This is a genomic window from Micromonospora parva (genome assembly GCF_000718515.1).
Lineage (GTDB): Bacteria > Actinomycetota > Actinomycetes > Mycobacteriales > Micromonosporaceae > Micromonospora > Micromonospora parva.
Genome location: NZ_JNZS01000006.1, coordinates 111913 through 224584 on the forward strand (window position 1 = coordinate 111913; position 112672 = coordinate 224584).

Consider the following 112672-nt stretch of genomic DNA (forward strand, 5'->3'; position numbering starts at 1 on the left):
CCGCAGCGGATCGCGTACCTCGACGGGCACCTGCGCGCGGTCCGGGCCGCCCTCGACGACGGGGTGGACGTCCGCGGGTACTTCGTCTGGTCGCTGCTGGACAACTGGGAGTGGGCCGAGGGGTTCACCAAGCGCTTCGGTCTGGTGCACGTCGACTACGCCACCCAGACCCGTACGCCGAAGTCGTCGTACACCTGGTTGCGGGACGTGATCGCGGCCAGCCGGCCGGGGTCGGCGCGGTGACCACCCTCGACCCGACGCCGGCATCGCTGCCGGCGGCGCTCGCCGAGCCGACGGTGCCGGTCCGGCGCGGCTGGATCGGTCTGATCTTCGCGGCCAACCTCGGCGTGTGGATGGCGTTCTTCACGCCGATCCAGGTGCTGCTGCCGCAGCAGATCGAGCAGATCGCGCCCGGCGACAAGGAGAACATGCTGGCCGTGGTCACCGGCCTCGGCGCACTGGCCGCGGTGCTGGCCAACCCCCTCGCGGGCGCGTTCTCCGACCGGACCTGCCTGCGGATCGCCGGCCGCGAGTTCGGTCGTCGGCACGTCTGGACGGTGGGCGGGGCGGTGCTCGGCGCGGCGGCCCTGGTGCTGCTGGCCCAGCAGCGGACCATCCTCGGTGTCGCCCTCGGTTGGGTGGCCGCGCAGGTCTGCTTCAACGCGATGCTGGCCAGCCTCAGCGCCGCCGTCCCGGACCGGGTGCCGGTGCGCCAGCGCGGTGGCGTCTCGGGCTGGGTGGGCATCCCGCAGGCGCTCGGGTTGGTGCTCGGCGCGGTGCTCGTCACCGCAGTGGTCACCGGCAACACCGCCGGCTACCTGGCCATCGCCGTGGCCATCCTGCTGCTGTCGCTGCCGTTCGCGCTGCTCACCCCCGACGAGCCTCTGCCGCGGACGCACCGACCGGTGCTCCGGACGCGGGCGCTGCTGGCCTCGATGTGGATCAGCCCGCGCCAACACCCGGACTTCGCCTGGGCCTGGATCACCCGGTTCCTGGTCCAGTTGGGCAACGCGCTGGGCACCCTCTACCTGCTGTACTTCCTCAGCGACGGGGTGCGTCACCCCGACCCCGAGGGCGGCCTGCTGGTGCTGATCCTGCTCTACACGCTCGGCATGATGCTGACCGCTGTGGTCGCCGGCCGACTGTCCGACCGGTCCGGCCGCCGCAAGGTCTACGTGATCGTCTCCGGGTTGATCATGGCGGTGGCGGCGCTGCTGCTCGCGGTCGCCCCGCTCTGGCCGGTGGCCATCGTCGCGGCACTGCTGCTCGGCGCCGGCTACGGCGTCTACCTCTCGGTGGACGCCGCGTTGATCACCCAGGTGCTGCCCCGGGCCACCGACCGGGCCAAGGACCTGGGCGTGATCAACATCGCCAACTCGGCGCCGCAGGTGCTCGGCCCGGCGCTCTCCGCCCCGCTCGTGGTGTATCTGGGCGGCTATCCCACGCTCTACGCGGTCACCGCCGTGGTCACCCTCCTCGGCAGCGCCCTGGTCGTCAAGATCCGTTCGGTGCCCTGAGTCAGGGGGCCGTGCCCAAAAGCGCTCGCCGCCCGCCGTAGGCTGGGGGACGTGACAGTACGTGTGCGCTTCGCCCCCTCCCCGACCGGTATGTTCCACGTCGGCGGCGCCCGCTCGGCGCTGCAGAACTGGATCTACGCCAAGCAGCAGGGCGGCGTGTTCGTGCTGCGGATCGAGGACACCGACGCGGCGCGCAACAAGCCCGAGTGGACCGAGGGCATCCTCTCCGCCCTGGACTGGATCGGCATCACCCGGGGCAGCTACGAGGGCCCCTACTTCCAGTCGGCGAACGCCGGTGAGCACCGGGCCGCCGCCGCGCGCCTGTACGAGTCGGGCCGTGCCTACTACTGCGACTGCACCCGTGAGGACGTGCAGGCCCGCACCGGCTCGCAGTACCAGGGCTACGACGGCTACCACCGCGACCTCGGCCTCGGCCCCGGTGAGGGTCGCGCGCTGCGCTTCCGTACGCCGGACGAGGGCACGACAGTGGTGGTCGACCTGATCCGCGGTGAGCCCACCTTCGAGAACAAGCTCATCGAGGACTTCGTCATCGCCCGGGGCGACGGCTCGCCGGTCTTCCTGCTGGCCAACGTCGTCGACGACATGACCATGGGGATCACCCACGTGATCCGGGCCGAGGAGCACCTGCCCAACACCCCCAAGCAGCAGCTGCTCTGGGAGGCCCTCGGGGTCAAGCCGCCGGTCTGGGCGCACGTGCCGGTGGTGGTCAACGAGAAGCGGCAGAAGCTCTCCAAGCGCCGGGACAAGGTCGCCCTGGAGGCGTACCGCGACGAGGGTTACCTGGCCGGCGCGATGCGCAACTACCTCATGCTGCTCGGCTGGGCCCCGTCCGGCGACCGGGAGATCGTGCCCTGGTCGGTGATCGAGGACGAGTTCCGGCTGGACGAGGTCAACCTCTCCTCGGCGTTCTTCGACGAGAAGAAGCTGCGCGCGTTCAACGGTGAGTACATTCGCGCGCTGCCGGTGGCCGAGTTCATCGACGCCTGCCAGCCGTGGCTGACCGGCACCGACACCATCGCGCCGCCACCCTGGCAGCCCGAGGAGTTCGACGCCGACGCGTTCGCCGCCGTGGCGCCGCTGGCCCAGACCCGGATCGCGGTGCTCAGCGAGATCGTGCCGAACGTCGACTTCCTCTTCCTGGCCACGCCGCTGATCGACGAGGCGGCCTGGACCAAGACGATGAAGGACGGCTCCGCCGAGCTGCTGGACGATGCCGTCGCGGCGTTCGAGGCGCTGGAGTCCTGGGATGCCGAGTCGTTGAAGTCGACGCTGGAGGCGGTCGGCGCCGAGCGGGGCCTCAAGCTCGGCAAGACGCAGGCACCCGTACGGGTTGCGGTCACCGGTCGCACCGTGGGTCTGCCGCTGTTCGAGTCGCTGGAGGTGCTCGGTCGCGAGCGCACCCTGACCCGCATCCGCGCCGCCCGCCTCCGCCTGGTCTGACTGTTGCGCATCGACGCGTCACGGGCGCGTCGCCGGCCCAACTCCGCATCGCCCCGCCTTTGCTCTGCACCCCAATAGGCACCGGTCGCAGACCGTAACCGTCGCTTCCGCGGGTGCAGAGCAAAGGATGGCGCGCACACCTGACCCACCCGGGTTGGTGAGTGTCAGAGAGTCACCGAACCCCTCGCTGGCGGCGGAACACGAGGCCGGCTCCGAGCGCGGCGAGCAGCAGCACGCCGCCGAGCCCCCAGAGCCACCAGCGGCCGCCGGAGTCGGACTGCTCCGACGCGGCCGGCACCGTCGACGCCGTCGAGCTGGCGGGGGTGGTCGACGCCGGCACGGCGGAGGGCGACGCGCCAGCCGAGGGCGACCCGGTAGCTGTGGTCCCGGCGGCGGTCGACGGCGAGGCGGACGGGTCGGCGGCCGTACCGGTCGTGAGGGTGAACCGCACTTCGCCCTTCACCGGGTGCCCGTCGGCGGACGCGAGCTGGTAGCCCACGATGTAGAGACCCGCCGCCGCGGGCTTGAACGGCACCCGCACCCGGCTGCCGGCGAAGACCGGTGGGCCGCCAGCGACCACATTGTCCGGTCCGGTTATGGTGATCTTCGTCGTTGTCGGTGACGGCGTGGCGAGGAACCGCAGCTCGACCCGGGCGGGTGCCGTCGCCACGCGGGCACCGTCGCGCGGGTTGCTGCCGGTCAGCTCGTTGTGGGCGGCGGCCGGTGTGGGCGGCACCAGAAACGACACACCGAACGCCACGCCGAGGACCACTGGCATGACCCGCACCGTACGTGTAACCCTGCCCCCCATGAACCCCTCCGTAAGGGTACGATCCGCCCGCTGATCAAACGGCTCCTCATTAGTCGAGCAGAGATCGCAGATAGTTCCAATTACTGTTCCGAAAGCTGCAACTCATCGACGTTCTGCGGAGTCTGTAGGAGTGGACGCGGCCATCTGGTCGATGCCCGCACCGGCAGGTCGGTCCGGACGTCACGACGAAGCCATCCATCGAGCGGGGCGAGGAGGCGGGATGGTCCGACACATGAGGCGGTTGGCCGCCGTGTTGGCGGGCACGCTGGCGGCGGCACTGCTGTCGCTGGGCACCGTCGGCTCGGCCTCGGCCGCGCCGAAGCCGGCACCCGCCGGAGTGGACATCACCGGCACGGGGCTGTCCGAGCCGCTGCGAATGCACGCGGACACCGAGCCCGCTCTCGTGGGCGCGATCATCGACCAGGTCAACTTCCTCGCCCGCACCGGCATGCCGACCGGTCCTAAGGCGGCCAACCTCGGTCCGAAATACACGGTCGTGGTGCTCGCCGGCGATACGCCGAAGCAGACCTACGACCTCTATCCGAAGGCGGTCGGTGGCCCCCGCGTCTACCGGCCGGCCAAGCAGCCGGACGGCCGCAAGACCAGCGCCGGCTGGTTCCTGGGTCGGCTCAGCATGTCCGAGACCCTACGCACCGCCGGTGTGCCGCTGGAGCGGCAGTTCGACACGGTCAGCGGCGGCGCGGGCGGCGGCGAGCGGGTGCTCCCGGAAGACACGCTCGACCCGGCGAAGGACCTCGACGAGGCGCTGGGCGACCTGCAACGCCTGCTGCTGCTCAACGTCGGCGTGATGTTGACCATCACGGTCGGCCTCGCCGGGATCGCCCTGCTGATCCGCCGCCGCACCCGCTGAACCGGCGCCGCACACGGCCGGCGCCGCACACGGCCGGCGCCGCACACGGCCGGCGCCGCACACGCTGAGCCGACACTGACACTGAGCCGGCGCTGGCACCGGCGCACGTGCTGGCCAGCGCCTCAACCGGCGCTGGTCAGCACCAGCGGCGCGGTGGGCGCTCCCGGCGGGTGGCCCGTGGACGCGGTCGGACCGGGCCGTGCCGGTGCGCCCCGGCCCAGCCGGGAAGTTCACTCAGGCAACCAGCGGGGACGTCGAAGTCGGGCTCGCCGAGGGTGTTGGGCTCTGCGGAGCGCTGGCGCGGCAGCACGGGCTCGTCGTCAGCCCGCCCGGTGAGCGGCTCCGCCGGGTGCGATGGTGCGCCGCCGACCGCTCGGCGGTGCTTACCCGCCGCCTGCGGGTCGTGGTGCCCCGGCCGGCAGGGCTCGCCCTGGGCGCAGCCGTGCTCGGCCTCCCCGTGCGCCATCCCGGTCTCCTCACGCTCGCCCCACCCTCGGGTGCTCTCCCCGAGGTGCCCTGTCACCGTACTGGCCGGGACCGACGGGCCGCGCGCAGCGTACCCGGCGTCCGGACGGGCCGGTCCCCGGCGACGCCGCCGAGCACGGAACCCGGTTACGCAGTTCACAGCATCTTTTCGTGCCGTTCACCGAAGGGCCCGCCGGAGGGCGGACCGGGCGGGGCGCGGTGCGCGTACCCCTTTCGGCGCATGGCGGTGCCGTCGAGGTCCTCCCCCGGTCGGAGTTAGACCGGCGACGGCTGTGGTGGGATCGGGTCATGCGTCCGCCACCGTGGCTCGACTCCGGCACCCTCGGCCGTGATCTCGTGCTGGCCGGCGCGTCGCTGGCCGGTGGTCTGGTGTTGCACGCCCTGGGTTGGCAACCGCAGGTCCGCCCGAACGCGGAGGTGCCCTCGGCGTTGTTCCTGCCGCCGCTGGTGGCGGTGTGCGTCGCCGTCGCTCTTCGGCGGGTCGCACCGCGCGCCAGCCTGGCGCTGGGCACCGGCGCGCTGGTGGTCGACACGGCGCTGGGCAGTTCGCTGGGCACGGTCCTGGTCTACACACAGGTGCTCTACGACGCCTGCGTGTACGGCCCGCCCCGGCTGTGGCGGTGGCTGCTGCGGATCACCGTGGCGCTGAGCCTGCTCGGGACGGTCGTCGGGGTGCTCAGGTACGGCCACTGGCGTGGGGCGGCGCTCGGGGTGCTGGTGGTGCTCGCCGGGCTGTTGCCGGTGCTGACCGGCATCAGTGTGCGGCAGTACCGCGACCAGGCCGCCGCCGAGCGGGCGCGGGCCGAGCAGACCGCCCGGCTGGTCGAGTTGGACCGTCGGCAGGCGGTCAGCGCCGAACGGGCCCGGATGGCCCGGGAGTTGCACGACGTGGTCGCCAACCACCTCAGCGCGGTGGCCATCCACGCCACCGCCGTGCTGTCGGTGCCCGGCTTGGATCGCGGTCAGGTGGAGTCGGCGTTGCGGGTCATCCGGGAGAGCAGCGTGCAGGGGCTGGCGGAGATGCGTCAGATGATCGAGGTGTTGCGCGAACCCGGGAGCAGCGGTGGCCAGGCCGCGCCGGAGGTGGTCACCGCGCGGTTGGCCGAGGCGGACGGGCTGGTCGAGCGGGCTCGGGCGGCCGGTCTCACGGTGCGGGTCCGGACCGATGGCACGCCGGGCGCGCTGCCGGTGGGGGTGGACCTCGCCGCGTACCGGATCGTGCAGGAGTCGCTGACGAACGCGCTGAAGCACGGTACGGGTGAGGCGGAGCTGACGATCGCGTACCGCCCGGCCGAGGTGGTGCTGACGGTGGAGAACCCGGTCCGCCGGGGCGCGGCCGGGCTGCCGGGCGCCGGGGCCGGGCTGATCGGCATGCGGGAGCGGGCCACGCTGCTGGCCGGTCGGTTCACTGCCGGGCCGTGCGACGGTCGCTGGCAGGTGCGGGCGGCCCTGCCCACCGGGGAGACCGGGTGACCGGGGCGGCGCGGCCCGCGGACGACGCGGGCGCGGCGACGGTACGGGTGGTGCTCGCCGACGACCAGCCGGCGGTACGCGCGGGACTGGCCCTGATCTTGAACGGCTCACCGGGTGTCCGGGTGGTCGGCGAGGCTGCCGACGGTGACGCCGCGGTGCGCCTGTGCCGGGAGCTGCGCCCCGACGTGGCGGTGCTCGATGTGCGGATGCCCCACTCCGACGGGATCTCCGCGACCCGGGCGATCGTCGCCGACGGGCTCGCCGACGTGCTGGTGCTCACCACCTTCGACCTCGACGAGTACGCCTTCGGGGCGTTGCGGGCCGGCGCGGCCGGGTTCCTGCTCAAGGACACCGACGCCGACGGTCTGGTCAGCGCGGTGCGGACGGTGGCCCGGGGCGACGGGTTCATCGCGCCCACTGTGACCCGCCGCCTGATCACCGCGTTCGCGGCCACCACGCCGGGCGCGTCGGCGGACACCCGGGCCGCGCTGACCACCCTCACCCCGCGCGAGCGTGACGTGCTGGCCTGCCTCGGGTTGGGCCTGTCCAACCAGCAGATCGCCGACCGGCTGGTGCTGGCGGAGAGCACCACCAAGACCCATGTGAGCCGGATCCTGGCGAAGCTGGACCTGCGCAGCCGGGTGCAGGCCGCCATCCTGGCCCAGGAGTTGGGTCTGCCCGCTCCCCCGCAGCCGTGAGCCGTGCCGACCGGTGCCGACGTGGTTGGCCTGCTCACGACGTGTCAGGCTAGGGCGGTGAGCACGCCGGGCGGTGGGGAGCTGTCGGCCACGCTGCGCCGTATCGAACGATCGGCGGGGGCGTTGGCCACCTCCAGCGTGGCCCGGATGGACGAGACGCTGCCCTGGTTCCGGTCGCTGCCGGCCGACCAGCGCTCCTGGGTGATGCTGGTCGCCCAGGCGGGCGCGAGGTCGTTGGTGCAGTGGCTGCGCGAGGGCGGCGGCACGGCGGACAGCACCCAGGAGGTCTCGGACGAGGTCTTCGCCGCCGCCCCGCAGGCGCTGGCCCGGTCGATCACCCTCCAGCAGACCGTGGCGTTGATCAAGGTGACGATCGACGTGGTCGAGGAGCAGGTGTCGCACCTGGCCGCCGAGGGCGAGGAGCAGCAGTTGCGCGAGGCGGTGCTGCGCTTCTCCCGGGAGATCGCGTTCTCCGCCGCCCGGGTGTACGCGCGGGCCGCCGAGTCGCGCGGCGCGTGGGACGCCCGGCTGCAGGCGCTGCTTGTCGACGCCCTGTTGCGCGGTGACTCGCCGGACGTGCTGGCCAGTCGGGCCGCCGCGCTCGGCTGGACGGACGCGCCGCCGGTGGCGGTGGCGGTCGGCCGGTCGCCCGGTGGCGAGGTCTCCGCGGTGCTGCACGTGGTCTACCGGCAGGCCCGCCGGATCGGCGTGGAGGTGATCGGCGGTGTGCACGGCGACCGGCTGGTCATCGTGCTGGGCGGCGCACCGGATCCGCTGACCGCCACGGCGAAGCTGCTGAGCGCGTTCGGGGATGGCCCGGTGGTCGTCGGTCCCGCCGTACCGAGCCTGGACGAGGCGACCGAGTCGGCGCGGGCCGCGCTGTCCGGCTTTCGGGCCGCGCCGGCATGGCCCAGCGCGCCCCGCCCGGTGCCGGCGGCGGACCTGCTGCCGGAGCGGGCCCTCGCCGGTGACGCGGAGGCCCGTCGGCGGCTGCGCCACGATGTGTACGCGACGCTGGTGCGTGCCGGCGGGGAACTGCTGGCGACCCTGGACGCGTTCCTGGCCGCCGGTGGCACGTTGGAGAGCGCGGCCCGGGCACTGTTCGTGCACCCGAACACGGTGCGTTACCGGTTGCGCCGGATCGCCGAGGTGACCGGGTTCTCGCCGTTGTCTCCGCGCGACGCGTTCGCCCTCCAGGTCGCGCTGACCGTGGGTCGGTTGGACCCGGTTGCCCCGCTCGCCTCTGCGGTCCCGACTCAGACAATGACCCCGGCCGCCCGGAAATCCCCGCAAAACGAGGGTGATCCTCGCCGATCTTTGTAGGAAACCTCCAAAGGTCCTAGTACGGTTTGGTCGAAGGCGGCACAGCGTTACCCGCCTTTATCCGGGAGAGTCATAGGCGTGCTCGCTGTACTTAGTCCCGGCCAGGGTTCTCAGAAACCCGGCTTCCTGACCCCCTGGCTCGACCTGACCGGCACTGAGGCGCGACTGCGCGAGTGGTCGGCGTTGGCCGGGGTCGACCTGCTGCACCTGGGCACCGCCGCCGACGCCGACGAGATCAAGGACACCGCCCGCACCCAGCCGTTGCTGGTCGCCGCGGCGTTGCTCGCGGCCGAGCACCTGCCGTTGGACGGCGTCGCGCTCACCGCCGGCCACAGCGTCGGCGAGTTGGGTGCCGCCGCGCTGGCCGGAGTGCTCTCCGCCGACGCCGCGATCACCCTGGCCGGCGTCCGCGGCCGGGAGATGGCCGCCGCCTGCGCGCTGGAGCCGACCGGGATGGCCGCCGTGCTCGGCGGTGACCCCGACGAGGTGATCGCCGCGATCGAGGCGAACGGGCTCTACCCGGCCAACCGCAACGGCGCCGGGCAGATCGTCGCCGCGGGCGCCCTGGACGGGCTCGACAAGCTCGCCGCCGCCCCGCCGGCCCGGACCCGGGTCATCCGGCTCCAGGTGGCCGGCGCGTTCCACACCCCGTACATGGCTCCGGCGGAGACCGCGCTCGCCGCGGCGGCCGCCGGGATCGCCGCCGCCGACCCGGCCCGGACCCTGCTGTCGAACCTCGACGGCACCGCCGTCGACAACGGCGCGGCCATGGTGCAGCGCCTCGTCCGTCAGGTCACCGCGCCGGTGCGCTGGGACCTGTGCATGCGGACGCTGGCCGACCTCGGCGTCACCGGCGTGATCGAACTGCCCCCGGCCGGCACCCTCGCCGGTCTGGTCAAGCGGGAACTCAAGGGCGACGGCGCCCCGGAGATCGTCACCCTCAACACCCCGGACGACCTGCCGGCCGCACGGGACCTGATCGCCCGTATCGGAGGTCGTTCATGACTGGCAGTCGCATCGTCTCGATGGGGCACTACCAGCCGTCCCGGGTGGTGACCAACGACGACATCGCCCAGCTCGTCGACACCAACGACGAGTGGATCCGTGACCGGGTCGGCATCGTCAGCCGGCGGATCGCCGACAGCGAGACGGTCGCCGACATGGCCGCCGCGGCCGCCGGCAAGGCGCTCGCCAACTCGGGCCTGACCGCCGCCGACATCGACCTGGTAGTGGTCGCCACCTGCTCCTCCATCGACCGCAGCCCCAATGTGGCCTGCCGCGTCGCCGCCAAGCTGGGCATCACCGCGCCGGGCGCGTTCGACCTCAACACCGCCTGCTCGGGCTTCGCCTACGCGCTGGGCACCGTCGACCACGCCATCCGGGCCGGGGCGTCGCGCAACGCGATCGTCATCGGTGCGGAGAAGCTGTCCGACTTCACCGACTGGACCGACCGCTCCACCTGCATCATCTTCGCCGACGGGGCCGGTGCCGCGGTGGTCTCCGCCACCGCCGACGACGAGCCGACCGGAATCGGCCCGGTCGTCTGGGGTTCGGTGCCGGACAAGAGCGACGCGGTCCGCATCGAGGGCTGGCGCCCGTACATCCAGCAGGAGGGGCAGGCGGTGTTCCGCTGGGCCACCACCGCGATCGCGCCGCTCGCGCTCCAGGCCTGCGAGCGGGCCGGGGTCGAGCCGTCGGAGCTGGCCGCGTTCGTGCCGCACCAGGCCAACGCGCGGATCATCGACGGCATCGCCAAGCGGCTCAACATTCCCGACGCGATCATCGCGAAGGACATCGTCGAGTCCGGTAACACCTCCGCGGCGAGCGTTCCGCTGGCCCTGTCCAAGCTGGTCGAGCGCCGGGAGGTGCCCTCGGGCGCGCCGGTGCTGCTGTTCGGCTTCGGCGGCGGTCTGACCTACGCCGGTCAGGTCGTCCGCTGCCCCTGATGACCCCCTCGGGCGCGTACGCGTCGAGGAGTGGCGGTGGGCGACGCCGACCGCCGGATAATCCCGATGAAAGGAACCAACCGCAATGACCCGTGACGAGATCACCACCGGCCTCGCCGAGATCCTCGAAGAGGTTGCCGGGGTGAACCCGGACGACGTGGCCGAGGGGAAGTCCTTCACCGACGACCTCGATGTCGACTCGCTCTCCATGGTGGAGGTCGTGGTCGCGGCCGAGGAGAAGTTCGGCGTCAAGATCCCGGACAACGAGGTGCAGAACCTCAAGACCGTCGGTGACGCTGTCAGCTACATCGCGGCCCAGTCCTGATCATGAGTCGTTCCGACGTCGTCGTCACCGGGCTCGGCGCGACGACCCCGCTTGGCGGGGACGTCGCGTCGACCTGGGACGCCATGCTCGCCGGCCGCTCCGGGGTGAGTGCTCTCACCCAGGAGTGGGCCGAGCAACTGCCGGTCCGGATCGCCGCCCAGTTGGCGGTGGAGCCGTCCGAGGTGCTGGACCGGGTCCGCCTGCGCCGCCTGGACCGTTCCGAGGCGATCGCGATCATCGCGGCGCAGCAGGCCTGGGCGGACGCCGGCCTCGCCGGCTCCGACCTTGACGGGGAGCGGTTGGCCGTCAGCGTCGGCTCCGGCATCGGCGGTGCCACCACCCTGCTCGCCCAGGACGACATCCTGGAGGCCTCCGGGCCACGGCGGGTCTCCCCGCACACCATCCCGATGCTGATGCCGAACGGTCCGGCTGCCTGGGTGGGCCTGGAGCTCGGCGCGAAGGCCGGCGTGCACTCGGTGGCCAGCGCCTGCGCCACCGGCGCCGAGGCGATCGCCCTGGGCCTGGACATCATCCGCTCCGGCCGGGCCGACGTGGTGGTGGCCGGCGGCACCGAGGCGGTCATCCACCCGCTGCCGATCGCCGGCTTCAGCTCGATGCGGGCCATGTCGACCCGCAACGACGACCCGGAGCGGGCCTCCCGCCCGTGGGACCGGGGCCGGGACGGCTTCGTCCTCGGTGAGGGCGCCGGCATCGTGGTGCTGGAGCGGGCCGAGCACGCCGCAGCCCGGGGCGCCCGGGTGTACGCGCGCCTCGCCGGTGCCGGCATCACCTCCGACGCGTACGACATCGTGCAGCCGCACGCCGAGGGCGAGGGCGCCATCCGGGCCATCGCCAAGGCGATCGCCGACGCGGACATCGCCAAGCGCGACATCGTGCACGTCAACGCGCACGCCACCTCGACCCCGGTCGGGGACATGCTGGAGATCGGCGGGCTGCACAAGGCGCTCGGCGACCACCCGGTGCTGTCCGCGACGAAGTCGATGACCGGTCACCTGCTCGGCGCGGCGGGCGCGCTGGAGTCGATCGCCACCATCCTGGCGATCCGCGACAGCATCGTCCCGCCGACGATCAACCTGGACGACCCGGAGCCCGGCCTCACCCTGGACGTCGCCGCGCACAAGGCCCGCCCGATGGAGATCCCGGCCGCGTTGAACAACGCGTTCGGCTTCGGCGGCCACAACGTGGCGCTCGTTTTCGCCCGACCCTGAGCTCCCGCGTAAGGGCCTCTCCTCGTCGAGGAGGGGCCCTTACGTCGTTCAGCCCCGGTTGCGGGGGTGCTGTTTCGCGGTGCGTTCGTTGCCGTGGCGGTAGTTGCCGGTCCAGCGGGCCATCACCAACTGCGGATCGTCGTCGACCTCGGCGAGGAACTCCTCGGCCCGCGCGCCGCGCAGCGTCCCGGCGACCCGTCCGTGGTGGGTGATCACCACTGTGCCGTCCGCCCGTTGCGTGTGCCGGAATCCCGCTGCCGCTCCCATGGGGGGAGGTTGTCAGACCTGCCGGGGTCGGGGCGACCCGATTTCGGTGGCGCGGAGCCGATGCCGATTGACGCCGGGACAGCGCCCGGCTTAGATGGGCCGACTGAAGATCGACTGACGGGGATCACCACCATGGACACTCGTACCCGCGTTGCCGTGTCGGCGCTGCTCGCCCTCGGCCTGCTGGCCGGCTGCGGTGACGACGCCGCCCCCACCGGTGCCACGGCCGGCGACCCTGCGCCGCAGGCCACGGGTGAGCCCTGGTACGACGAGGTGGCCCCGGCGTCGCCCGGCGGCACGACCGGCGGTACGGGTTCGCCCTGCCCGGTCCCGGTGTCGTTTCCCCTGGCCGACGGGTGGACGGCAAAGGCCATCGAGCAGCCCAAGGGTGAGCTGGCCGAACTGGTCGGCGAGGCGCTCACCAAGCGCGGCGGCACCACGGTGCGCTGCGAGGTGGACGGCCGCTCGGCCGGTGGCGGATTCCTGCGGATCTGGGCTGCGGACTCGCCAACCGGCACACCGCGCGCCGCGCTGGAGGGTTTCGCGGCCGGGGCCGGCGAGACGGTCACCGGGGCACAGTTCCGCGACCTGCGCGCCGGCGGCTTCGACGGCACCGAGATGACCTGGATCGCCACCAACCCGCTGGTCGAGGAGGAGTCGCGCAACTGGGCGCTGGCCGTCCAGTCGGCCGGGCAGACGCTGGTCTTCGCTGTCAACGAGGGGCTGATCACCGAGCGGACCGACGTGCTGCCGGCGTACCGGCTCGCGGTGCGCGGGCTCGCGCCGGGCGAGTGAGGTCGCCCGGCGCACGCGTCGACAGGTCAGGTGCGACAGGTGCTCGCGGGCAGTCCGGGGACGGCCACCGGCGACCGGCCGCCCGGCCGGGCCTTGCCGGCGAGCACGGCGGCCAGCGCGGTCATCGACGCCCGGCTGGAGGAGTACGTGGCCAGCAGCGTCGGTGACGTGGCGCCGGCCAGCACGTACGGGGTGTCCATGGCGACAGTGACCGCCGCGTCGGCGCGCAGGTCCTCGGCGCCGTCCCCGTAGCCCACCAGGTGCACGACAGTGCCGCCGCTGGGCTTGACCGACACCCCGGCGGCGGTCAGCGCGGCGGTGAGCGTGGCCCGGGTGCCGTCCCGACCGCCGGACGAGGTGACGGTGACCGGCCCGCGTACCTCCGCGCCGCAGGTGCCCCGCAGCACGGTGACGGCGGCGGCGGCCAGCGCCTCGGCCGCCGCCCGGTGCGCCGGGGTGTTGAGCGTGGACATCTGCGCCGCCGGCAGCTCCGCGAGCTGGAACTTCATGGTCAGCACCCGGGTTACCGCCTCGACCAGTCGGGTCCGGGGCAGTGATCCGCCGCGCAGCGCGGCGAGCAACCCGTCGTACGCCTGAGCGACGTTCGGGGTCATCAGGATGAGGTCGTTGCCGGCGTTGAGCGCCCGGACCGCCGCCTCGCCGGGAGCCCAGCGCTTCGCGGGCGGCATGTTCATCCCGTCGGTGATCACCACGCCCTTGAAGCCGAGTTGGCCGCGCAGCACGTCGGTGAGCAGCTTGTGCGAGAACGTCGCCGGGGTCCCCGGGTCGATCGCGCGCGCGTCCAGGTGACCGGACATCACTGCCATCGCGCCCGCGTCCATCCCGGCGGTGAACGGTGGCCACGCGCCGCTCTGCAACGCCGCTGCGGACTGGGTGAGCACCGGCAGATCCTGGTGCGAGTCGTCGGCGCTGTGGCCGTGCCCGGGGAAGTGCTTCAGGGTGGCCGCGACCCCGCTCGCCTGGAGGCCCCGGACCGCGCCGCCCACCTGCGCGGCGGCCTGCTTCGGGTCGGCGCCGTAGGACCGGGAGCCGATCACGGTGCTGCGGGTGGCCAGCACGTCGGCCACCGGGGCGAAGTCGATGTTGATGCCCATCGCGGCCAGCTCGGTGCCGGCGGCCCGCCAGGCCGCCTCGGTGAGCTTCGGGTCACCGGCCGCGCCGGCCGCGAGGGCGCTGGGCAGCACGGTGACCCCGTCGGTCACGCGGGTGACGACGCCGTACTCCTGGTCGGTGCCGATCAGCAGCGGTGCGGGGCCGGTGGCGAGCCGACCGGCGGCGGCACGCAGGCCGGTGGTGAGCTCGTGCACCTGCTGGGGGTTGTCGACGTTGGTGGTTTCCTGGTTGCCCTTGGTGGGGTCGTCGGCGCTGAAGCCGACCAGGATCAGGCCACCCAGCCGGTACTTGGCGATCATGTCGGCGGGGGTGTCGACCCCGGCGAGGGCCTGGTTACCAGCCGCCGAGCCGGCGGAGACCTTTGTCGCCGAGTCGCCGTAGGCGTAGGGCATCAGCACCTGGCCGACCAGGTCTTCGTCGGACAGCGTCGCCACCAGCGCGGCCGCCCGGCCGGCGGGATCGGCGGCCGGCGGCGCGGCCGGGGCGCTCGGACCACCGGACGGGGCGGTGGGGCTGGGCGTCGGGGCGGGGCGGGGCGAGCCGCCCGAGCAGCCGGCGACGAGCAGGGCGGTCAGGGCGGCGACAGCGACAGGAGCGCGCCACGGGCGATTCGACACGCCGCCCATCCCACCAGCTTCTCCCTTATCGGGGCAACTTGACCTTACCGCCCGTGCGTGCCTGGGCGGACGGGCGTGCACGTCGCCGACTCGCGGACCGTCGGGTCAGCCCACCCGGGTGAGCAAGGTCACCGGGGCGCCGTCGCCCGCGTACCGGTAGGGCTCCAGGTCAGCGTCCCACGCCGTGCCGAGCGCCTTGTCGAGGGCATGCGCCAGCGCCTCCGGGGCCCGCGAGGCCGCCATCAGCGTCCGAAGCCGGTCCTCGCCGAGTTGGATGTCGCCGGCCACGCCGACCGTCGCCCGGAAGAGGCCACGGGCCGGCACGTACATGAAGCGCTCGCCGTCGGCCCCGGGACTCGGTTCCTCGGTGACCTCGAAACGGATCATGGGCCACTGCCGTAGGGCAGCGGCCAGCTCGGCGCCCGTCCCCGGACGACCGGTCCACCCGCACTCGGCCCGGCGTGCGCCGGGGTCGACGGGCTGAGCCGTCCACTGCAGGTTGACCGGCGCGGCTAGGACGCGCGCGATCGCCCACTCGACGTGCGAGCACACGGCGAGCGGGGTCGAGTGGACGTATACGACGCCACGCGTTGGCACGGTGACCTCCCGGAGAGCGAGGTGCGTCTTCCCCTACGACCTCGTCCACCCAGGTGGCTGCTGCAACACATGATGACTTGTGTGACGCGTGGTGCGCCAGGGAATCGGAAAAATCGCCGGTCGGAATAGCCGGACGGGTGGTCGCCGTTGCCTCTCAGGACACCGCGACGACCAGCATGATGTCGTGGTCCTGTACAGTTCCACCGGCGGCTTATGCCGCGTTACACCTTCGCGGGTCGAGTTCACGTACGGCCCGCACACAGCCCCCGGACGTCCAGTCCTCCCGTACGTCTTGCAAGGAGTACCTCCGTGGCGAGCAACACCTCTAAGACCGCGCGCGCGTCCGTCCGGGCCGGCCAGGCTGGCCAGGGTGGCGCCCTCAGCGTGCTGGGCGAGTTCAAGTACCTCATCCCGCTCAACGGCGGCAAGCACGCCTACGTGCGGAACCTGACCAACGGCAAGACCGCGCACCTGCGCACGGACTCCGACGCGTTCGTCGAGGAGATCCGCGTGCTGGCCGCCGCCGGCCACGCCGCCAAGATCCGGGCGGAGATCAACAACCTGGCTGCCACCCACCCGGGTGACGGCTGGGAGGCCACCGAGAAGCGCCTGGTCGCGGCCGGCGTCTTCGAGGGCTGAGCCCTCCCCCACCGCACCAACCGAAACCGCCCGCCGGGACAGTCCGGCGGGCGGTTTCGCGTGTCCGGGGTCGGGTCGGGCCAGCCCGTCGAGCAGGGGGCAGGTCAGCCTGGGTCGATCAGGGCGACCTCGCCGGTGGCCAGGTCGTAGAGCCCGCCGACCACTGCCACCCGGCCGGCGGCCACCGGCCCGGCCAGCAGGTCGTCCGCGCGCAGGATGCGCACCGTGCGCCGGACGTGCCGGCGGATCGCCAGCGGCTGCACCGCCGGGTCGTCGATCCCCACCTCGGTCACCGCCGGGGCGATCTCGTCCACCAGGTGCGCCAACGACCCCCCGGGACGCTGTCCGGCGCGCAGCGCCCGCACGGTGGCCTCCACCGCGCCGCACCGCTCGTGACCGAGGACCATCACCAGCGGTACGCCGAGCTGGCCGACCACGTACTCGATCGAGCCGCGGACCGCGCGATCGAGCACGTGCCCGCCGGTACGGATCACACAGATCGCGCCGAAGGTCTGGTCGAAGATCGCCTCCAGCGGCACCCGGGAGTCGATGCAGCCCAGCACCACCGCGTACGGCTGCTGGTCGCCGGAGGCAGCGGCAGCGGCCGTGACGTCGTGTCCGTGCACCGGCTGGCCGCTGACGAACCGCCGGTTGCCGGCGAGCAGATCGGCCAGCGCGGCCCGGGGCGTACCGCCGGCCTGCCGCCCCTGCCCCGACGTCGCGCCCATGGGCGCTCCCGACGACCCCATGCCGTTCAGCTTGGCCCGCCGCCGTCCATCGCGGGTGCGGTCGGGAATGTTCGCCAGGGCGCGATTGGCGTGCTGTGATGGCGGGTAGCCGGTGTTACCGCCGGGTATCCCGGTGCTCGTGGTACTGGGCGGCCCTGGGGAGGTGGCGATGCCGGAGCGGTTCGAGGTCGGTCTGCCGGACGGCGTACGGCTCAACGTCGAGGCGACAGGGCCGACAGACGCCCAGATCACCGCCATCCTGCTGCACGGCTGGACGCTGGACGGACGCGCCTGGCACCGGCAGGTCGACGCGCTCACCGCGGCGCCGTTCGGGGGTGCGGTGCGGGTGGTCTCCTACGACGCGCGCGGGCACGGCCGATCCAGCTGCATGGCGTTGCCCACCGCCACCCTGGCCCAGTTGGGTGACGACCTGGCCGCGGTGATCGACGCGGTGGCGCCGGCCGGCCCGGTGGTGCTGGTCGGGCACTCGATGGGCGGCATGACGATCATGGAGTACGCCCACCGCCACCCCGCGCACTTCGCCGCCCGTGCCGCCGGCCTGGTCTTCGTCTCGACCACCGCTGAGGGGCACACGCACACCGTCTACGGGCTCTCGCCGCGGATCGCCCGGTTGATCCGGCTGGCCGAGACGACCGGCGCCGGCGTACTGGCCCGGTGTGGCTCGTGGCGGGCGCCCCGGGCACTGCTGAACGCGCTGCAACCGAGCATCCGGTGGATGCTCTTCGGCGACCGCTGCGAGCCGGCCGACATCCGCCTGGTGACGTCGGCGGTGGCTCGTGCCTCGCTGCGCTCGATCGGCGGGTTCCGCGCCTCGATCGGCACCCAGCACCGACTGGACACCCTCGCCGCGCTGGCCCACCTGCCGGCCGCCGCCCTGGTCGGCGACCGGGACCGGCTGACCCCACCGCCGTGCGCCGAGTCGATCGCGGCGGCCCTGCCGGCCACCGAGCTGACCGTCTGCCCGGGTGCCGGGCACATGTTGATGATGGAACGCCCGGACGAGGTCAACGCCGCGCTCACCGGCGTGGTGCGGCGGGTGCTCGCCGAATCGCCGTCGGCCAGCTGCGACGTGACCCCGGCCGAGACGGGTGCCTGAGCACGTTCGCGCACCTCGGGCGCGGCGGGTCGAGCCCGGGGCCGTACCCTTCTGCGGTTGGCCCGCGCGGTTCCCGCCGCCTGCCGGCGACCTTTGAAGGAGCGTGCGTTGACCGACCAGAACGGCCTTGAGCAGGAGATCGCCGTCGAGCAACGACACCTCGACCGGGTGTACGCCCGACTGGCCGAGCTGCGGCAGTCGGCCGTCCGTGCCGAACGCGACGGCTACCGGATGGCACGGGTGGGCACGCACGGTGCCCTGGTCGAGCGCGACGCGATGGTCTTCCACGCGGCGCAACGGCGGCACACCCTGGACGCCGAGCACGAGGGGCTGGTCTTCGGCCGGTTGGACCTGCGCGACCGTCAGGTGCTGCACGTCGGGCGACTCGGGATCCGCGACGAGGACGCCGTCACACTTGTCGTCGACTGGCGTGCGCCGGCCGCCGCCGCCTTCTACCAGGCGACCCCGGCGCAGCCGCTGGACGTGGTGCGGCGCCGCACCATCCAGTCCCGCGCCGAGCGGGTCACCCGGATCGAGGACGACCTGCTGGACCCGACCGCCGCCCCGGAGGGGATGACGGTGGTCGGTGACGGCGCGTTGCTGGCCACCCTCTCCAAGGCCACTGGTCGGGGCATGCGCGACATCGTGGCGACCATCCAGCGGGAACAGGACGAGGCGATCCGCTCGCCCGGCTCCGGGGTGACGATCGTCGCGGGCGGCCCCGGCACCGGCAAGACCGCTGTCGCTCTGCACCGGGCCGCGTTCCTGCTGTACTCCGACCGCAGTCGCTACGCGGGCGGCGGCATCCTGGTGGTCGGCCCGTCGTCGGTCTTCGTCGAGTACATCGGCTCCGTGCTGCCGTCGCTCGGTGAGGACACCGCGACCCTGCACTCGCTGGGCACCCTCTTTCCGGGCATGACCGCCACACGCACCGATCCGCCCGAGGTGGCGGCGGTGAAGGGCTCACTGCGGATGCGCCGGGTGCTGGAGCGTGCGGCCCGCGACGCGGTGCCGGGCGGCCCGGGTGAGCTGCGGCTGCTCTACCGGGGCACGCTGCTGCGGTTGGACCGGGCCGCGCTGGACCGGATCCGGGACCGCGCGCTGCACCGCGGCGCACGACGCAACGAGGTGCGCCGGGCCGGTTTCGACGGGGTGTTCGCGGCGCTCTGGGCGCAGGCCCGTGAGCTGAGCAGCGGTCGACTGCCGGAGCAACCGGCCTTCGAGGCGGAGATCGCCGAGCGGTCGGAGTTCCGGGAGTTCCTCAAGGCGTGGTGGCCCCGACTGCACCCCCGGCACGTACTCGGTTGGCTGGCGCAGCCGGACCGGCTGCGCCGGTACGCCGCGGGAATCCTCTCCTCGGCGGAGATCCGGCTGCTCACCGCCGCGTACCGGAACCTGGACTCGGCCGGGCTGACCATCGCCGACGTGGCGTTGCTGGACGAGTTGGACGCGCTGCTCGGTAAGCCCGCGCAGCCGGCCAAGGCGCGACGCGATCCGTTCCAGCTCGCCGGTGGTGTCCGCGAGCTGAGCACCCTCGGCGAACGGCAGCGGGCCGCCCGCGCGGCGGCCCGGGAGCGGCCGGAGGACTACCGGGACTACGCGCACGTGGTGGTGGACGAGGCGCAGGACGTCTCGCCGATGCAGTGGCGGATGGTCGGTCGCCGTGGCCGGCTGGCCTCCTGGACGGTGGTGGGCGACCCTGCGCAGACCGCGTGGACCGGCGACCCGGAGGAGCTGACCCGAGCCCGGGACCAGGCGCTGGGCCGGCGTAAGCGACACGAGTTCACGCTGACCACGAACTACCGCAACTCGTCGGAGATCTTCGCGGTGGCGGCGGCGGAGATCCGCCGGCTCTACCCCGACCTGCCGCTGCCGACCGCCGTCCGCTCCACCGGGGTCGAACCGGTCGAGCTGGTGGTGCCGGCCGCCGGGTTGGAGACCGCGACCGTCGAGGCCGCCGCCGGCCTGCTGGCCGAGGTGGAGGGCACGGTCGGGGTGATCACGCCGGTCCCCCGCCGTGACGAGGTCGCCGGTTGGCTCGGCGCGCTCGGCGCGCCCAGGTTGCAGGTGGTGACCAGCCTGGAGGCCAAGGGCATGGAGTACGACGCGGTGGTGCTGGTCGCCCCGAGCGAGATCCGGGCGGATCCGGGCGCCGGGGTACGCACCCTGTACGTGGCGCTCTCCCGGGCCACCCAGCGGCTCACCACCATCGACCCGACCGGCTGACCTGCGCGGACCGCCGCCAGCGCGAGGCATCACCCGTACACTTGCACACATAGCGATGTGAGCATACATTTGACCGGGTCCCGGCCGGCGGCGGAAGGTGAATCTCGTGGGCGCAGGTCATGACCACCACCATGGGTCCGTCGCCAATGCCGCACACCAGCACCGGGGTCGACTCTGGGCGGCGTTCGGGCTGCTCGCCACCCTGATGGTGGTCGAGGCGGTGACCGCCCTGCACACCGGCTCACTCGCCCTGCTCTCCGACGCCGGGCACATGTTCACCGACGTGCTCGGCATCGGGATGGCGCTCGCCGCGATCACGGCGACCCGGCGGGCCACCAACGACCCGCAGCGCACCTTCGGGCTCTACCGGCTCGAGGTGCTCGCCGCGCTGGCCAACGCCGTCCTGCTCTCCGGCGTGGCGATCTACGTGGTGATCGAGGCGATCCGTCGGTTCGGCGACCCGCACCAGGTCATCGCCGGCCCGATGCTCGCGGTGGCCGTGCTCGGTCTGCTCGCGAACATCGCCGCCTTCGCCCTGCTGCGCGCCGGGGCCCGGGAGAGCATCAACCTCCAGGGCGCCTACCTGGAGGTGCTCGGTGACCTGCTCGGCTCGGTCGGCGTCATCGGGGCGGCGCTGCTCATCACCGTCACCGACTGGTGGTGGGCGGACCCCCTGGTCGCGGTCGCCATCGGCGTGTTCATCCTGCCGCGCACCTGGCGGCTGGCCCGCGCCGCTATCCGCATCCTGGTGCAGGCCGCCCCGGAGCACCTCCAGGTCACCGCCGTGCACGATCGGCTGGCCGCGGTGCCCGGCGTCGTCGAGGTGCACGACCTGCACGTCTGGACGCTCACCTCGGGCATGGAGGTGGCCTCCGCACACCTGACCATGGCGCCCGGGGCGGAGGTCGGCGCGGTGCTCACCGCGGCGCGTACGGCCCTGCACGACGACTTCCGCATCGAACACGCGACGTTGCAGATCGAGCCGGGCGCCGCCTCCGGCGCGTGTGGCTCCATCGAGTGGTGACGACCTTTTCGGAGCATTGCTCACTTTTAAGGTAATTTTCCGTGGTGACGCACGCACCGTCCGTCACATTGGCTGCAGCGGCCCCACCGGCACCGGTAGGCTCGGTCCCGGCCTCCACCAGGCGGCGCCTCCCGGCGCCGGTGGCGGTCGCCGCCTAATCGCCCAACCGGGCGAACCGGGGAACCATGTTCCTGGGGTGCATCCGCGTCAGCGGTAGGGATCTTCCGTCCCGAACCCGTCAGCTAACCCGGTCGGCGGCTGACGGAAGGACATGCGCAGTGGCACCAGCACGACCACCCGCCGCCCGACTGGCGGCCCTGATCGTCGCGATGTTCGCCCTCGGCGTCGCGCTTCCGGCCGGCACCGCCTCGGCCGCTCCCCCGACCGGCCTGCGGGCCGCCGCACCCGACTCCGACGAGGAGGGCGGCACCCCGGCGTTGCGCGCCCAACTCGAGGCGGCCAGCAAGGGCTACCTGGACGCCAAGCGAGCCCTGGACACCTCGGTACAACGGCAGAAGCAGCTCACCACCCAGCTGAAGACCATCGAGGTCGAGATCGACCAGCGCAACGGCAAGGTCGGCGAGATCGCCGAGGTGGCGTACCGGACCGGACGACTCGGCGCGATGTCGGCGCTGCTCAACAGCAGCACCCCGGAAGGCTTCATGGACCGGGCAGCCGCCCTGGACGCGGTGGCCGCCAACGAGGACCGGGTGCTGCGCGACCTGCTGAAGAGCAAGGACCAGGCCACCCGCACCCGGGTCGCACTGGACGGCGAGATCATTGAACAGCGCAAGCAGGTCGCGGTGATGGCCAAGCGCAAGGAACAGGCCGAACGGGCCCTGACCGTGGCCACCACACCCAAGACACAGAGCACCGCCGACACCGGCTCCAACCGGGGCACCTCCACCGCCAACGCGACGGCCGCGCCGCGCAACTCCGACGGCTCCTGGCCTTCCGAGTCGTGCAGCGTGAACGACCCCACGCCGGCCAGCGGCTGCATCACCCCCCGTACCCTGCACGCGCTCAACCAGGCCAAGGCGGCGGGCTTCACCCGGTACGTCTCGTGCCACCGCCCCAGCGGCTCCGGTGAGCACCCGAAGGGCCGGGCCTGCGACTTCGCCGCACAGAAGGGCGGCTTCGGCGGAGCCGCGACCGGCGGCGACAAGACCTACGGCAACAACCTGGCCGCGTACTTCATCCGCAACGCGGACCGGCTCGCCGTGCTCTACGTGATCTGGTACAAGCAGATCTGGCTGCCCAGCAGCGGATGGAAGTCGTACAGCGGGGCGCACGGGACCCCGTCCACCGACCACACCAACCACGTACACCTGTCGGTCTACTGACCCACGCGTGGAGATGCCTGTGAGTCATCGTGATGACTCACAGGCATCACCCGCGTCCGGGGCCGGCTACGTCGCCGGGCGTACCCCTGATGTCGTCGCTCGGCGGACGACCCGGCCGGGGCCGGCGGGCAGCATCGCGGTATGCCTCGGATCCGACCCACCACCCGCAAGGCGCTGCTCACCCTGCACCTCGTCACCTCGCTCGGCTGGCTCGGCACCGACCTGGTGCTGCTCACCCTCGGCATCGCCGTGCAGCGGGGCGCCGACCCGGCGGTGGTCTACCCGGTCACGGCCCTGATCGGCACGGTGCTGTTCGCGCCGCTGAGCGTCCTGGTCTGGCTGATCGGAGTGGCCAGTTCGCTGCTCACCCCGTGGGGCCTGCTGCGGCACCGCTGGGTGCTGGTCAAGCTCGTGCTCACCACCGTGATGGTCGGGCTGGTGCTGTTCCTGCTCACCCCGAACCTGCGCCACGCCGGAGCGGTCGGCGCCGCCCTGCCCGCCCGGGATCGCGCCGACCTGGTCATCGCGCCGGCCGTGTCGACCAGCCTGATGATCATCGCGACGGTGCTCTCCACCTACAAGCCGTGGGGCCGCCGACGCACCGCCGCAGCCACCGTCGCCGGCCGCGGCCGCGCCACCGCACGGCCCTAACGACCCCCGCCCACCCATGACGCTCGTGGCCGGCGCCCACCCATGATCGCGCGTGGCCGGCGCCCACCCATGATCGCGCTCGAACCAGGATGTAGTGGCCTCGATGCGACAGGAGGCCACTACATCCTGGATTGAGCACGATCATGAAGCGGGGTGGCGGGCCGGGGCGGGGGCGCAGGGCGGGGCGGAGGGTCAGGCCGAGGGCGGTGGGGGTTCGCCGGTGCGGTCGAGGGCTGCGCCCAGCCGGGTGGCGAGGGCGAGGTGGGCGGCTCGGGCCTGGCGGAACGCGTACCGGAACAGCGGCGTCGGCGCCGTCAGGGTGATCTCCACGTCGATGCGGACCAGGCCGTCGGGCTCGGCGCGCAGTCGGGTGTGGTTGCGCACCGTGGTCGCCGGCCACTGGCGGGCCACCATGACGATCTCGTCGGTCTCGCTGATCAGCACGTCCGCGTGGTACGTGGTCCGGAAGCGCAGCGGGCCGGCCACCAACCGGTCGTTGATCGTGTAGCTGGCCCGGGCCCCGGGCCGGGGCGGCACCCGGCGGACCTGGACGATCAGCGGATGCAGCTCGCCCTGCCGGGTCAGGTCGCTGAGCAGCGCCGCGGCCTCGGCTGGTGAACTCCGGGCCTGGACGGTGTAGCTGAAGGTATCGCTGCTGAGCACACCGTCTCCCGCCGCCGTTGGTCGCCCGATCGTCCCGTACCGATGTCCGGCTGGCAACGCCCGATCGCACCCGACGCCGCGCCGGGCCGGGCCGATGCGGCGAGCCGCCACCATCTGCCCCATTAAGCTCAGTTAGTGCGAAATCTTCCGAAGATGCCGGAGCGCGGCCACCTGTACGGGGACAACCGATGAGCGGGCACGTGATGGTCTTCGCGCCCACTCCACAGCTGACGGTGACCGTTGACCAGCCCAACGATCACCCCGAGCTGCACCTGCACCCCGGCGGGCAGGGCGTCTGGCAGTCCCGGATGGTGATCTCCCTCGGTGTCGACGTGGTGCTCTGCACCGCCCTCGGTGGTGAGATCGGCCAGGTGCTGGAGCCGCTGCTGGTCAGCGAGGGCGTGGACCTCAAGGTGGTGGTCCGCGACTCCGGCAGCGGCGGGTACGTGCACGATCGCCGGGACGGCTCCCGGCAGGAGATCGTCGACGTACCCGGGCAGCCACTGAGCCGGCATGAGATCGACGAGTTGTACAACCTCGCCCTCGGTGAGGGCCTGCGGGCCTCGGTGAGCATCCTCAGTGGACCCAACGAGCCCTGGCTCGTACCGGCCGACCTGTACCGACGCTTCGCCGCCGACCTCGGCGCGAACGGCGGCCGGGTGGTGGTCGACCTCTCCGGCGATCACCTCGGTTCGGTGCTGGAGAGCGGGGTGTTCTTCCTCAAGGTGAGTCACGAGGAGTTGATCCGCGACGGCCGCGCCCGCAGCGACGACACCGTGGAACTGACCCAGGCCATGTACGAGTTGCACGCGGGCGGCGCCGAGACCGTCGTGGTGAGTCGCGCCGACCAGCCGGCGTTGGCGCTCATCGACGGGGAGTTGTTCCAGGTCGAGATGCCCCGACTGGAGGCCGCCGACCCGCGCGGCGCGGGCGACTCGATGACCGCCGGAGTGGCGGCCGTCGTGGCCCGGGGCGGGGACATCCGCACCGCCATCCGCACCGGCGCCGCCGCCGGCGCGCTGAACGTGACCCGGCACGGCCTGGGCACCGGACGACTGGACTCGATCACCGGCCTGGTGGACCGGGTCCGACTGGTGCCGGCGGACAGCCGGCAACAGGAGCGGACCACCCCGGACGAGTTGGCCGACCGGGTGGCCGAGCGATGACACTGCGAGTGTTGATCACCAACGACGACGGGATCGCGGCGCCGGGCATCCAGGCGCTGGCCTGGGCGGCCCGACAGCGGGGCCTGGACGTGGTGGTCGCCGCGCCGATGGAGGAGGCGAGCGGCACCAGCGCCGCGATGAGCGCCATGGAACGCGACGGGCGGGTCGTCGTGAACGACCACCCGCTGCCGGATCTGGCCGGTGTGCCGGCGTACGGGGTCGCCGGGTCCCCCGGCTTCATCACGCTGATCGCCCTGCACGGGGCGTTCGGTCCACCGCCGTCGGTGGTGCTCTCCGGGGTCAACCGGGGTGCCAACGCCGGCCGGGCGGTGCTGCACTCCGGGACCGTGGGCGCCGCGTTCACCGCCGCCACGAACGGGTGCCGGGCGATGGCGGTCTCCCTCGACGTGCTCTCGGCCGGCGAGGCGACGGCCGCGAGCGGTGGCGCCGCGGTGGACGCCGCCGCCCGCGTACGCGACGCCGAGCGGCACTGGAGCACCGCCGCGCGGGTCGCCCTGGACCTGCTCCCCCGGTTGACCTCCGCGCCGTCGGAGAGCGTGCTCAACGTGAACGCCCCGGACCTGCCGCACGGGCAGCTTCGCGGGGTGCGGCGAGGCAGCCTGGCCAGCTTCGGCCAGGTGCAGATGACGGTGGCCGAATCCGGCCACGGCTTCGTCCGTACCTCGCTGGAGGAACCGGGGCAGGCCGCACAGCCCGGCACGGACGTGGCGTTGCTGGCCGCCGGGTACGCGTCGGTGACGGCCGTCCGAGCGGTCACCGAGGCGACCGACATCGACCTGACCGGCCTGGACGAGCAGCCCTGACGGGCGCTCAGGCGCCGGGCAGCACCTCGGGGGTGGCGGCGCCGGCGAAGTAGGGCTCCGGGGCGCCGAAGAGGCCGAGCAGGCCCGTCACCCAGAGCTGCCGGTGCACGAACCGGCTCGGCTCGGTGACGACCAGCTTGACGTCGCTGACCTCGGCCGTCTGGAAGCCGGCCACCATGGCGCTGATGCCGACCGAGTCGATGAAGGTGACCAGCCTCATGTTGAGTTCGATGCGCAGCGGCCGGCCCTTGGCCAGCACCTCCGCGATCGCTTCGCGCACCTCGTACGCGGTGTCGACGTCGATTTCGCCCCGTGGGGCGATCTCCACGACACCACCGGACAGAACCGACTTCACGATCGACAGGCTCACGCGAGCACCTCCACCCGCCCGTCCCCCGGGCGCCTCATCAGTACGCGGGCCGCGACCGAGAGTATTCCTCCGATGGCCTCGGTCGCCACCCCTCGGGATGAGCAATTCGCGGATCCGGGCCCAAAAAGCTGCCCATATCCGCACTTTTCAGTATTTGATTACTCAAGAGTTTTTGTTATCTGAACATCGACGATCAGTCGGGACCGACGCGCCGCCGAACCAGGGTAGCGGTCCGGACGCGGCACGCCCGACAACCGGCCCCCGACGTACGCCAGCCCCGTGCGCCGTCGGCGTGTCGCACCCGGTCGGCGGGTGTGATCCGTGCCGCCGGTTGCCCACGCGCCCTAGCATCGGCCGGGACACCCGCCGTGACGGAGAGGATCTTCGATGATCAAGCGACTTGCCGGGTTGGCCGGCGTCGGCGTTCTGCTCGCCCTCGTCCTGGCCTGCGGTTTCGGTGGCGGAGACGACGATGACGACGATGACGACGACTTCGCCCGCGGCGTCACCGTGTCAGCGGTGCGCTGAGTCGGTGGCGCGCCGGGTTGCCGGCGCGCCGAGCTGGCGGTGCTCCGCGGCGGTCGGGGTTTGCGCCCGGCTGACGCGGGGCACTGCGGGGTGGACGACACCGTGACGCGCTGGAAAGACGCCGAAGTCCGAAGTGGCCGGCGGCTTCGGCACCCGAGGAGGTAACCACGATGTTCGGAACCAACCTGCTGGACCGCCGCAGCAAGCCGGAGCGGATCGCTGAGCAGGCCTGGGAGCACCTGCTCTCGGCGGTCAGCTCCGCCGGAGACAGTGTGCTGGACACCGCCCGCTCGGCCCGTCGCAACAGCAGTGACCTCGCCGACGGGGCGGGTGACCTGGTGGGATCCGCCGCCGAGGAGGCGCGACGCCGCGCCTCGCTGGCCTTCGACGCGCTCGCCGGCCGCCAGCCGGCACTGCCCTGGACGCTGCTGATCGGCGCCGCGCTCGCCGGCGCGGCGGTCGGTTGGGCGGTCGGTTCCGCCGCGCGGGCCGCGGGCAGCCGCGACGACCGTGCCGTCGACGACGTGGAGTTCGTCGACGTCGACCGCCCCAACTCCCCCGCCGTCTGAACGACAGCGCCACGACGGGCTCCACTCGACCTGGGTCGGGTGGAGCCCGTCGTGGTGCTGGGGTGGAACCGGTCCGCCGGGTGCCGGACCCCTCAGGCGGCCCGGCGGACCGGTGTCTGGTGGTGATCCGGGGTCCCGACCCGGATCACCCGCTCAGCGACTCGTGCAGGTGATGGCCGTCGGGGGCGTGTTGCTGCCGGTCCAGGAGCCGAGGAAACCGGCGGTGGTGCTGGCCCCGGCGGCGAGCGCGCCGTTCCAGCCGCTGTCCCGGACCGTTACCGCGGCCCCGGTCTGGGTGTGGGTGCCGCCCCAGAGTTGGTTGACCTGCTGGCCGTCGGTGAAGGTCCAGCCCAGCGTCCACCCGGCGATGGGGGCGCTGCCGGTGTTGCTGACCGTCAACTCGGCGTGGAAGCCGCCTGACCAGGAGCCGGTCACCCGGTAGGTCGCCGCACAACCGGCGGCCGGCGGCGGGGTGGTCGGCGGGGGCGTGGTCGGGGGCTCGCCGCTGGGCTCGGCGACCAGGATCCCGCGACCGTTGGTGCCGAGGTAGACCCGACCGTAGACACGCGGGTCGCCGGTCAACGCCTCGGTCGGGTTGCCGTACTGGTGGCGGTCGTCGTTGACGCGTACCCAGGTCGCGCCGGTGTCGTCGGAGCGGTGCACGCCGGGTTGACCGTTCACCGTGCCGTAGAGGAACACTGCGGGGTTGGTCCGCCCGGGTGCCGCCTTGCCGAAGCCGACGTTGCCGCTGGCGCTGACGCCGCTCAGCCTGGTGAAGCTCGCACCCGCGTCGGTGGAGCGCCACAGGCCACCCGGTCCGGCCAGCCACACCTCGCCGGCCCGCCCCGGCAGGGCCTTGAACCGGACGTCGGTGGTGGGCAGACCGGTCGCCGCGGTCGGGGTGAAGCTGGCCCCGCCGTCGGTGCTGAGGTAGAAGCGCCCGCCGCTGAAGCCGTAGAACCGGGCGGGGTCGACCCGGTCGGACTCGATCGTCGCGTTCGCCGGAATGCCGGTCGACGGCGCCCAGGAGTTGCCGAAACCGACCGCGTGGACCACGCGTTGACCGGCGTCACCGGGTGCCCAGACGAACCGGCTGCCGTCCGCGGCGGCGGCCACCGTGCCACCCAGGTTGACCCCGGACGGTTCGGTGCCCTGGAACCAGGTGGCGCCGCCGTCGGTGGAGAAGGCGACGTGACTGTCGTTGGGGCGGTCGGCGTCGGTGAAGTTGCCGGCGCGTACCAGCACCGCGGGCTTGTTCTCCGCGTAGTCCAGGCTGGTGGTGCTCGTGAAGACCGGCTGGGTGAACAGCATCGACGGGATGGTGTCCAGGTCGGTGTGTCGGAACCCGCCGACGTCGCCGAGCGCGCTGATCAGCGGTGCGCCGCTGGGCGGGCTGACCAGGTCGAGGACGGCGGTCTCCTCCAGCCCTCGGACCATCGGCCGGAGCGTGAACTGACCACCGGTGTCCCACTTGGTCAGGTCGGTGGTGCCGTAGATGGTGGCGCCGGTGCCGTACATCATCCGGTTGGAGTCGTGCGGGTCGATCTCCACCGACTCGTTCATCCAGCCGAGCTTGGGGCTTTCCTCAGGGGGCGCCGGGTTGACACCGAAGGTCAACCAGGGCACCGAGCTGATGTCCATGGTGTAGCGGCGGGACCTCTCCGGGTAGTTGCTGAACTCCCAGATCCGCGTCCAGCTCGCCCCGCCGTCGGTGCTGCGGAAGAAGATGGCGTCCGGCCACCAGGACACCTGGGTGGCGACCAGCAGGGTGTTCGGGCGTTGCCGGTCGATGGTCAGCCCGCTGTAGCCGAAGTAGGCGTCGGCACTGGTGGACGGCACCGGGCTGATCCGCGCCCAGGCCCCGGTCGACCTGGTGAACTTCCAGACGTCGCCCTTGCCGCCGTCGTACGGGCCGCCGGTGTCGCTGGTGGCGATGTAGAGGTGACCGCCGACCGGGTCGACGACGCCCTTGTGGGCGAGGTAGCCGGTGGGCTGACCGGGGATGCGCGCCCAGGTGACGCCGCCGTCGGTACTGCGGTAGACCGGGTTGTCCTTGTCCGCCACGCCCACGTAGATGGTCTGCGTGGTGGAGCCCGTGGTGCCGGTGCTCTTGTCGAAGCTGACCCAGGTCAGGCCCTGGTTCTGCCCGTTGTAGCCGTTCGGGTCGCTGGGGTCGGCCCGGTAGTTGCCGACGTTGGGGAAGGCGGTGACGCGGGCCCAGGTCGCGCCGTGGTCGGTGCTGCGCCAGAGCCCGTTGCCGCCCTCTGCGCCGTAGTACACGATGCTGTTCCGGTTGGGGTCGACGGCGAGCCGCTCCCCCATTCCCCGGCCCGGCATGTTCCCGCCGTTCTTGAACGGCAGCTCGGTGGCCTGCCAGCTGGCGCCCTTGTCGGTCGAACGCAGGATCGCGCCGTTGTTCGGGTCCCAGCCGTTGGTGTACATGCCGACCGCGGCGTACACCCGGTTGGTCTGCACCGGGTCGGTGGCGATGCTGACCACGCCGTTGTAGCCCCACCGGTCAGCGCCGACCCAGTCGAGCAGCGGCGTCCAGGACTGGCTGCCCTGTTCCCAGCGGTACGCCCCGCCGATGTCGGTGCGCGCGTAGATGAGGTTCTTCTCGGTGGGGTTGAAGACGATGCCGGGGACGAAGCCGCCGCCGCCGACCGGGACGTTCCGCCAGGTGTACGCCTCCGCCGCGGCCGGGGCGGGGGACGACCCGGCGGCGGTGAACGGGACCACCACGACGGCGGTGGCGGCGGCCAGCACGGACACGACGGTGCCGGCGAGACTTCTCCGCATCTGCGGTTCCTCTCGATGGAGCCCCGGGGGACGGGGTCGATCGCCTGGTGACGCCGTGGCCCGGGGGACGAGCACGACGACGGGGACGGACGGAGCTGCCCTGGCTCCATCACCCGACGCGACGGCTCCCGCGATCGAGGAACGCGATTACCGTAACCGAAAGCCGCTCGCTTTGGAAGCGCTCCCATCATCGATGTTGGTCCTCGCCTCCACGCCGGGCCGCCCAGGTCGGGCCACGCCCTCACCCGGTCCGGGCGAGGGCGGCTCACCCCGGGCGGCGGCAGGCTGGCGGCACGGCGGACCTCCGGCCGCGACCAGCGCCAGGTCCGCCATCGCCACAGCGGAGGAGGACAGATGGCCATCGCGGAGATCAACCGCACCGATCAGGACATCCAGTCCGCCGTCCTCGACGAGCTGACCTGGGAACCGCGGGTGCAGCCGCACGAGATCGGCGTGACCGTCGCCGAGGGCGTCGTCACCCTGACCGGCCGCGTGGACAGCTACGCCAAGAAGTGGGCCGCCGAACGGGCCGCGCACCGGGTCACCTCGGTCCGGGCGGTCGCCAACGACGTGGCCGTGCAGCTCACCGACAGCACCGAGCGCGCCGACAGCGACCTGGCCGCCGCAGCCAGCCACGGGCTGGAGTGGGACGCGTTCGTGCCCATCGAGAAACTCCAGGTGACCGTCTCGGCCGGCTGGGTGACGTTGCACGGCGACGTCGAGTGGGAGTACCAGCGCCGAGCCGCCGAACGCGCGGTCGCCCGACTGACCGGCGTCCGCGGGGTCAGCAACGGCATCACCGTCCGACCGGCCAGCGCGCCGGACGGCCACAACCTGGCCGAGCGGATCGTCGACGCGCTGGCCCGGGCCGGAGCGACCGAGGCCGAACGGATCAGCGTCCGGGTGCACGGCGACACGGCGATCCTCGCCGGGTTGGTGCACTCGATGCCCGAACGGGCCGAGGTCGAGCAGGTGGCGTGGTCCGCGCCGGGCATCCGGGAGGTGCAGAACCACATCGCGGTCGCCCCGGTGCTGCGCTGAGCCCGCCAGCGCCGAGCGGGCGCCGAACCACCCGGGGTGGGTGAGCCCGCCTCACCCACCCCGGGAGCAGGCTGGTGGCATGAGTGATCCGAACGGGCTGATCCAACCGGGACGTATCGCGCCTGGTTTCACATTGCCGGCCACCCCGGACGGGGCTCTCGTCGGGCCTGAGCAGTTCCGTGGCCGGCCCGTCGTGCTCGCCTTCTACCCCGCCGACTGGAGCCCGGTCTGCGGGGACCAGATGTCGCTCTACCAGTCGGCGGCACCCGTCTTCGCTCAGTACCAGGCGGTGGTGCTCGGCGTGTCGGTGGACAGCATCTGGTCGCACCGGGCGTTCGCGGAGAGCAAGGGCATCGAGTTCCCCCTGCTGTCCGACTTCGAGCCGAAGGGCGAGGTGGCCCGCCGCTACGGCGCGTACCTGCCGCAGCGGGGCGAGGCGGCCCGCGCGCTGGTCGTGCTCGACCCGGCCGGGACGGTGACCTGGAGCTATCTGTCGCCGCCCGACGTGAACCCCGGCGCCGACGGCATCTTCGACGCGCTGGACCAACTCGCCGCCGATCGGAAGGTGATGGCCGGATGAGCACGCCACTGCAGGTCACCGCCCGCCTTCGCGACCCGGTGACCACCGAGGACCACATCCGGGGACCGGCCGACGCGGCGGTGACCATCGTCGAGTACGGCGACTTCCAGTGCCCGTTCTGCGGTGCCGCGTACCCGAACCTGCACGAGTTGCTGCGGCAGCGGGCCGACACCGTCCGGCTGGTCTACCGCTACTTCCCGATCGCCAACGTGCACCCGTACGCCGAACGCGCCGCCGAGACGGCCGAGGCCGCCGGTGTCCGCGGCCGGTTCTGGGAGATGCACGACTGGCTCTACGAGCACCAGGACCAGCTCGACCCGGTGCACCTCTCGCTCGGTGTCGAGCAGGTCGGCCTGCCGCCGGACGAGTTGAACGCCGAGGTGGAGAACCGGACGCACGCGGACCGGGTGCGCCGGGACTTCGTCGGTGGCATCCGCAGCGGGGTGAACGGCACCCCCACCCTGTTCGTCAACGGCGTCCGGCACGACGGCGGGTACGACCTGCCCGACCTGCTGACGGCCGTGGACGCCGCCGCCAACGCCTGACCCGTGTCCGTTCAGATCAGCCGCAGCTCGCGCGCCCGCCGGACCGCCTCACGCCGGCGGGTCGCGTCGAGCTTGCGGTAGATGTTGCGGACGTGGGTCTTCACCGTGTTGACCGAGAGGGACAACTCGCTGGCGATCTCCACGTTGGACAGGATGCTCTGCAGATAGCGCAGGATGGTCAGCTCCCGCTCGGTCAGCGGCTCGTCGAGTGCGCCCCGCATCCCGGTGGCCGGCCCGGCGGTGCTCTGCCCCGCACCCCGGACGAGGTCACTGACGAGCGCGAAGTGCGCGGTGCCGGCGTCCAGGTGCGCGGCGAGCAGGTCCCGCACGGGCGGCTCCGCCCGGGTGAAGACCCTCCGGCAGCCCTGCGGGCCGGCCAGGTCCAGCGTCTGCTCCAGGATCCGGCCGGCCCGACGCCCGTCCCCGGCCCGCTCGGCCAGCACCGCGTCCAGCAGGCCCGCGTCCAGCCGTACCGGTAACGGCCAGGCGGTGGCGGCCGGCGCCTGCCACGCCGGCAGGGTGCGCGCGGCCGCGGCGGGGTCGCCGGCCAGCAGTTGCACCTTCGCCAACGTCACCGCGAGCACCGGGTCCGTCCCCTCCTCGGCGGCGTCGGTCAGCAGGTCGCGGGCGGAGTCCAGGTCGCCCCGCGCGGCACGCAGCTCGGCTTCGGCGGCCAGCAGCAGACCGGTCAACCTGGCGGCGGACGGCCGGTCGGCCAACGCCTCCCGGGCCCGGACGAGCAGCCGCTGGCCGGCCGCCGGGTCGCCGGAGTCGCGGCGCAGCTGAGCCCCGCACAACGCGGCCACCGCCGCCGCCACCGGTTCCCCGGCCGCGGCGGCCAGCCACTCGTCGCCCACCTCCGCGTCGCCGGACCAACCGCCCGCCACGTCGAGCGCCGCGAGGGCGAGGGCGAGGTTCGCGGTGGCCTCGTCGGGCTGGTCGCGCAGCAGCGCCACCACCGCGAGAGCCAGGTACGCGTAGCCGCAGTCGAGCCGACAGGACCAGCCCCGGCAGGGCGGCATGCCGAGGGCGTCCCGGGCCGCCTGCTCGGCCGACCGCAGTTCGCCGCGCACCGCGAGCAGCAGCGCGGCGCGGCTGGCACCGACCAGCTCGGTGCGCGGTCGCTCAGCCTCCCGAGCTGCCGCCCGGGCCCGGACGAACCGGGCGGTGGGCAGCTCGCCGTCGGCCATCTCGACCAGCCCCAGGGCGGTGCCGGTGAACGCCCGCAGGTCCAGGTCGTCCGCAGCGCCGCCGCCACCGGCCGTCGGGGCGGAGCTGACCACACCGGTCGGCGGGCTGTCCGGCACCCGGGTCGGCGTGGCGTCCGACGGGCGGGTACGCAGCAGGCGAGCGGCGGCGGCCCGCACCTCACCGCGGTCGTCGGCGAGCCGGGCCACGGTCAGCTCCAGCGCGGTGACCAACCGCAGGAACCGGTCCCGGCGCGGCACCGGCAGGCCCGCGGCGTGCCCGGCGGCGGCGCGCAGGTGACCGTCGGCCGCCGGCAGGTCACCGGCGTACGCCCGCTCGGCGGCGCAGGCCAACGCCACCTCCGGGTCGGCGCGGATCACCTCCGCTGGCGGCGGCGCGGGTGCCGGCGCGTGCACCGGGCCACTGTCGTAGCGGGTCAGCTCCGGCCAGTGCGCGACGAACAGGTCACCGGCCAGGTCCCAGCGGCCGGCGGCCAGGGCGTGCCGTAGTCCGTCGGCGGGCCGGCCGTCGCCCGCGTACCAGTCGGCGGCCCGCACGTGCAGCTCGCGCAGCTCGTCGGCGGGCAACCGGGCCAGGTCGGCGCGGAGCAGGTCGGCGAGCAGCGGCTCACACCGGTACCAGGGTGGCCGGGTGTCCTCCCGGTGCAGCAGACCACCGGTTCCGGCCAGGTCGGCCAGCGCCTGCCCGGCGTCGGCGCGGCCGGTGAGGGCCTCGGCCAGGTCGGCGCAGACGGTGTCGACCAGGGCGGTACGCCGCAGCAGGTCCACCTCGCCCGGGTCGAGCGTCGCCAGCACCTCCTCGTGCAGGTAGCCGGCGATCTCCGGTTGGTCCCCGCCGAACTGCCCCACCCAGCGCTCCGGGTCGGGTTGTCCGCGGACCGCCAGGGCCGCGATGCGCAGCGCGGCCGGCCAGCCGCCGGTGCGCTCCCGAAGCCGGTGCACGGCGCTCGCCGGCAGCGCGGCGGCGTGGGCGGTGAGCAGATCGGCCACCTCGTCGTCGGTGAACGCCAGCTCGTCCGGGCCGATCTCGGTCAGCTCACCGGCGAGGCGCAGCCGGTGCAGTGGCAGGTGCAGCCCGGCGCGCGCGCCGATCACCAGCCGGAGCCGCCGGCCGGCGTGCCGCAGCAGGAACTCCAGGCCGGTCAACGCCGCCGGGTCGGTGACCCGGTGCAGATCGTCAAGGATCAGCAGCACCGGCCGGTCGGCGGCGGCGAGCCTGGCGGCCAACGCCTCCAGTTGGTCGGGGCGCGGTGGCCGGTCGGGCACCGGGCCGTCGTCGGTCGACCCGATCGCCGAGCGCAGCGCCGCGGCGAGGTACGCCCAGAGCCGGTCGGAGTCGTCGCCGGCCTCGACCGACATCCAGGCCGAGACGGGGGTGTCCGCGGGCGACACCGACAGGTCGCCGGAGTCGGGCACGACCTCGCCGGGCTGGACGTCGGGTGCGGCGCCGCCCAGCCGCACCCAGGAGGCGAGCAGTGTCGTCTTGCCCCAGCCGGCGGGGGCGGCCACCACCGTCACCGGTCCCGCACTGCCCTCGTCCAGCCGGCGCAGCAGGCGGGGCCGGGCCACCACCGGTTCCGGCGGCACGGCCGGTGTCAGCCGGGACGCCAACAGCGGTGGCCCCGGCGCCGGTTCGACCCGTACCTGATTCTGTTCCAGCACCCAGCCCCACCCCCACCACACGCTCCGCCCCCGGTCGGCGAGCGGTTACCCGACCCGGGCCGGTTCACCCCTTCCGGGCGAGCGCGCTTCACCCGGCCGCGACCGACGATCGGGGGACGTGAACCGGGAGGACGGGTGGTGCCGATGGGACGGCTGGCACGGGCGGGACCCGCCCTCGGCGGCGCGGCGCTGGCCAGGGCGGCACGGTTGCTGCGCGTACCCCGTGGGGGTGGCCGGCCGGGCGCGGACGGCGACGCCGCCGCGCCGGCCCGGTGGGAGGTGGTGACCGTCGACCGGCCCCCGGAGCAGGTCCTTCCGGACGGCCGCTGGCCGGAGCCGCTAGGCCGCCTGGACGGGGCGATCGAGGTGCGGGTGCGGCCGGCGCCCGGCGATCGGGGCACCGAGCTGGCCGCCCGGCCGCTGGCCGGCGTCACCCCGCCCACCGGGCTGGCCGCGCACCTGGTCGGCGACGACCCTGCTCTGCTGGTCCGCCGGACGCTGCGCCAGGTCAAGCAGCGGGTGGAGACCGGTGAGGTGCTCCGCGCGGACCGCTCCGCGCTGGACCGCCCCGAGGTTCCCGGGTGAGGGCGCTGTGCTGGGTGGCCGCCGGTGAGCTGGGGGTACGCGAGGTGCCCGACCCGGAGCTGCGCAACGAGCGGGACGTCATCGTGCGGGTGCGGCGCAGCGCCACCAGCGGGGGTGATCTGCCGCTGCTGTCCGGCCGGCACCCGCTGCTGCGCGCCGGCGACGTGCTCGGCGCGGAGTTCCTGGGCGAGGTGGTCGAGGTCGGCCCCGGGGTTCGCCGACACCGGGTCGGCGACCGGGTGGTGGTCGGCGCGAGCGTGGCCTGCGGCGGCTGCTGGTACTGCCGCCAGGGCCGGCACTCCTGCTGCGACAACGCCCATGCCGACCTGGCCAGCGCCGACCCCGACTGGGCCCGCTCGGACGTCGGGTGCTTCGGCCGGCCGAGGGCGGCCGGCGGTTTCGCCGGCGGTCACGCCGAGTACGTGCGGGTGCCGTACGCCGACGTGAGCGCGTTCCGGGTCCCGGACGGCGTCGACGACGACCGGGCGGTGTTCGCCGCCGACGCCGCGCCGAGTGGGTGGCTCGCCGCCGAGGTGGGTGCGGTGCGCCCCGGCGACGTGGTGGCGATCTGGGGCGCCGGGGCGGTGGGCCAGTTGACCGCGTGGGCGGCGGTGCGGCGCGGTGCCACCCGGGTGCTGATCGTGGACCGGTACGAGGAGCGGTTGCGGATGGCCGAGCGGCACTGCGCCGCCGAGCCGCTCGACTACCGCCGCGACGACATCGCCGCCGAGCTGCGCGACCGCAGCGGTGGGCGCGGGCCGGACGTGTGCGTGGTGGCGGTCGGCGCGCCGCCGACCCGGTCGGTGGCCGACCGCTTCGGCGGCCAGCACGCCGACCGGCCGGACGCGCTGCGGGAGGCGGTGCACGCCTGCCGCAAGAGCGGCATGGTGGTGGTGCTCGGCGGGACGGCCGGGTTCGTCGACGCGTTCCCGCTGGGTGCGCTGACCGAACGGCGGCTCACGCTGCACGGTGCGGGCCGGCCCGACCTGCGCGACGTGCCGATGCTGCTGGACCGGATGGCCCGCGACGAGCTGCGGACCGAGCACCTGGCCACCCACCGACTGCCGTTGGCGCGGGGCCCCGAGGGGTACGCGCTGTTCCGGGACCGGGCCGACGGTTGCGTACGGGCCGTGTTCACGCCGTGACGAGTGTCGATCGGCGGGGGCGAATGGCAGACTCCGGGGATGGCCGTGGAGCGAACGTACGACGTGGTGTTGTTCGGCGCGACCGGGTTCACCGGCGGCCTGACCGCCGAGTACCTGGCCCGACACGCACCGGCCGGGCTGCGCTGGGCGCTGGCCGGGCGCAACCCGCAGCGCCTCGCCGCCGTCCGGGACCGGCTCGCCGCCATCGACCCGGGCCTGGCCGACCTGCCGTTGCTCACCGCCGAGGTGACCGACGCCGACTCGCTGCGGGTGGTGGCGGAGAACGCCCGGGTGGTGGCCAGCACCGTCGGCCCGTACGTCCACCACGGGGAGCCGCTTGTCGCCGCCTGCGCCCGGGCCGGCACCGACTATCTGGACATCACCGGTGAGCCGGAGTTCGTCGACCTGATGTACGTGCGCCACCACGCCGAGGCGGCACGCACCGGCGCGCGGCTGGTGCACGCCTGCGGCTTCGACTCCGTCCCGCACGACGTGGGCGTCTGGTTCACCGTCAAGCAGCTGCCCGCCGACGTCCCGATCACCGTGGACGGGTACGTGCGCGCCGGCGGCCGGTTCTCCGCCGGCACCTACCATTCGGCGCTCACCGCGTTCTCCCGTAGCGGGCAGGCCAGCCGGGCCGCCCGGGAGCGCCGGGCGGTCGAGCCGCGCCCGACCGACCGTCGAGTCCGGGCGGTGCCGGGCCGGCTGGCCCGCTCGGCGGAGCTGGGCATCTGGACGGTGCCGCTGCCGACCATCGACCCGCAGGTGGTGCGCCGCTCGGCGGCGGCCCGCCCGGAGTACGGCCCGGACTTCCGCTACCGGCACTTCGCCGCGGTGAAGCGGCTGCCCACAGTGCTTGTCGGTGCCGCCGGGCTCGGCGCGCTGGTCGGGCTGGTGAAGCTGCCGCCCAGTCGGCGCTGGCTGCTCGGCCGGCTCGCGTCCGGGCAGGGGCCCACGGCGCAGCAGCGGGCGTCGTCGTGGTTCCGGGTGCGGTTCGTCGGCACCGGCGGCGGGCAGCGGGTGGTCACCGAGGTCGCCGGCGGTGACCCCGGCTACGACGAGACGGCGAAGATGCTCGGCGAGTCGGCGCTGTGCCTGGCGCTCGACGAGCTGCCGCCGACCGCCGGGCAGCTCACCCCGGTGGCCGCGATGGGTGACGCGCTGCTCGACCGGCTGGTCCGGGCCGGCCTCACCTTCCGGGTGCTGGAACGCTCGGCTTGACCCTCGACCGGGTCGAGGGGGCAGGATGCCCAGCGTGAGTCACCTGCACAGCATCGGCGAGCTGGCCCGGGCCAGCGGCCTGACGGTCAGCGCCCTGCGCTTCTACGACTCGGCCGGCGTGCTGGAGCCGGCCCTGGTCGACCCGGTGACCGGCTACCGCTGGTACACCGACGAGCAGGTCGCGCCGGCCCGGCTGGTGGCCGGGCTGCGCCGGATCGGCATGCCGGTGCCGCAGATCGCCACCGCGGTACGCGCCGAGCCGGCAGTGGTGCACCAGCTGCTCGACACGCACCTGCGCCGGCTCGCCGACGGGCTCGACGACGCCCGCCGTGAGGTCGACCGGCTCCGGGCCCTGCTGGACCCGACCCCGCCGACCGCCACCACGCTGCTGGTCTCCCCCGCCGCCCTGGCCGCCGCGCTCGACGCGGTGCGCTTCGCCGTCACCGTCGACCCGGAGATGCCGATGCTCGCCGGCGTGCTGTTCGACGTGGAGACCGACGGCGTCCGACTCGTCGCCACCGACCGGTACCGACTGGCGCTGGCTCGGGCCGCTGCCGACGTCGACGGCCCGCCGGTGCGGGTGTTCGTGCCGGTGGCCCTCGTCGACCAGCTCCGGCCACTGCTCGACGCCGCCGACACCTGGCCGGTCCGGCTGACGGTGGCGGGCGCGGACCTGCGGGTGCGGGTGGCCGAGGGCACGGTGACCGGCACCGCCCTGCCGTACGACTTCCCGGACTACCGCCGGTTGCTGCGCAAGGCGGTCGGCGAGCGGTCCACCGCGCGCCGGATCCCGGTCGACGTGGCCTCCCTGCGCGCCGCGCTGGCCGACCCGGCGGCCCCCACCGTCGCCCGCGACCATGACGGCACGACCCGTGCGGTCACCGTGCTCGGCGTCGACGACCGGGGCGGGCTGCGGCTGCTCCCCGCCGCCGACCTTGGCACCGACGCGCTGCGGGTCGGGGTGGACGGTGGCTACCTGCTGGACGCGTTGAACGCGGCCGGTGCGCCGCAACTGGTGCTGGAGCTGGACGGGCCGATCGCCCCGCTGGCCGTACGCCGACCGGACGACGCGGACACCTACTCGGTGCTGATGCCGATCCGGCTCTAGAACCTCCCCGTCCCGGGCGGAAAAGCCCGCGACGGTAGCATCTGGTGGTTCACCTGTGACCCCGGACGGAGGCGTACGGAGCAGCATGCTCGACATGGAGTTGATCCGGAAGGATCGCGAGGCGGTGGCGACCGCGCTGGCGAAGCGTCTGGATCCCGCCGAGGTCACCCGTGCCCTGGACGAGATCCAGCGGCTCGACCAGGAACGCCGCGCCCTGATCACGGAGATCGACGCCGAGCGGCAGCGCCGCAAGGCCGAGGCCCGGGCGTACGCGCAGGCGAAGCGGGCCGGCGAGGAGCCGCAGGTCGCCGCGCCGGAGGCGGAGCGTCGGCAGCTCGCCGAGCTGGAGTCCCAGCTCGACGAGGTGCAGGCCCGGCTGCGCGACGCGATGAGCGAGCTGCCCAACCTGCCCAGCGACGACGTGGTGGCCGGCGGCAAGGAAGCCAACCGGGTGGTGAAGACCTTCGGTGAGCCTCCGGTGATCGAGAAGGTCCGCGACCACGTGGAGCTGAGCCGGGCGTTGGGCCTGGTCGACTACGAGCGCGGCGTCAAGCTCGGCGGGTCCGGTTTCTGGATCTACACGGGCATCGGCGCCCGGCTGGAGTGGGCGCTGCTCAACTACTTCGTCGACCAGCACATCAAGGCCGGTTACGAGTTCCTGCTCCCGCCGCACCTGCTGCTGGATTCGGCCGGCTTCGCCGCCGGGCAGTTCCCCAAGTTCTACGACGACGTCTACCACCTGGATGCGGCGTCCGCCCCGCGCGGCCAGTTCCTGCTGCCCACGTCGGAGACGGCGATCCTCGGCGCGTACCAGGACGAGATCCTGGAGACCCCGAAGCTGCCGCTGAAGGCGTTCGCGTACACCCCGTGTTACCGGCGGGAGTCGGCCGGTTCGCACTCGGACGAGCGCGGCACGGTGCGGGGGCACCAGTTCAACAAGGTGGAGATCTTCCAGTTCACCCTGCCGGAGCAGGCCGACGCGGCGTTGGAGGAGATGCTCGCCCACGCCGAGAGCCTGGTCGAGGGGCTGGGTCTGCACTACCAGCGCACGCTGCTCTCGGCCGGTGACGCCAGCGCCTCGATGAAGAAGACGCTCGACATCGAGGTGTGGATGCCGAGCACCGGCAAGTACAAGGAGGTGTCGTCGGTGTCCTGGGCCGGCGACTACCAGGCTCGTCGGGCGGCCATCCGCTACCGCGAGCCGGGCGGCAAGCAGACCCGCTTCGTGCACACCCTCAACGGCTCGGCGCTGGCGACGAGCCGGCTCTTCCCGGCCATCCTGGAGCAGTACCAGCAGGCCGACGGCAGCGTCCTGGTCCCGAAGGTCCTCCAGGAGCGCCTGGGCACCGACCGGCTGACCCCCCTGCGCTGAATCAGTCGGCGGCGGGGCTGGTGCGATCCGCACCAGCCCCGCCGTCGTCGTTTCGGGCCACGGGTGTCAGACCGTGGTCGATCCCGCCGGTTCAGGCACCGAACACCTCCGCGTGGGTCAGCCGGGCGTCACCGGGCTGCCAGTCGGCGACCGCGATCGCCACGTACCGTCCGGAGGACCTGGTCGTGACCGTGGTCTCGGGTTTCGGCTTCGGGACCGAGGCGACCGTCACGTAGCCGAGTCCGTCGGCCGAGGTGGCCACGGTGATCGGCCGCCGCCGACCGGGGGTCCAGGTCAGGCGGACCGATGCCAGATCCCGGAGCGATCCGAGGTCGATCACCAGTCGGCCGTTCGGGCCGGGTTGCCAGGCGGTCCCCGGGTCGCCGTCGACGGCGGCCGACGGGTCGGTCATGCCGGCCGGGAGCGGTGACGTCGGGTAGGTCGTCCGGGACCGGGCCAGGTCACGTGTCGGCGTCACCGTCCCACCCGCGAACGCGACGTCCTTGCGGTGTCCGGCGGGAACCGTCACTCGCTGTCGGGCGCCGCCGGCCGCGGACTCCACCTGCACCTTCACGATGTGCCCGGCGGGCGCGGTGATTCGGAGGTGGTGCGAGTCGGTGACGTCGAACCGGGTACCGGCGGGGATCGCCTTCCCCGGCTGTGCCGCGGTCGCGGTGAACCGGGGCGGCTCGACGCGTGCGGTAAATGCGGCGAGGTCGACCTGGTAGGTGCTGGTCCCCGATCCGGTGACCTGGCTTCCGTGGTACAGCCGCAGCGTGGCGCGCTGCGCAAGCGTGACGGCCGCCGTGATGTCGTCGTCGGACAGGTTGAACAGGCTGAGGTATCCGTCGGCGTCACTCACCCGCAACGCCTCCGGACCGCCGCTGGGCATTGTTCGCGACGCCGCAGCGGCCAGGGCCGACCTGTCCGCGCCCGCGTACCCCTCGATGATCAGCCGGGTGCTGCCGGTGGCCGGCCCGCTGGACAGGGTGACGGTGGTGGCGGTCACGGTGATCGGATTCTGGGCGTTGTGGACCACCAGACCCGCTCGTCCGTCGACGTCGAGCCAGGAGCCGGTGATGGTCGGGCTGTCCGGCACCACCGCCGCGTCGCTCCAGTCGGTGCCGTCGAGTGAGGTCTGGATGACGTAGCGGGTGCCGTACGCGGCCTCCCAGTCCAGGCGTACGCCGCTGATGTCGATGGGCTCACCGAGGTCGACGGCGAGCCAACTGTCCGCGCGGGCGCGTTCCTCGCGGGCGACCGCCCAGCGGGTGCCGGGGTTGCCGTCGGTCGCGCGCGCAGCGGGGTAGGCGGGGTCGGCGGACGAGGCCGTGGTGGGCCGCCCGATGGCGCGGTCGACCCCGCCGGCGTCGAGCACGGCGAAGGCGAACAGCGAGTAGCCGTACTGGTTGACGGGGGATCGGCCGAGCATCCGCACGTACCGGGCTGGACGAGGCGCGAAGCTGATCTGGTCGGTTCCGCCGTCGCCGACGCCCGATTGTCCGGCCAGGGTGACGGACCCCTGTTCGCCGGTGAAGGTACGGGTGCCGGTGAGCCCGGGTACGCCGGGCATGTCCAGGTTGAACAGGGTGAGCGCGCCCTCGTCGGCACCGATGCCGGTGGTGGCGTACACGACCGTTCCGGTGGGCAGCGTGACGTATCCGGCGGTGCCGCCGGCGACGCGGAGAACGGTCGCCGTGGCGTCGACACCGTCCCGGGCCACTGTGTACGCGGCGGAGGCGCGGCCGAGGACCGGCGCGGACTGCCTCGGCAGCAGCGAGGCGGCCCGGGTGTCGAACAACCAGTTGTCGTGGGCGGGGGCCCACTGGAACGAGACGAATCCGGTCTTGCTGACCGCCGCGGCGAAGGCGGTCGCGCTCTGGTGGGCGGTCAGCCCGGCCTGCTCCCCGAAGTCCCTGGTGCCCGCCGCCGCCGCGAAGAACGCGGTGCTGGCGACCGGCTGGACCACGCCGCCGTTGGCTGCCCGCCAGGCATGGAAGAGATAGCTGATGGCGACCTCGGCCCGGGCCTCGGGCTCGTACTTCGGCTCGCCGCTGAACTTGGTGAGCCGATTCTCGGGCGGGTAGTTCAGGTAGGGCATGAGCCGGTCGGCGAGGTCCGCCTCGGCCCGGGCGGCGTGCCGGTCGCCCTGGACCTGCGCGAGGAAGGCGAGCGGCAGGACGTCACGGCCGTACAGGTGGTAGCGGTCCGCGACCATCGGCATGAAGGGTTCGCCGGCGTCGCTGGCCAGCAGCCGCATGGTCCGCCACAGCTCGGCACCGCTGGGCTGCCTGGTGAGTGCCTCGGGGAGCGGTTGGCCGGCGGCCAGGAAGTGCGCCGCGGTACGACCCGCGGTGCGCCACAGTTCCTCCTGGTAGTGCGGGCCGAAGGAGCCGTGGTTCTCGACCAGGAACGTGTCGTGGATGTTGTGAGCGGTGTTCCAGTCCGCGACCGCCCGCCCGTCGACGACGGCGGGGTTGGCACGGTCGGCTGCCGGTAGTCCGGTCGCGTTGAGCGTCCACATCGAGAACCGCTCGCGCCACGCCGCGGCTGCGGGGTCGTCCGGCGCCCAGGCCAGACCGGGCGCGATCGCCTGGGCGTAGACCCCCATCTCCTCGAGCTTGGTGTCCCCGATCCAGCCACCGGTGAGGCCGTTCGGCGTCCAACCGCCACTGAGCGGGTCGTTACCGGTGCCGAGGGAGTGGGCGTACGCGGCCTGCCCGCGGGCGATGCGGTCGACGTTGGTGCGGGTCACCTCGTCCAGGTCGGACCAGAGCAGTCGGGCGGCCAGGACGAAGTACAGCTCGAAGGTGCTGTCCCAGAACAGCTGTCGGCCCCACTCGGTGCCGCCGGTGAGCCGGTTGGTGGCCGCGAAGCGGCGGATGGTGGCGACGGTACGGGCGTGCAGCGTGTCCCGGTCGACGCCTGCCGCTGCCGCGTCGTACCCGGGCGAGGTGAGCAGGACCGCGTTACCGAGGACGACCGCGAACCTGAAGTCCGCGAGGCGGTACGCGTTGATCGCCGGATCCCACTGCTCCTCGGCCCATCGGGTGTGGGCGAGCAGCAGCGCGTGGTAGGTGTTGGCAACCGGGCCGACGGTCGCGGCCGGTGACCAGGTGGCGGATGGCGCGGCCTGGGCGGCGGCGGGTCGGGCGATGGCGAGTCCAGCGCCGATGGCGCTGCCAAGGATGAGCAACCGCCGCCGGCTCAACTCGAGTTCGGATATGCGCATGGTGGTCCTTCGGTGTGACAACGTTGTCAGACAGCCTCCGGTGATCGTTTCCGGATGTCAAGACCGACGCCGTCGCCTCAGGGACGACGAGGGCGGTGGGCGCGCTTCGCCACGAGCGCGGCCAGGAGCAGGGCGGCCAGGGCGGCCAGCAACACCGCCGGGCCGATCCGGTCGAGGGCGTCGGCCAGGGCTCGCTGGACCTGGGCGGCCACCCGGATGACCGGGTCGTGCAGCGCGTCGCGGCGACCGGCGGCCAGCCGTAGCTCGTACCAGCCGTACCAGGCGACGTAACCGCCGGCGAGCAGCAGCACCAGGCCGCTGAGGCGGGGCACCAACGCCCCGGCGACGCGCAGCCGGGCCACCAGGCCGTCGCGCAGCAGCGCCACCCCGAGCGCGGCGACAGCGACCACCAGACCCATCCCGAGGGCGTACGCGCCGAACAGCGCCAACCCCTGACCGGTCGAGCCGGTCTGGAGGCTGGTCACCACGATGGCCAGGAACGGCGCGATGGCGCAGCCGAGCGACGCCAGCGCGTACGCCGCGCCGAACAGCGCCATCGACGGCCAGGACCGGGTCAGCCGGGGCGCCCGGGCGGACCAGCCGGGGGTCGGCAGCCGCCGACCGGCGAGCAACCAGCAGCCGACCACCACCAGCAGCACGCCGAGCGTCACTGTCAGCCACGGCAGCCGGGGCCGCAACCAGCCGGCCAGCGGCGCGAGCGCCAGGCCGAACGCGCCGAAGACCAGCACGTACCCCACTGTCAGCCCGGCCGCCGCGGTGAGCGCGCGGCCGACCGCGCCGCGAGTGTCCGACGTCCCGGCGACCAACAGCGAGAGGTACGCGGGCAGCAACGCGAAGCCGCACGGGTTGACCGCGCCGAGCATGCCGGCGGTCAGCGCGAGCAGCAGTGTGCCGGTCACGCCCCGGCCAGTGCGGCGACCCTGGCGGTGAGCGCCTCACCGTCCAGGAATCCCTGGTGGACGACCGTGCCGCTGCGGTCGATGACCACGAAGATGCTCTGCTCGGTCACCTTGAACCGCTTCCAGAGCACTCCCTTGCTGTCCTCGATCTGCGGTGTGCCGTCGAGCTCGAACTCGGTGACGAACTCCTTCATGGCTTTCCGTTCACCCAGCCCGGCCACGCCGACGATCGGCACGGTGTCCCGGTACTTCGGGGCGATCTCGGCCACCGTCCAGGCCTGACTGGCGCAGGTGGCGCACCACGGCGCCCAGAACCACAGCACCACCGGTCTGCCGGCGAGCTGCGCCGCGTCGAACGCGGCCCCGCCGAGGGTCGTCCCGGTGAAGCGCAGCACGTCCGGGACCTGCACCGGAGCGGCCTGCGGTCCGCCGGTGGGCGAGGCGGTCGGCGAGGGCGGTGTCGCGGTCGGCGCGGCACCGGGCGGGGCCGATCCGGCGGCGGTGGGTCCGCCCGGCGCGGTGCCGGTGCAGGCGGCGACGCCGAGCAGGGCCACCACGAGTGCCCCAGCGGTGGCACCACGGCGTAGCTGTCCGGCCGCTGCCCAGCGGCTCAGCTGCCCGGCCGCTGCCCAGCGGCTCAGCTGCCCGGCCGCCGTCCACCTCCTGCTGATCCGCATCCGTTCCTCCGTCTCCGGTCCGGAAGGGACCCTTGCTGGACCTGAGGCCTACCTACTCGGCCTTGGCGAGTCGGAGGGCCAACTCGGGGCAGACCTTGACCGCCTTCAGCGCCCCCTCCCGCAGCCAGGTCGGCACGGGGGTGGCCGGGAAGGCGGGATATCCGTTCGCGTCGAGGCGGATGAAGTCCGGGACGACGTGCGCGCACAGGCCGTGCCCGTCACAGCGCGACCAGTCCAGGGTGAGCTTCTGCGGGTTCGCGTCGGGTGCGCCCGGCAGCCCCATCACGCCCGTGACCCGCCGGCCGCAGCCGTCGCCGGTGCTGTGCAGTCGCAGGTCCTCGGCGAAGACCTCGATCGCGGAGAGCGCGAACCGGGCGGTGCCGTCGGGGTGGCTGCACGCGCCCCGGCCCTTCACCTCGCCGGCCGCGGCCCGCACCACGTCGGCCGGTTGGCTGCCGGCGACGGCCAGGTCCACCGCGCGGGCCAGGTCCGGCAGGCCCATCTTGCACGGTCCGCACTGCCCGGCGGACTCACCGGCCAGGTAACGCACCACCTGGGCGGCCTCCCCGAGCGGGCAGGTGTCGACACCGAGCGGGACGATGATGCCCGCGCCGAGCGTGCCGCCGACCGCCGCCAGGCCCTTGCGGGAGACCTCGGCCTTCTCCGCCGCCTCCGGGGTGATCCACTTGCCGTGGTAGCCGCCCATCAGGATGCCCTGGACGTCCGGCACCTCGCACAGGTCGAGGACGTCGCGCAGCGGCATGCCGGCGGTGCACTCCACAACGGCCGGTCGGCCGGCCGCCCCGGTCACGGTGAGCAGCACGGTGCCCGGCTCGTCGTCGGTACCGAGCGCCGCGTACTCGTACGGGCCCAGTCGGGCGCCGACGGCGAGCTGGGCGTACGTCTCGGCGTTGGACAGCAGGGTGGGCAGGCCGCTGACCCCGGAGTCGCTGGAGCGCTTCTTGGTGCCCGGCGGGATGTGCGGCAGCCCGTTGATCCCGTTGACAAGTGCGCCGCCCTCGCCGGAGATGAACCGGTGCGGCACTGTGACGATCGTTGTCTGCACCGGCATCCGGCGCTCGTCGAGGGCGTCCATCAGCGAGTCCCGGCCGACCCCGTCGTCTGCCACGCCGATCACGATCTCGTCGGCGTCCAGGGCGTACGCGGCCAGCGCCGCGCCGTCCAGGATCAGGTGCGGGGCGCGGGTCAGCAGCACCTTGTCCTTCCAGCTGGCCGGCTCCCCCTCGGTGGCGTTGACCACCACCACGGCGGCGAGGTCCTGCCGCTCGCAGGACTCCAGCACCGCGCGCAGTTTGCGGGCGAACGGGAACCCTGCCCCGCCCTTGCCCTTGAGTTGCATGCCCTCGGCGAGCCGGAGCAGTTGCGCCGGCTCCATCGGGCCGATCGGTCCGTGCACCTCCTCGTGCGCGATCAGGTCGAGTCGGCCGTACTCGGCGAAGCCGGCGGTGAGCCGGGGCTCGCCCACACAGGCGACCGGTGGCACGGCGGTGCGCATCATTTCGCCTCACCCCGCAGCCCGGCCCAGTACGCCCCGTCCACCGCGTCGGCGCTGGCCTTGCGCCGCTTGGACCGGCCCTCGCCGGCTGCCCGCTTGGCCCGCCGTGACGCCAGGTCGACAAGGGTGGGGGTGTCGTCGACGGGCACCTCGTCCGGCACGTACCGGGCCGGCGGACGCCAGTAGTCCGGCTCCTCGGGCAGGTCGTCCTCGGCGCTGTGCCGGCCGCTGCCGCTGCGCGGCGCCGACGAGATCGGGCTGCTGGAGATCGGGCCGGCCGAGATCGGCTCGACGGAGACCGGGCCGGCGGAGATGGGCTCGTCGGCCTGCCACCGGCGTGGACTGTCCCACGGCTCCTCGGCCTCGTCGAGGGTCGGCCGCGGCGGCGCCGAGTAGCGGCTGCCGTCGTCCTCGCTGCGGGACCGGCGACGGGACCGCTCGGCGGCCGGCTCGTCGACGCGCCGCCGGCCGGCCGGTGCCACCTCGTCGCGGGTACGCGAGGCGCGCCGCCGGGTCACCGGCTCGGCCTCCTCCTCGTCGCGTCGACGGATGTCGGTCTCGTCCACGCTGCGGCGGGTCGACCGGCGGGTCGTCGGCTCCTCCTCGGCGCGCCGGCCGCGCGAGGACCGTTCGGTGTCGCGGTAGGCCGCCGGCTCCTCCTCCCGTCGGCGTCGGCTGGGCCGGGTCGGTTCGACGAGCGAGCCGGGCTCGGGCACCACCGGGACGGTGAACCGTTCCGGGTCGCGGCGGGCGGGCGGGGCGGTCCAGGTGGCGGTGGCGGTGTCCGCCCAGGCGGGACGCTTGTCGGTGGCCTTCGGGCGCCGACCCAACCCGGCCAGCAGCGATCGGGCGGTCTTCGCCTCTTCAGCCCGGCCGACCATCACCGCGTTGCGCACCGCTGCCTGGTGCTGCTCGCGGCTGCGCCGACCGATGGTGACCGAGAACCGCACCAGCAGGGCCAGCACCACCAGCAAGACGCAGCCCAGGTAGCTGAACATCACCCAGGGCGCTGCGGCCCGACCGGCGTTGAGGCCGTGCAGGATGGCGAAGGGCCAGGCCAGGTACGCGGTCGAGTGCAGCGCGCGCCAGAGCCACCTCGGACCGACGCCCGCGAAGCGGGCGCGGATGATGCCGGTCCAGATCACGCTGACCATCAGCAGCGCGGCGACGGTGCCGAGCCCGACGTAGAAACCCCCGCCGCCGACGAACGGCACCAGCGCGTCGGTCGCCGCCGCCCGCCCCGTGCCGATCTTGGTGAGGACGTGGAAGCCGAGCCCGGCCACCCCCAGCACACCGGTGGCCCGGTGCGCCGACTGCATCAGCACCCGGTGCGGGATACGCAGCACCAGCCGGTCGGTGGCGAGCAGACCGAGCATGACGGTGAGACTCAACGACACCAGGGAGACCACCCCGGCGAAGAACTCGGTGAAGAAGAAGCCGTACGCGTACGCCGTCTGACCGGTGCCGGTCAGCATGATCGCCGCCCAGAGCGCGGCGAGCACCGAAGCGATCAGCAAGGCGCTCGCCGACCGGGACGGGGTGCGCACCCCCCGACTGCTGGCGGTGGTCCGGATCGTCGCCTTCTTGTCCTGCTGTGCCCGGGCCATCTGCTCCTCGATCGTCTCGCGGCGGCGTACCACCGGCCGACCCCTGCTCCCCCATCCAGTACGGACCGGCGGGGCGCGCGGATCACCCGCCGCGAAAAATTTCTGGGCCGAGATCGAACCGAGGGGCACGGCCGTGCGTTGCACCCCGCTCCCACCCACCAGATCGGACAGTGACGAACGTGCATGCATTGACACTCCGTGCAACACGCTTGTAACCTTTCAGCAAATTTCAGCCCGAGTTGCAAGATTCCGGCAACCGGGCGTTCCCCCACCGCACCACCACCCCCGCTCCCGCTCCCGTCAGGAGTCCCCATGCACCGACGTCGACGCGGCTCGGCGCTCCTCGCCCTCGGCCTGATCGCCAGCCTGCTCGTCCCCACCACAGTGACGGCACCCCCGGCCGTCGCCGCCCCGTCCGGCGGCAAGAAGGTCATCGTCCAGCTCTTCGAGTGGAACTGGCCCTCGGTGGCCAACGAGTGCCAGAACACCCTCGGCCCGAAGGGCTACGGCTACGTGCAGGTCTCACCCCCGCAGGAGCACGTGCGGGGCAACCAGTGGTGGCTGGCGTACCAGCCGGTCAGCTACCGGATCGAGTCCCGCAAGGGCACCCGGGCCCAGTTCCAGTCGATGGTGAACACCTGCCACGCGGCCGGGGTCAAGGTGATCGTCGACGCGGTGGTCAACCACATGTCCGGTCAGGACAACGGCGGCACCGGCTGGGCCGGCTCGTCCTACTCGCACTACGACTACCCGGGCATCTACCAGACCCAGGACTTCCACCACTGCGGGCGCAACGGCGGCGACGACATCGCCAACTACAACGACCGGTACGAGGTGCAGAACTGCGAGCTGGTCAACCTCTCGGACCTGAAGACCGAGTCGGACTACGTCCGCACGAAGATCGCCTCGTACCTCAACGACCTGCTCTCCCTCGGCGTCGACGGCTTCCGGATGGACGCCAGCAAGCACATGCCGGCCGCCGACATCGCCGCGATCAGGGGCAAGCTGTCCCGCTCCGCGTACATCGTGCAGGAGGTCATCTACGGTGCCGGCGAGCCGGTCCAGCCGACCGAGTACACCGGCAACGGTGACGTGCACGAGTTCCGCTACGGCAAGGACCTGGCCCGGGTGTTCCGCTCCGAGCGGTTGGCGTACCTGCGCAACTTCGGCGAGGGCTGGGGGCACCTGCCCACCGGCCCGGCGTCGGTGTTCGTCGACAACCACGACACCCAGCGCGACTCCGGCGGAGTGTTGACCTACAAGGACCGCGGGATCTACGCCCTGGCGAACGCCTTCATGCTGGCCTGGCCGTACGGCTCCCCCACCGTCATGTCCAGCTACACCTTCAGCAGCCGCGACGCCGGCCCGCCGTCGGACGGGGCCAACAAGACACTCAACACCACCTGCTACTCCGGCTGGGAGTGCGAGCACCGTTGGCCGGTGATCGCCAACATGGTCGGCTTCCGCAACGCCACCGAGGGCGCCGGGGTGGCCAACTGGTACGACAACGGCAACAACCACATCGCGTTCAGCCGCAGTGGCAAGGGCTTCATCACCGTCAACGACGAGGACGCCGCGGTGAACGGTCGCTCGTACTACACGGGGTTGCCCGCCGGCCGGTACTGCGACGTCATCCACGGCACGTACGCGGGCGGCACGTGCAGCGGACCAGTGATCACGGTGGACGGTAACGGCTGGTTCGCGGCCAACGTGCCCGCGCACGACGCCGTGGCCATCCACATCGGCGCACGAATCTGATTCGGTCGGGGCCTCCGGGCGGCGGATTTCGCCGAACCGGGGGCCCCGGCGCAATCGCCACCATAGAGTGATTTCGTGTCGTTTGACCGAAAGACTCCGTCCCGCCGTCGCGGCGTCTGGGTGACCGCCGCCATCGGCGTACCCGCGCTGCTGGTGACCGCGCTGCTGGTCGGCCAGGCCCTCACCCCCAGCTCGACGGCCCCCGACGACAGCAGCGTGGTGGTGGCCGACCCGACCCCGAGCAGTGTGGAGCAGAGCCCGGACGAGTCGGTCCCCCCGGCCGCGCCCGCCCCGGACGGGCTGCCGGTGGTCGACTACGACCCCGCACCCGGCGGGTTCCCCACCGATCCGGCCACCATGGACGTCACGCCGCTGACCGACGGCGCGCACCCGACCAGACGGATCGCCGCGTACGACGCCCCCGGTGGTCGTCCGCGCGCCTTTCTCGAACCGGCGATCCGCGGTGTGGAGCTGACCATGCCGATCGCCCAGCGGCGGGCCGGCTGGACCGCCGTCCTGCTGCCCTCGGCCAACCGGCGGCTCGCCTGGCTGCCACCCGGCGGCTTCGAGACGGTGCCGCTGCGCGACCAGATCGTCGTCGAACGCAAGGCGCACCGGCTCACCTGGTACCGGGCCGGCAAGGCGGTGCGTTCCTGGGAGGTCAGCCTCGGCCAGTCCGGCCAGGAGACTCCACTCGGGCGGACCTTCATCCTGGGCCGCACCCCACCGCCGGAGTCGGTCTACGGCGGGGTGGACATCTACGCCCTCGGTTCGGTGCCGGACGATCCGGAGTCGGTGCCGGACGGGCTGCGCGGCGCGCACATCGGCGTGCACACCTGGCACAACGACGACGAGCTGGGCGAGAACACCACGAACGGCTGCATCCGGCTGACCCGCTCCGGGCAGCGGGAGCTGCTCGCCGAGGTCCGCCCCGGCAGCAGCGTGGTGGTGGTCGACCAACTGGCCGCTCCGCCGCCGACCGCCTGAGCGCCGGCACAGCCGGTCACTCGCCGAGCAGCCAGCCGTTCCGCTCGGCGACCCGGATCGCGTCGGCCCGGTTGCGGGCACCGGTCTTGCCGATCGCCGCCGACAGGTGGTTGCGGACCGTCCCCTCGGACAGGTGCAGAGCCCGGGCCAGGTCGGCGACGGTGCCGCCGCCCCGAGCGGTCCGCAGCACCTCGGTCTCCCGCTCGGTCAGTGGGCTCGCGCCGGTGGCCAGGGTCTCCGCGGCCAGCGTCGGGTCGACCACCCGCAGGCCCGCGTGCACCCGACGGACCGCGTCGGCGAGCTGCCGGGCCGGGGTGTCCTTGACCACGAACCCGCTCGCACCGGCCTCCATCGCCCGACGCAGGTAGCCGGGTCGACCGAAGGTGGTCACCACCAGCACCCGGCAGGTCGGCAGCGCCACCCGCAACGCCGAGGTGGCGGCGATCCCGTCCAGGCCGGGCATCTCCACGTCCAGCAGGGCGACGTCCGGGGCGCTGCGTCGCGCCTCGGGCACCACCTCGTCGCCCCGACCGACCTCGGCGACCACTGTCAGGTCCTCCTCCAGCGAGAGCAGGGCGGCCAGCGCACCCCGGACCAGCGCCTGGTCGTCGGCGAGCAACAGCCGGATCGGCGTCGAACCGCCGCTCACCGGGCCTCCTCCGGGGTGTGCACCCGCAGCAGAAAACCGTCGCCCGTCGGCCGGCGACCGACGGTCACCACCGCGTCCAGCCGACGCGCCCGCTCCCGCAGGCCGACCAGCCCGTGCCCGCTCGCGTCGGGAGTGGACGGACCACGGCCGTCGTCACTGATCTCGACCCGATCCGGGTGCACCCGGATCACGCAGCACCGCGCCCCACTGTGCCGGACCACGTTGGTCACCCCTTCCCGTACCGCCCAGCCGAACAACCGGTCCCACTCCCGCGGCAGGTCCGGCACCTCGGTCGGCACGTCCGCCGCGATGCCCGCCGCGGCCAGCGCCGAGCGGGCGCCCGCCACCTCGGCGGCGAGACTGACCTCGCGGTACGCCCCGACCGTCTGCCGTACGTCGGCCAACGCGGCCCGAGCCAACGCCTCCACCTCGGCGATCTCGGCGGCGGCCCGCTCCCGGTCGACATCGAGCAGCCGCCCGGCCAACTCGGCCTTGATCGCCACCACGGTCAGCGAGTGCCCAAGAATGTCGTGCAGGTCGCGGGCGGTGCGGGCCCGCTCCTCGGCGACCGCGAGCCGACCGATCTCCTGCTGGGCGGCCCGCAGTTCGCTGTTGCGCTGGGCCAACTGGGACACCCCGAACATGGCGAACGAGGCGAGCAGCACCGCGAAGACGATGCCGTGCTCCGCCTCCCACCCCGGCACCAGCCAGGACGCCAGCACGGGGGTCACCGCGCAGAGCGCCACGACGGCCAACGCCTCCCACTGCGGCAGCAGGAAGACCGCCGCCGCGGCCACGTAGACCAGAGTGGCCAGCCAGTCCCCGCCGGTGCCCGGGAGGCTGGCCAGGCCCACAGCGAGCAGCAACGCCAGCCCGGCCCGCGCCCGGCCCGCCGGGATCGGCCGCAGGGACTGGCGCAGCTTGCGGGCCCACTGGAACAGCAGCACGTAACCGACGCTGAAGGCGACCAGGGTCGACACACCGAGGATCCGCCGCCACGGCTCCGGTTGGTGCAGCGCGGTGGCGAGCGGCACGTTGAGGAAGAACAACCAGACGGCGGCCAGCAGCCAGCCGGTGTACCGCCAGTGGCGGCTCACCGGCCAGGGCTGCCCCGTCGAGAGGTCCATCGGGATCACGCTATCGGCCCGGCCGGTCAGACCCGCGCGGTGTCCCGGCGGAACAGCCGGGCCGCGCCGACGCCGAAGACCAGTGCCCAGACGACGAGGTTGACCACCGCCGCCATGCTCACCCCGTCGCCGGTGAGGGGGGCGCGAGCCAGCACACCCATGCCGTACACCGGGGTGAACGTCGCGACCTGCTGGAGCACGTCCGGCAGCACCTCGACCGGGACGAACAGCCCGCCGAACATGGCCAGCACCGCCAGCACCGGGCCGATGATCTGCATGACGTTCTCGGCCGGCGCCAGGTACCCGATGAACAGACCGAACGCGGCGAAGACCAGCGAGCCGACCCAGGCGGCGAGCCCGGACAGCAGCCAGACGTACGCCGGGACGCGAACGCCCGCCACGGCGCCCACCAGGAACTCGATGACGACCGCGAGCAGGCCCAGGCTCATCGCGGTGATCAGCTTGGTCGCCACGTACGCCGCCGGACGCAGCGGGGTGAGGCGCAACTGTCGGCTCCAGCCCAGCGCCCGTTCGGTGGCCACCGCACCACCGACGCTGGTGGTCGCCACCATGGCCGCGTACACGGCCAGGCTGATCATGACGTACGCCGTCACCGGGCGGCCGTTGTCCAGTGACTGCCCGCCCTGCGGCAGACCGAAGATGAGGAAGAAGACGCCCGGCATGATCAGCGTGAAGGCGAGGGTGCGGCGGTTGCGCAGCACCCGGCGCAGCTCGATACCCAGGGCACCCGGGGCGAACCCGCCCAGTGCGGGCAGCCGACGGTCCGGCGTCGTGACAGCGGCGCGCGTGGAGGTGGAGGTGGTCATCTCAGGCTCCGGTCTGCGTGGTGGTCAGGGCGAGGAAGGCGTCCTCGAGGTTGCGGGAGGTGATCTCGACGTCCCGGGCGGCGGTCCGGGTCAGCAGGTGCCGGGCGACCGCGTCCGAGTCGCCGGTCCGCACCAGCACGCTGTCGCCGCGCACCTCCACGGCGTCCACGCCGGGCAGTGCGGCGAGCGCGGCCTGGTCCGCGCCGGGCAGGGTGGCCCGCACGGTACGACCGGCGGCCAGGTTCTTGATCTCGGCGGTGGTGCCGTCGGCGACGATGCGCCCCTGCCGGACCAGCACGATCCGGTCGGCGTACGCGTCCGCCTCGTCCAGGTAGTGGGTGGCGAAGATGACGGTCCGTCCACGTCGGGCGTCACGGCGCAGGGCCTGCCAGAAGTCCCGCCGACCCTCGACGTCCATCCCGGTGGTCGGCTCGTCGAGCACCATCAGGTCCGGGTCGGGCAGCAGGGCCAACGCGAAGCGCAGTCGCTGCTGCTGACCACCCGAGCAGCGCCCGACCACCCGGTCGGCGATGTCGGTGATACCGGCCCGCTCCAACACCTCCACCGCCGGGCGGGTGTGCCGGTAGAAGTGGGCGGTCATCCGCACCGTCTCGCCCACCGTGAGGTCCTTGAGCAGCCCGCCGGTCTGCAGGACGGCGGCGACCCGCCCCCGGGCCACCGCGTCGTCCGGGGTGCCGCCGAGGACGCGGACGGTGCCGGCGTCCGGGCGGGACAGCCCGAGCAGCATGTCGATGGTGGTGGTCTTGCCCGCCCCGTTCGGGCCGAGGAACGCCACCACCTCGCCGGGCTGCACCCGCAGGCTCAACCCGTCGACAGCGGTGACCGCGCCGAAGCTCTTGCTGAGGCCGTCCAACTCGACAGCCGGATGCGTACTGGTCATGGCACTGATACTCCGGCGGGGCGTACCCCGGTGCCCGGAGCGGTCGTCACCTCCCGGCCGTGACATTTGTCAGGGGCCGGACGCCACGGAGAGTGACCTCCGTGCGAGCAAACACCGCGACGAGCGTGATGCCCCTGAGTCATCACGATGCCCCTGTGTCATCACGCTCACTGCCACGTCCGCCTCCCGAACGCGACCCGCCGAGGCGAGCAACCGGCGGAGGAATTCCCGGCACGGCAGCGGGTAACCGCTGCCCCGGATGCCGCGACACCGGGGGGACGAGATGGGTGCCACGCCGCAGGGCCAGGTCGACACGGTCGTGCTGATCCACGGGCTCTGGATGACGCCGCGCAGCTGGGAGGGGTGGGCGCAGCGGTACACCGAGCGTGGCATGCAGGTCATCGCCCCCGCCTGGCCCGGCATGGACCGGTCGGTGGAGCAGTTGCGGGACGATCCCAGCCCGATCGCCGAGCAGAGCATCGCCACGATCGTCGCGCACTACGACAAGATCATCCGGGCGCTGCCGCGACCACCGATCATCATGGGGCACTCGTTCGGCGGCCTGTTCACCCAGATCCTCGTCGACCGGGGCCTCGGCGCCGCGGCGGTCGGCGTGCACCCCGCGCAGGTGAAGGGCGTGCTCAAGGTGCCGCTGAGTCAGCTGCGCTCGGGCTTCCCGATCCTGCGCAGCCCCGCCAACCGGAACAAGGCCGTCCCGTTCACCCCGGACGACTTCGCCTACACCTTCGGCAACGCCATGAGCCGGGAGGACTCCGACCGGGCCTGGCAACGCTACGCCGTCCCCGGTGCCGGGCGGGTTTACTTCGAGGGCGCGTTCGCCAACCTCGACCCGCGCTCGCCAGCCCGGGTCGACGTCGGGCGTAACGACCGGGCGCCGCTGCTGCTGATGGCCGGCGAGGTCGACCACGTGGTGCCGGCGTCGGTGGTCCGCGCCAACGCGGGGCTCTACCAGAAGTCGCGGGCGCTCACCGCGTACGAGCAGTTCGCCGGCCGCTCGCACTTCACCGTCGGGCAGGACGGCTGGGAGAAGATCGCCGACTACGCGCTGGACTGGGCGCTGCGGGCGGCGGCCCTGCCCCGGGAGGCCACCATCGCCAGCGAAGCCCCCCGCCGCTGACCGATCAGGCGAAGTGCCCTCGCATGCCCACGGCCTGGCGGGGTACCCCGCTCGGATGAGGGCCAGTTTCCGGCTTGGCCGGGTCGCGGGAGTGCCGGTCGGCGTCAACTGGAGCGTGCTGGTCATCTTCGCGCTGATCGCGTGGGGGTTGGCAGCGAACCAGTTCCCCCGCTCGTACCCCGATCACTCGCCGGTGGCGTACACGCTGGCCGGGCTGGCCGCGGCGGTGGTCTTCTTCGTCGGCCTGCTCGCCCACGAGGTGTCGCACGCGGTGGTGGCCAAGCGCAACGGGCTGACTGTCGACGGCATCACGCTGTGGCTGTTCGGCGGCGTCGCCGAGTTGCGGGGCGAACCGCGTGACCCGGGCGCGGAGTTACGGATCGCGGGCGTCGGCCCGCTGGTCAGTCTGCTGATCGGGGCGTTCTTCGGTGCCATCGCGGCGGTGCTCGCACTGGCCGGGCAGACCGGGCTGCTGTTCGGGGCGGTGGCCTGGCTGGCGGGAATCAACGTGCTGCTGGCCATCTTCAACGTGCTGCCGGCCGCGCCACTGGACGGTGGACGGTTGCTGCGCGCGGCGGTCTGGAAGGCCACCGGTGACCGAACCCGGGCGTCGGTGGTCGCCGCCCGGGCCGGCTGGGTGCTGGGGGTGCTGCTGATCGGCCTGGGGCTGTGGCAGTTCCTGTCCGGGGTCGGGTTCGGCGGGCTGTGGCTGGCGCTGATCGGCTGGTTCCTGATCGGCGCGGCCGGGATGGAGGAACGGCAGGCCCGCACCGGCACCGCGCTGCGCGGGATCCGGGTGGGCGATGTGATGACCCCGCAGCCGCAGACCGCCTCGGCGGAGATGACTGTCGCGGACTTCGTCGACCACTACCTGTTCGCGTACCGGCATTCGGCGCTGCCGCTGACCGAGGACGGCCGGCCGACCGGCCTGGTCACCGTCGACCGGGTGCGGGGCGTACCGCCGGAGCGGCGGGCGTCGACCACGCTGGCCGAGGTGGCCTGCCGCGCCGACCAGTTGGTGCTGGCGAAGCCCGGTGAACAGCTCAACGACCTGCTCCCCCGCCTCACCGAGTGCGCCGACGGCCGAGCCCTGGTGATAACCGAAGACGGCCGCCTGACCGGCATCATCTCCCCCAGCGACATCAGCCGAGCCGTCCAACGCAGCACCCTCGCCAGCTCTCGGTGATCATGAGGTTAGCGGGCACGACACGCCGACATCGGTATCGCTAACCCCATGATCAACCGAGGTCAGCGGGGGAAGTAGTGGGCCAGGGCCTCGGTGTGGAACTTGGCCTTGGGGTCCAGGTCGGTCAGGAGGGTGGCGAAATCGGGGTGGCGTGGGTAGCGGGCGGCCAGCTCGGCCGGATCGGTGACGAAGACCTTGCCCCAGTGCGGGCGGGGCGCGAAGGGCGCCAGGCGCTCCTCCACGGCGGCCACCACCGGCAGCACCGCCCTGGTGTCGTCGACCCAGGTGAAGTGCAGCACGAAGCTGTCCCGCCGGTAGTTCGGGCTGAGCCACAGCTCGTCGGCCGCCACGGTGCGCAGCTCGGATACCAGCAGCACCGGGGCGATCAGCTCCGCCACGTCGTCCAGCGCGGCGAGCGCGTCAGCCGCCACCGCCCGTGCGACGTGGTACTCGGACTGCAGTTCGTCGCCGCTGCTGGGGGTGAAGCCGAGCTTGAAGTGCGGCAGCCGCTCGTGCCACGGGCCCGCCTCGCCGAGCTGCGGGGTGCAGTTCTCCGGCGGCATCCCGAGCACCGGGTGCCGGGGCTGGTCGGCCGCTGTGGTGCCGAGCCAGTCCGCCGGGGGTGGCGGCTGGTCCGCCAACTGTTTGCGCCACACCTCGCGCAGTCGGGGCGTCCGGAAGTCGGTGAAGACACTCACGCTGTACGCCGAGCCGAGCGCCTCGTCGAGCGCCGCTCGGTCGAGGTCGAGGCGTACGTACTGGCGCAGCGCGAAGGTTGGCACCACGTCCAGCGTGACCCGGGTGACCAGACCGAGCGCGCCGAGCCCGACCACCATGCCGGCGAACCTGTCGGTGTCGCGGTCGACCCGCAGCAGGTCGCCGTCGGCGGTGACCAGCTCCAGACCGGCGACGGCGCTGGCCAGGTTGCCATGGCTCTGACCGGACCCGTGGGTGGCGGTGGCCACCGCGCCGGCCACCGAGATGTGCGGCAGCGAGGCGAGGTTCGCCAGCGCGTACCCCTGGGTGTGCAGCTGTCGGGCGAGGTCGCCGTAGCGCATCGCGGCGCTCACGGTGACCTGCCCGCGCTCGTGGTCCACCTCGACGACCGGGGGCAGCCCGGCGAGGCTGACGAGGTCGCCGTCGGTGTCGCCGAGGCTGTTGAAGGAGTGCCCGCTGCCCACCGCCCGGATCCGGCTGCTGCCGGCGACGAGCCGGCGCAGGTCGTCGACGGAGGTGGGCCGGTGGAACGCCTTCGCGGCGTACCGTACGTTGCCGGCCCAGTTGCGGCGCGGAACGTCGGTGCTCGACGCGGCGTGCGGTGCCTGCGCGGTCATGTGGCGGTCTCCCGATCGGTGCTCTGCTGGTCGGCCAACGCGGCGACGAGGGCGTCCAGAACGGTATCCGTCTGGAGCGTGTGGTAGCCACGCTGGGCGATCGGCAGGCCGGCCGCGCTGGCGCGTTCGATCTCACCCCGGGCCGCCTGCCGGGTCGCCGCGTCCCCGGACATCAGGGCGTCCTGGCCGCGTCGGATCAACCGGTCGACCCGGTCCATGTGGTACCCGCGCAGGCCGACCGGGAGATCCGGGGTGTCGAAGGCGGCGCGTCGCAGCGCGAGCAGGTCGACGAAACGACCTCCGGCATAGCGGGTGAGCGCGGCGGACACCTGGTCGGGCTGCTCCCGGACCTGGTCGAGAACGAGCAGTTCGATGGCGGGTCGGCCGTCGATCGGGTGACGGGCGGTCACCGGCTCAAGCGGCACTCCCGGCGCGGGAACCAGCAGCAGTCGCGGCGGTTCGGGACGACCGTCGCGTCGGGGCGGCTCGTCGAGGACCAGCACGCCGACGTCGGCCCACCGGATGTCCCGGCGCAGGCCGGGCCGTCGGATGGTGAGCCCGTCCGCGTGGATCCCGAAACGGAACGGGCGCAACGCGCTGACCAGCGCCACCGCGCCGAGCGCGATCGCCCCCACCGCGATGATCGTCCGTAGCAGGGCGCCGTCGCTGGGATAGACCAACAAGAGCACCCCGCCGAGTACGCAGACCAGGGCGAGCACCCGGGCGCCCCGACTCCGGCGCAGTTCCACGCTCGGACCCCCGTTCATGACCGTGGCGTCGGTCCCCGCATCTTCCGCCAAACCGGGCACCGGGGACACCGGACGATCGGGCACGGTTGTTCTCGTCATCGTCGGGGAACCCTACGCCCATGAGCAGCTACCGTGATCCGGCCGCCCGAGGTGACGTCTACCCCTCCGAGGAGGAGCTTGACCCGACCGGTACCGGGGTCGAGCAGGCCAGCGCACCGCCGGCCGACGGGTTGCCGAGTCACCCGTCCCCCACACCCGGTCCCCGGCCCACGCCGGCGCCCGCGCCCGCCCCGACACCGGTGCCGACGCCCGGTCCGCCACCGCGCGCCCCCGGCGCCCAGACGATCGTGACCCGTCACCTGGACGGCTCGGTGGAGGTGGTCACCGACCTCGACGGTGACGGCGTGGCCGACGTCGTCCAGATCGACGTGGACGGTGACGGTGTCCCGGACATCACCTACGTCGACAGTGATCGTGACGGGCGGCTGGACACCGTGCTGGGCGACCCGGACGCGGTCGGGAGCGGCGCCCACCGGGCCTGACCGGCGGCGTCGCTCCCCACCATCCGCCCGGCTCAGAGCTTCGCCATCACCTCGCTGGCGACCAGCTCCAGGTGCTCCAGGTCGCTGAGGTCCAACACCTGAAGGTAGAGCCGCTCACTGCCGATCTCCGCGTACCGGCCGATGGTGTCGAGCACCTCGGCGGGAGTCCCGGCCAGACCGTTGGCCCGCAGCTCGTCCGGTTCGCGGCCGATGGCCGCGGCGCGGCGGGCCACCTCGGCGTCGTCGCGCCCACAGCAGAGCACCAGCGCGTTGGACCAGACCATGTCGGCCGGGTCCCGGCCGATCTCGGCGCAGGCCGCGCGGACCCGGTCGAACTGCGCCGCCGTGTCCGGCACCGAGGCGAACGGCAGGTTGAACTCGTCGGCGTAGCGGGCGGCCAGCCGAGGGGTGCGCTTCGGACCCGTCCCGCCGAGCAGGATCGGTGGGCGCGGCTGCTGCACCGGCTTGGGCAGGGCGGGCGAGTCGCGGACCGGGTAGTACCGGCCGTCATGGTCGAACCGCTCCCCCGCCGGGGTGGACCAGAGCCCGGTGATGACGGCGAGCTGCTCCTCCAGCCGGTCGAACCGCTCGGCGAGCGGCGGGAACGGCATGCCGTACGCGCTGTGTTCCTCGGCGTACCAGCCGGTGCCGATGCCCAGCTCCACCCGGCCGCCGCTCATCTGGTCGACCTGCGCGACGGTGATCGCCAGCGGGCCGGGCAGCCGGAAGGTGGCGGCGGTCATCAACGTGCCGAGCCGGATGCGGCTGGTCTCCCGGGCCAGGCCGGCGAGCGTGGTCCACGCGTCGGTGGGGCCGGGTTCGCCGCTCACGTCACCCATCATCAGGTAGTGGTCGGAGCGGAAGAACGCGCCGTAGCCAGCGTCCTCGGCGCACCGGGCGACGGCGAGCAACTGGTCGTAGGTGGCGCCCTGCTGGGGCTCGGTGAAGATCCGAAGTTCCATGATCCGAGCATAGGGTTCCCCGGTCGGCCCGGCCGGCGCTATGCCGACCGGACCGCCGGCGTCAGCTCAGACGTACGGCCGTTTGGCGTACGCCTCGCGGAGCGCCGTCAACCCGGGCGCCTTCGGCGTCAGGGTGCCCCAACCGGAGTTGAAGTAGTTGGTCCGCACGATCCGTGGTCCACGCTCGGCGTTGAGCTGGGCGATCGCCGCCGGCACGGTGGCGATCCAGGCGGCCTGGTTCGGGATCTCGGCCACCCGCACCCCCCACTCGGCGATGATCACCGGTCGGGACAGCGCCACCGGGCCGAGATCGGCCACCGCCCAGTCCTTGGTGCGACGGAACCGGGCCAGCGCGGTGTGGCTGGCGTTGGTGGCGTACGCGTTCCACTGGAGATAGTCGAGGCGGGACATCAGCGACTCCGGGTGGGTGCGCTGGAAGCAGGCCCTGTCGAAACCGCCGAGCCCCACCGAGAAGGTCGTGCCGGCCGGCAGCGTCCGCGCCTTGAACCACGTGAGGATGTAGTTCATCGCCTGCACCGCCCGCGCGTCCGACTCGGCCCAGCTGTACGCCTTGCCGTCCTCGGTGGTGCCGAACTCGTGGTCGGTGTCCAGTTCCGAGGCGAGCTGGATGTTCACCCCGAAGCCGAGCGTGCGGTACTGCGACAGCGCGCGGGCCAGCAACCCGTCGCACTGCCCCTTGATCACCTGCCCGTACCCGTACGCCCTCGGCCAGGTCGTGCCGGGTCGCTGCTGGATGGTCATCGTCGGTGCCGGCACGGTGTAGCTGGTGCCGTCCACCGAGAAGCTCTGCGTTCCGTAGTTCGAGGCGCCGTAGTGTTTCAACTCCAGGACCATGTTCATCTGCACACCGGCCTTGCCCAGGTTGACCAGCCAGGGCCGGTTGTAGCCGGGGAAGATGTAGCCGTCCGCGAGGCTGCGGTACTGGGTGAGTGACCGGAAGTTGCCGCCGGCCATGTCGGCGGTCGGATCGGCGCCCCCGGAGAGGTAGTAGCCGCCGAGCACCGGTTGTCCCAGGCTGTAGTCGGCGGCGGCCGTCGCGGTGTTGCCGGCGGCGTCACGGACCTGGACGGTGACCCGGGGCATCACGCCACCGACCGATACACGGCCACGGAGCCGTTGTCGGAAACCCGGGTCCAGGTACGCCCGGAGTTGTCGGAGACGGTCACGGTGAGTGGGTCGATGACCGCCGTGACCTTGACCGGCGCGCTGCTGTTGCCCTGCGCGTCGGTGACCACGATGGTGACGGTCAGCGGCTTGGTGTCGGCGTCCGAGTAGGTCACGGTCAGCAGCATCTGGTCACCCGGCGCGAAGACGGATGCGTTCAAGGCTGCGGTCGCGGTGGGAGCGGCCATGTCGGGCCCTTTCTGGCTCGGTCGCCAGGGCTCGGCGCGCGGTCGAGCGACGCCGGACCCCGGCGGGGTCCACGGTGCGAAAGGCCGGCGGGGCACGGGGGCGGCGGCACGGCCGGCGGACGGCGTTGCCTGACAGCCGACGGTGCTGACGTCCCTGTCCCGGTGGGCGGAGGCACCGCTGCGGGCGCCCGCAGGGTGTCGGTGGCAGCCTCGGCCTGTCGTACGCGCGATCGGAGCGGCAGCTGTGCCGTGACCGTCGCGGCTTCGAGGCCGGGCTGGGTGAGGGCGGCACCGGTACGGACGATCTTGTCCGAACCGGGCCGGAGGATCGGGATGTGGCCCGCCACCCGTCTACCTCCACCTGCCCCAAGAGTGCTCTACCAGGGGCTTTACCGTCTTGTCCGAATTGCGACAAGGCTCCGGTGGGGCTCGGCGCGACGGTTACTCGGGCGGCATGCCGCGTACGGCCCTTCAGTCACGTTTCGAAATGCCAGATATCGTCTACTTCGTCCTTGTGCATGGAAGAGTGAGCACCATGACGACGAATCATCCGGCATCTGCGGCGACAGACCCGGGGTACGCCGCCGCGCTGGACACGGCTGAGCGTCTGCTGGGCTTCCGCTTGGAGCGCTTTCTTGGCGCCACCCCTGGTGAGCCAGCCAACGGCGCAGACTTCAAACGGATCGCGACGATGCACGCCTTCGGCGACGTCTGGCCGCGCACCGAGCACCTGGATACACGGACGCGGGCACTGGTGTCCGTCACCATCGCGGCGACGCTCGGTGTCCTGGAGCCCCTCCGTGGTCAGCTGCGCATCGCGCTCAACGCCGGCGCCACCAAGGAAGAGATCGCCGAAGTCTTTCTTCAGGTCGCGGCCTACGCTGGCGTAGCACGCGCGTTCGACGGCTACCAGGTCGCCGCCCAGGTCTTCGCCGAGAACCCCGAGCCCTCAGGCCCTGGTAAGTAAGGTCCCCCGCAGGACCTGATCACCCACCGCCGGGACCGTTACGCGGAAAGGCTCATTGGGCGGCTGAACGACGAGGTGAGCGAGCCCACGCCGTGCGGGGACGGACCCCAGCGACCCATCCGTGCAGACGCTCAGTGCCTGCCCGTCAGCTTCGCCCGACGCCGCGCAACAGCGCGTCGACGACCAGGTCGGCGGCGGGTGCGGCGGCCAGGTCGGGAAAGTTTTCCGCGGTGGCGTTCACAAGTTGGTCCAGCAGCGTCCTGACCCAGCCCGGTGGCAGGTCGGCGCGGAGTAGCCCCTCGTCGGTGGCGCGCTGGATGAACCGGTCGAGCCGCTCGCCGAGTTGCTTGCTCCGGGCCGCGGCCTCGACGTCCATGTTCATCATTGGCTTGAGGACCTGGATCGACCACCGCCGGATGACCGGGATGATGCCCTCCACATAGCGGTGCAGGGCCACCGCGACCGGTGCCTCCGTCAGCCGGGCGTCGTCGAGCGCGCGCTCGGAGGCGTCGAGCTTGGCCTGGTAGACCCCGGCGAGCAGGGCCTCCCGGGTGGCGAATCGGCGGTAGACGGTGCGCCGGTCGACGCCGGCCGTGGCAGCGATCGTGGCGATGCTGGTGGCCGGATCCTGCGCGAGCAGCCGAGCACCCACGTGGAGGACCGTGTCGAGGTTACGGGCTGCGTCGGCTCTCATAGTGCCGTCAATTCTACCCCTGTGTGGCAGGTCACGCCGCTAGTTGCACACGTTGGTGGCGAAACCAGAGATAAGCGCTACGGTTTTGTGGCAGCTAGACATACGACGCGCCACATCGTTGTGCCCCCCGATGATCGCGGCGCGGAACGCGTACGCGGCGGGGGCGGCAGTCCGGACGCCGATTACGAATCGGCCCAAAACCTGCAATAAGGGAGTAGTCACTGTGATCGTTCACGACAAGCTCTACGTTGGTGGCCAGTGGGTAGCGCCCGCCGAGGGCGGCCTGCTCGACGTCCACTCGCCACACGACAAGTCGCTGGTGGGGCGGGCCGCCGAGGCCTCACCGGCCGACGTCGACCGAGCGGTCGCCGCCGCGCGGAAGGCCTTCGACGACGGGCCGTGGCCCCGGATGACGCCGCGGGAACGCCAGGCGGTTATCGCCCGATTCAACGAACTACACGCGGCGCGGGCCGACGAACTGGCCGCATTGATCACTTCGGAGAACGGCTCCGCGTCGTGGTTCACCCGGTGGACGCTGCACGCACTGGCGGAGCAGACCGGCGCCTACCTGAGGGCCGCCGAGGCCTTCGGGTGGGAGGAACGGGCAACCGAATCCGGCCCGCTGATCCGACGCGAGCCGGTCGGTGTGGTCGCCGCGGTCATCCCGTGGAACGCCCCGCACCAGTCGGCACTGGTGAAGATGATTCCGGCGCTGCTGGCGGGCTGCACGGTCATCCTGAAGGCGTCGCCCGAGACCGCGCTGGACGCGCTGGTGCTGGGCGAGATCTTCGAGCAGGCTGGGCTGCCGGAGGGCGTGGTCAGCATCCTGCCGGCGGGCCGGGAGACGAGCGCGTATCTCGTCGCGCACCCCGACGTGGACAAGGTCGCCTTCACCGGATCGACCGCCGCCGGGCGCACGATCGCGTCCGTGGCGGGCCAGCAGCTCAAGCGGGTGAGCCTGGAGCTGGGCGGCAAGTCCGCGACGGTCATCCTGCCGGACGCGGACCTCTCGGCCGTGGTCGAGGGACTCAAGTTCCTGTCGTTCGGCAACAACGGCGAATCCTGCGTCGCGCACACCCGCATCCTGGCCCCGCGCAGCCGCTACGAGGAGGTCGTCGAGGCCGTGAAGACCATGACGGAGAGCCTCGTCGTGGGAGACCCCGCCGACCCGGGTACGTGGATCGGCCCGATGGTCCGCGCCGACCAGCAGCAGCGGGTCCGGAGCTACATCGAACTCGGCATCTCCGAGGGGGCGCGTCTCGTCACCGGCGGTCCCGAGGTGCCGGAGGGGCTCGAGGGCGGTTACTACGTACGGCCGACGGTCTTCGCCGACGTCGACAACGGCATGCGCATCGCCCAGGAGGAGATCTTCGGACCGGTCCTCGTCGTCATCGCGTACGAGGACGAGGACGACGCGGTACGCATCGCCAACGACTCCCCGTACGGGCTCGGCGGTGGGGTGTGGACGGCCGACGTCGAGCGTGGCCTGGCGCTCGCCCGCCGGATCCGTACCGGCTTCTTCACCGTCAACGGCGCCGACCCGGGCTTCGACGCGCCCTTCGGCGGCTACAAGGGCAGCGGTATCGGCCGCGAGTTCGGAGCCGTCGGCCTGGCCCAGTACGTGGAGCACAAGACCATCGCGGTCTGAGCAGGACCGCTGTCTGCTCCCGACCACCGAGAACTGGAGTCTTTTCGTGGCTCGGACCACCACCCGTACCCCCTACCGGATCACATTCGCCGTCCTCGCGGCCGGCGCCGGTTTCTTCGCGATGCTGCAGTCGCTCGTCAGCCCGGTGCTGTCGACGATCCAGCACGACCTGCACACCTCGCAGAACACCGTGACCTGGGTGCTGACGGCGTACCTGCTCTCCGCGTCGGTCTTCACGCCGATCCTCGGACGGATCGGTGACATGGTCGGCAAGGAGCGGATGTTCGTCGTCTCCCTGGTCGCGCTCATCGCCGGCTGCCTGCTGGCCGTCATCGCACCGAACATCGGCGTGCTCATCGTGGCCAGGATCGTGCAGGGTGTCGGTGGTGCCGTCTTCCCGCTGTCGTTCGGAATCATCCGGGACGAGTTCCCGGCGGCCCGGAGCACGGCGGCGATCGGGGCGATGTCGGCCCTGCTCGCCGCCGGCGGGGGACTGGGCACCGTGCTCGCCGGGCCGATCGTCGGCGCCTTCGGCTATCGGGGGCTTTTCTGGATCCCCATGGTCGTGCTGATCGCGACGGCCGTGGCGGCGCACTTCCTCATACCGGAGTCGCCCGTACGGACGCCGGGCCGGATCAACTGGCTCGCCACCGTACTGCTGTCCGGGTGGCTCGTCGCGCTGATGCTGGCGGTCAGCAAGGCCCCGGCGTGGGGTTGGACCTCGGGTAGGGTGCTCGGTCTCCTGCTCGTCGCGGTGCTCGTCCTCGCCTCCTGGGTGATCACCGAGACCCGTTCGACCAACCCGCTCATCGACATGCGGGTGATGCGCCTGCCGACGGTGTGGACCACCAACCTGGTCGCGCTGCTCTTCGGCGCGGGCATGTTCGCCATCCTCGCGTTCCTGCCGCAGTTCGTGCAGACCCCGACGGTCGCGGGCTATGGGTTCGGGGCCAGCGTCACCGAGGCGGGGCTGTTGCTGGTGCCGATGCTCGTCGCCATGTTCCTGACCGGCATCGTCAGCGGCCGGATGGAGCGGATTCTCAGCGGTAAGGCACAACTCGCCGCGGGCTCCGCCTTCAGCGTGGTCTCGTGCGCCCTGCTCGCCGTGGCCCACGACGCACGCTGGCAGATCGTGGTCGCCTCGTCCGTGTTCGGGGTCGGCATCGGCCTGGCGTACGCGTCCATGACGAACCTGATCGTGCAGAACGTCTCGGCCGCGCAGACCGGTGTGGCGGCGGGGATGAACGCGAACATCCGGACCATCGGTGGATCGATCGGGGCGGCCGTGATGAGCAGCATCGTCACCGGCCACCTGCGTCCGGACGGTCTGCCGTACGAGTCCGGGTTCACCCACGGGTTCGAGATGCTGACCGTCACCTCGCTCGCGGCAGTGGTGGCGGCGCTTGTCGTGCCCGCCGTCCGCCGAGCGTCCCGCACGGGCGAGAGCGGTGTGGCACCGGCCCCGCTGGTCGCGCGGCGCCCGTAGGCGAGGGCGCGTCCGACCAGCGGGCGGCGGACACAGCGACCAGGCGGCTCCACCGACCCACGTACGCCTCGTACGTGTCACCGTTCGCCCACACCGGCTGCACCATCCCGGACCGATACGACAGGCCAGGGGCCGTCGGTGCTGGCGTTCAGTCGAGATGGTCGGCGGGGCGGTCTGGAGCAGCCAGACCAGCGGCGGGACCAACGGCGCCGCCCACCGCACCCGTTGGCTCAGCGACGCCGCAGCGCCGGGTCGAGCAGGGCGGGCGGGGTGTCGAACTTCTCGCCTGCGGCGAGGTCGACCCCGGGTGCGACGATCGCGTCGATCGCGTCGAGCACGTCGGCCGGGAGCACGGTGTCCGCGGCGGCGAGTTGGGCGTGCAGGTGGTCGATGGTGCGGGGGCCGATGATCGCGCTGGTCACGGCCGGGTGCGCGGTGACGAACCCGAGTGCGAGCTGGATCAGGGTGAGCCCCGCCTCGTCGGCGACGGTGGCCAGCTGCTCGACAGCGTGGAGCCGGGCCTGGTTGGCCGGGATGCTGAGGTCGAAGCGGGCGGGCAGGATCGCCGAGCGGCTGGTGGTGATCTCCCGGCCGGCGCGGATCGCGCCGGAGAGCCAGCCCGAGGCGAGCGGGCTCCAGGCGAGCACGCCGAGCCCGTACTGCTCGGTCACGGGCAGGACGTGGGCCTCGATCCCCCGTTGCAGGATCGAGTAGCTGGGCTGCTCCGTGACGTACCGGCCCAGGTGGTGCTCCCTTGCAGCCCATTCGGCCTGCACGATGCGGTACGCGGGGAAGGTCGAGGAGCCGAAGTAGCGGATCTTTCCCGCCCGTTGCAGGTCGGTCAGCGCCGACAGGGTTTCCTCGTCGCTGGTGGTCGGGTCCCACCGGTGGATCTGGTAGAGGTCGACGTGGTCGACGCCGAGGCGGCGCAGGCTGTTGTCCAACTCGGTGACGAGCCAGCGGCGCGAGCTGCCCCGCTGATTGCGCTCGTCGCCCATCGGCATGCCGGCCTTCGTGGCCAGCACGATGTCGTCGCGACGGCCGGCGATGGCTTTGCCGACCAGTTCCTCCGACTCCCCCTGGCTGTACATGTCGGCGGTGTCGATCAGGTTGATCCCGGCCTCCAACGCGGCGTCGACGATCGCCGTCGCCTCGCCCTGGGTGGTGTGCCCCAGTTTGCCGAAGTTCATTGCGCCGAGCACGAGGGTGCTGACCTGGACGCCGGTGCGCCCGAGGGTGCGGTACTGCATGACTGTTCCTCCACGGAAGGGTGAGGTGACACTGGCCCACCGGCTCTGACATCCTGAGCAAGTGGAACCACGTTCCGCTACGAACGATACGGAACGCTGTTCCGTTTGACAAGTGACGGAGGCGACGGCGGGGTGGCCGGCGAGGGCGCCGGGCCGCAACAACTTATTGATCATGGCGGACTGGGAGCTTCGGCCGGCTTCGGCGACGGACGTCGAGGCGGTGGCCGAGTTGCGGGCGGTGGTGCTGCGGGCCGACCTGGAGCGGCTGGGGCGGTACGACGACCAGCGGGTGCGGCAGCGCCTGCGGGACGGCTTCGCGCCGGCGTACACCTGGGTTGTCGAGGTGGACGGCGCGTTCGCCGGCTGCGTGGCGCTGCGACCGGACGGGGACGCCCACTGGCTGGAGCACTTCTACCTGGCTCCGCGGCTACAGGGCGGCGGCATCGGCACGGCCGTGCTGCGCGAGTTGCTGGAGCGCTGCGATCGCGACGGCACCCCGGTTCGCCTGAACGTGCTGCGGGGCAGCCCGGCCCGACGGCTGTACGAGCGGCACGGTTTCACCGTCGACGCCGAGGATCCGGTGGACGTCTTCCTGGTCCGCGCGCCCAGGATGATCAGCGACGAGGGCTTGTCAATGTAATGTTGACAGATGACGTCGGAGCTGGATCGGCTCGCGGAGGTGCGCGCCGCCCGCGCTCGCCTGGACGAGCAGGAGCTGGAGATCATCGATCGGGCGCGCCACGACGGTGCGACCTGGGCGCAGATCGCGACAGCCCTCGGCCTCGGCAGTCGACAGGCCGCCGAGCAGCGGCGACAGCGGCTGGTGGCGGCGCGGTGGTCGCGGCGGCAGCAGCTAGACCTCCGGCTGCCTCCGCAGGTCGCGGCACTGCGGACGGCGGTCGCCGACCTTGCCCGGTGGATCGGCGCCGATCAGCGGTGGGACAACCGTTTTCGCCGCGCGGCTCTGGTCCGGAGCACTGTGGAGACCGCGTTGGATGCCGCCCCGGGCTCGCTGTACGCGCTGGCAGTGCACCTCGCCACCGACCTCACCGAAGCGGGCGAGCGACTGCCCGCGCCCGCCCGAACCACCGCAATCACGATCAACGCCGCGCTGTCAACGCAGCGTTGACAGCGTCGAACCGCATTGCGTGCATCTAGCTCACGCCTGAGGATGTGAGTCACCTCGACTCAACTCGGAGCGCTCATGCGTCGCAACGCGAGCCTGTTCGTGGCGATCTCCCTGCTGTCCGGCTTCGGCAGCAGCGCGATGTCACTGGTCAACGGCATCTGGATCCTGGACCTCACCGGCTCCACCGGCCTCGCCGCCCTCGCCGGGCTCTGCGTGTACGCCCCGGTGCTCGCCGGGCCCTGGCTGGGCGGCCTGCTCGACCGGGTGCCCCGGCGACCGTTGGTCATCGCCGTCAACCTCCTGTTGGCAGCCGCCCTGCTGACCCTGCTCACGGTGCGGGGGCCCGGGCAGACCTGGCTCATCTTCACCGTCTCGTGCGCGTACGGCGTCAGCTACGTGCTGATCGACGCCGGCGAGACGGCGCTGCTGCCGTCGGCGCTCGCACCCACTGAACTCGGCGACGTCAACGGGTGGCGCTCCAGCGCGCAGGAGGGCATGAAGCTCGTCGCTCCCCTCGCCGGGGCCGGCCTCTACGCGTGGCAGGGCGGTCCCGCCGTCGCCGTGCTCAGCGCCGCGATGCCGATCCTGGTCGCCGTCCTGTACGCGGTGCTCCGGCTGCGCCGGACGGCCGCCGACCAGCGGATCGAACCCGGCGGCGGCCCGCGTACCGGATTGGTGGCCCTGTTCGGAGAGCGGGCGACACGTCTGCCGGTCGTGCTCGCCGCGGTGTCCATCGCCATGTCCGGCTTCACGACGGCGGGGATCTACGCGATCGTCGTGACCGAGCTGCGGCTGCCGACGACGTTCCTCGGTGTGCTGGCCAGCGCGCAGGGGGCCGGTTCGATTCTCGGTGGCCTCGTCGTCGGCCGGCTCATCGCGGCCCGGGGTGCCGTTGCCGTCGGTGTCGCCGGCACGGCGCTGTTCGCGCTCGGCTGCCTGGCACGTTGCCTGCCGTGGTGGCCGGCGACCGTCCTCGGGGCGGTGGTGGCCGGCGTGGGCCTGCCCGCGACCCTGGTCGCGGCCGTCACCGCCGTGCAGACCCACACGCCGGCGGCGCTGCTGGGACGGGTCGCCGCGACGGCCAACACCGCGATGTTCGGACCGCTCGTCGCGGCGATCCCCCTCGGCTCCGCAGCCGTGCACCTGGGCGCCCGCCCGCCGCTCATCGTCGCCACGGCGATCTGCCTGACAGCAGCGGTGGCCGCCACGGTCACCCGTCGGTCGACGGCGCGCGGCCGGACGCCGACCATGCCCGCCCCGCCGCACCGGAAGGCCGGAACGAGCCCGGCGAGCCGCTGACCGCTGTCACCCGCGTACCGGATGGGTTGCCTGGAACGCGAGCCGAAGGTCCGCGTCGGCGGCGATCCGGTCGAGGATGTCGTCCAGGTCGAGGAAGACCGACTCGTATCCGGCGGGCTCGTGCGCGGACCCGGGACCGGACAACTCCTCCGGGTGCCGGACCTTGCCGACGTCGTGGGTGGCGGCACCGAAGAGCACCGCCTCCCGGTCGAACGGGAGCTGCGGGAACCGGGCCGCCACCGCGTCGGTGAGCTGCGCGGCGACCTCGTGCACCGCCCGCAGGTGCGCGGCGAGACGCGGCGGCGCGTGCAGGGTCTCCAGCAGGGCGACGACCTGCTCGGGCAGGGGCCGCAGCGGCGGGTCCGCGGGGGCGGTGAGGGCACGGCGCAGCGCATCGGACGTCACCACCGAAAGGGTACGACCACCGCGCCGCCCTGCCCCGGGTGAACCGTGTCGACGTACGCCGTCGATCGGCCGGCGAGGTCGCGGGCGTGGTTGACTATCGAACCATGCCGCTCAGTCCGGACGAGGTGGAGCTGTTCGAGCGCTCCAGGGCCCGCCTGGAGGCGATCGCCTATCGCCTGCTGGGCTCGGCCAGCGACGCGGAGGACGCCGTCCAGGACACGTTCCTGCGCTGGCAGGCCGCCGAGCGGGAGCACGTCGAGACGCCCGAGGCATGGCTGACGAAGGTCCTCACCAACGTGTGCCTCAACCAGCTCACCTCGGCGCGGGCCCGGCGGGAGACCTACGTGGGCACCTGGCTGCCCGAACCGGTCCTCGCCGGGGACCGGATGCTCGGCCCCCTCGACACCGCCGAGCAACGCGAATCGGTCTCGATGGCGGTGCTCACCCTGCTGGAGCGGTTGTCGCCCAACGAGCGCGCGGTGTACGTGCTGCGGGAGGCGTTCGGCTACTCGCACGGTGAGATCGCCGAGATCCTCGGCATCACCGAGTCGAACTGCCAACAGACCTACCGGCGCGCCAAGCAACACGTCAGCGCCGAGCGGGCCCGCGCGGAGGTCGACCGGGCCACCGCCCGGAAGATCGTCGCGGAGTTCCTCACGGCGGCGAACAACGGCGAGATCCAGCGGCTGGTCGAGTTGCTGACCGACAACGTGACGAGCACCGCCGACGGCGGCGGCAAGATCCCGGCCCGGTCCGCGCCGATCGTCGGCGCACTGGCGGTGGCGAAGTTCCTGCGCGGCCTGTTCAAGCCCGCCGACGTCAAACGGGACCTGGTCGGCGGCAGCCCCGCCCTGCACGTCGCCACCGCCAACGGCGCTCCGGCGGTGGTGGTCGTGGTCGACGACCGGGTCATCGGCGTGATGTCGCTGCAGGTGACGCCCGAGGGGGTCACCGCCATCCACAACCAGGTCAACCCCGACAAACTCGTCCGCGCCAGCCGGCAGTGGTCCGTCTCCGAGCACGAGGATCCCGCCCTGCACGTCTGGTGATCCAGCTCATAGCCCGCTCCTGTCAGGAATCGGGGCGCTGTCCGGTTCAGGAAGCGACCACCACCGAGACAGGAGTGCCACCATGAAGCACCGCATCGTCGTCCTCGGAGCGGGCTACGCCGGAGCCATGGCCGCTGGGCGCCTCGCCAAGCGGTTGCACCCCGGCGACACCGAGATCACCGTCGTCAACGCCGACGCGGATTTCGTCGAGCGGGTCCGCATGCACCAACTCGCCATCGGGCAGGACCTCAAACCCCGCCCGCTGAGCGAGATCTACGCCGGCACCGACGTCACGCTCCGGTTGGCGCGGGTCACCGCCGTCGACGCCGACCGCCGGACCGTCGCGCTCGCCGACGACCACGGCACCGACGAGATCGCCTACGATACGCTCGTCTACGCCCTCGGCAGCACCGCCGCCGACCATGGCGTCCCCGGGGTCGCCGAGCACGCGTACGACATCGCCGGCAGGCCGTCGGCGCTGCGGTTGCGCGACCGCCTCGCCCACCTCGCGGCCGGCGGGACCGTGCTCGTCGTCGGCGGCGGCCTCACCGGCCTCGAAGCGGTCACCGAGATCGCGGAGGCCCGGCCGGACCTCCGTGTCGCGCTCGCCGCCCGCGGTGGTCTCGGTGACTGGCTCAACGGCAGGGCGCAGCAGCACCTGCGCGGCGTCTGCGACCGGCTCGGCATCACCGTGCACGAGCACGCCGACATCGCGCGGGTCGAGGCGACCGGCGCGCTCACCCGCGACGGTCGGGAGATCCCGGCCCAGGTGACAATCTGGACGACCGGCTTCGCCGTGCACCCGATCGCCGCCGCCACGACCCTGGCGGTCGCGGAGACCGGGCAGATCATCGTCGACGACAGCATGCGGTCGGTCTCCCATCCCGAGGTGTACGCGGTGGGCGACGCCGCGATCGCCGCGGGACCGGGCGGCAAGCCACTGCGGATGTCGTGCGCCTCGGGCATCCCGATGGCCTGGCAGGCCGCCGACGCCATCGCCGCGCGGCTCACCGGTCGGACGAAGTTCCCCAAGGCCCCGCTGCGCTACTTCAACCAGTGCATCAGCCTCGGCCGCCGCGACGGCATCATCCAGTACGTCACCGCCGACGACCGGGCCAAGCCGGCTCTGCTCACCGGGAAGCTGGCGGCCCGCTACAAGGAGATCGTCTGCGCGGGCGCCGCCTGGAGCATGTCCCACCCGGTGCTGTACCCGGTCCGCCGCCACCGCGTCGTCGCGACCCGATCGGAGATCCGCACCGGCGTGTCCTGACCCGGTCGCGGACTGCGGCTCGGCCGGGCCCACCGTCAGGGGCTGGCCGAACGCGCGGTCCTGCGGAGATACCGCGCCAACGGCCGCCGACCCAACTTCAACGCCGCGTTGGTGACCGCCTGGTCCCGTTGCAGGGAGAGCTCGGCGAACCGGGCGCGCACATCGGTCAGCGGTTGGTGTGGTGCCCAGATCGTCCGAAAGGCCCTGGCCTGGTCGGCCAGGGCCTGGTTGGTCGCAGCGGAGACGAATGCCACCTCGCTGCGGTGCGCCGCGCCGGAACTACTCGCGATCGAGGCCAGGCCGGCGGCCACCAGGGCGGCGATCGCGGCTACCGTGCCCAGCTCAGCCGAGGCCAGCCCGGCAGCCCCCGAAGCACCCGCGATCACCGCCGACAAGACGGTGGTCAGGGTGTTCCAGCGTTGCCACCATGCGGCCTGTTTCCGCTGCAGCACAGCCCAGCTGTCGTGCCGCTGTTCGAGCAACTCGGCTTCAGCGATGAAGACGGCGCGCTCTCGCTGCTCTTCATCCAGGTGCGACATTCTGTCAGCGTCCGACATCGTCGGGATCCTGTCCCCAGCAGTGTCGATCTCCGGACATTGACCGGAGCTTCTGGTCCGCCGGCGCGAGCCGGCGACTCACTCCTCCGGCTGTTGATCCGTGGCTGCCCCACCGGACTCAGCCTGGCGCCCGGCCAGCCAGACGGCGTGCTCCTTGAGCAGGTATCCGATCCAGTAGACCGCGAAGAGGATCAGGAAACACGCGAAGAACACCCCCGAGACGATGCTCGCGATGATGAGTGCTTCCCGGCCGTCGCCCGCCCCGTGCGCGGCAAAGGCAATCAGGCCCAGCACGAAGAAGAGGACCATGTAGAGCGGCAGTGTCGAACTGTCCGCCGGGTGGGACGAGCGGGACGGCCACGGGACGCGAGGGTCGCTGCTGATCACCTGAGGAGTATCGGGGCACGCCCGGTTCGCGGCTGTCCCTGCCGGACACGCACTGGCGCTGTCGCCGGTGACCAGCAGCCGCGGGCATGCGGTCCCGCTCCGCCTCGACCGGTGGGGTCGATCCGGAGCGGGACCGTCCGACGGCCTACCCGTCAGAACCCGCCCCATTGCCGGGCCGAGCATTTCCAGGTCTTCCCGCCATCCTGCGAAACGCAGAACACCAGGATCTTGCCGAGGATCGGCAGGTTGAGGGTGAAAAGGTGCCCCTTGGTCTTCGCGTACACGACACCGGACTTCTCCGCGATGTCCGCAAGCGCCCACCCGGGATCCGGCCCGTCCACTGTCGCCACCCGCCGCAAGGACTCGACGTCCTTGCCGTCGAGCAGTGCCTTGATCTCATCCGCCGACGGCTCACCCTCGCCGACCAGGGTCTCCACGGTGTCCGGGCCGTCGACGGCGACGCCGTTGGCCTTCTCGAAGGCAGCCTTCGTCTCGCCGATCGTGGTGCCGCCGGCCAGGTCGAGGGTGAGGATCAGGTCGCCCGTCCGGCGCGACAGCAGGCATTCCCAGATGGACTTGCCCGACGCGACGCACATGGTCAGACACCACTCCCGGCCGTCGGGGGCGGACGACGCGAAGAGCAGTGAGGTCGCCGTCGGGCTGTCGCCGGTGCCGTCGTACGTCCCGTCGGCGAGGTCGGCCATGGTCGTGCCGAGGACGCCCCGGCTGCCCGCAATCGTGCCGACGACAGTGACACCGTCGACCTCCTTGCCGGTGGCCAGCGCTTCGAGCTCGTCGCCGGTGAGGTTCCGCCCGCCGGTGTCGACGGCCAGCACCTTGTCCAGGTCGCCGACGGGCCGGCCGGTCAGCTCCTCGAACCGTTGCAGCATCGTCCCCGGCGCACCGGGGTGGTCGGTGATCGTCGTCCGGGCCGCACCGTCGGCGGCCTGCGACGGCGCGTACGAGGCGGTCAGCCCGACGATCAGGGCGGTCGTGACGATGGCGGCGCGCCTGGTGATGTCCCGCAGAGTTGTCATCTTCTTCCCCTCACTGTCTCGATGAGCACTGTCGGTCGGGCTACCAGCGGCACGTGACGATGTCGCCGACATCGTTGGGGGATCCCCAGTCGCAGTGGTCGTCGATCCACTCACCGATCTCGCCGATCGTGTCGACGATCCAGGCGAACACCGACTTGATCGCTCCCCAGAGGCTGAAGTAGACGACTGTCGTCTCGGGTGTGCCGCCGGCCTCGTCGATGATCTCCTTCGTCGACATGGCGGCGTCCGGCTTCTCGACGATGTCCAGCACCCGTACGCCGGTGTCGTCCTTGCCCGCCAGCAGCGCCGCGACCTGCTCCGGGGTCCGCTGCTTGCCGTCGTCGACCGCCACGATCGCGCGGTCGACGAACACCTCCCGGCTGCCGCTGACGGCCTGGGCGATGCCGGCGATCTCGCCCACTGTGAGGTCGTTGCCGAGCGCCGGCCCGGTGAACCGCCGGACCGACACGGCACCGGCCGGGTCGACCTGAATCTCACCGGCCGTGATCAGGTCGTCGGCCGCGAAGGGCGCCCAGCCGAACGTCCACAGTCCGCCGACGCAGCGGAACGCGCCGTACTCCTTGCCTTCGGGCGCTGTCTCGGTACGGACGGTTCCGCCGCGTTCGTCGACGTGCTGGACCACGCAGTCGGCGCCCTTCCGCGGCGGCTTGACGGTCTGGGCCACGGCGGCGGAGGACATGGCCAGCACCGTCGCGCTGGCCACCCCGATCACCGCGAGGCGGTGTGCCAAAAGACTCATCGAACGCTCCATTCCTGGTGCGGAAGAAACTGGTGTCCGAAGAGTGCCGGGCCGCGCTGAAGCGGCCCGGAAACGGCGCTGAAAGCGGGGTACGTCAGTGCAGTCGACTCGCGTCGAGCTGGTCGAGGTTGGCGCGGATCGAGTCGGCGTCGGCATCGCCGAGTTCGTCGAGGATGGTCAGGGCCCGCCGCCAGGCGGCACGGGTGGCACCGAGGTCACCGAGCGCCCGGTGGCTGCCGCCGAGGTTGACGTACGTGCTCGCCTCGGCGTACCGGTCGTGGACCTGCGTGAAGAGTTCGAGGGCGTGCTCGTAGCAGGCGATCGCCCGCCGGTCGTCACCGAGCTGGTGGTGGGCGTGGCCGAGGCTGTCCCAGGTGTCGGCCTGCCCCTGGACGTCGTCCACCTCCTGCAACATCCGCAGCGCCTCACCGCACGAGGCAAGGGCGCTGTGGTAGTTGCCGAGCAGCGCCTCCTGCCAACCGACCGCGTTGAGGGTGTAGCCCTGACCCGCCCGGTTCCCCGCCGACCGGAACAGGGCCAGCGCCCGCCGGGAGTGGGTGAGCGCCTGCTGGTGCTGGCCCTGCCGCTCCGCCAGCTGACCAAGGTTCAGGCAGGTGTGTGCTCGTCCGGCGTCGTCGCCGACGTCGGTGAACAGGTCGAGCGCCCGCCGCAGGTGGTCGTCGGCCTCGTCGTACCGTCGGAGCCGGGAGCAGGCGAGACCAAGGCTGCGGTGCGCGTGGCCCTGCCCGGCCTGATCCCCGATGCGGGACGCGGCGGCCAGCGCGATCCGTTGCGTGCCCAGCCAGTCCTGCCAGTGCCCCTGCCGGTGCAGGAAGCCGGCCATGGCCCAGGCGAGCCGCCAGGCGTGCCCCTCGAACCCGGACCGCGCCGCGAGCGGCACCGCGGCGAGCAGGACGGGAACCTCGGTGCTGAACCACGCCGCGGCGGCCGACCGGTTCCGGGGTCGTTCCGGCAGCACGCCCGCGCGGGGCGGCGGGAGGCTGATCGCGCTGAAGTGCGGGTGCAGTGCGAGGTCGGCGGCGTGTGCGGTGTGCAGGCAGTGGTCGAGCAGCCGGTGCACGGCGGCTTGCTGCTCGGCCGGCGGCTCCGCCTCGTCGGCGAGGCTGGCCGCGTACGCGCGCAGCAGGTCGTGGAACGCGTAACGCCCGTACGTGTGCTCGGTGAAGAGATTCGCCCGGGTCAGCTCGGTGAGCAGCGGACCGATCGCCGGCCCGTCAGCGCCGGCCAGGCTTGCCACGGCCGGGGCGGACACGTCCGGGCCGGGATGCAGGCTCAGCAACCGGAACAGTCGGGCAGCGGGTGGGCTGAGCGTCCGGCACGACCAGGAGAAGACCGCCCGGACGTCGGTGGCCTCGTCACCCGCGTGGAAGGCGTCCAGGTCGCCCAGCTCACCGGCGACGGCCGCCAACGAGAACTGCCGGTTGGTGGCGGCTCTGGCCGCCACGATGGCCAGGGCGATGGGTAGCCGCGCGCAGCGGTCGGCGATGTCGTCGGCCGCCGCGGGTTCGGCGGCCACCTGACGCTCGCCGAGCCGGCGGACCAGCATGTCGCGGGCCTCGCCAGGGCTCAGCAGATCGAGGGGCACCGGCTGGGCGCTTTCGGTGACGACCAGCGGGATGAGCTGGTCGCGGCTGGTGACGATCGCGAGGCAGTGCGGTGAGCCGGGCAGCAGCGGCCGGACCTGTTCCGCGTCGCGCGCGTTGTCCAACACCACCAACAGGCGCTTGCCCGCGAACGTGGTGCGGTACAAGCTCACCATCGCGTCCGGGTCGCTCGGCATCCGTGCCGCCGGAACACCGAGCGCCTCCAGGAAGCCGTGCAACGCCCGCGCCGGGTCGGTCGGTGTGGCCGCCGGGTCGAAGCCCCGCAGGTTGACGTAGAGCTGCCCGTCGGGGAAACGTGCTGCCGCGCGGTGCGCCCAGTGCACGGCGAGCGCGGTCTTGCCGACGCCGGCGGTCCCGGAGACCACGACGGCACCGCCCCGCTCGACGAGCGCGTCGAGGGCGGCCAGCTCCGCGGTGCGCCCGGTGAACGTCGGTACGGGAGGAGGCAGCTGCGCCGCCACCGGCGCCACAGCGGCAGCGGCGGGTGCGGGCGCGGCGATGGCGGTGTCCTGGCGCAGGATGGCGCACTCCAGGTCCCGCAGTCGCGGACCCGGGTCGATGCCGAGGTGCTCCCGCAGGTTGTCGCGCAGCCGTCGGTACGCGGCGACCGCCTCGCCCTGCCGGCCGTCGCGGTACAGGGCGAGCATCAGCTGAGCGTGCAGGTGCTCGTCGAAGGGGTGCTGTCGGACGAGCCGTTCCAACCCGGGAAGGAGCCCCGCGTGCTCGCCGACGGACAACCGGGCCTCGACGAGCGACCGTTCGGCCTCCAACCGCAGGCGTGCCAGGTGTTCCGCCTGCTCCTCAAGCCACGCCGACCCGGCCACGTCGGCCAACGGTGGACCCCGCCACAGCGCCACCGCCGCCGTCAGGTGCTTCACCTGCTCGTGGCCGTCCGTCGACCGCCGGGCCAGCTCGATGAGGCGTTCGGCGACCTGCACGTCGGTGGAGTCCGGCCCGGTGTCGAGCAGGTAACCGGGCTGGCGCGCCACGATCGATCCCGGCTCGCCGAGCACCCCGCGCAGATAGGAGACGTGACGCTGCAACGTGTTCGCCGCGGTGGCCGGCAGGTGGTCGCCCCAGACCACATCGATGAGCCGGTCGACGCTGACCACCCGGCCCACGTGCAGCGCCAACGTCGCCAGCACCGCCTTGCGGCGCAGGCCGTTCACCGCCTGCGGACTGCCGGCGACGACCACCTCCACCGGCCCGAGCAGCCTGACGCGCACGCCAGTGCCAGCCATTGAGATCACCAGGTCAGGCTATTCCTGAGCCCAGCGAGCTCGGTCTGTTCGTCGCGCACTGGACACGATCCGCTGTCGAGCCCGGCAGCACTCGGCCCACGCGTCGTAGGCTGACCACTCGCCCCTGAGTCGTCGATGGAGAGCGCAGTGACCACACGCAGCGGCAAGGTGATCGCCGACCAGACCATCTCCGCCGACGGGTACTCGGCCGGTCACAACCAGACCGAGGAACGCCCGTTCGGCGACGACGGCGGTGACGGCTGGGGCGCGGGGCTGCACTCTTGGATGTTCGACGCCGCCGACGAGAACCGGGCCGAACTCGACCAGACCAGAGCCGCCTCAGCGGTCATCATGGGGCGCAACATGTTCGGCCCGGTGCGCGGCGCGTGGGACCGGCAGTGGAACGGCTGGTGGGGTGACGATCCGCCGTTCCACAAGCCGGTGTTCGTGCTCACCCATCACGCGCGTGAGCCGCAGCCGATGGAGGGCGGCACCACCTTCCACTTCGTCACGGACGGGATCGAGTCGGCGCTCGCGCAGGCGCGCGCGGCGGCCGGCGACGGCGACGTCCTGATCCACGGCGGCTCGACCACCATCAACCAGTACCTCGCCGCCGGTCTGGTCGACGAGCTGCGGCTGCACATCGCGCCGCTCACCCTCGGCACCGGCGTGCGGCTGTTCGAGGGTGTGCCGCCGCTGAACCTCGAACAGCTGACGGCGCGGGCGGCGAGTTCGGTGCTGCACGTGACCTACCGCGTGCTGTAGTGAAGCGGTGCGCCACCGCGTGAATTGCTCCGGCGGTGGTGACGGTGGCAGGCGCGTCGGTCGCATCGGCGGCAGCGAACGCCTGCGGCGTGGTGTGCATCGACCGTTGTAGGGTGCCCGCCGTGGGATACACAGTGGCACCGTCAGGCCGTCTGCACCTCCCGGAGTCGGAGGACGCCGCTTCGGCCATCGCCGTCCAGGCCGCGCTGGCTGAACGAGGTGAGTGGTACGGGCCAGACGGGTTTCCGTCCGATGGCACGCTGGTCGACCTCGCGGAGGCGGCCCGCGCCTCCATCGTCCGCGACGGGGACTGGATCGAGTTCGGGCACGACGACGAGGGCGATCCCAAGTGGTCGGACCGGGCAACCGCCTTCTACGTCGCGATTGCACCGTTCGTTAGCGAGGGCACCGTGGAGATCGAGGGTGAGGACGGGGCCCGCTGGTCGTACACCTACGCGGACGGGCAGGTGACCCAGCGAGGTTGGAACGGGTGGGATGGGTCCGTCGAGCCGTTTGGCGACTACGTGGAGCACCCGGCCCCGGATCACTCGTAGCCGCGGCTCCCTCACCGGCCGCCCGGGGTTTCGGTGAACGGATCTTCTCGGCGGGCGGTCTCCCAGACCGGTCGCTGCGGCTCGTCGTTGTGCACGACGATGTCGGCGTGCTGGGTCGGGCAGGCCGTAGCGAAGTAGAGCTGCTGAGAAGGGATGTAACGCTCGCGCCAGCGTCGTTCGACGTCGGCCCGAGGTGACACCAGCCGCTCCCGGATGACGGCACGATCCACTGTCATCTCCAGTGCCGTGGACACGAAGATGCGCAGGTCCCACCGATCGACCAACTCCGGGCGCAGGAGGAAGACGCCGTCGAAGACGAGCACGGCGTCGGGTGGGGCGGTCGTGACCGGCGGGGACAGCACAGCGTCCGCGGCGCGGTCGTAGACCGCGTGTTGGAAGCGCCGATCTCCGCCCGGCCCGAGCGGGTCGAGCAGGACCCTTTTCAGCGCCTCGTTGTCGTGGGTGTCGTGGTAGCAGCCTTCGGCCGAGTACTCGCCGCGCGGATAGCGTTGTGCTCGGGGGAAGAGGAAATCGTCGATCGTGGCGCGGATGACGTCGCGGCCCTGGTCGCGCAGGACGACGGCCAGTTCGTCGGCGAGGGTGGTCTTGCCGGCGGCGGGCGGTCCGTCGACGGCGACCCGCGTCGGGTGCGCGACGGTCACGGACCCGACCGCCTCAGCCAGGCGGTGGATCAGGTCGTCGCGGGTGCCGTGGGCCAGGTCTGCTGGTTCTCGTCTCACATCGCTCCCCCACCGTCCGTCGACGGCCCGCGAACTGGATGCGAATCCCTGTCACAGTGGGTCACATCACGTATGGTCGTCCGATGGTCGCACGGTTGCTGGCGTACCTCCGCCCCCCGCTTGTCGTCTGCGGACACGTGGTGGCACTGGTGTTGCTCGCCCTGGACGCGCGCCGTGAATGGAGTGCGTACGGGCTTGTCGTGCTTCTCCTGCTGCTTGGTGCGCTTGCCGCGATACCGGCGGCGCTGGTCGACTCGCCGAGGTTCCGGCTGGTCAGCCTGGCCGCACAGACCGTCGGAGCCGGCGTCGTCGCGTTGGGTCTGCACGACTCGGCCGACAAGCGGGCGCTCTGGGTGTACGTGCTGTCCGCACTGGTGGCGGTGGTCTCGCCGACCAGCCGGCCGGGGCTTGGCCGGATGACAGTGATCGGCGTGGGGTCGGCAGTGGTGCTCACCGTCGGCGTGTCAGCTCCGGCACTGGCCTGGGGTGGTGGTCAGCCCGAAGCGGTGGTGTGCGTGCGGCAGGGGGAATCCGCTGACGAACTGGTGCGCGAGAGCCACCGCTTCGACCCCGACGGCGTGGTAGCAGGCTTCGGGTCCGAAGGGCCGCAGGCACCGTGCCTGGAGGTGCTGTTCGATCCCGGTGCCACCGCTGGCGACGCCGCCGACGTCGTCCGCCGCTACTCCGTGGACCCGAGGGTCTCCTCCGTCAACCGGACGCGCTGACGCTGGAGGGTCGACTGTCTGGGCGATTCCGTGGTGGGGCGGGCGGGACTCGGACCCCCACACCGCTCCCGACGCGCGGGGAACCACGGGTCTAACATCCCAGGTCATGCGTAGGTTCTTCACCGTTGGGAGTCGGACTCTTTCCTATCTGGACTTCGGTGGCCCGGGTGCTCCCCTCCTGGCTCTTCACGGGCACTACAACGAGGCGTCGGCATTCGCGCCGCTGGCTGAGGCGTTGGCACCGCAGTGGCGGGTGATCGCGCTCGATCAGCGCGGGCACGGAGCGTCGGACCGTGCCGAGAGCTATGCGCGTGACGATTATGTCGCCGACCTCGCCGCGTTCCACCGGCACCTGCAGGTCGGCCCCGTGGCGGTGCTGGGCCACTCACTTGGCGGAGTCAACGCCTACCAGTACGCCGGGCGGTACGCGGACCGGGTCACCGCGCTGATCGTCGAGGACATCGGCGCGGACGTGGACGTTGATTGGTCGTTCACGACCAGCCTCCCCCGCCACGCGCCGTCGCGCGATGCGCTGACCTCGGCACTGGGCGCGGCGGCGCCCTACCTGGAGTGTTCCTTCCGCCAGTTCACGGACGGATGGGGCTTCTCATTCGACATCGGCGACACGGTCGCGTCCCAGCAGGCACTCAGCGGTGACCACTGGAAGGACTGGGTTTCGGTGAGCTGCCCTACTCTCCTGATCCGTGGTACGCGCAGCGAGGAACTGGCGGCGGACCACGCTCGCGAGATGATCGCCCGTCGCGCCGGCCAGGCTCGTCTTGCCGAGCTGCCCGCCGGTCACGTGGTGCATCACGACGCTCAGGCACAGTTCGCCGCCGCCGTTCGCGCCTTTCTGTCCGAACTCGGGAATCGTCCCGACTCAGGATCGCGTCCAGAACGCCGCCCGGTTGCTCATGCGCGTTAGGGTGCGCCGTGATCGTATGGATCAACGGCACCCACGGCGCGGGCAAGACGACGACCAGCGCGCTCGTGCAACAACTGATCCCGAATTCACGGGTGTTCGACGCCGAGAAGGTCGGCGAGACACTCATGGACATCACGCCGGGGCTGCCCGAGACGGACAACTTCCAGCACTGGCCGCCGTGGCGGCAGCTCGTCGTCGAGACCGCCCACCGCGTGCTCGACTACACCGGCGGCACTCTGGTGATGCCGATGACCGTCCTGGTCGAGCAGTACTGGCGCGAGATCAGCGGAGGCCTCGCCCAGCACGCCATACCGGTGAGGCACTTCGTCCTCCACGCCGACCAGGACACCCTCCGTAGGCGAATCGAGGAGGAACACCCCGTCCCCTCCCCGTTCCGCCTCAAATACCTTGAGCCCTACGCCGAGGCGGCCCGCACCTGGCTGCATGCCGAGGCCGAGGTCGTTGACACCACGCACCTCACGCCCGCCCAGGCAGCCCAGCAAATCGTTCTCCGGGCCACCGGGGGGATCTCGGGCACGCTCCTGGCGAGACCTGAAGGCCGGCACTGACGGTGGTTTTCCGGGTCGTCGGCGGCATGGCTGACCGGGGGGACGGCTGGTGGGGCGGGCGGGACTCGAACCCGCGACCGAGGGATTATGAGTCCCCTGCTCTAACCGGCTGAGCTACCGCCCCGAACACCGCGCCGGATCTTATCCCGCTCGGCGGTCAGCAGCCAGCACCGCGCCGGCCGGCGCCCACGCCTGCGCCAGCACGATGGGCAACAGGAATATAACAGCGTGCTCAGGTACGCCTGTCAGCCGGCACGCAGCTCGTCCAGCACCGCGCCGGCGGCGCGCCAGCCGCTGGTGAGAGCGCCCTGGATCGATGGGCTGTCCCGGTGGTCACCGGCCACGAACAGGCCCTCCCCCAACGCCACCGGCTTGCGCAGTTGGCCCTGCGGTGGGGGTGCGGCGGGTAGCGCCTCGGGGACGGCGACGGTGGTGAGGTGGGTCCAGTCGGCGGTGGAGCGGCCGTACAGCCGGGTCAGCTCGGCCCGGATGGTCGGCTCGGGTGGGGCCGTCGGGCCGACCACCGAGGTGGCGATCAGGTGTCGTCCGGTCGGCGCGTATGTGGGGGCGGCGTTGCTGAGCACCACGGTGTTGGCGACGAGTTCGCGCCGGCCGCCGTCGACGAGCAGGATCGGCTCGGTGAGGGGCGGCTCGGGCGCGCTGTGGTAGTAGGTGGTGTAGCTGTGCATGCGTACCGTCGCCAGGGTCGGCAGCAGCGCGGACGCGGCGGGTGGGTCGACGGCGACCACGACGGCCCGGCAGCGGATGTCGCCGGCCTGGGTGCGGACCCGGCCCGGAGCGACCTCCGCGACGGGGGTGTCCAGGTCGAGCAGGTCGGCGGGTAGCGGCGCGGCGATGGCCAGTGGCAGCGCGGCCATCCCTTCGGCGGGCAGGCCGATCCGGCCGCGGGCGAAGGAGCGCAGCACCATTGCCAGTACGCGGCTGGAGGTGGACAGCTCCCGGTCGATGAAGACACCGGAGAGGAACGGTCGCAGCAGTTCCTCGATGAAGGCGTCGGAGAGGCCGGCGCGGCGTAACGCCGTCTCGGTGCTGGTCTCCGGCGCGGCGAGCAGCCGGGACGTGGGCAGGGTGGCGCAGCCGGTGGCGAGCGCGGCGAAGCGCAGCCGGTCGAACAGCGAGCCGACCCCGGCGAGCGCGGTGCCGGGCCCGCCGGTCGGTTCGCGCACTGGGTTGACCAGCCGCAGCAGGTTGTCGCCCTTGCGGACCAGCACACCGGAGGTGAAGTAGCCGAGGTTGAGCTGGCCGGTGTCGAGCAGCGTGCCGAGCCGGGGGTAGGCGGTGTTGAGCACCTGGAAACCCCGGTCGATGAGGTGACCGTCGATCACGTCGGTGGCGACTCGACCGCCGAGTCGGCCGCTGGCCTCCACCAGCCGCCAGGGCACGCCGGCGCGGTGCAGTCGGCGGGCGGCGGCGAGGCCGGCCAGGCCGCCGCCGATGATGACGACGTCGACCTCAGCGCCCATGCCCTCATCCTAAGCCGATCAGCAGCGCGACCTCGGTGGTTGCCACGGACGGCGAGGAGTACGTGGACGCGAACGAACCCCGGGTTCTCGGCAGGTCCGAGGCCCCGGGGTTCGGGAGGGAACGTCAACCGGCGAGCGCCAGATCGGCGGTCGTGGCCTTGATGCCGCGCATGAGCGTGAGGACGGCCTGGACGGACGGCAGCATCAACGCGCCGGAGCGGGTCAGCGTGACGCCGGCGGAAGTACGGACGAACAGCTTCGTGCCGAGGGTCATCTCCAGGCACTTGATCTGGTAACTCACTGCGGGCTGCGAGTAGCCCAGGGCCCGGGCCGCCATGTCCATCCGTCCGTGCTCGGCCACCGCGACGAAGGCCTGTAGTTCGCGCTCGTTCACCTGATACCCCCGAATATCGACTGGCTCCGCTTGGCTTGTCATCACCAGGCAGTCATCAGAGTAATGACTTTCGTCATGCCGGTCAATACCGTCCGGCGGAAGTCCCAGCCGCATCGTGCCCGGTCAGAGCAGCTTTCAGGAAGTACACAGCCAACGTGTGGTGACTCCATCAGAGTCATGCGCTACAGGAGAGTGAGTCATACCCGATGACTGGATCGGACGAGGACCGCCGTTGGCGGTCGGTCGTCCCGCACGACGACGAGGACCTCCGTCGCAGGTGGCAGTCCCACCTCGACCGGAGGTCCTCGTGATTACCGCTTGTCGGTGCCGCCCACACCCGACCTCGACCAGCGGGCCGCGGCGGCGCACCCGGCACTGGTCACCAGAGCGTCGTCGAAGCGCCGCAGGCGGTGCCCGCGCACAGCCGGGCGGTGGCGGAGGGCCGACCGATCAGGAAGGTCTGGAAGGTCGTGACGAACGACTGCGGGCTCTCGCCGGCGCACGTCACCGGCGACTCCCAGGTGGTGCCGCCGTGCTGGATCTGCACGTGGAAGCAGCCGGTGGCGGTGCCGGTCGTGATGATGCCCTTGACCGTACGCTTCTGGCCGACGCCCAGCGGGTCCTGCTGGACGGTCTGGGTGCCGCTCGCCGTGGCACCGTCATAGGCCACCTGCCACGCCAGGGGCAGCACGGACGTGGTGGCGGACGGGCGGGCGAGCGCGGGCGCGGCGACGGAGACCGCGGCGGCAGTCATCAGTACGGTCGCGGTGACCACCCGGCGGACTTTTCCTGACAGGGACATGAATTGCCTCCGAATACCGATCGATGGTTCGGGAAGCGGCGCGGCGGAAATGATGCGGCAGGTTACCGATCACATTGCCGTGCTCTCGCCGAAGCAATCTCAGCCATCGGGTGACGGGGCGGGCAACGCCATATCGAACTCTTGAAAGAGCAGCCCAGCCGCAGGCGGGGCGGCGCGCGATTTTAAGGGCAGCCGGCTGCCTTACGCCACCCCCGATCAGCCTGGCTCCAAAAAATTCGAACCAGACTCCACCGGCGCGACGCGAGCCACTAGACATAGAGGCATGACGAAGCACACCGCAGCCGCCGCCACTGACGACTCCCGCCTCGTTCGCCGCCTGGTGATGCCGGCGATCGCGTTCGCCGCGATCGCGCTCGCCGGCTCGGAGGCCACCGACGAGGCCGCTACCGACACGTCTCAGACCGGCGTCGTCGCGGTCGCCGACGCGCCGGAGCTCGCGGCCCCGGCGTCGGCCGACTGGCCCTGGTGAACGACGACGCTCGATCAGCCGGTCGCGGCAGCGAGGGAGCCGCGGCCGGCTTCGCGCCCTCCATCACCTGACGGTGCTGGAGGGCTTCTTCATGTGCCCACCGCTTGTTCACGGACCCGGCTCAGGACGCCGGGGCGTCATCCACCTCACGCCAGATCTGGACCGCCCGCCGGTACGCCGAAGCCGCCTCGGCGAGCTGAGCCGCCCGGCGCAACGAGCCGGCGGCTTCCTCGGACCGCCCGCAGCGGCGCTGGGCCCGGCCGACGGCCAGGACGAAACGCACCCGCTCGATGGCCGACAGGTCGGCCTCGTCGACGGTGCTGGCGATCTCCAGCGCCCGCTCCGGCTCGCCGACAGCCACCGCGTACCGGACCTCCAGGCTGGCGGCGGCGGACGGTGAGGTGGCGAGATCGGCGGCGGACATGGCGGCGCGGGCGGCGACCATGTGCGCGGTGATCTCCGACAGGTCGGCTTCGGCGTCCATCAGCGCGGACACCGCCGCGGCGGCGAACCGCGCCCAGTCCCGCAGCGAGGTGGTGGGGTTGGCCAGCATCTCCCGTGCCGAGCGCAGGTGCTCCAGCGACCGCTCGACCTCGCCCATCCGGGCCATCGCGATGCTCGCCACCCAGTGCGCGCGACCGGTGATGGCGGGGCTGTCCAGCTCCAGCGCCATCGCCATCATCCGCTCGACGATCCGGATCACCTCGGCCCCGCCGCCGGCGTCGCTCAGCACCGAGATGTGCACCGCGTACAGGCGAATGTGCTCGCTGCCACGGACGAACGCGGTGCTGGTGATCTCCTGCTCGGCGAGCTCGATGTGGGTGAAGGCCTCGTCGAGGCGGCCCACGTCACGGGCCGCCCCGATCAGCGCGATGCGGGCGCGCACGAGCGCCTCCGGGACGCCGGTCTTCTCGGCGACCTCGACGAGTTCCTCAAGCAGCGCGTGTCGGGCGACCCGGTCGTTGCGCTGCTCCAGGATTCGTTCCAGGGCCAGGCCGTGGCTCAGCATCGACGCCGCCTCGCCGGCTTCCCGGGCGGCACGGTAGGCGCTGGTCAGCCCCTGCTCGGCGCGGACCAGATCGCCCTGTTCGATGGCGCTGCTGGTGACCAGTTCCTGGGCGAGCCGGGCGGCCTCCACTGGCGGTCGCGCACCGTCGTCGGACGGTCGCGGCCCCGGCGTCGGCGCGGGCGCCGGGTCCAGGGCGGCGTCGTCGACCAGGGCCGCCATCGGTACGCCGAGGACACCGACCAGGTGGGCGACGACCTCCAGCGTCGGCACCCGGGTGCCGGACTCGAGCAGCGAGATGTAGGACTGGTTGACCGCACCCACGGCAAGGTCCCGTTGGGACATTCCGCGTTCGGTGCGGAGGCGTCGCAGCCGTCGCCCGAAGTCGGGCTGAGCAATCTGCGTGGCCATGCGACTACCTCGTGTGCCTTTCCGTAATCCAATACGACGCGGTCCGACGCTGGACCAGGGAGCAGAATACGCCGAGCACGCCGACGCATCGCCTCCGCCGAATGGCCCGCGCTGAATTCTGCCGGGACCATACCGGGGTACGGGAGCGGGGGCGGTGAACGCCCCCGCGAGCAACCCCGGGGGAAGGTGCTCGCGGGGGCCGGGACCCGTCACGGCCCGGAGGTGATGACTCCGGTATATGACTGGCCCCGGCTACCTGCCCGACGGGGTCCGACTGGACACCTCCGGGCGGGTCGCGCCTGCTCCCCTCTATCCCACCGAAACCGACGCAGTCCGACAAGTCGCTATTGAAGATTTCGAATCGACACCGGGCGACGACGCCTGGCGCGGTGCGGCACCGGCAGGTGAGCGGTTCAGCAACCGGTCCAGCACCCCCCGGGCCACCCGGGCGTCGAACCGGGCCGACAGCCCCGCTCCGGCCGTCGCGGCGAGGCGTCCGGCCAGCTCGTCGTCGCGCAGCAACCGGACCAACTCGCCGGCCAGCTCCGCGGCGGTCTCCCCGCCCAGGACGTCGACGCCAGCCACCAGGCCCATGCCCTCGAAGGCGATCGGTGTGCCCACCACCGGTACGCCGTACTCGATCGCCTCACCCACCTTGCCCTTCACGCCGGCGCCGTAGCGCAGCGGCGCGACCGCCACCCGGGCCTGCCGGTACATGGGTGCCAGATCGGGCACCCAGCCGTGCACGGTGACCCGGTCACCGGCCATGGCCCTGACCGCCGGCGGCGCCGCGTCACCGACCAGATCTACCGTCACCTCCGGCATCTCGGCCCAGACCAGCGGCATGATCTCGGTACACAGCCAGCGGGCCGCGTCGACGTTCGGCTCGTGCAGATAGTTGCCGACGAAGAGCACCCTCGGCGTCGACGCCCGCTGCGCAGTGGTCCGCGCCGGCCGGTGGATGTTCGACAGCACCTCGACCCACGCGTCGGGCACCAACTCCCGCAGCAGGTGACGCTCCTCGTCGGAGACCACCAGCGTCACGTCGCATTCCCGGGTCAGCAGCAACTCCACCGCCCGCATGCTGTCGGCTCGGGCGCGCAGCGCGTACCGGTCCGGGCTGTTCTGCGCGGCGGCCAGCGCCGCCTGCCGGTCGAGTCGACGAAAGTGCACATCGACCGTGTCGTACGCGACGAGGCAGCCCGGCGCGGCGTCGCGCACCCGCGCCAGCATCTGCACCGCCGGCTCGGGGCGGCAGAGCAGCGCCAGGCCGATCCGGTGCCCCTGGTCGGCGAGGAACCGGATCTGCTGCCTCCGGTCGGTGATGACACCGACGCCGGCCGCCCGCAACCTGTCCGCGTACTGCCGCTCGGCCGTCCCGTTCTGGGGAAGGAACACGACCTGACGCCCGAGGGCGAGCAGCTCGTCGATGACGCGTTGCAGGCGCAACGAACCGGAGTCGCGGTCCGGTGTCGGCAGCTGGTGGTCGACGACGAGGACCAGGTCGGCGGCGGGTGACACGGCGGTCAGCTCGCGGCGAACAGGATCAGGAGCTGTGCCGTGTCCAGCCCGTGGAAGGCGTCCCGCAGCGGGCCGGACGCCCAGGCGGTCCGGGCGATCTCGGCGGCCCGCTGCCGGGTCGCCTCGTCCCGGGCACCGGGGACCGCGCCGATGCCGTGCAGGATCGTGATCAGCACGGCGGTCTCCTCGTCGGGCCGCGCGCCGTTGAGGGCCGCGTCGATCCCGGCCCGGATCTCCCGCTCCCGCGAACCGTCAGCGGTCGGGAAGCTGCGGGTCTTCACCAGGCCGAGCACGCGATTCTCCTCGACCCGGATCGCGCCGTCGGCGGTGAGCAGCTCCAGCAGCGGCTTCCAGCAGTCGTGCCCGAGGTTCTCGGCGGCCCAGCCGACCTTGGTCGGCTTCTCCCCCAGCTTCGCCAGCGCGGTGTCCAGGGCGGGGTCGCCGGTCGGGGTGCCGTCGGAGACCACCACCCGGGTCTCCCGGGCGTCGTCCGACGCGGGGATCGAGATGCGACCGGCCCGCACCAGGTCGAGCAGCACGGCACTGCCGACCGCCCGGTACCGGCGGCCGAGGTCGACGGTGCTGCGCCCGCTCTCGTCGTCGAGCAGCAGCAGGACAAGGTCTTCGGCCAGTCGGGACATGAACACTCTCCTCGGTGGGATCGGATGAACATCGAACAGCTACGGGTGGATCAGGGTCAGGCGGCGCGGCGGCTCAGGGCGCGGTCGCGGCGGGCGGCCATCGTGGAACCGGACTCGCGGCGGGCCATCAGGCGCAGCACCACCGGCGCGGCCAGCATGCCCAGCACCGCCCAGCCGCCGAGCACCGCCACCGTCTCCCAGTGCCGCCACGACTCGCCGATCTCGGCGGCGAGGGCGCTCTCCGGCAGCAGCGCGGACCGGGCCGCCAACCCCAGCCAGTACAGCGGGAACACCTGCGCGACGACCTGCAACCAGGTCGGGAAACCGGCGATCGGGTGGAAGATGCCGGAGATGGTGGCGAGGGCGAAGACCGGCAGCATGATCAGACCGATGCTGCGCGGGCTCTCGATCAGCGAGCCGAAGACCGCGCCGAGGGGCAGCATCGCCAGCAGGCCCAGCGGCAGCAGCCAGAGCAGGGTGAGCCACCGCCCGGCCTCGCCGAGGTGCAGACCGTCGACGAGCAGCGCGCCGGTGCCGAGCACCGCGACCCAGGCGACCAGGACCATGCCGGCGACCAGCAGCACCTTGCCGATCAGGTACGACACCATCCCGTGCGGCAGCGCCTTGAGTCGCAGCAGCGTGCCGTCCTCGCGTTCGACGACGAGTTGCTGCGCCAGGTTGAGCAGGCCGTTGAAGCCGATGCACATGCTGAGCAGGCTGGGCAGGACGAAGGCCGCCACCGACACGTCGGTGCCGGCGAGCATGTTGTCGCGCAGGAAGTAGATCGGTGCCAGCAGGCCGATCAGCCACACCAGGTTGCTGCCGAGGTCCTGGCCGTTGCTGAGCACCTGACGGAGCTCGGTGCCGCCACGACTCAGGCCCTGCCGTACGGCGTTGCCCGTCACGTTCATCGTTTCGCCTCCTCGCCCGCCACCATGGACAGGTAGATCTCCTCCAGACCGGCCCGGTGCACCCGCAGGTCGTCGACCTCTGCGCCATCCTGGATCAGCTGCCGCACGAACGCGGAGACATCGGCGGTACGGGCGCTGTGCGCCCGGCCGCCGCTGGTCCAGGTCACCTCGGCCTCCCCGCCGAACTCGCGGGCCAGCTCGGCGACGGTCCCCCGGGCGGCGATCCGACCGCCGGCCAGGATCAGCACCTGGTCGGCCAACTTCTCGGCCTCGTGCAGGTCGTGGGTGGTCAGCAGGATCGTCATCCGGGCGTCGGCCAGGGTTCGGAGCAACTCGTGGAACTCCTGCCGAGCCTGCGGGTCGAAGCCGACGGTGGGCTCGTCCAGGAAGAGGACCTCGGGCCGGCCGACGATGCCGACGGCGATGTCGAGGCGGCGGCGCTGCCCGCCGGAGAGCGCGGCGATGGGCTTGTCGGCCTGCTCGGTCAGCCCGACGGCGGCCAGCAGCTCGTCGACATCCCAGGGCCGGGTCACGCCGTCGGTCGCGTACGGCCGGTAGAAGGAGCCGAAGTGCGACAGCAGCTCCCGGACCCGCCACTTGCCGTGGTCACGCCAGGACTGCAGGACGATGCCGAGCCGGGCCCGCCACGCCTCGTCGCCACGGGCGGGGTCGACGCCGAGCACGCTGACCTCACCGGCGGACCGGAGCCGGAAGCCTTCCAGGATCTCGATGGTGGTGCTCTTGCCGGCGCCGTTGGGCCCGAGCAGGGCGACGATCTGGCCTTGGGTGATGGTGAAGTCGATGCCACGCAGCACCTGCTGGGTGCCGTAGCTCATCCGCAGCCCGCTTACCCGCACCACGGGCGGCGGCTCCGCGGGGGCGGTCCGGACCGGATCCGGTGCGGTGAGAGTGCTCGTCATGCCGCGCGTCCTTTCTCGACAGGGGTTGCCCCGGCCAGGGGCAGGTGCAGTTCGATGTGGTCGGCGGCGGCGCGGGCACCACCGGCGGCGGCGATCTCGGCGCGCAGTTCGTCGAGCCGTACCCGGGTTTCGGGGCTGGTCGTGACGGCCCGCACCGCGTCGCGCACGGCTTCCGCGTCGAAGGCCCGGGGCGGGACGACCCGGCCGACGCCCAGGGCCTCGACGCGGGCGGCGGTCACGAACTGCTCGACGCCCTGCGGGACCACCACCAGCGGCACGCCCTGGGTGAGCCCTTCGAGGACGCTTCCGGTGCCGCCGGCGGTCACGAAGACGCCGGCCTGTTCCAGCACCCGCACCTGCGGCACCCAGCGGTGCACCTCGACGCCGGCCGGGAGGTCGCCCAGCGCGGCCGGATCGACTGTGGTGCCGGTGGCGATCACCACGTGCCAGCCGTCGCCGGCCAATGCCGCCGCGCAGTCGGCGAAGACACCGGGCCGGGTGTTGTACGTGGTGCCGAGCGAGACCAGGGCCACCGGGCGGCCCGGCGGGGCGGTCCAGTCACCGTCGGTGCGTCGACGCCACGGCACCGGGCCGACGAAGAGGTACGAGTCGTCCACCTGCGCGGCGTTGACCTGCAACGATCGCGGCATCGCCACCACGCACGGCTTGACGTCGGGGGCGACCCGCACGGGGGCGCCGATCTGCTCCTCGCTGCCGGAGTAGAAGACGTGGGTCGGTGAGAACTGCACCTCCGGCACCCGCCAGTGCCTCGCCAGCAGCGGTGCGTGGGCGGTGACGGTGTCGTACACGATCAGGTCCGGGCGGTCGCCCTGGTACGCCGCCGCGACCTGCGGCAGCGCGACGTCGCGTTCGCGGGCGAAGACCGCGGCGGCCTGCCGGCCGTCGTCGTCGGTGGCGAGCCATCCGCGCCCGGGGGTGCCGGGCGACGGGAACGTCGAGGTGTACGGCACCAGCGCGGCGCCCGCCTCCTCGACCAGCGCACCGAAGGCGGGTGCGGTGGCGAAGGTGACGCGGTGCCCCCGGCCGACGAGCTCCGCCACCACGCCGAGCATGGGGTTCACGTGACCGTGCAGCGGCACGGACATGAAGGCGATGTGGGCTCCGGGCGGCGAGTGGGCTGGCGTCACGGTTGTTCCCCCCTCTTCCAGGTTGGCCGCCGCCGGTGCGAACGATCAGGTCGCTACGGACGGGGGCGGTCGTCGGTCACCACGCTGTCGGCGACTCGGCGAAGCTCGGCCATGTGCGCGGTGAAGACAGTTCTACCGAGCGGTGTGAGCGCCACCCAAGCGTGGATTCGAGAATTGAATGACTCCTTGCGCACTGTCACGTAACCGGCTTCCTGCAACACTTTGAGCTGCTTGCTGAGCACGGAGTCGCTGACCGCCAGGGCGTCGCGGATGGTCGAGAACGACAGCGACTCGACGCGGCTGAGCATGGCGCAGATCTGCAGTCGGTTGAGTGGGTGGATGACCTCGTCGAAGCCGGACCTCATGCCCGCCGGCCCAGGTCACGTACGAGCGCCGCGTCGATGCGACGGCCGGCGACGATCGTGATGACGAGCATGACGACGCCGCAGACCGCCATGCTGCCGCGCAGGTCGGCACCCCATTCGAGGGCGAGTCCGAGCACGATCAGCGCGGGCAGCGCCGCACCGGCGCGGACGCTGATCCGGCGGGCGCCGGGGGTCGCGTGGTAGCGGTCCAGTGAGATGCCGGTGACGTGGTTGGCCGCGAGGTTGAACAGCAGTGGCCCGACCAGCAGACCGATGATCACGCCGTACGGGATCCACGCCCAGCCGATGGAGACCGCCGCGAACGCCCACAGCAGGGACAGGCCGATACCCAGGTGGTACCACCAGGGCGCGACGGCCCGGTCGGCGATGATCTCGCGGCCACCGGCGACCTGGACCAGTGCCTGGCGCGCTTCCTGCGGGCCTATCCGGTTCATGATTCCTCCTGTTTCCATAATGGAAAGTCTAGGCTCGACTTTCCACAGCGGCAAGTCGATAGGTCGAAAAGTCGGCGGGCGGATCACCCAGCACGACGGTGTGACTCAGCGCGCCGAAGAGGTCCCGGGCAGCGGCGGACACGTCCACGGGTCGTGGCGTACGCAGCAGCTCGGGCCGTCGCACCACCCAGTCCAGTCCGCGCCCCGATGCCGTGGTGTGCCGCAGCGCGTCCGCCAGCCCCGCCGGTGAGTCGAAGGCCGACAGCAACTGCGCCGAGCAGTACCGGCGCACGGCCGCCAGCTCCTCCTGCGACGGCGGCTCGGCGATCAGCGCGGCAACCTCCGCACGGACCCCCGCCACCGCCTCGTCGATCCGGTCCCGCGGCACTGCCAGCCGCACGGACGCCCGCCGGTACCCGGCCAGCACGTCGCGACGCGCCACCATGACATCGGCGTGGCCCAGGCGACGACACCGCTCGGCCAGCCGGGCGGAGGTGTGCCCGCCCAGCAGCGCGGTGGTCAGATACCGGGCGGGCTCCGCCGACCCGACCTCGGGCTCACGCCCGGAGAGCGTGAGATGGACGGTGTCGCCGGCCGCCTCCCGCAACAGCAGCAGCTGCGGCCCGGGATCGTCCGGTGCCGGTCGGGCAGCGGGCCCGGCCGGCCAGCTGCCCAGGACGTCGGCGACCGGGGCGAGGAGCACCTCGGCGTCGGCGGCGCCGACGATGACCAGCGTGGCGTGCTGCGGTCGGAACACCCGCCGGTGCAGCGCGCTCGGGTCGACCGGTGCCGGCCCGGTCCGACCGGCCCAGTGCCGGCGCAGCGCCTCGTCCATCCGCTGCTGTGGGGCGACCGGCGCGGGCCGGGCCGGCGGCAGCGGTCGCCACTCCGGCAGCGGCCCGGGAACCAGCACGTCGGCCACCACGCGCAGCAACGCCGGCAACTGCGCGACCGGCGCCCACGCGCTCAGGTCGGCCCACTGGCCGTCCTGCGCCAGCTGCACCTCACCGCCGATGGCGGCGACCCGCCGGGCCGCGTCGGTGTGCGCGCCGAGGACCCGCAGCAGCTCGGCGGCCCGCCGCGGATCACGCCAGCCGTCCGGCCCGAGCGGTAGCCGCAACCGCAGCTCCACCAGCTCGGCCCGGCGATCGGGGATCGCGATGACCCGCAGACCGTTGCCGAGGCTGATCTCCCGCGCCCCGGTCAGCGTCGGCGGGACGGCCGCGCCCAGCTCGGGCAGCTGGCGCGGCCCGCCAGGGCTGGAACCGAGCTGCGCGGCGGTGCGCCGGGCCCGGCCCGGACGCCGGCCCGGCGCCCCGACCGCTGCGGAGTCCGGCCGCCGGATGGGCCGATCCTCCCCGTGCGGGCCGGCGACGAGCAGCGCGCTCGGCGCGGCGGCAAGCGCCGCAGCGGCCCGGGACACCCGCTCAGCCGAGGTGTCCGCGATCAGGCGGGGCAGGTCGTCGACCAGCTCCGCCCGACCGAACAGCAGCTCGAAGCGGCCCAGCGCGCGGCAGCGCTCCTCCAGCCGGGCATGCCGCCGGCGGTGCTGCCCGGCCAGTTCGGCAACCGCCCGTCGCACTTCGGCCCCGGCCCGCGCCGGATCGCCGAGGCCCGACCACTCGGCCGCCAGGTCGGCGACGAAGCCGTCCGGCGTCACGTCGTCCGGCAGCACGGCGGTCACCACGAAGGCATCCGGTGCCAACGCGTCGAGCGGCCCGAAGAAGCCGCAGCCGGCGCTGGCGCGTACGCCGGAGCGCGGCGGCCGCCACCGGGTGGTCATCCAGCCCAGCACCATGCACGCCACGTAGTCCGGCAGCTCGCGCAGCGGATCAGGCAGTCGGTAGCCGAGTGCCAGCGCGGTCCGCGTCGCGTCGGGGACCCGCTGACGGACCTGCCGGTCGGAGTCCGGCGGTGGCTCGGCGATCCACGGCGGCGGGTCCGCCGGCCGGGCGGGCACGCCCGCGAAGTGCCGCTCCACCAGCGGCCAGACCGCCGCCGCCGGGTGCGGGGTCACGATCGTGAGAACCGCGTTCGCGGGTACGTAGTGCGCGTCGAAGAAGGCGGCGCAGTCGTCGACCGTCAACGTCCGCAGTCTGGCCACGTCGCCGTACCCGTCGTGGGCGTTGGCGAACGACCGGAACATCACCTCGGGCAGGCCCGGCCACGGCAGCTTGCCGTACAGCCGACTGTCCCGCATGCTCTCGATCTCGCGGCCCACCTCGACGAGCTGACTGGCCAGCTCGGCGTCGGTGAACCGCGGCGCGCGCATCCGGTCCGCCTCCCGGAACAGCGCCTGTTCCAGCGCCGCGGCCGGCACCACCTGGAAGTAGTCGGTGTAGTCGGCGTGCGTGGTGCCGTTGGCCGTACCGCCGAGCGGGTGCAGGTCGTCGTAGAACCGCCCGTCCGGCAGGCTCTCGCTGCCCCGGAACATCAGGTGCTCGACGAGGTGGGCGATCCCCTCGCTGCCCGGCGACTCGGCCCGGAAGCCGGTGCCGTAGTGGACGCTCACCGCGCACCGGGGGGTCGGCCAGTGGGGCAGGAGCACCACGCGCAGGCCGTTCGGCAGCGTGCGCCGGTGCAGCGGATGAGCGGGCCGTGACCCAACCGGGACAGTCATGGGTTTTCCTCAGGAGGACAGCAGGTGCCGGGCGAACCCGGTGTATTTGTCGAAGACCTTCGGCTCCCAGCCGACGTAGCTGATGTAGTCGTGCACGTGCAGCAGCACCCGGAACGCGACGGTCTCGCGCCACCGGTCGTCGAGTTCGCGGCCGTAACCGTCGAGCAACGCGTTGATCAACAGTTGCCACGCCGGCCGGTCGCCGCCGAGATACCACTGCAACTCGACGAGCTCACCGAGGACCCAGCCGAGGTCGTAGTACCAGGGCGCGGCGCACACGTCCTCGCCGATGAGCGCGTCGGCGGCCGCCGGCTCCCCCTCCGCCGGAATGAGCGAGCCCAGACCGGGCGCACCGTGGCACAGGACGCGCTCGTCGGCGGCGGCGATCTGGGCGGTGTGCTCCCGCACCCGGGCCAGGGCCGCGCCGCCGAGCCGGGAGCGCAGCAGGGATTCGGCGTACGCGCCACGCGGGTGCGGTGAGCGCCCGTTGAGCCAGCGGGTGAACCGGACCAGCCCGCGCGGCGCTCCCCCCGCCGCGACACCGGGCGGGAGCGGTTGCGCGTGCAGCTCCCGCAGCGCCTGGCCGAGTCCGTGCAACAGCGACGCCATCGCCGGCTCGGGGCCGTTGCCCAACAGGACGGCGGCCACCGAGGTCGTGCCCCGTACCCGGTAGGTGCGGGCGTCGCCGTCGGGCTCACCCACGACCCAGTGCACCGACGTCGCGCCCGGTCGTGCGGTGCCGAGCCGGTGCGGTGCGGTGCCGGTCGGCACGAACGGCGCGGGCGCCAGCGGCCCGGGGGCGCGCCGCCACCGGTAGCCACCGGCGGGTTCCGGGCGTACCGCGGTGACCAGCAGGCCGGTGCCGAAGTCCCGGCCGGCCGGCGCGGTCACTGTGGCGGTGGTCATCGGGTCGCTCCCCCGGTCAGGACCGGCACGTCCACCTCGGCCAGCTCGCGACGGCGGGCCTCCAGCCTGCGCAGCGCCTCCGGCAGTGGTGGACTCACCCAGCCGTCGTCGCGGCCGGTGGTGAGGCTGCGTGCGGGCAGCGGAGGGATCAGGGCCACGTTGCGCCGCTCGGCCAGCGTCGCCCAGTGCCGCTGGAACGCCGGGCTGTCCAGGCCACCGGGCGGCAGCGCCGGTGAGAGGCCGACCGGCGCGGAGGTGCACTGCATCGCCAGCAGCGCGGGGCTGTCGGCGAGCCCGAGGGCGAGCCGGGCGACGAAGTGGAACGTCGCCGGGTAGACCAGCATGGCGTCCGCCCACTCGACGTGCTCGACGTGCCGAGCCCGCTCGCAGTCCTCCCAGGTGTCGACGAGCACCTCGTGGTCGGTCCGCAGGCTCAGCGCCTGCCGGGTCACGAACCGCAGGGCGCTGGGGGTGGCGACCACTGCCACCTCCAGCCGGGGGTACGTCTCCCGGAGCCAGTTCAGCCAGGTCGGCACGTTGCTGGCCGCGGCCGAGCCGGTGATCACCAGCAGCAGCCGCCTCAGCTCCAGCTCCGGTGTCTCCAGGAACTCCAGCGGTGGCCCGGCACTCATCGCGCCACGTTCCCGAGGATGGTCTCCAGCTCGCCCAGCGTGGTCTTGGCCCCGTAGGTCACGCAGACCCCGGCCAGGTTGAACGCCACCTCGTCGGCGCCCGCGGCGCTGAACTCCTTGATGCCCTGCGTCAGCTCCTCCTGGTCGCCGTAGAGGAAGGCGCCACCCTCGACGAGGGCCCGACCGCTGGCCCGCGGGTCGTCGGCCATGTCCACGTCGATGCCCGAGCGACTCAACATGTCGATGTAGTGCGGCAGGCGCATGTGCCCGGAGTTGCTGTTCAGCGCGAGGTCGACCGGGTCGCGGTCGGGCGTGCGCAGCGCCATCGGCACGATCGCGACCACGCGCGGCATCGGCCGCCCGGCCCGCTCCGCACCCCGGCGCAGCGCGGGCACCACGGTGTCGCGCAGGTACGAGGCCGGCGTCAGCCAGGTGATCGCCACGTCCGCGACCTCACCCGCCAACTCCGCCATCCGGGGCCGCAGCACGCCCAGCCCGATCTCGATGGCCGGGCGGGGGAACGTGCCCAGTTCCATGCCGCAGGAGAAGAACTCGCCCTGGTGGTTGACCTTGCCGGTCTCCAACAGGGACCGGACGATCGTCACGTACTCGCGGACCGCGCCGAGCTGGCTGCGGTACGGGGCACCGAGCGTGCCGCGCTGCAACGACGCGCCACCGGGGCCGAAGCCGGCCACCACACGGTGCCCGGTGGCCACCGCCAGGGTCTGGGCGCGCAGCGCGGCGTCGTACGGGTGCAGGAACGGCATGAGGTTGACCGAGGTGCCCATCGGGACCCGGAAACCGCTGGCCGCGGCGTACGAGAAGCTGATGTGGGTGTCGCCGACGTTGCCCTGCCCCTGCCAGAGGCAGGATGCCTCGCTCCACTGGGTGAGCGCGGCGAACGGCAGCAGCTGCTCGGGGCGGCGCGGCGCGAACGGCATCATGATCGAGTAGTGCGTCATGCCAGGGCTCCTGTTCCGACCAGCATCTGGCCACGGACCAGATCGGTGTAGTTCGAGCAGTTGCGCAGAAGCTCGTCGTGCGGCCCCTGACCGACGACCTCGCCCGACTGGAGGATGACCACGTGGTCGGCGTGCTGGATCGTGGAGATCCGATGCGCCACCACCAGCACGGCGCGGGTGGCGGCCAGGTCGTCGACCAGGTCACGGAGCTTCTGCTCGTTGATGCTGTCCAGGTGCGACGACGGTTCGTCGAGGAGCACCAGTGGGGCGTCGGTCAGCATGGCCCGGGCGATGGCGAGCCGCTGACGCTGACCGCCGGAGAGGTCCACGTCGCCGGCCAGGACGGTGTCCAGGCCCTGCGGCTTGCGGCGGATCTCGTCGGCCAGGCCGACGCGGTGCAGCACCGCGTACAGCTCCCCGTCGGAGAACGCCGCGTCGCCACGGCCCAGGGTGAGGTTGCGGCGCACGGTGTCCTGCACCGAGCTGGCCGCCTGGTCCACGTAGGCCACCTGGGCGCGCAGGTCGGCGAGTGGCCAGTTGCGGGTGTCCCGGCCCTGCACCCGGATGCTGCCTGAGGTGACGTCGGCGAAGCGCTGGATCAGCTCCACCGCGGTGCTCTTCCCCGCTCCGGAGAGGCCGACGATGGCGGTCAGCCCACGGGCCGGCACCTCGAAGGAGACGTCCCGCAGCACCGGCGTGCTGCCGTAGCTGAAGTCGACGTGGTCGAACTGCACCGCCGGCACCGGACCGGCCGGAACGGTGACCGGCTGCGCGGTCTCGCCGCCGGACTCCTGGGGCTTCTCGAAGAGGCCGGTGAAGCGTTCCCGGGCGACAGTGCCCATCTTCAGTGCCGTGACACCCGCCGCGATCATCATGAACGGGCCGGTGAGCTGAAGCAGGTAGAGCAGGAACGCCACGAAGTCGGCCAGCGACAGGGTGCCGGCGACCAACCGCGCGCCGCCCCCGGTGATCACCGCGACCAGTGCGATCTGCTGGCCCAGGTTGACCACCGGGGTCATCAGGGCCTCCATCCGGGCGGCGTCGATCTCGCGGCGGGCGACGGTCTCGGCGTGGGTGGCCAGGTCCGCGCTCACCGACTCCTCGGCCCGGTACGCCTTGATCACCTTGACGGCGTCGACGGCCGCGACGAACCGCTGGGCCAGCAGGCCGGTGGACTCCTGCACCGCGACGTAACTGCGCCGCAGTCGCTTGACCACCAGGGTGATCAGGCCGCCGGCGACCGCGAACGCGCCCACCGTCACGGCCAGCAGGAGCCAGTCCAGGAAGCCCATGATCACCAACGTGCCGATGGCGGTGAGCCCGGCGATCGGGAGCTGGATCGGGCCGACGTCGATCAGCTTCTTGACCCGCGAGGTGTCAGCGGTGATCCGGGTGACCAGGTTGCCGCTGCCCTCGCGTCGTACGTCGGCGAGCGGCAGACGCAGCGCGTGGCCCATGGTGCGGACCCGCAGCCGGCAGATCATCCGCTGGCCCAGCCGGGAGAGCAGGAAGGTGGCGAGCGTGTTGGCCAGTGCCGCGCCGAGCCCGAAGACGATCAGCCAGACCGTCCAACGGTCGGCGGCGCCGTCGCCCAGCGTGGCGATGAGCCGACCGACCGCCCAGGGCAGCGCCAGGGTGCCGGCGGTGGACGCCAGGGCGAGCAGACCGATCAGCAGCATCGTGCCCGGGTGCCCGGTGGCCAGGTCGCGCAGGATGCGCAGCGGCCGGTCCGCTTGTTGCCGCGCCTCCGGCGGATGGTGTCGCATGGGATTCTCCGTTCGGCAGCTGTGCTAGTGGGCGGTGAACTCGATCAGGGTCCGGACCGCCGTCGCGGGGCCGCGCCAGGAGACCTGGAGGCCGGCCTCGGCGCCGAGCCGCTCGATGTCCTCGACCGTCCGCGTGGGCGCCGGCATCATCGACCGCAGCTGAAGTTCCGAGCCGGGGCCGGAGACCGGCATGGCGATGTCGGCGACCAGCACCCGGCCGGTGGCCCCGGCCGCCTCCCGGCAGCGCTTCAGGATCAGGACCGCCTCGTCGTCGGACCAGTCCGCGAGGATGGCGGAGAGCAGGTACACGTCCTTGCCGGGCGGCAGCGGGTCGAAGAAGCTGCCCTGCACCGCCGTCACCCGGTCCGCGACGTCGCTGCGCGCGAAGCGTCGACCGGCCTCCGCCGACACGTTCCGCAGGTCGAGCAGGGTGCCGTGCAGGTGCGGGTGGGCCCGGGCCAGGGCCATGGTCAGGCTGCCCAGGTGACCGCCGACGTCGATGAAACTGTCGACGCCGCTCCAGTCGTACTCGGAAATGATCTTTCCGGCGTCCCAGCGGAGCACCTGCTTGTCGAGCTCGTCGGCGGCCTCGCCCTGCTCGCGCCACTCGGCGACGAAGGCGGGGTCGGTGTTCACCGCGTCCCAGTAGTCCCGGCCGAACTCGGCGGCGTAGCCCGGCCGACCGGTACGCACCGTGTGGTCGAGGCGCAGCAGGCTCAGCGTGATGCTGCCGATCATGCCGTCGTTGCGCAGGACCTGCCGCACGCTCTGCGGATGGTCCGAGCGCAGCGGGTCGCCCAGCGGGGTCAGTGCGTACTCCCCGTCGGGGCCGCTCTCCAGGATCTTGATCTCGACCAGGTAGCGCAGCAGCGTCCCGGTCACGTCGGGGGCGCTGCCGGCGCGGTGGGCGATCTCGGCAGCGGTGGTGGCGCCGGCCGCGATGTGGTCCGCGATGCCGAGCGTGGCGGCCGCGCGGACGGCGGCCGGGACCAGAAGGTCGGTCATGGTCAACAGTTGCTGGAAGGGCGGGATCTCAGTCATCGCGGTGCACCTCGCTAGGGGTCGGCAGGGTCCGAGCGGCGGGCCGGCGGGATTCCGGCCCGCCGCTCCGGACCTGGTACTCGTTTCAGCAGCCGTCGTCGATGGTCTTCGAGACCACCTGGCCGCTCATCCAGCTGACGCCGGCGCTGACGATGGCGCAGCCGGGAGTCGTGGCGGGAGCGTCCGAGACGGCCGAGAGGTCGATGTCCTCGGCGGTGCTGTAGGTCTCGTAGCCCGCCAGCAGCTCCTCGATGTTGTTCGCCTTCTCCTGCATGTACCTCTCCTCTGTGTGCGTGGTGTTACCTGACGTCCGCCTGAGCGCGGACGGGATCGGGGAAGAGCTGGTCAGCAGGTCGCCTCGTAGGTGGCGGCGGTGAGGAAGCTGACCGCGGCGCTCGCGCAGTACCAGGTGGTCGCCGGGGCGTCCGCGACGGCGGAGACACCCAGGTCGTCGTCCGCCTCGAGGTAGGTCTCGTAGCTGGACACGAGCTCCATGATGTTGTCGCTCTTGGTGATGTCCGTGTTCACTTCTCTCTCCTTCGGGGAAGCACTGAGCTCCAAACTGGGAACGCCCCTGTTGACCCTCCCAGCAAGCGAGCTCAGGTCTTGGCGATGTGTTGTCGGTCGGTTTCAGACGGTGGTGTTGCGGGCCGGGTTGGTCGGGTCGATGCCGGCCTCCCGGAAGCGCGAGACGATCAGCGAGTCGACCCGCTGGAGGTCGTCGGCGGCCTCCACCAGTGCCGCGGCCAGGACGGTGGCGCGGTGCTGGCCGAAGCTCAGCCCCTGCCTGCCGGACCTGCCGTCGACCGGTTCCCAGGCCGTGCCGACGCCGGGGGCGATCCGCTCGACGAACACCGACGTCTCGGGGCCGGTGCCGCGCAGGCCCTGGGCCAGCTCCGCCAGGTCGGCGGCGACGTGCTGCCAGTCGCTGCCCAGGTAGACCACTATCGCGTCGCGTCGGGGATAGAGCTCCCGGGCCGAGAGCACCTTCGCCCGGTACGGCACCTGGCGCTCCTCGAGGAACGTGAGCACCTCGCGCCAGGCCTCGACCGCGTGATCCACGTCGAGGACGTTGAGGTAGACCCGCAGCACACCCCGGGAGGTGTCCCGTTGCCGGGAACCGTCGACCAGGAAGAAGCCCGGTGACAGCGCGGCCCGCCACGGCGGTACGGCCAACCGCACCGGCTCGCCCGGGGCGTACCCGGTCGTGGTGATCGCTTCGATCGGCGCCCAGATCCGCAGGCCCTCACGTTCGACGAGGATCCGTCCGCGTCCGGCGGCGTCGCGCTGGACGGTGGACCGGACGACGGCCCCGACCTGGATCTGCCGGTGCGGCACGGCCGCGGTGAAGCGTTCCTCGAGTGCGTCCTCCCGCAACCGGGTCGGCACCTTGCCGTCCGGCTGGCCGGAGTGCAGCACGTTGTAGATGGATTCGGCGAGCAACCGGCGAAGCTCGCGGGGGAAGTCGGCGACGACCTCGCGACCACCGATCACGGCAGTGGTCCGGTCCGGGGAGACCCGGATCTGACGGACCGCGTCCCGGATCGCGGGGGCCAGTTCCTCGGCCAGTGGTTGGGCTTGCAACGTCATCGGGCACCTCCAAAGCCGAGGGTGGTGGCGAACTTCTCGGGGTTGACCAGCGCGGCGCGGCCGACGCCGGCGGCGGCGCGCTGGATGGCGGACAGCCGCGACGAGGACAGGGCGCCAGCGACCAGCCGGTCCAGCAGGTGCCAGCCGGCGAAGGCGGTCGCGCGGACCGCGAGGCCCGCATCAATGTCCGGCCGGACGTCGGTGTACGCCCGCCAGAACTCGTGCACCAGCGGCAGCAGTCGGCGCATCTTCTCGACACCGCGTTGCAGGACCAGCTCGTGGGTGAACTCGGTGTCGACGAACGCCTCGTCGCCCCGATTGGTGACCAGGTCGAGCACCGACCGGTAGACCCACTCCCCGGCGAACGCGCCGACGTCACGGGCCGGGTCGGCCAGTCGGAACTCCTCCCAGTCGGTGAGGAACAACCCGTCCTCGGCGACCAGGAACTGGTCCACCCGCAGGTCGCAGTGCGAGGGGACGCGGGGGGCGTCCCGTTCGGCGTCGCGCAGGCGCTGCACCGCGGCGATCAGCTCGGGGTCGTTCTGCAACAGCCGCCAGGCCTCGATCTCGCCGGCACTCGACTTGAGGAACACCGAGAGCGGAAGGCCCTGCAGGAACGTGACCGGCGGGAACCCGGGCGGCGACTCGTCGAGGCGCAGGCCCTCCGGTGGCGGGGTCGCGTGCAGGTGGCCGATCGCCCGGCCGACCTGCTGCGCGTGGGCCAGGCTGAAGGTCTCGTCGACCATCAGCGCGGCACCGTTCACCGCGTCGTTGATTCGTTCGAAAACGACGATCCGGTGGTCGGGGTGGCTGCCGATGAACTGCGGCCAGTGCACATTCTCGAAATTGGCCTTCGCGGCGTAGGCTTCGAAGTCGAGCAGCCTGCGCATTCTGTTCTTGGTGTCTTCGACCTGTCCGGTGAGGCGCTTGACGAAAACGTCCCGACCGCTTTCGGTGACTCCCGACCAGGCGTCGTTACGGCCGATTGGAGCAGAGACAGTGTCCCGTACGAACGGGCCGACACCCAGCTCCACCAGCACTTCGTCAACCTCGGGGACCGAGTCCAAGTCGATCGGCATCACGTGTTTCGTGACCACCGTCGCCACCTCCAACAATTCTCGGACGGGCACGCCAAGGCGCAGCCAACGTTCAGTTGAATATTCCGGCGAGGGCGCCGGACCCGGTCTTCCGCCTGCCTTTCGACTGTCTTTCTGTCGTACCGGCGAGCGGCGTGGTTGAAGATAATCACGACCGGGTAGGACCCGGCAAGGCATCGATGTCGGGCCGTATTAAATTCGTTTCTACGGGCCGTGGCATTTTGTCCGATGTACCGGTTGGCCGAACCCGGCAGGACGGCCGGTCAGCCGGCGAAATCCCAGGTCAGCGCGGATCGACGGGGATTCACCCCGGGAATTTCCCGGGTTCCAACTTTCGCAACTGGGCGATCCGCTGGCCCAGCGACGGCGAGGCCGCCGCAACGGCCCGCTCGGATGCGCCAAAGTGGCTGGTCAGGGCCCGTCCAGCGGTCCGCGCGACAGCACCGGGCGACCGGTCGTCGGGTCTGCCACGTACCCCGAAACACTGCTGTAGACATTTATGATCTTCTGATGCAGACGACTGTGGATCGAACGGGACTCGGCAGACTCATCTCCGCGGCCGGGGGCAGCGCCGACGGCATCACGGCGGTGATCGACGACCTCGGGGCGGACGCCGTCGCCGCCACCGTGGTCCGCGAGCTGCTGCACCGGGCGGACGTGCCGGCGGGCCCCGACGTCGCCGTCCAGGTGGGACTGCGGCACGGCGACGCGACGATCCGGTACGGGCTCCAGGTCGGGTCGGCGGGGATCGCACACCTCCCCGAGCCCGTCGGGACGCCCGACGCGTCGCTGACCCAGGACCTCACCGAGGTGGTCCGCAGCCTGTTCGGGCCGCGCGGCGCGCAGTCCAGCGCGAGCCGGGTGGTCCACTGGGGGCACCTGGAGGACCCGTCGGCGTTCGACCGCCCACTGCCCGCCTACGACGTGGTCCGCCGACTCGTGGACGCGCTGGACCGGCCGTACGACATCGGCCTGGCCGAACTCTGCGTCCGCTACGGCTCCGACAAGTGGGGCCACCACACCTACCCCCGCCGGTACGAGCAGCACTTCGGCCCGCTGCGCGACCAGCCACTGACCATCCTGGAGATCGGGGTGGGCGGGTTCGGTGACCAGCACCGCGGCGGGGCGTCACTGGAGGTCTGGCGGCGCTACTTTCCCCGGGCGCTCGTCTACGGGCTCGACATCGTCGACAAGTCGCACCTCACCGACCAGCGGGTCACAGTGCTGCAGGGCGACCAGTCGTCCCCCGCCGACCTGGCCCGGGTGGTGGAGGTGATGGGCCGGCCGGACATCGTCATCGACGACGGCAGCCACGTCAGCGCCCACCTGCTCGCCTCGTTCGCCTCCCTCTTCCCCGTCCTGCGCCACGGCGGCCTGTACGTCATGGAGGACCTGCAGACGTCGTACTGGCCGACCTTCGGCGGTCGGGCCGGGACCTACGACGACCCGGCGACGAGCCTCGGGTTCCTCAAGACGCTCGTCGACGGCCTGCACCACGAGGAGATCGTCGGACGGACCCCTGCCTTCACCGACCCGGACATCGGGGGCGTGCACTTCTACCACAACCTGGCGTTCGTCGAGAAGGAGCGCAATCTGGACGGCGGAGCGCCGTCCTGGATTCCCCGGGGAGTGCGGCAACGCGCCGGCGTGCCGGACTGACCGGCGCGCGCGAGCCGTCTCAACCAGCGTCGCGCGCCTCCCGCTCGCCGTTCGCCCGGGACAACCGGCCCGGCCACCAGATCTTCGGCCCGATGTCGTACGCGAGCGCGGGCACCAGCAGCGAGCGGACGACGATGGTGTCGATCAGCACCCCGATCGCGACAGCGGTACCCAGCTCGACGAGCACCACAAGCGGCAGGACGGCGAGGGCGGAGAACGTCGCGGCGAGCACGATGCCGGCGGAGGTGATCACGCCGCCGGTGACGGCGAGACCGGAGAGCACCCCGGCGCGGGTGCCGCGCTTCACCGACTCCTCGCGGACCCGGCTCATCAGGAAGATGTTGTAGTCGATGCCGAGCGCGACCAGGAAGACGAACGCGAACAGCGGGAACGACGAGTCCACGCCGGGGAAGTCGAAGACGTGGCGGAACAGCAGCGCGCAGAGACCGAGGGTCGCCGCGAAGCTGAGCAGCACGGTGGCGATCAGCAGCACCGGGGCGAGCAGCGCGCGCAGCAGCAGGGCCAGGATGACCGCGATGACCACCAGCACCACCGGGATGATGACGTTCTGGTCGCGCTTCGCGGCGTCCGAGGTGTCCACGTTGATCGCGGTGAAGCCGCCGACCACCGCGTCCGCGCCGGGCACCTGGTGTACGGCGACCCGCAGCTCGCGGATGGTCCGTTCGGCGCCGTCGCTGTCGGGTGGGTCGGCCAGCGTGGCTTCCAACTGCACCCGCCCGTCGACGACCTTCGGGGCGGCGTTCGCCTCGGGTGGGCCGGTCTGCGGCCCGGTGGTGAGGGGGCGGACGTCGGCGACGCCGGGGACGTCCTTCGCGACCTGGGCGACCTGCCGGGCGGTCTGCTCGGTGGTGAAGATGGTGGCCGGGCTGCCGGTGCCGGCCGGGTAGTGCCGGGAGATCACTTCCTGGCCGTCCACCGAGTCGGTGCGCTGGGTGAAGAGGTCGGACTGGCCGAGGGTGGTGGCGCCGAGCTGGGTGAGGCCGAGCGTCAGCACTGCCAGCACCACGGCGGTGCTCAGCCAGATCGGCCGGGCGTGCCGGGCGACGAAGCCGGCGATGCGGCTCCAGATGCCGTGTTCGGCCCGTGGGTCGGCCTGGTCGGCTTCGGGCCGTCGGGGCCAGAACGCCCACCGCCCGCCGAGCACCAGCAGCGCGGGCAGGAAGGTGAGCATCACCAGCAGGGTGGCGCCGATGCCGATGGCGGCGACCGGGCCGAGCGCCCGGTTGGAGTTGAGGCTGGACAGCAGCAGGCAGAGCAGGCTGACGATGACGGTGCCGCCGGACGCGATGATGGCCGGCGCGGCACCCTTCCAGGCGGCGCGCATGGCGGCCCAGGGCCGGTCGTGCTGGTGCAGCTCCTCCCGGTAGCGGGCGATCAGCAGCAGCGCGTAGTCGGTGCCGGCGCCGAAGACCAGCACGGTGAGGATGCCCTGGGCCTGCCCGTTGAGCTTGAGCACGTCCGCGTCGGCGAGCAGGTAGACGAAGACCGAGGCGAGGGCGTACGACATGCCGGCGGCGAGCAGCGGGAAGATCCAGAGGACCGGGCTGCGGTAGACGACCAGCAGGATGATCAGCACCACGACCAGGGTGACCAGCAGCAGTGGGCCGTCGATCGCCGAGAAGACCTCGATCAGGTCGGCGAGCAGGCCGGCCGGGCCGGAGACGTCGACGGTGAGGCCGTCCCGGTCGCCGCCGGTGATGTCGCGCAGTTGCTCGACGACCGCGCCGATCTCCTCGCCCTCGGCGTCGTCCACCGGCACGACGACCTGCAGTGCCTGGCCGTCCTCGCTTGGGATGGGCGGGGGCAGCGGGGTGACCACGCCGGGGATCTGGGCGAACCGGGCGGCGTCGGCGCTGACCCGTTGCCGGTCCGCGTCGGTGATCCCGGAGCGCCGCTCGTAGACGACCAGCGCCGGGGTGGTCTGCCGGTCGACGAACTCGCCGGCGAGATCCTGGGCACGGGTCGCCTCGGCGTCGGTGGGCAGGAAGGCCGCGTTGTCGTTGGTGGCCACCTCGCTCAGACGTCCTGCGTACGGGCCGGACACGCCGCCGATCACCAACCAGGCCAGCACGACCGCCACCGCGATCAGCGTGGCCCTGCCGCCTCGTCCGGACATCCGCACTCACCTCAAGGATCGACGCATCAATCGACGCAGCGGGAGCCTCAGTCGACATCGACCATCCTGCCGGGCAGGCAGGTCCAGGGTGGGTGAAACAGGGTCACACACACGAAAACGCCCGTCGGCATCAGGCCGACGGGCGTTGGGCGTTGGGTGGAGAAGCTCCCCCGATTGGACTCGAACCAATAACCTGCCGGTTAACAGCCGGCTGCTCTGCCAATTGAGCTACAGGGGATCGTGCACCGCCCGGAATCGGATCTCGCCGACGCCGTGCGACGGGACAAGAGTACAGGACTTTCCCCCGTGGCGGTCCAGTGGGTTCCACCCGGGCACCTGATGATCGACATCCGCAGGTCAGGTGCCACGACACATCGACATACAGGGTAAATCGCCATCCCGGCCCAGACATGCTTGAGCGGAGAGCAGGATGGGTAGTTAGCTGCGGACAGAGGACGCAGGCGCGAACAGGTCGCCTTCCGACGGGGCAACCCACCGGGAGGATGACGGCGCGTCAGGTACGGAAGGAGCCGCCATGCGCGGAAAGATCATGTTTCTTGGCGGGCTGGCTGCGGGATTCGTCCTGGGCGCCCGTGCCGGCCGGGAAAAGTACGAAGAGCTCGTGGTTCGGGGCCGCAAGGTGCTCGACCACCCGACCGTCCAGGAGGCGGCCGGGGTCGCGCAGGCCCAGGCCAACAAGCTCTACAGCGAGGGCAAGGACAAGCTCGGCCAGACCAAACTGGCCGAGAAGCTGGGCACCGGCAACGGCAGCACCGGCAAGCAGGAGCTGACCGCCGCCGACGACGCGTTCGCCGGCACGCCCGCCACCGTGGGCGCCAAGGCGGGCACCAGCACGGTCGGCACGACCTCCGGGTCGCCGTCGTCCACGAACCCCCGCACCAAGCCGTCCGGCTCGGGCACGAACGCCAGCACGCTCTGACCACACGCACGTACACGGGCCGGTCGCCGCAGGGCGACCGGCCCGTGGTCGGTCCGGGGTGCGATCAGTCCTTGCTGCTGAACGCCGCGTCGAAGGCGGCGCTCGGTGCGTCGAAGGCGAGCCGGCGGACGAACTGCAACGCCTCCGGGGCGCCGACCAGCCGGTCCATCCCCGCGTCTTCCCACTCGACCGAGATCGGGCCGGTGTAGCCGATCGCGTTCAACGCGCGGAAGCAGTCCTCCCAGGGCACGTCGCCGTGGCCGGTGGAGACGAAGTCCCACCCGCGGCGCAGGTCCGCCCAGGGCAGGTGCGAGGCGAGCCGGCCACGCCGGCCGTCCCCGGTACGCACCTTCGCGTCCTTGCAGTCCACGTGGTAGATCCGGTCGGCGAAGTCGAAGATGAAGTTCACCGGGTCCAGCTCCTGCCACACGAAGTGCGACGGGTCCCAGTTCAGACCGAACGCGGGCCGGTTGCCGATCGCCTCCAGCGTCCGCTTCGTCGTCCAGTAGTCGTACGCGATCTCGCTGGGGTGCACCTCGTGGGCGAACCGCACCCCCACCTCGTCGAACACGTCGAGGATGGGGTTCCACCGGTCGGCGAAGTCCTGGTAGCCGCGCTCGATCATCGCCGGCGGCACCGGCGGGAACATCGCCAGGGTGTGCCAGATCGACGAACCGGTGAAGCCGACAACGGTCTTCACCCCGAGCTTCGCCCCCGCCCGCGCGGTGTCCTTGATCTCCTCGGCGGCCCGCTGGCGAACCCCCTCGGGCTCTCCGTCGCCCCAGATGCGGCCGGGCAGGATGTCCTGGTGCCGCTCGTCGATCGGGTGGTCGCAGACCGCCTGGCCGACGAGGTGGTTGGAGATCGTGAAGACCTGGAGGTTGTACTTCGCGAGGGTCTCCTTCTTCCGCTCGACGTACGAGTCGTCGGCGAGCGCCTTGTCGACCTCGAAGTGGTCGCCCCAGCAGGCGATCTCCAGACCGTCGTAGCCCCACTCGGAGGCGAGCCGGCAGACCTCCTCGAACGGAAGATCGGCCCACTGGCCGGTGAAGAGCGTGATGGGTCGCGCCATTGTCCTTCTCCCCTGTTGTGATGGGGATTCCCTGTGCGGACCGGGGCGAGGGGTGACCGGACGTACGCGGCGTTCGCGCGGTCACCGGTGGGTGCGGAACACACCTGGGCCCGGCGGGTTGCGCCTCCCACCGGGTCACCGGCCACCAGCACGGTCGCCGCCCTCAGCCTATTTCCGAGGTGCCCGATCGGGGAAGCCCTGGAGTCGACAGTTCATCCGATCATTTCCTCGGGGGCGGGCAGGACCGCCCGTACGGTGAAGCCCCCTCCGGCGCGCGGGCCGGCGGAGAAGGTGCCGCCGAGCCGCTCGGCGCGCCTGCGTACCCCGAGCAGACCTCGCCCGGCGACCTGGCTGCCGCCGCCTGCCGGGGCGGGCCCGACGCCCTCGTCGCGGATCTCGATGGTGATGCCCGCGGCGTCGTAGCGCAGGCGGACCCCGACCGGAGCGCCCGGCGCGTGCCGGCAGGCGTTGGTCAGCGCTTCCTCGATGATCCGGTACGCCACCACGTCGACCGGGCCGGGCAGCGGCCGGGGTTGCCCGGCCATGCTCCACCGCACCGGTTGGCCGGCGGTGAAGCCCTCCACCAAGGCGTCGAGACGGTTCAGGCTGGGCGTCGGCTCGGACGGGTCGTCGGGCTCCTCCGCCCGGCCCAGCGCACCGAGCAGCTGATGGCCTCGCGCCAGCACCGTCCCACGCCACTGCGCGAACAACCCCATGCTGGTCAAGGTACGGCAGCCAGCTGTGAAGCGGTCGGCGGCGTCCACGCAATGTGCCGCATCCGAATGCCCCGGCAGCGGTGCGGGGATCAGCCCACACCGAGGCTCCGACCTCCCCCGCAACCCCGCGCCCACGGCGGCCGGGCGAAGCGGTGATGGCGGCCGGCCGACGAAGCGGTGATGCCTCTGAGTCATCAGGATGACTCAGAGGCATCACGCTCGTTGGCGACACCGCTCGTCGCGCTTGTGCCGAGGCGGAGGGGCCGACGACGCGGGTCGCAGCCCCTCCGGGATCAGTCGGTCAGGGCAGGGTCCACTTCTGGTTGGCGGCGTTGAGGCAGGTCCAGAGGTGCACGATCGTGCTGTCGGCGGAGTTGTTGCCGGAGACGTCCAGGCACTTGCCCGACGACGGGTTGCGCAGGGTGCCGTCGGACTGCGCCGCCCAGTTCTGCGCGCCGGTGCCGTTGCACGTCCAGAGCTGGATCTTGGTGCCGTCGGCGGTGCCGCTGCCGTTGACGTCCAGGCACTTGCCGAGCGCCTTGATCGTCGAGTTCGGCGTCACCGTCCACGTCTGCGCCGCGCTGCTGTTGCAGGTGTAGATCTGGATCTGGGTGCCGTCGGCGGTGGCACCGTTGCGCACGTCCAGGCACTTGCCGGCGAGACCCTTGATCGGGCCGACCCCGGTGCTGCCGCCGCTCCCCTTGACCAGTGTGAAGTCGTCCACGTCGAAGAGCCCGGTGCCGCTACCGGTGAAGGTGAGATACAGGTTCTGGGTGCCGGACGGGACGTTGGACAGCGCCGTGGTGACGTTGGCGAAGGTCGTCCAACTGCCGGTGTTGGGCACGGCGACCGAGCCCAGCACCGGGCCGGTGGCCGAACCGGTGCGCACCTGGATGGTGCCGCCCGCGCCGCCGGAGACGACCCGGGACGTGAACGAGGTGACCCCGGTCAGGTTGACGCCGTTGTAGGCGGCCCAGTCGCCCGGGTCGATGTAGCCGATGGTCTGCCCGCCGTTGGCGCCCGCCTTGGTGAACGCGGAGACGCCGTTGGCCGCGCTGAACGTCTCGGCCTGGATCGTGGTGTTGCCGGTCGGCGGCGGCGTGGTGCCCAACTCCTTGATCCGGATGTTGCGGAACGAGGCGTCGTCACCGGTGCCGTGGTTCTGGATGCCGATGTGGCCGGCCAGCGATCGGACCGGGTTGGTGTTGGTGAAGTCGTTGATCTTCACGCCGTTGAGGAAGATCTGCAGCCGCTCCCCCTCGACCAGCAGTTCGTAGGTGTTCCACTCCCCCGGCGCGTTCAGCGCCGCGTCGCGAGCGGCGATGTCGGCGGACTTGAAGGTGTAGACCGCGCCGGTGGTGCGGTCGGTCGCGTCGGTGGCGTCGATCTGGATCTCGTAACCGTTGTCGACCGCCGACCACGGGTCACTCGACGGTGGGAAACCGATGAAGATGCCGGAGTTGTCGTCACCGGCCAGCTTCCAGTCCAGCTTCAGCGAGTAGTTGGTGAACTGCTTGGCGTTGTACCAGAACAACCCCATGCCGCCGACCGAGGTCAGGGTGGCGTCGGAGTTGGTGAAGCTGCCCGGGCCGGCCTGTGACCAACCGGCCGTCGAGCCGTTGAACAGCGGGGTGTAGCCGGTCTCGGGCCGGCAGTCGGCCTTGCTCCGACCGGAGGCGTACCGGATGCCGCCGAGCAGGTGGTTGCGGAACGCCGGCTCCGCGTACGACGCCTGGGTGTGCCCCGCGCCGGTGT

At 72.2% G+C, this 112672-nt stretch carries 108 protein-coding genes, 2 tRNA genes, 1 pseudogene and 1 riboswitch (2 of these 112 running past the window's edge); of the genes and pseudogenes, 51 read left to right on the forward strand and 60 right to left on the reverse strand.

Annotated elements, in window-relative coordinates:
• The 3 genes in view from IF22_RS0108835 to gltX are tightly spaced (at most 51 nt apart) and all read left to right on the forward strand, a layout consistent with a single transcriptional unit that may run on beyond the window.
• A protein-coding gene (locus IF22_RS0108835) for a GH1 family beta-glucosidase (protein ID WP_036411063.1) crosses the window boundary here: on the forward strand, window positions 1–243 show its 3' portion. 1107 nt of this gene lie to the left of the window's left edge; only the last 243 of its 1350 coding nucleotides appear in the window; the start codon falls outside the window, past its left edge; the stop codon is at window positions 241–243.
• On the forward strand, window positions 240–1517 hold the full coding sequence (locus IF22_RS0108840) for an MFS transporter (protein WP_030330257.1): 1278 nt from the start codon (window positions 240–242) through the stop codon (window positions 1515–1517). Before IF22_RS0108835 ends, IF22_RS0108840 begins: the two co-directional genes overlap by 4 nt.
• Window positions 1518–1568: 51 nt before the next feature.
• Entirely contained in the window at window positions 1569–2978 is a 1410-nt protein-coding gene (gene gltX, locus IF22_RS0108845; RefSeq protein WP_030330259.1) for a glutamate--tRNA ligase, read from the forward strand.
• A 172-nt stretch (window positions 2979–3150) separates the two neighbouring features.
• Here the strand turns inward: gltX and IF22_RS0108850 are convergent, their stop codons facing one another.
• Window positions 3151–3756: a copper resistance CopC family protein gene (locus IF22_RS0108850; RefSeq protein ID WP_245233571.1), complete on the reverse strand. Its 606-nt coding sequence runs from the start codon at window positions 3754–3756 to the stop codon at window positions 3151–3153.
• Between the two features lie 253 nt (window positions 3757–4009).
• Here IF22_RS0108850 and IF22_RS0108855 point away from each other — a divergent pair, with 253 nt between their 5' ends.
• Window positions 4010–4660, forward strand: coding sequence for a hypothetical protein (locus IF22_RS0108855; protein WP_030330262.1), 651 nt, complete (start codon window positions 4010–4012; stop codon window positions 4658–4660).
• A gap of 136 nt (window positions 4661–4796) precedes the next feature.
• Here the strand turns inward: IF22_RS0108855 and IF22_RS0108860 are convergent, their stop codons facing one another.
• Entirely contained in the window at window positions 4797–5126 is a 330-nt protein-coding gene (locus IF22_RS0108860; protein ID WP_030330264.1) for a hypothetical protein, read from the reverse strand.
• Between the two features lie 308 nt (window positions 5127–5434).
• On the opposite strand from IF22_RS0108860, the gene IF22_RS0108865 reads away from it, so the two are divergent.
• From IF22_RS0108865 to fabF, 7 genes are all read left to right on the forward strand, one after another.
• Entirely contained in the window at window positions 5435–6619 is a 1185-nt protein-coding gene (locus IF22_RS0108865; protein ID WP_030330266.1) for a sensor histidine kinase, read from the forward strand.
• Complete coding sequence (locus tag IF22_RS0108870) at window positions 6616–7317, forward strand: response regulator (protein ID WP_051708277.1); 702 nt, start codon at window positions 6616–6618, stop codon at window positions 7315–7317. The genes IF22_RS0108865 and IF22_RS0108870 overlap by 4 nt, the downstream gene beginning before the upstream one ends.
• A 3-nt stretch (window positions 7318–7320) precedes the next feature.
• A complete protein-coding gene (locus IF22_RS0108875) occupies window positions 7321–8640 on the forward strand; it encodes a PucR family transcriptional regulator (RefSeq protein ID WP_374224270.1) in 1320 nt (439 codons plus the stop codon).
• Window positions 8641–8718: 78 nt separating this feature from the next.
• The gene (locus IF22_RS0108880; protein ID WP_030330272.1) at window positions 8719–9645 is read left to right on the forward strand and encodes an ACP S-malonyltransferase; all 927 of its coding nucleotides are present in this window, start codon (window positions 8719–8721) and stop codon (window positions 9643–9645) included.
• Window positions 9642–10586 (forward strand): beta-ketoacyl-ACP synthase III, encoded by a 945-nt coding sequence (locus tag IF22_RS0108885; protein ID WP_030330274.1) that lies wholly within the window; start codon window positions 9642–9644, stop codon window positions 10584–10586. The genes IF22_RS0108880 and IF22_RS0108885 overlap by 4 nt, the downstream gene beginning before the upstream one ends.
• An 85-nt stretch (window positions 10587–10671) precedes the next feature.
• Complete coding sequence (locus tag IF22_RS0108890) at window positions 10672–10911, forward strand: acyl carrier protein (RefSeq protein WP_030330276.1); 240 nt, start codon at window positions 10672–10674, stop codon at window positions 10909–10911.
• 2 nt (window positions 10912–10913) lie between these two features.
• Window positions 10914–12140, forward strand: a complete 1227-nt coding sequence (fabF, locus tag IF22_RS0108895; protein WP_030330277.1) for a beta-ketoacyl-ACP synthase II — start codon at window positions 10914–10916, stop codon at window positions 12138–12140.
• Between the two features lie 48 nt (window positions 12141–12188).
• Here the strand turns inward: fabF and IF22_RS0108900 are convergent, their stop codons facing one another.
• Window positions 12189–12407 (reverse strand): hypothetical protein, encoded by a 219-nt coding sequence (locus tag IF22_RS0108900; protein ID WP_030330279.1) that lies wholly within the window; start codon window positions 12405–12407, stop codon window positions 12189–12191.
• A 132-nt stretch (window positions 12408–12539) separates the two neighbouring features.
• Between IF22_RS0108900 and IF22_RS0108905 the strand changes: the two genes are divergently transcribed.
• A complete protein-coding gene (locus IF22_RS0108905) occupies window positions 12540–13202 on the forward strand; it encodes a lipoprotein (protein ID WP_030330280.1) in 663 nt (220 codons plus the stop codon).
• A 26-nt stretch (window positions 13203–13228) separates the two neighbouring features.
• On the opposite strand, the gene IF22_RS0108910 is transcribed toward IF22_RS0108905, so the two are convergent.
• Window positions 13229–14962, reverse strand: coding sequence for a glycoside hydrolase family 3 protein (locus tag IF22_RS0108910; RefSeq protein WP_030330282.1), 1734 nt, complete (start codon window positions 14960–14962; stop codon window positions 13229–13231).
• A gap of 96 nt (window positions 14963–15058) precedes the next feature.
• Window positions 15059–15550, reverse strand: coding sequence for a DUF3145 domain-containing protein (locus IF22_RS0108915; protein WP_030330284.1), 492 nt, complete (start codon window positions 15548–15550; stop codon window positions 15059–15061).
• A gap of 309 nt (window positions 15551–15859) precedes the next feature.
• On the opposite strand from IF22_RS0108915, the gene IF22_RS0108920 reads away from it, so the two are divergent.
• Window positions 15860–16189: a hypothetical protein gene (locus tag IF22_RS0108920; protein WP_030330285.1), complete on the forward strand. Its 330-nt coding sequence runs from the start codon at window positions 15860–15862 to the stop codon at window positions 16187–16189.
• 104 nt (window positions 16190–16293) lie between these two features.
• Here the strand turns inward: IF22_RS0108920 and IF22_RS0108925 are convergent, their stop codons facing one another.
• Window positions 16294–16917: a carbonic anhydrase gene (locus tag IF22_RS0108925; RefSeq protein WP_030330288.1), complete on the reverse strand. Its 624-nt coding sequence runs from the start codon at window positions 16915–16917 to the stop codon at window positions 16294–16296.
• Between the two features lie 169 nt (window positions 16918–17086).
• Between IF22_RS0108925 and IF22_RS0108930 the strand changes: the two genes are divergently transcribed.
• From IF22_RS0108930 to IF22_RS0108950, 5 genes are all read left to right on the forward strand, one after another.
• Window positions 17087–18034 (forward strand): alpha/beta fold hydrolase, encoded by a 948-nt coding sequence (locus IF22_RS0108930; RefSeq protein WP_051708278.1) that lies wholly within the window; start codon window positions 17087–17089, stop codon window positions 18032–18034.
• 108 nt (window positions 18035–18142) lie between these two features.
• Window positions 18143–20260, forward strand: a complete 2118-nt coding sequence (locus tag IF22_RS0108935; protein WP_030330291.1) for a HelD family protein — start codon at window positions 18143–18145, stop codon at window positions 20258–20260.
• Window positions 20261–20366: 106 nt separating this feature from the next.
• Window positions 20367–21284, forward strand: a complete 918-nt coding sequence (locus IF22_RS0108940; protein ID WP_030330292.1) for a cation diffusion facilitator family transporter — start codon at window positions 20367–20369, stop codon at window positions 21282–21284.
• 141 nt (window positions 21285–21425) lie between these two features.
• A riboswitch (cyclic di-AMP (ydaO/yuaA leader) is annotated at window positions 21426–21557 on the forward strand.
• Window positions 21558–21562: 5 nt separating this feature from the next.
• Entirely contained in the window at window positions 21563–22627 is a 1065-nt protein-coding gene (locus tag IF22_RS0108945; RefSeq protein WP_030330294.1) for a coiled-coil domain-containing protein, read from the forward strand.
• Window positions 22628–22768: 141 nt separating this feature from the next.
• The gene (locus IF22_RS0108950) at window positions 22769–23278 is read left to right on the forward strand and encodes a hypothetical protein (RefSeq protein WP_036411067.1); all 510 of its coding nucleotides are present in this window, start codon (window positions 22769–22771) and stop codon (window positions 23276–23278) included.
• A gap of 192 nt (window positions 23279–23470) precedes the next feature.
• On the opposite strand, the gene IF22_RS0108955 is transcribed toward IF22_RS0108950, so the two are convergent.
• Window positions 23471–23941, reverse strand: a complete 471-nt coding sequence (locus tag IF22_RS0108955; RefSeq protein ID WP_030330297.1) for an SRPBCC family protein — start codon at window positions 23939–23941, stop codon at window positions 23471–23473.
• Window positions 23942–24129: 188 nt separating this feature from the next.
• Between IF22_RS0108955 and IF22_RS0108960 the strand changes: the two genes are divergently transcribed.
• Window positions 24130–25107, forward strand: coding sequence for a 1-phosphofructokinase family hexose kinase (locus IF22_RS0108960; protein WP_209444515.1), 978 nt, complete (start codon window positions 24130–24132; stop codon window positions 25105–25107).
• Window positions 25104–25931 (forward strand): 5'/3'-nucleotidase SurE, encoded by an 828-nt coding sequence (surE, locus tag IF22_RS0108965; RefSeq protein ID WP_030330301.1) that lies wholly within the window; start codon window positions 25104–25106, stop codon window positions 25929–25931. Before IF22_RS0108960 ends, surE begins: the two co-directional genes overlap by 4 nt.
• Before the next feature lie 7 nt (window positions 25932–25938).
• Here surE and IF22_RS0108970 read toward each other — a convergent pair whose 3' ends face one another.
• Entirely contained in the window at window positions 25939–26301 is a 363-nt protein-coding gene (locus tag IF22_RS0108970; protein WP_030330302.1) for an STAS domain-containing protein, read from the reverse strand.
• Between the two features lie 387 nt (window positions 26302–26688).
• On the opposite strand from IF22_RS0108970, the gene IF22_RS34935 reads away from it, so the two are divergent.
• Window positions 26689–26829: a hypothetical protein gene (locus tag IF22_RS34935; protein ID WP_156057395.1), complete on the forward strand. Its 141-nt coding sequence runs from the start codon at window positions 26689–26691 to the stop codon at window positions 26827–26829.
• Between the two features lie 170 nt (window positions 26830–26999).
• Window positions 27000–27398, forward strand: a complete 399-nt coding sequence (locus tag IF22_RS0108980) for a hypothetical protein (protein ID WP_030330304.1) — start codon at window positions 27000–27002, stop codon at window positions 27396–27398.
• 153 nt (window positions 27399–27551) lie between these two features.
• Here the strand turns inward: IF22_RS0108980 and IF22_RS0108985 are convergent, their stop codons facing one another.
• Window positions 27552–30197: a cellulose binding domain-containing protein gene (locus IF22_RS0108985; RefSeq protein ID WP_030330306.1), complete on the reverse strand. Its 2646-nt coding sequence runs from the start codon at window positions 30195–30197 to the stop codon at window positions 27552–27554.
• 354 nt (window positions 30198–30551) lie between these two features.
• On the opposite strand from IF22_RS0108985, the gene IF22_RS0108990 reads away from it, so the two are divergent.
• From IF22_RS0108990 to IF22_RS0109000, 3 genes are all read left to right on the forward strand, one after another.
• Window positions 30552–31238 carry a BON domain-containing protein gene (locus tag IF22_RS0108990; RefSeq protein ID WP_030330308.1) on the forward strand — a complete coding sequence of 229 codons (687 nt, stop codon included), beginning with the start codon at window positions 30552–30554 and terminating at the stop codon, window positions 31236–31238.
• A gap of 79 nt (window positions 31239–31317) precedes the next feature.
• Window positions 31318–31818 (forward strand): redoxin domain-containing protein, encoded by a 501-nt coding sequence (locus tag IF22_RS0108995; RefSeq protein ID WP_030330310.1) that lies wholly within the window; start codon window positions 31318–31320, stop codon window positions 31816–31818.
• Window positions 31815–32363, forward strand: a complete 549-nt coding sequence (locus IF22_RS0109000) for a DsbA family protein (protein WP_030330312.1) — start codon at window positions 31815–31817, stop codon at window positions 32361–32363. The genes IF22_RS0108995 and IF22_RS0109000 overlap by 4 nt, the downstream gene beginning before the upstream one ends.
• Window positions 32364–32374: 11 nt before the next feature.
• Here IF22_RS0109000 and IF22_RS0109005 read toward each other — a convergent pair.
• Window positions 32375–35301, reverse strand: a pseudogene (locus IF22_RS0109005) (winged helix-turn-helix domain-containing protein).
• Window positions 35302–35377: 76 nt separating this feature from the next.
• Between IF22_RS0109005 and IF22_RS0109010 the strand changes: the two are divergent.
• The 5 genes from IF22_RS0109010 to serS all read left to right on the forward strand — a co-directional run bounded on the left by IF22_RS0109010 (window position 35378) and on the right by serS (window position 40664).
• Window positions 35378–35818, forward strand: coding sequence for a hypothetical protein (locus IF22_RS0109010; protein ID WP_247680512.1), 441 nt, complete (start codon window positions 35378–35380; stop codon window positions 35816–35818).
• Entirely contained in the window at window positions 35815–36963 is a 1149-nt protein-coding gene (locus IF22_RS0109015; RefSeq protein ID WP_030330316.1) for an alcohol dehydrogenase catalytic domain-containing protein, read from the forward strand. Before IF22_RS0109010 ends, IF22_RS0109015 begins: the two co-directional genes overlap by 4 nt.
• Window positions 36964–37002: 39 nt before the next feature.
• Window positions 37003–38184, forward strand: coding sequence for a saccharopine dehydrogenase family protein (locus IF22_RS0109020; RefSeq protein ID WP_030330318.1), 1182 nt, complete (start codon window positions 37003–37005; stop codon window positions 38182–38184).
• Window positions 38185–38227: 43 nt separating this feature from the next.
• The gene (locus tag IF22_RS0109025; protein ID WP_030330320.1) at window positions 38228–39292 is read left to right on the forward strand and encodes a DNA polymerase III subunit beta family protein; all 1065 of its coding nucleotides are present in this window, start codon (window positions 38228–38230) and stop codon (window positions 39290–39292) included.
• Window positions 39293–39377: 85 nt separating this feature from the next.
• Window positions 39378–40664: a serine--tRNA ligase gene (serS, locus tag IF22_RS0109030; RefSeq protein ID WP_030330322.1), complete on the forward strand. Its 1287-nt coding sequence runs from the start codon at window positions 39378–39380 to the stop codon at window positions 40662–40664.
• A gap of 91 nt (window positions 40665–40755) precedes the next feature.
• On the opposite strand, the gene IF22_RS0109035 is transcribed toward serS, so the two are convergent.
• The 5 genes from IF22_RS0109035 to IF22_RS36135 form a co-directional block, all read right to left on the reverse strand.
• The gene (locus IF22_RS0109035) at window positions 40756–43896 is read right to left on the reverse strand and encodes a discoidin domain-containing protein (RefSeq protein ID WP_030330324.1); all 3141 of its coding nucleotides are present in this window, start codon (window positions 43894–43896) and stop codon (window positions 40756–40758) included.
• A gap of 77 nt (window positions 43897–43973) precedes the next feature.
• A complete protein-coding gene (locus IF22_RS0109040; RefSeq protein ID WP_030330326.1) occupies window positions 43974–44816 on the reverse strand; it encodes a cytochrome c biogenesis CcdA family protein in 843 nt (280 codons plus the stop codon).
• Window positions 44813–45493, reverse strand: coding sequence for a TlpA family protein disulfide reductase (locus IF22_RS0109045; protein ID WP_081883760.1), 681 nt, complete (start codon window positions 45491–45493; stop codon window positions 44813–44815). Before IF22_RS0109045 ends, IF22_RS0109040 begins: the two co-directional genes overlap by 4 nt.
• Window positions 45494–45545: 52 nt before the next feature.
• Window positions 45546–47012, reverse strand: a complete 1467-nt coding sequence (locus IF22_RS0109050; RefSeq protein ID WP_030330330.1) for an NADH-quinone oxidoreductase subunit NuoF family protein — start codon at window positions 47010–47012, stop codon at window positions 45546–45548.
• Entirely contained in the window at window positions 47009–48649 is a 1641-nt protein-coding gene (locus IF22_RS36135; protein WP_280940599.1) for a hypothetical protein, read from the reverse strand. Before IF22_RS36135 ends, IF22_RS0109050 begins: the two co-directional genes overlap by 4 nt.
• A gap of 279 nt (window positions 48650–48928) precedes the next feature.
• On the opposite strand from IF22_RS36135, the gene IF22_RS0109060 reads away from it, so the two are divergent.
• Together IF22_RS0109060 and IF22_RS0109065 are read left to right on the forward strand one after the other, a co-directional pair.
• Window positions 48929–50374 (forward strand): alpha-amylase, encoded by a 1446-nt coding sequence (locus IF22_RS0109060; protein WP_030330334.1) that lies wholly within the window; start codon window positions 48929–48931, stop codon window positions 50372–50374.
• A 75-nt stretch (window positions 50375–50449) separates the two neighbouring features.
• Window positions 50450–51361 carry a L,D-transpeptidase family protein gene (locus tag IF22_RS0109065; protein WP_030330335.1) on the forward strand — a complete coding sequence of 304 codons (912 nt, stop codon included), beginning with the start codon at window positions 50450–50452 and terminating at the stop codon, window positions 51359–51361.
• A 16-nt stretch (window positions 51362–51377) separates the two neighbouring features.
• Here the strand turns inward: IF22_RS0109065 and IF22_RS0109070 are convergent, their stop codons facing one another.
• The 4 genes from IF22_RS0109070 to IF22_RS0109085 are packed head-to-tail and all read right to left on the reverse strand — an operon-like array spanning window position 51378 to window position 54865.
• Window positions 51378–52010 (reverse strand): response regulator transcription factor, encoded by a 633-nt coding sequence (locus IF22_RS0109070; protein WP_030330336.1) that lies wholly within the window; start codon window positions 52008–52010, stop codon window positions 51378–51380.
• Entirely contained in the window at window positions 52007–53137 is a 1131-nt protein-coding gene (locus tag IF22_RS0109075) for a sensor histidine kinase (protein WP_036411094.1), read from the reverse strand. The genes IF22_RS0109070 and IF22_RS0109075 overlap by 4 nt, the downstream gene beginning before the upstream one ends.
• A gap of 26 nt (window positions 53138–53163) precedes the next feature.
• A complete protein-coding gene (locus tag IF22_RS0109080; protein WP_030330338.1) occupies window positions 53164–53964 on the reverse strand; it encodes an ABC transporter permease in 801 nt (266 codons plus the stop codon).
• A 1-nt stretch (window position 53965) separates the two neighbouring features.
• The gene (locus IF22_RS0109085; protein ID WP_030330339.1) at window positions 53966–54865 is read right to left on the reverse strand and encodes an ABC transporter ATP-binding protein; all 900 of its coding nucleotides are present in this window, start codon (window positions 54863–54865) and stop codon (window positions 53966–53968) included.
• A gap of 283 nt (window positions 54866–55148) precedes the next feature.
• Here IF22_RS0109085 and IF22_RS0109090 point away from each other — a divergent pair, with 283 nt between their 5' ends.
• A complete protein-coding gene (locus IF22_RS0109090) occupies window positions 55149–56003 on the forward strand; it encodes an alpha/beta hydrolase (RefSeq protein WP_030330340.1) in 855 nt (284 codons plus the stop codon).
• Between the two features lie 55 nt (window positions 56004–56058).
• Window positions 56059–57189, forward strand: coding sequence for a site-2 protease family protein (locus tag IF22_RS0109095; protein ID WP_030330341.1), 1131 nt, complete (start codon window positions 56059–56061; stop codon window positions 57187–57189).
• Between the two features lie 62 nt (window positions 57190–57251).
• On the opposite strand, the gene IF22_RS0109100 is transcribed toward IF22_RS0109095, so the two are convergent.
• Complete coding sequence (locus IF22_RS0109100) at window positions 57252–58523, reverse strand: FAD-binding protein (RefSeq protein ID WP_030330342.1); 1272 nt, start codon at window positions 58521–58523, stop codon at window positions 57252–57254.
• Entirely contained in the window at window positions 58520–59272 is a 753-nt protein-coding gene (locus IF22_RS0109105) for a hypothetical protein (protein WP_030330343.1), read from the reverse strand. Before IF22_RS0109105 ends, IF22_RS0109100 begins: the two co-directional genes overlap by 4 nt.
• A 119-nt stretch (window positions 59273–59391) precedes the next feature.
• Between IF22_RS0109105 and IF22_RS0109110 the strand changes: the two genes are divergently transcribed.
• Window positions 59392–59814, forward strand: a complete 423-nt coding sequence (locus IF22_RS0109110) for a hypothetical protein (protein WP_030330344.1) — start codon at window positions 59392–59394, stop codon at window positions 59812–59814.
• Window positions 59815–59846: 32 nt separating this feature from the next.
• Here the strand turns inward: IF22_RS0109110 and IF22_RS0109115 are convergent, their stop codons facing one another.
• The 3 genes from IF22_RS0109115 to IF22_RS0109125 form a co-directional block, all read right to left on the reverse strand.
• A complete protein-coding gene (locus tag IF22_RS0109115) occupies window positions 59847–60776 on the reverse strand; it encodes an LLM class F420-dependent oxidoreductase (RefSeq protein WP_030330345.1) in 930 nt (309 codons plus the stop codon).
• A 66-nt stretch (window positions 60777–60842) separates the two neighbouring features.
• The gene (locus tag IF22_RS0109120) at window positions 60843–61880 is read right to left on the reverse strand and encodes a hypothetical protein (protein WP_030330346.1); all 1038 of its coding nucleotides are present in this window, start codon (window positions 61878–61880) and stop codon (window positions 60843–60845) included.
• Complete coding sequence (locus IF22_RS0109125) at window positions 61880–62149, reverse strand: hypothetical protein (protein WP_030330347.1); 270 nt, start codon at window positions 62147–62149, stop codon at window positions 61880–61882. The genes IF22_RS0109120 and IF22_RS0109125 overlap by 1 nt, the downstream gene beginning before the upstream one ends.
• 535 nt (window positions 62150–62684) lie before the next feature.
• Between IF22_RS0109125 and IF22_RS0109130 the strand changes: the two genes are divergently transcribed.
• On the forward strand, window positions 62685–63116 hold the full coding sequence (locus IF22_RS0109130; protein WP_051708279.1) for a carboxymuconolactone decarboxylase family protein: 432 nt from the start codon (window positions 62685–62687) through the stop codon (window positions 63114–63116).
• A 145-nt stretch (window positions 63117–63261) separates the two neighbouring features.
• Here IF22_RS0109130 and IF22_RS0109135 read toward each other — a convergent pair whose 3' ends face one another.
• Window positions 63262–63810: a TetR/AcrR family transcriptional regulator gene (locus IF22_RS0109135; protein ID WP_030330349.1), complete on the reverse strand. Its 549-nt coding sequence runs from the start codon at window positions 63808–63810 to the stop codon at window positions 63262–63264.
• A 223-nt stretch (window positions 63811–64033) separates the two neighbouring features.
• Here IF22_RS0109135 and IF22_RS0109140 point away from each other — a divergent pair, with 223 nt between their 5' ends.
• Window positions 64034–65458: an aldehyde dehydrogenase gene (locus IF22_RS0109140; protein ID WP_030330350.1), complete on the forward strand. Its 1425-nt coding sequence runs from the start codon at window positions 64034–64036 to the stop codon at window positions 65456–65458.
• 46 nt (window positions 65459–65504) lie between these two features.
• Window positions 65505–66944 carry an MFS transporter gene (locus IF22_RS0109145; RefSeq protein ID WP_030330351.1) on the forward strand — a complete coding sequence of 480 codons (1440 nt, stop codon included), beginning with the start codon at window positions 65505–65507 and terminating at the stop codon, window positions 66942–66944.
• 230 nt (window positions 66945–67174) lie between these two features.
• On the opposite strand, the gene IF22_RS0109150 is transcribed toward IF22_RS0109145, so the two are convergent.
• A complete protein-coding gene (locus tag IF22_RS0109150) occupies window positions 67175–68194 on the reverse strand; it encodes an aldo/keto reductase (RefSeq protein ID WP_030330352.1) in 1020 nt (339 codons plus the stop codon).
• A 172-nt stretch (window positions 68195–68366) separates the two neighbouring features.
• Between IF22_RS0109150 and IF22_RS0109155 the strand changes: the two genes are divergently transcribed.
• From IF22_RS0109155 to IF22_RS0109165, 3 genes are all read left to right on the forward strand, one after another.
• Window positions 68367–68834, forward strand: coding sequence for a GNAT family N-acetyltransferase (locus tag IF22_RS0109155; RefSeq protein WP_030330353.1), 468 nt, complete (start codon window positions 68367–68369; stop codon window positions 68832–68834).
• A 9-nt stretch (window positions 68835–68843) separates the two neighbouring features.
• Entirely contained in the window at window positions 68844–69323 is a 480-nt protein-coding gene (locus IF22_RS0109160; protein WP_030330354.1) for a hypothetical protein, read from the forward strand.
• A 75-nt stretch (window positions 69324–69398) separates the two neighbouring features.
• Entirely contained in the window at window positions 69399–70622 is a 1224-nt protein-coding gene (locus IF22_RS0109165) for an MFS transporter (RefSeq protein ID WP_051708262.1), read from the forward strand.
• 6 nt (window positions 70623–70628) lie between these two features.
• On the opposite strand, the gene IF22_RS0109170 is transcribed toward IF22_RS0109165, so the two are convergent.
• Window positions 70629–71027, reverse strand: coding sequence for an HD domain-containing protein (locus IF22_RS0109170; protein WP_030330356.1), 399 nt, complete (start codon window positions 71025–71027; stop codon window positions 70629–70631).
• A gap of 104 nt (window positions 71028–71131) precedes the next feature.
• Between IF22_RS0109170 and IF22_RS0109175 the strand changes: the two genes are divergently transcribed.
• Both IF22_RS0109175 and IF22_RS0109180 read left to right on the forward strand, forming a co-directional pair.
• The gene (locus IF22_RS0109175; protein ID WP_030330357.1) at window positions 71132–72076 is read left to right on the forward strand and encodes an RNA polymerase sigma-70 factor; all 945 of its coding nucleotides are present in this window, start codon (window positions 71132–71134) and stop codon (window positions 72074–72076) included.
• Between the two features lie 82 nt (window positions 72077–72158).
• Window positions 72159–73346: an NAD(P)/FAD-dependent oxidoreductase gene (locus IF22_RS0109180; protein ID WP_030330358.1), complete on the forward strand. Its 1188-nt coding sequence runs from the start codon at window positions 72159–72161 to the stop codon at window positions 73344–73346.
• A gap of 35 nt (window positions 73347–73381) precedes the next feature.
• Here the strand turns inward: IF22_RS0109180 and IF22_RS0109185 are convergent, their stop codons facing one another.
• From IF22_RS0109185 to IF22_RS0109205, 5 genes are all read right to left on the reverse strand, one after another.
• Window positions 73382–73885 carry a hypothetical protein gene (locus IF22_RS0109185; RefSeq protein ID WP_030330359.1) on the reverse strand — a complete coding sequence of 168 codons (504 nt, stop codon included), beginning with the start codon at window positions 73883–73885 and terminating at the stop codon, window positions 73382–73384.
• A 96-nt stretch (window positions 73886–73981) separates the two neighbouring features.
• Window positions 73982–74290 (reverse strand): hypothetical protein, encoded by a 309-nt coding sequence (locus IF22_RS0109190; RefSeq protein ID WP_030330360.1) that lies wholly within the window; start codon window positions 74288–74290, stop codon window positions 73982–73984.
• 152 nt (window positions 74291–74442) lie between these two features.
• The gene (locus IF22_RS0109195) at window positions 74443–75327 is read right to left on the reverse strand and encodes a hypothetical protein (protein WP_030330361.1); all 885 of its coding nucleotides are present in this window, start codon (window positions 75325–75327) and stop codon (window positions 74443–74445) included.
• A gap of 40 nt (window positions 75328–75367) precedes the next feature.
• A complete protein-coding gene (locus IF22_RS0109200) occupies window positions 75368–76087 on the reverse strand; it encodes a hypothetical protein (RefSeq protein WP_156057397.1) in 720 nt (239 codons plus the stop codon).
• A 94-nt stretch (window positions 76088–76181) separates the two neighbouring features.
• Entirely contained in the window at window positions 76182–78953 is a 2772-nt protein-coding gene (locus tag IF22_RS0109205; RefSeq protein ID WP_030330363.1) for an AfsR/SARP family transcriptional regulator, read from the reverse strand.
• Between the two features lie 147 nt (window positions 78954–79100).
• On the opposite strand from IF22_RS0109205, the gene IF22_RS0109210 reads away from it, so the two are divergent.
• Both IF22_RS0109210 and IF22_RS0109215 read left to right on the forward strand, forming a co-directional pair.
• Complete coding sequence (locus tag IF22_RS0109210; RefSeq protein WP_209444516.1) at window positions 79101–79718, forward strand: dihydrofolate reductase family protein; 618 nt, start codon at window positions 79101–79103, stop codon at window positions 79716–79718.
• Between the two features lie 122 nt (window positions 79719–79840).
• Window positions 79841–80272: a hypothetical protein gene (locus IF22_RS0109215; protein ID WP_156057401.1), complete on the forward strand. Its 432-nt coding sequence runs from the start codon at window positions 79841–79843 to the stop codon at window positions 80270–80272.
• A gap of 11 nt (window positions 80273–80283) precedes the next feature.
• On the opposite strand, the gene IF22_RS0109220 is transcribed toward IF22_RS0109215, so the two are convergent.
• Window positions 80284–80991, reverse strand: a complete 708-nt coding sequence (locus IF22_RS0109220; protein WP_051708280.1) for a nucleoside/nucleotide kinase family protein — start codon at window positions 80989–80991, stop codon at window positions 80284–80286.
• Between the two features lie 104 nt (window positions 80992–81095).
• Between IF22_RS0109220 and IF22_RS0109225 the strand changes: the two genes are divergently transcribed.
• The 3 genes from IF22_RS0109225 to IF22_RS0109235 all read left to right on the forward strand — a co-directional run bounded on the left by IF22_RS0109225 (window position 81096) and on the right by IF22_RS0109235 (window position 83231).
• The gene (locus IF22_RS0109225; protein WP_030330367.1) at window positions 81096–81737 is read left to right on the forward strand and encodes a hypothetical protein; all 642 of its coding nucleotides are present in this window, start codon (window positions 81096–81098) and stop codon (window positions 81735–81737) included.
• A gap of 106 nt (window positions 81738–81843) precedes the next feature.
• Window positions 81844–82662 carry an alpha/beta fold hydrolase gene (locus IF22_RS0109230; RefSeq protein ID WP_051708264.1) on the forward strand — a complete coding sequence of 273 codons (819 nt, stop codon included), beginning with the start codon at window positions 81844–81846 and terminating at the stop codon, window positions 82660–82662.
• An 8-nt stretch (window positions 82663–82670) separates the two neighbouring features.
• Entirely contained in the window at window positions 82671–83231 is a 561-nt protein-coding gene (locus IF22_RS0109235) for an AAA family ATPase (protein WP_030330369.1), read from the forward strand.
• Between the two features lie 47 nt (window positions 83232–83278).
• Here the strand turns inward: IF22_RS0109235 and IF22_RS0109240 are convergent.
• From IF22_RS0109240 to IF22_RS0109255, 4 genes are all read right to left on the reverse strand, one after another.
• A tRNA-Ile gene (locus IF22_RS0109240) sits at window positions 83279–83355 on the reverse strand.
• A gap of 121 nt (window positions 83356–83476) precedes the next feature.
• Window positions 83477–84715: an FAD-dependent oxidoreductase gene (locus IF22_RS0109245; RefSeq protein ID WP_030330370.1), complete on the reverse strand. Its 1239-nt coding sequence runs from the start codon at window positions 84713–84715 to the stop codon at window positions 83477–83479.
• Between the two features lie 124 nt (window positions 84716–84839).
• Window positions 84840–85109: a LysR family transcriptional regulator gene (locus IF22_RS0109250; protein ID WP_030330371.1), complete on the reverse strand. Its 270-nt coding sequence runs from the start codon at window positions 85107–85109 to the stop codon at window positions 84840–84842.
• Window positions 85110–85488: 379 nt separating this feature from the next.
• A complete protein-coding gene (locus IF22_RS0109255) occupies window positions 85489–85884 on the reverse strand; it encodes a hypothetical protein (protein ID WP_030330372.1) in 396 nt (131 codons plus the stop codon).
• Between the two features lie 310 nt (window positions 85885–86194).
• Here IF22_RS0109255 and IF22_RS0109260 point away from each other — a divergent pair, with 310 nt between their 5' ends.
• Entirely contained in the window at window positions 86195–86401 is a 207-nt protein-coding gene (locus tag IF22_RS0109260) for a hypothetical protein (RefSeq protein ID WP_030330373.1), read from the forward strand.
• Between the two features lie 121 nt (window positions 86402–86522).
• On the opposite strand, the gene IF22_RS0109265 is transcribed toward IF22_RS0109260, so the two are convergent.
• The 18 genes from IF22_RS0109265 to lxmK form a co-directional block, all read right to left on the reverse strand.
• The gene (locus tag IF22_RS0109265; protein WP_081883761.1) at window positions 86523–87818 is read right to left on the reverse strand and encodes a helix-turn-helix domain-containing protein; all 1296 of its coding nucleotides are present in this window, start codon (window positions 87816–87818) and stop codon (window positions 86523–86525) included.
• Window positions 87819–88127: 309 nt separating this feature from the next.
• Complete coding sequence (locus tag IF22_RS0109270) at window positions 88128–89339, reverse strand: glycosyltransferase (RefSeq protein ID WP_030330375.1); 1212 nt, start codon at window positions 89337–89339, stop codon at window positions 88128–88130.
• 5 nt (window positions 89340–89344) lie between these two features.
• Window positions 89345–89980 (reverse strand): GOLPH3/VPS74 family protein, encoded by a 636-nt coding sequence (locus IF22_RS0109275; protein ID WP_051708265.1) that lies wholly within the window; start codon window positions 89978–89980, stop codon window positions 89345–89347.
• 56 nt (window positions 89981–90036) lie between these two features.
• A complete protein-coding gene (locus IF22_RS0109280) occupies window positions 90037–90891 on the reverse strand; it encodes an ABC transporter permease (RefSeq protein ID WP_030330377.1) in 855 nt (284 codons plus the stop codon).
• Entirely contained in the window at window positions 90888–91811 is a 924-nt protein-coding gene (locus IF22_RS0109285) for an ABC transporter ATP-binding protein (protein WP_030330378.1), read from the reverse strand. The genes IF22_RS0109280 and IF22_RS0109285 overlap by 4 nt, the downstream gene beginning before the upstream one ends.
• Window positions 91808–92959, reverse strand: a complete 1152-nt coding sequence (locus tag IF22_RS0109290; protein ID WP_156057405.1) for a nucleotide disphospho-sugar-binding domain-containing protein — start codon at window positions 92957–92959, stop codon at window positions 91808–91810. The genes IF22_RS0109285 and IF22_RS0109290 overlap by 4 nt, the downstream gene beginning before the upstream one ends.
• A gap of 53 nt (window positions 92960–93012) precedes the next feature.
• Entirely contained in the window at window positions 93013–93324 is a 312-nt protein-coding gene (locus tag IF22_RS0109295) for a transcriptional regulator (RefSeq protein ID WP_030330380.1), read from the reverse strand.
• Entirely contained in the window at window positions 93321–93797 is a 477-nt protein-coding gene (locus IF22_RS0109300; protein ID WP_156057406.1) for a hypothetical protein, read from the reverse strand. The genes IF22_RS0109295 and IF22_RS0109300 overlap by 4 nt, the downstream gene beginning before the upstream one ends.
• Window positions 93798–93807: 10 nt before the next feature.
• On the reverse strand, window positions 93808–96399 hold the full coding sequence (locus IF22_RS33650) for a M16 family metallopeptidase (protein WP_051708266.1): 2592 nt from the start codon (window positions 96397–96399) through the stop codon (window positions 93808–93810).
• A 9-nt stretch (window positions 96400–96408) separates the two neighbouring features.
• Entirely contained in the window at window positions 96409–97305 is an 897-nt protein-coding gene (locus IF22_RS33655) for an aminoglycoside phosphotransferase/kinase family protein (protein ID WP_051708267.1), read from the reverse strand.
• A complete protein-coding gene (locus IF22_RS0109315) occupies window positions 97302–97937 on the reverse strand; it encodes a flavoprotein (RefSeq protein WP_051708268.1) in 636 nt (211 codons plus the stop codon). Before IF22_RS0109315 ends, IF22_RS33655 begins: the two co-directional genes overlap by 4 nt.
• A complete protein-coding gene (locus IF22_RS0109320; protein WP_030330385.1) occupies window positions 97934–98899 on the reverse strand; it encodes an LLM class flavin-dependent oxidoreductase in 966 nt (321 codons plus the stop codon). The genes IF22_RS0109315 and IF22_RS0109320 overlap by 4 nt, the downstream gene beginning before the upstream one ends.
• Complete coding sequence (locus IF22_RS0109325; RefSeq protein WP_030330386.1) at window positions 98896–100665, reverse strand: ABC transporter ATP-binding protein; 1770 nt, start codon at window positions 100663–100665, stop codon at window positions 98896–98898. The genes IF22_RS0109320 and IF22_RS0109325 overlap by 4 nt, the downstream gene beginning before the upstream one ends.
• Before the next feature lie 24 nt (window positions 100666–100689).
• The gene (locus tag IF22_RS0109330) at window positions 100690–101706 is read right to left on the reverse strand and encodes a methyltransferase (protein ID WP_081883762.1); all 1017 of its coding nucleotides are present in this window, start codon (window positions 101704–101706) and stop codon (window positions 100690–100692) included.
• An 85-nt stretch (window positions 101707–101791) separates the two neighbouring features.
• Window positions 101792–101980 carry an LxmA leader domain family RiPP gene (locus IF22_RS0109335; RefSeq protein WP_030330388.1) on the reverse strand — a complete coding sequence of 63 codons (189 nt, stop codon included), beginning with the start codon at window positions 101978–101980 and terminating at the stop codon, window positions 101792–101794.
• Between the two features lie 71 nt (window positions 101981–102051).
• Window positions 102052–102234 carry a hypothetical protein gene (locus IF22_RS0109340; RefSeq protein ID WP_030330389.1) on the reverse strand — a complete coding sequence of 61 codons (183 nt, stop codon included), beginning with the start codon at window positions 102232–102234 and terminating at the stop codon, window positions 102052–102054.
• A 102-nt stretch (window positions 102235–102336) separates the two neighbouring features.
• Entirely contained in the window at window positions 102337–103296 is a 960-nt protein-coding gene (locus IF22_RS0109345) for a T3SS effector HopA1 family protein (RefSeq protein WP_051708270.1), read from the reverse strand.
• Window positions 103293–104375 (reverse strand): class V lanthionine synthetase subunit LxmK, encoded by a 1083-nt coding sequence (lxmK, locus tag IF22_RS0109350; protein WP_030330391.1) that lies wholly within the window; start codon window positions 104373–104375, stop codon window positions 103293–103295. The genes IF22_RS0109345 and lxmK overlap by 4 nt, the downstream gene beginning before the upstream one ends.
• A gap of 528 nt (window positions 104376–104903) precedes the next feature.
• Here lxmK and IF22_RS0109355 point away from each other — a divergent pair.
• The gene (locus IF22_RS0109355; RefSeq protein ID WP_030330392.1) at window positions 104904–106052 is read left to right on the forward strand and encodes a hypothetical protein; all 1149 of its coding nucleotides are present in this window, start codon (window positions 104904–104906) and stop codon (window positions 106050–106052) included.
• A 19-nt stretch (window positions 106053–106071) separates the two neighbouring features.
• Here the strand turns inward: IF22_RS0109355 and IF22_RS0109360 are convergent, their stop codons facing one another.
• Complete coding sequence (locus tag IF22_RS0109360) at window positions 106072–108189, reverse strand: MMPL family transporter (RefSeq protein ID WP_030330393.1); 2118 nt, start codon at window positions 108187–108189, stop codon at window positions 106072–106074.
• Between the two features lie 165 nt (window positions 108190–108354).
• A tRNA-Asn gene (locus IF22_RS0109365) sits at window positions 108355–108427 on the reverse strand.
• A gap of 297 nt (window positions 108428–108724) precedes the next feature.
• Here IF22_RS0109365 and IF22_RS0109370 point away from each other — a divergent pair.
• Window positions 108725–109129: a hypothetical protein gene (locus IF22_RS0109370; RefSeq protein WP_030330394.1), complete on the forward strand. Its 405-nt coding sequence runs from the start codon at window positions 108725–108727 to the stop codon at window positions 109127–109129.
• Between the two features lie 64 nt (window positions 109130–109193).
• On the opposite strand, the gene IF22_RS0109375 is transcribed toward IF22_RS0109370, so the two are convergent.
• The 3 genes from IF22_RS0109375 to IF22_RS0109385 form a co-directional block, all read right to left on the reverse strand.
• Window positions 109194–110201: a sugar phosphate isomerase/epimerase family protein gene (locus IF22_RS0109375; protein ID WP_030330395.1), complete on the reverse strand. Its 1008-nt coding sequence runs from the start codon at window positions 110199–110201 to the stop codon at window positions 109194–109196.
• A 212-nt stretch (window positions 110202–110413) separates the two neighbouring features.
• Window positions 110414–110917 (reverse strand): sensor histidine kinase, encoded by a 504-nt coding sequence (locus tag IF22_RS0109380; RefSeq protein ID WP_167337286.1) that lies wholly within the window; start codon window positions 110915–110917, stop codon window positions 110414–110416.
• Between the two features lie 301 nt (window positions 110918–111218).
• A protein-coding gene (locus tag IF22_RS0109385; protein WP_030330397.1) for a ThuA domain-containing protein crosses the window boundary here: on the reverse strand, window positions 111219–112672 show its 3' portion. 661 nt of this gene lie beyond the right edge of the window; only the last 1454 of its 2115 coding nucleotides appear in the window; its start codon lies off the right edge, out of view; its stop codon occupies window positions 111219–111221.

Bases quoted from the DNA above. Each gene is read 5' to 3' on its own strand.
- IF22_RS0109075 (WP_036411094.1), bottom strand. From the start codon at position 53,137: ATGGACCTCTCGACGGGGCAGCCCTGGCCGGTGAGCCGCCACTGGCGG.
- IF22_RS0108860 (WP_030330264.1), bottom strand. From the start codon at position 5,126: ATGGCGCACGGGGAGGCCGAGCACGGCTGCGCCCAGGGCGAGCCCTGC.
- IF22_RS0109035 (WP_030330324.1), bottom strand. From the start codon at position 43,896: ATGCGCATATCCGAACTCGAGTTGAGCCGGCGGCGGTTGCTCATCCTT.
- IF22_RS0109060 (WP_030330334.1), top strand. From the start codon at position 48,929: ATGCACCGACGTCGACGCGGCTCGGCGCTCCTCGCCCTCGGCCTGATC.
- IF22_RS0109375 (WP_030330395.1), bottom strand. From the start codon at position 110,201: ATGGCGCGACCCATCACGCTCTTCACCGGCCAGTGGGCCGATCTTCCG.
- IF22_RS0109150 (WP_030330352.1), bottom strand. From the start codon at position 68,194: ATGCAGTACCGCACCCTCGGGCGCACCGGCGTCCAGGTCAGCACCCTC.
- IF22_RS0109090 (WP_030330340.1), top strand. From the start codon at position 55,149: ATGGGTGCCACGCCGCAGGGCCAGGTCGACACGGTCGTGCTGATCCAC.
- IF22_RS0109275 (WP_051708265.1), bottom strand. From the start codon at position 89,980: ATGTCCCGACTGGCCGAAGACCTTGTCCTGCTGCTGCTCGACGACGAG.
- IF22_RS0109230 (WP_051708264.1), top strand. From the start codon at position 81,844: ATGCGTAGGTTCTTCACCGTTGGGAGTCGGACTCTTTCCTATCTGGAC.
- IF22_RS0109010 (WP_247680512.1), top strand. From the start codon at position 35,378: ATGGGACGGCTGGCACGGGCGGGACCCGCCCTCGGCGGCGCGGCGCTG.
- IF22_RS0108960 (WP_209444515.1), top strand. From the start codon at position 24,130: ATGAGCGGGCACGTGATGGTCTTCGCGCCCACTCCACAGCTGACGGTG.
- IF22_RS0109380 (WP_167337286.1), bottom strand. From the start codon at position 110,917: ATGGGGTTGTTCGCGCAGTGGCGTGGGACGGTGCTGGCGCGAGGCCAT.
- IF22_RS0109160 (WP_030330354.1), top strand. From the start codon at position 68,844: ATGACGTCGGAGCTGGATCGGCTCGCGGAGGTGCGCGCCGCCCGCGCT.
- IF22_RS0108930 (WP_051708278.1), top strand. From the start codon at position 17,087: ATGCCGGAGCGGTTCGAGGTCGGTCTGCCGGACGGCGTACGGCTCAAC.
- IF22_RS0109355 (WP_030330392.1), top strand. From the start codon at position 104,904: ATGCAGACGACTGTGGATCGAACGGGACTCGGCAGACTCATCTCCGCG.
- IF22_RS0109080 (WP_030330338.1), bottom strand. From the start codon at position 53,964: ATGACCACCTCCACCTCCACGCGCGCCGCTGTCACGACGCCGGACCGT.
- IF22_RS0109360 (WP_030330393.1), bottom strand. From the start codon at position 108,189: ATGTCCGGACGAGGCGGCAGGGCCACGCTGATCGCGGTGGCGGTCGTG.
- IF22_RS0108890 (WP_030330276.1), top strand. From the start codon at position 10,672: ATGACCCGTGACGAGATCACCACCGGCCTCGCCGAGATCCTCGAAGAG.
- IF22_RS0109260 (WP_030330373.1), top strand. From the start codon at position 86,195: ATGACGAAGCACACCGCAGCCGCCGCCACTGACGACTCCCGCCTCGTT.
- IF22_RS0109225 (WP_030330367.1), top strand. From the start codon at position 81,096: ATGGTCGCACGGTTGCTGGCGTACCTCCGCCCCCCGCTTGTCGTCTGC.
- IF22_RS0109100 (WP_030330342.1), bottom strand. From the start codon at position 58,523: ATGACCGCGCAGGCACCGCACGCCGCGTCGAGCACCGACGTTCCGCGC.
- IF22_RS0109180 (WP_030330358.1), top strand. From the start codon at position 72,159: ATGAAGCACCGCATCGTCGTCCTCGGAGCGGGCTACGCCGGAGCCATG.
- IF22_RS33650 (WP_051708266.1), bottom strand. From the start codon at position 96,399: ATGACTGTCCCGGTTGGGTCACGGCCCGCTCATCCGCTGCACCGGCGC.
- IF22_RS0109205 (WP_030330363.1), bottom strand. From the start codon at position 78,953: ATGGCTGGCACTGGCGTGCGCGTCAGGCTGCTCGGGCCGGTGGAGGTG.
- surE (WP_030330301.1), top strand. From the start codon at position 25,104: ATGACACTGCGAGTGTTGATCACCAACGACGACGGGATCGCGGCGCCG.
- lxmK (WP_030330391.1), bottom strand. From the start codon at position 104,375: ATGCCGATCGACTTGGACTCGGTCCCCGAGGTTGACGAAGTGCTGGTG.
- IF22_RS0109000 (WP_030330312.1), top strand. From the start codon at position 31,815: ATGAGCACGCCACTGCAGGTCACCGCCCGCCTTCGCGACCCGGTGACC.
- IF22_RS0109285 (WP_030330378.1), bottom strand. From the start codon at position 91,811: ATGACGAGCACTCTCACCGCACCGGATCCGGTCCGGACCGCCCCCGCG.
- IF22_RS0109115 (WP_030330345.1), bottom strand. From the start codon at position 60,776: ATGGAACTTCGGATCTTCACCGAGCCCCAGCAGGGCGCCACCTACGAC.
- IF22_RS0108905 (WP_030330280.1), top strand. From the start codon at position 12,540: ATGGACACTCGTACCCGCGTTGCCGTGTCGGCGCTGCTCGCCCTCGGC.
- IF22_RS0109345 (WP_051708270.1), bottom strand. From the start codon at position 103,296: ATGACGTTGCAAGCCCAACCACTGGCCGAGGAACTGGCCCCCGCGATC.
- IF22_RS0108925 (WP_030330288.1), bottom strand. From the start codon at position 16,917: ATGGGCGCGACGTCGGGGCAGGGGCGGCAGGCCGGCGGTACGCCCCGG.
- IF22_RS0109120 (WP_030330346.1), bottom strand. From the start codon at position 61,880: ATGCCCCGGGTCACCGTCCAGGTCCGTGACGCCGCCGGCAACACCGCG.
- IF22_RS0108900 (WP_030330279.1), bottom strand. From the start codon at position 12,407: ATGGGAGCGGCAGCGGGATTCCGGCACACGCAACGGGCGGACGGCACA.
- IF22_RS0109280 (WP_030330377.1), bottom strand. From the start codon at position 90,891: ATGAACGTGACGGGCAACGCCGTACGGCAGGGCCTGAGTCGTGGCGGC.
- IF22_RS34935 (WP_156057395.1), top strand. From the start codon at position 26,689: ATGATCAAGCGACTTGCCGGGTTGGCCGGCGTCGGCGTTCTGCTCGCC.
- IF22_RS0109295 (WP_030330380.1), bottom strand. From the start codon at position 93,324: ATGAGGTCCGGCTTCGACGAGGTCATCCACCCACTCAACCGACTGCAG.
- IF22_RS0108850 (WP_245233571.1), bottom strand. From the start codon at position 3,756: ATGCCAGTGGTCCTCGGCGTGGCGTTCGGTGTGTCGTTTCTGGTGCCG.
- IF22_RS0109110 (WP_030330344.1), top strand. From the start codon at position 59,392: ATGAGCAGCTACCGTGATCCGGCCGCCCGAGGTGACGTCTACCCCTCC.
- IF22_RS0108950 (WP_036411067.1), top strand. From the start codon at position 22,769: ATGCCTCGGATCCGACCCACCACCCGCAAGGCGCTGCTCACCCTGCAC.
- fabF (WP_030330277.1), top strand. From the start codon at position 10,914: ATGAGTCGTTCCGACGTCGTCGTCACCGGGCTCGGCGCGACGACCCCG.
- IF22_RS0109300 (WP_156057406.1), bottom strand. From the start codon at position 93,797: ATGGAAACAGGAGGAATCATGAACCGGATAGGCCCGCAGGAAGCGCGC.
- IF22_RS0108990 (WP_030330308.1), top strand. From the start codon at position 30,552: ATGGCCATCGCGGAGATCAACCGCACCGATCAGGACATCCAGTCCGCC.
- IF22_RS0108855 (WP_030330262.1), top strand. From the start codon at position 4,010: ATGGTCCGACACATGAGGCGGTTGGCCGCCGTGTTGGCGGGCACGCTG.
- IF22_RS0108885 (WP_030330274.1), top strand. From the start codon at position 9,642: ATGACTGGCAGTCGCATCGTCTCGATGGGGCACTACCAGCCGTCCCGG.
- IF22_RS0109085 (WP_030330339.1), bottom strand. From the start codon at position 54,865: ATGACCAGTACGCATCCGGCTGTCGAGTTGGACGGCCTCAGCAAGAGC.
- IF22_RS0109335 (WP_030330388.1), bottom strand. From the start codon at position 101,980: ATGCAGGAGAAGGCGAACAACATCGAGGAGCTGCTGGCGGGCTACGAG.
- IF22_RS0109125 (WP_030330347.1), bottom strand. From the start codon at position 62,149: ATGGCCGCTCCCACCGCGACCGCAGCCTTGAACGCATCCGTCTTCGCG.
- IF22_RS0108995 (WP_030330310.1), top strand. From the start codon at position 31,318: ATGAGTGATCCGAACGGGCTGATCCAACCGGGACGTATCGCGCCTGGT.
- IF22_RS0109045 (WP_081883760.1), bottom strand. From the start codon at position 45,493: ATGCGGATCAGCAGGAGGTGGACGGCGGCCGGGCAGCTGAGCCGCTGG.
- IF22_RS0109050 (WP_030330330.1), bottom strand. From the start codon at position 47,012: ATGATGCGCACCGCCGTGCCACCGGTCGCCTGTGTGGGCGAGCCCCGG.
- IF22_RS0109265 (WP_081883761.1), bottom strand. From the start codon at position 87,818: ATGGCCACGCAGATTGCTCAGCCCGACTTCGGGCGACGGCTGCGACGC.
- IF22_RS0108980 (WP_030330304.1), top strand. From the start codon at position 27,000: ATGTTCGGAACCAACCTGCTGGACCGCCGCAGCAAGCCGGAGCGGATC.
- IF22_RS0108910 (WP_030330282.1), bottom strand. From the start codon at position 14,962: ATGGGCGGCGTGTCGAATCGCCCGTGGCGCGCTCCTGTCGCTGTCGCC.
- IF22_RS0108865 (WP_030330266.1), top strand. From the start codon at position 5,435: ATGCGTCCGCCACCGTGGCTCGACTCCGGCACCCTCGGCCGTGATCTC.
- IF22_RS33655 (WP_051708267.1), bottom strand. From the start codon at position 97,305: ATGACCACCGCCACAGTGACCGCGCCGGCCGGCCGGGACTTCGGCACC.
- IF22_RS0109175 (WP_030330357.1), top strand. From the start codon at position 71,132: ATGCCGCTCAGTCCGGACGAGGTGGAGCTGTTCGAGCGCTCCAGGGCC.
- IF22_RS0109195 (WP_030330361.1), bottom strand. From the start codon at position 75,327: ATGACAACTCTGCGGGACATCACCAGGCGCGCCGCCATCGTCACGACC.
- IF22_RS0109165 (WP_051708262.1), top strand. From the start codon at position 69,399: ATGCGTCGCAACGCGAGCCTGTTCGTGGCGATCTCCCTGCTGTCCGGC.
- IF22_RS0109200 (WP_156057397.1), bottom strand. From the start codon at position 76,087: ATGAGTCTTTTGGCACACCGCCTCGCGGTGATCGGGGTGGCCAGCGCG.
- IF22_RS0109135 (WP_030330349.1), bottom strand. From the start codon at position 63,810: ATGAGAGCCGACGCAGCCCGTAACCTCGACACGGTCCTCCACGTGGGT.
- IF22_RS0109330 (WP_081883762.1), bottom strand. From the start codon at position 101,706: ATGACTGAGATCCCGCCCTTCCAGCAACTGTTGACCATGACCGACCTT.
- IF22_RS0109370 (WP_030330394.1), top strand. From the start codon at position 108,725: ATGCGCGGAAAGATCATGTTTCTTGGCGGGCTGGCTGCGGGATTCGTC.
- IF22_RS0109245 (WP_030330370.1), bottom strand. From the start codon at position 84,715: ATGGGCGCTGAGGTCGACGTCGTCATCATCGGCGGCGGCCTGGCCGGC.
- IF22_RS0109185 (WP_030330359.1), bottom strand. From the start codon at position 73,885: ATGTCGCACCTGGATGAAGAGCAGCGAGAGCGCGCCGTCTTCATCGCT.
- IF22_RS0109130 (WP_051708279.1), top strand. From the start codon at position 62,685: ATGACGACGAATCATCCGGCATCTGCGGCGACAGACCCGGGGTACGCC.
- IF22_RS0109020 (WP_030330318.1), top strand. From the start codon at position 37,003: ATGGCCGTGGAGCGAACGTACGACGTGGTGTTGTTCGGCGCGACCGGG.
- IF22_RS0109315 (WP_051708268.1), bottom strand. From the start codon at position 97,937: ATGAGTGCCGGGCCACCGCTGGAGTTCCTGGAGACACCGGAGCTGGAG.
- IF22_RS0109325 (WP_030330386.1), bottom strand. From the start codon at position 100,665: ATGCGACACCATCCGCCGGAGGCGCGGCAACAAGCGGACCGGCCGCTG.
- IF22_RS0109095 (WP_030330341.1), top strand. From the start codon at position 56,059: ATGAGGGCCAGTTTCCGGCTTGGCCGGGTCGCGGGAGTGCCGGTCGGC.
- serS (WP_030330322.1), top strand. From the start codon at position 39,378: ATGCTCGACATGGAGTTGATCCGGAAGGATCGCGAGGCGGTGGCGACC.
- IF22_RS0109155 (WP_030330353.1), top strand. From the start codon at position 68,367: ATGGCGGACTGGGAGCTTCGGCCGGCTTCGGCGACGGACGTCGAGGCG.
- IF22_RS0109320 (WP_030330385.1), bottom strand. From the start codon at position 98,899: ATGACGCACTACTCGATCATGATGCCGTTCGCGCCGCGCCGCCCCGAG.
- IF22_RS0108985 (WP_030330306.1), bottom strand. From the start codon at position 30,197: ATGCGGAGAAGTCTCGCCGGCACCGTCGTGTCCGTGCTGGCCGCCGCC.